General features: G+C 65.0%; 90 protein-coding genes, 3 tRNA genes, 1 pseudogene and 4 riboswitches (1 of these 98 running past the window's edge). Of the genes and pseudogenes, 59 read left to right on the forward strand and 35 right to left on the reverse strand.

What is annotated here, in order from left to right:
• Positions 1 to 155: 155 nt before the first annotated feature.
• From DNX69_RS01105 to dctP, 3 genes are read right to left on the reverse strand one after another with little or no spacing between them, the layout of a single operon-like run.
• On the reverse strand, positions 156 to 1514 hold the full coding sequence (locus tag DNX69_RS01105) for a TRAP transporter large permease (protein WP_110784150.1): 1359 nt from the start codon (positions 1512 to 1514) through the stop codon (positions 156 to 158).
• The gene (locus DNX69_RS01110; RefSeq protein WP_110784152.1) at positions 1511 to 2053 is read right to left on the reverse strand and encodes a TRAP transporter small permease; all 543 of its coding nucleotides are present in this window, start codon (positions 2051 to 2053) and stop codon (positions 1511 to 1513) included. The genes DNX69_RS01105 and DNX69_RS01110 overlap by 4 nt, the downstream gene beginning before the upstream one ends.
• Positions 2050 to 3072, reverse strand: a complete 1023-nt coding sequence (gene dctP / locus DNX69_RS01115; RefSeq protein WP_110784153.1) for a TRAP transporter substrate-binding protein DctP — start codon at positions 3070 to 3072, stop codon at positions 2050 to 2052. Before dctP ends, DNX69_RS01110 begins: the two co-directional genes overlap by 4 nt.
• 271 nt (positions 3073 to 3343) lie before the next feature.
• On the opposite strand from dctP, the gene DNX69_RS01120 reads away from it, so the two are divergent.
• Positions 3344 to 3583, forward strand: a complete 240-nt coding sequence (locus tag DNX69_RS01120; protein ID WP_110784155.1) for a pentapeptide MXKDX repeat protein — start codon at positions 3344 to 3346, stop codon at positions 3581 to 3583.
• A 41-nt stretch (positions 3584 to 3624) separates the two neighbouring features.
• Here DNX69_RS01120 and DNX69_RS01125 read toward each other — a convergent pair whose 3' ends face one another.
• Positions 3625 to 3972, reverse strand: a complete 348-nt coding sequence (locus tag DNX69_RS01125; protein WP_110784156.1) for a GrlR family regulatory protein — start codon at positions 3970 to 3972, stop codon at positions 3625 to 3627.
• A gap of 184 nt (positions 3973 to 4156) precedes the next feature.
• Here DNX69_RS01125 and DNX69_RS01130 point away from each other — a divergent pair, with 184 nt between their 5' ends.
• Together DNX69_RS01130 and DNX69_RS01135 are read left to right on the forward strand one after the other, a co-directional pair.
• Positions 4157 to 7147: an outer membrane protein gene (locus tag DNX69_RS01130; protein ID WP_110784158.1), complete on the forward strand. Its 2991-nt coding sequence runs from the start codon at positions 4157 to 4159 to the stop codon at positions 7145 to 7147.
• A gap of 181 nt (positions 7148 to 7328) precedes the next feature.
• Positions 7329 to 7787: an FKBP-type peptidyl-prolyl cis-trans isomerase gene (locus tag DNX69_RS01135; RefSeq protein ID WP_110784345.1), complete on the forward strand. Its 459-nt coding sequence runs from the start codon at positions 7329 to 7331 to the stop codon at positions 7785 to 7787.
• 48 nt (positions 7788 to 7835) lie between these two features.
• On the opposite strand, the gene DNX69_RS01140 is transcribed toward DNX69_RS01135, so the two are convergent.
• Positions 7836 to 8177, reverse strand: a complete 342-nt coding sequence (locus tag DNX69_RS01140; protein WP_110784346.1) for a hypothetical protein — start codon at positions 8175 to 8177, stop codon at positions 7836 to 7838.
• A gap of 219 nt (positions 8178 to 8396) precedes the next feature.
• Between DNX69_RS01140 and DNX69_RS01145 the strand changes: the two genes are divergently transcribed.
• Together DNX69_RS01145 and DNX69_RS01150 are read left to right on the forward strand one after the other, a co-directional pair.
• On the forward strand, positions 8397 to 9203 hold the full coding sequence (locus DNX69_RS01145; protein WP_110784159.1) for a threonine/serine exporter family protein: 807 nt from the start codon (positions 8397 to 8399) through the stop codon (positions 9201 to 9203).
• Positions 9200 to 9679, forward strand: coding sequence for a threonine/serine exporter family protein (locus tag DNX69_RS01150; RefSeq protein ID WP_110784161.1), 480 nt, complete (start codon positions 9200 to 9202; stop codon positions 9677 to 9679). Before DNX69_RS01145 ends, DNX69_RS01150 begins: the two co-directional genes overlap by 4 nt.
• Here DNX69_RS01150 and DNX69_RS01155 read toward each other — a convergent pair whose 3' ends face one another.
• The gene (locus DNX69_RS01155; RefSeq protein WP_110784162.1) at positions 9680 to 10033 is read right to left on the reverse strand and encodes a hypothetical protein; all 354 of its coding nucleotides are present in this window, start codon (positions 10031 to 10033) and stop codon (positions 9680 to 9682) included.
• Positions 10034 to 10276: 243 nt separating this feature from the next.
• Between DNX69_RS01155 and DNX69_RS01160 the strand changes: the two genes are divergently transcribed.
• Complete coding sequence (locus DNX69_RS01160; protein WP_110784164.1) at positions 10277 to 10717, forward strand: translation initiation factor 2; 441 nt, start codon at positions 10277 to 10279, stop codon at positions 10715 to 10717.
• Positions 10718 to 11613: 896 nt separating this feature from the next.
• Here the strand turns inward: DNX69_RS01160 and DNX69_RS26015 are convergent.
• From DNX69_RS26015 to DNX69_RS01180, 4 genes are all read right to left on the reverse strand, one after another.
• Positions 11614 to 12228, reverse strand: coding sequence for a hypothetical protein (locus tag DNX69_RS26015; RefSeq protein WP_133255957.1), 615 nt, complete (start codon positions 12226 to 12228; stop codon positions 11614 to 11616).
• Complete coding sequence (locus DNX69_RS01170) at positions 12225 to 12566, reverse strand: STAS-like domain-containing protein (RefSeq protein ID WP_110784165.1); 342 nt, start codon at positions 12564 to 12566, stop codon at positions 12225 to 12227. The genes DNX69_RS26015 and DNX69_RS01170 overlap by 4 nt, the downstream gene beginning before the upstream one ends.
• On the reverse strand, positions 12559 to 13695 hold the full coding sequence (locus tag DNX69_RS01175; protein WP_110784167.1) for a sensor histidine kinase: 1137 nt from the start codon (positions 13693 to 13695) through the stop codon (positions 12559 to 12561). The genes DNX69_RS01170 and DNX69_RS01175 overlap by 8 nt, the downstream gene beginning before the upstream one ends.
• Positions 13696 to 14140: 445 nt before the next feature.
• Positions 14141 to 14217, reverse strand: a tRNA-Arg gene (locus tag DNX69_RS01180).
• Positions 14218 to 14510: 293 nt separating this feature from the next.
• On the opposite strand from DNX69_RS01180, the gene DNX69_RS01185 reads away from it, so the two are divergent.
• From DNX69_RS01185 to DNX69_RS01210, 6 genes are all read left to right on the forward strand, one after another.
• Positions 14511 to 19724: an alpha-2-macroglobulin family protein gene (locus tag DNX69_RS01185; protein ID WP_110784169.1), complete on the forward strand. Its 5214-nt coding sequence runs from the start codon at positions 14511 to 14513 to the stop codon at positions 19722 to 19724.
• Positions 19721 to 21943 (forward strand): penicillin-binding protein 1C, encoded by a 2223-nt coding sequence (gene pbpC, locus DNX69_RS01190; protein WP_425327281.1) that lies wholly within the window; start codon positions 19721 to 19723, stop codon positions 21941 to 21943. Before DNX69_RS01185 ends, pbpC begins: the two co-directional genes overlap by 4 nt.
• Positions 21944 to 21993: 50 nt before the next feature.
• Positions 21994 to 23739, forward strand: a complete 1746-nt coding sequence (locus tag DNX69_RS01195; protein ID WP_110784170.1) for an ArnT family glycosyltransferase — start codon at positions 21994 to 21996, stop codon at positions 23737 to 23739.
• 1 nt (position 23740) lies between these two features.
• Entirely contained in the window at positions 23741 to 24589 is an 849-nt protein-coding gene (locus tag DNX69_RS01200) for a phosphatase PAP2 family protein (RefSeq protein ID WP_110784171.1), read from the forward strand.
• A gap of 63 nt (positions 24590 to 24652) precedes the next feature.
• Positions 24653 to 25405, forward strand: coding sequence for a glycosyltransferase family 2 protein (locus DNX69_RS01205; protein ID WP_110784173.1), 753 nt, complete (start codon positions 24653 to 24655; stop codon positions 25403 to 25405).
• Positions 25405 to 25743, forward strand: a complete 339-nt coding sequence (locus tag DNX69_RS01210; RefSeq protein WP_110784175.1) for a lipid-A-disaccharide synthase N-terminal domain-containing protein — start codon at positions 25405 to 25407, stop codon at positions 25741 to 25743. Before DNX69_RS01205 ends, DNX69_RS01210 begins: the two co-directional genes overlap by 1 nt.
• Before the next feature lie 186 nt (positions 25744 to 25929).
• On the opposite strand, the gene metC is transcribed toward DNX69_RS01210, so the two are convergent.
• On the reverse strand, positions 25930 to 27129 hold the full coding sequence (metC, locus tag DNX69_RS01215) for a cystathionine beta-lyase (RefSeq protein WP_110784177.1): 1200 nt from the start codon (positions 27127 to 27129) through the stop codon (positions 25930 to 25932).
• Positions 27130 to 27455: 326 nt separating this feature from the next.
• Between metC and DNX69_RS01220 the strand changes: the two genes are divergently transcribed.
• From DNX69_RS01220 to DNX69_RS01235, 4 genes and pseudogenes are all read left to right on the forward strand, one after another.
• Positions 27456 to 28472: an amino acid ABC transporter substrate-binding protein gene (locus DNX69_RS01220; protein ID WP_110784179.1), complete on the forward strand. Its 1017-nt coding sequence runs from the start codon at positions 27456 to 27458 to the stop codon at positions 28470 to 28472.
• Positions 28473 to 28492: 20 nt separating this feature from the next.
• A complete protein-coding gene (locus DNX69_RS01225) occupies positions 28493 to 29698 on the forward strand; it encodes an amino acid ABC transporter permease (protein WP_110784180.1) in 1206 nt (401 codons plus the stop codon).
• Positions 29695 to 31201, forward strand: a pseudogene (locus DNX69_RS01230) (amino acid ABC transporter permease). Before DNX69_RS01225 ends, DNX69_RS01230 begins: the two are co-directional and overlap by 4 nt.
• Before the next feature lie 15 nt (positions 31202 to 31216).
• On the forward strand, positions 31217 to 31957 hold the full coding sequence (locus DNX69_RS01235; RefSeq protein ID WP_110784182.1) for an amino acid ABC transporter ATP-binding protein: 741 nt from the start codon (positions 31217 to 31219) through the stop codon (positions 31955 to 31957).
• A gap of 27 nt (positions 31958 to 31984) precedes the next feature.
• Here the strand turns inward: DNX69_RS01235 and DNX69_RS01240 are convergent, their stop codons facing one another.
• From DNX69_RS01240 to DNX69_RS01260, 5 genes are all read right to left on the reverse strand, one after another.
• The gene (locus DNX69_RS01240; protein WP_110784183.1) at positions 31985 to 32254 is read right to left on the reverse strand and encodes a hypothetical protein; all 270 of its coding nucleotides are present in this window, start codon (positions 32252 to 32254) and stop codon (positions 31985 to 31987) included.
• Between the two features lie 144 nt (positions 32255 to 32398).
• Positions 32399 to 33436: a cysteine synthase A gene (locus tag DNX69_RS01245; RefSeq protein ID WP_110784185.1), complete on the reverse strand. Its 1038-nt coding sequence runs from the start codon at positions 33434 to 33436 to the stop codon at positions 32399 to 32401.
• A gap of 110 nt (positions 33437 to 33546) precedes the next feature.
• Positions 33547 to 34776, reverse strand: a complete 1230-nt coding sequence (locus DNX69_RS01250; protein WP_110784186.1) for an SAM-dependent methyltransferase — start codon at positions 34774 to 34776, stop codon at positions 33547 to 33549.
• Positions 34777 to 34829: 53 nt separating this feature from the next.
• Positions 34830 to 35675, reverse strand: a complete 846-nt coding sequence (locus DNX69_RS01255; RefSeq protein ID WP_110784188.1) for a DUF1365 domain-containing protein — start codon at positions 35673 to 35675, stop codon at positions 34830 to 34832.
• Between the two features lie 2 nt (positions 35676 to 35677).
• Positions 35678 to 36991, reverse strand: coding sequence for an NAD(P)/FAD-dependent oxidoreductase (locus DNX69_RS01260; protein ID WP_110784189.1), 1314 nt, complete (start codon positions 36989 to 36991; stop codon positions 35678 to 35680).
• A gap of 432 nt (positions 36992 to 37423) precedes the next feature.
• On the opposite strand from DNX69_RS01260, the gene DNX69_RS01265 reads away from it, so the two are divergent.
• From DNX69_RS01265 to DNX69_RS01305, 9 genes are all read left to right on the forward strand, one after another.
• Positions 37424 to 38872: an efflux transporter outer membrane subunit gene (locus DNX69_RS01265; RefSeq protein WP_110784191.1), complete on the forward strand. Its 1449-nt coding sequence runs from the start codon at positions 37424 to 37426 to the stop codon at positions 38870 to 38872.
• A complete protein-coding gene (locus DNX69_RS01270) occupies positions 38862 to 40232 on the forward strand; it encodes an efflux RND transporter periplasmic adaptor subunit (RefSeq protein ID WP_110784193.1) in 1371 nt (456 codons plus the stop codon). The genes DNX69_RS01265 and DNX69_RS01270 overlap by 11 nt, the downstream gene beginning before the upstream one ends.
• Before the next feature lie 75 nt (positions 40233 to 40307).
• On the forward strand, positions 40308 to 43439 hold the full coding sequence (locus tag DNX69_RS01275) for an efflux RND transporter permease subunit (protein ID WP_110784194.1): 3132 nt from the start codon (positions 40308 to 40310) through the stop codon (positions 43437 to 43439).
• A complete protein-coding gene (locus DNX69_RS01280) occupies positions 43439 to 46546 on the forward strand; it encodes an efflux RND transporter permease subunit (protein WP_110784196.1) in 3108 nt (1035 codons plus the stop codon). The genes DNX69_RS01275 and DNX69_RS01280 overlap by 1 nt, the downstream gene beginning before the upstream one ends.
• A gap of 7 nt (positions 46547 to 46553) precedes the next feature.
• Entirely contained in the window at positions 46554 to 47285 is a 732-nt protein-coding gene (locus DNX69_RS01285; protein ID WP_110784198.1) for a tRNA-uridine aminocarboxypropyltransferase, read from the forward strand.
• Between the two features lie 93 nt (positions 47286 to 47378).
• Positions 47379 to 48158: an exodeoxyribonuclease III gene (locus DNX69_RS01290; protein WP_110784200.1), complete on the forward strand. Its 780-nt coding sequence runs from the start codon at positions 47379 to 47381 to the stop codon at positions 48156 to 48158.
• Between the two features lie 86 nt (positions 48159 to 48244).
• A tRNA-Cys gene (locus tag DNX69_RS01295) sits at positions 48245 to 48318 on the forward strand.
• A 382-nt stretch (positions 48319 to 48700) separates the two neighbouring features.
• Positions 48701 to 50170 (forward strand): MBOAT family O-acyltransferase, encoded by a 1470-nt coding sequence (locus DNX69_RS01300; protein WP_110784201.1) that lies wholly within the window; start codon positions 48701 to 48703, stop codon positions 50168 to 50170.
• A 2-nt stretch (positions 50171 to 50172) separates the two neighbouring features.
• Positions 50173 to 51306: an alginate O-acetyltransferase AlgX-related protein gene (locus DNX69_RS01305; RefSeq protein ID WP_110784203.1), complete on the forward strand. Its 1134-nt coding sequence runs from the start codon at positions 50173 to 50175 to the stop codon at positions 51304 to 51306.
• A 19-nt stretch (positions 51307 to 51325) separates the two neighbouring features.
• Here the strand turns inward: DNX69_RS01305 and DNX69_RS26205 are convergent, their stop codons facing one another.
• The 3 genes from DNX69_RS26205 to DNX69_RS01315 form a co-directional block, all read right to left on the reverse strand.
• Positions 51326 to 51502 carry a hypothetical protein gene (locus DNX69_RS26205; RefSeq protein ID WP_165825158.1) on the reverse strand — a complete coding sequence of 59 codons (177 nt, stop codon included), beginning with the start codon at positions 51500 to 51502 and terminating at the stop codon, positions 51326 to 51328.
• A 184-nt stretch (positions 51503 to 51686) separates the two neighbouring features.
• A complete protein-coding gene (locus DNX69_RS01310; RefSeq protein ID WP_110784204.1) occupies positions 51687 to 52076 on the reverse strand; it encodes a hypothetical protein in 390 nt (129 codons plus the stop codon).
• A 174-nt stretch (positions 52077 to 52250) separates the two neighbouring features.
• Positions 52251 to 52325 (reverse strand) — tRNA-Asn (locus tag DNX69_RS01315).
• Between the two features lie 252 nt (positions 52326 to 52577).
• Here DNX69_RS01315 and DNX69_RS01320 point away from each other — a divergent pair.
• The 4 genes from DNX69_RS01320 (at position 52578) to DNX69_RS01335 (ending at position 58919) form a co-directional block, all read left to right on the forward strand.
• A complete protein-coding gene (locus DNX69_RS01320) occupies positions 52578 to 53243 on the forward strand; it encodes a protein-L-isoaspartate O-methyltransferase family protein (RefSeq protein WP_110784206.1) in 666 nt (221 codons plus the stop codon).
• A 208-nt stretch (positions 53244 to 53451) separates the two neighbouring features.
• The gene (locus tag DNX69_RS01325) at positions 53452 to 54843 is read left to right on the forward strand and encodes a TolC family outer membrane protein (protein ID WP_110784208.1); all 1392 of its coding nucleotides are present in this window, start codon (positions 53452 to 53454) and stop codon (positions 54841 to 54843) included.
• A 282-nt stretch (positions 54844 to 55125) separates the two neighbouring features.
• Positions 55126 to 55905 carry a PopZ family protein gene (locus tag DNX69_RS01330; RefSeq protein ID WP_110784348.1) on the forward strand — a complete coding sequence of 260 codons (780 nt, stop codon included), beginning with the start codon at positions 55126 to 55128 and terminating at the stop codon, positions 55903 to 55905.
• Positions 55906 to 56045: 140 nt separating this feature from the next.
• Positions 56046 to 58919 carry a valine--tRNA ligase gene (locus tag DNX69_RS01335; RefSeq protein WP_110784210.1) on the forward strand — a complete coding sequence of 958 codons (2874 nt, stop codon included), beginning with the start codon at positions 56046 to 56048 and terminating at the stop codon, positions 58917 to 58919.
• A gap of 185 nt (positions 58920 to 59104) precedes the next feature.
• On the opposite strand, the gene DNX69_RS01340 is transcribed toward DNX69_RS01335, so the two are convergent.
• Entirely contained in the window at positions 59105 to 59731 is a 627-nt protein-coding gene (locus DNX69_RS01340) for a DNA-3-methyladenine glycosylase (protein WP_110784211.1), read from the reverse strand.
• Between the two features lie 161 nt (positions 59732 to 59892).
• On the opposite strand from DNX69_RS01340, the gene lipA reads away from it, so the two are divergent.
• Positions 59893 to 60852, forward strand: coding sequence for a lipoyl synthase (gene lipA / locus DNX69_RS01345; RefSeq protein WP_110784213.1), 960 nt, complete (start codon positions 59893 to 59895; stop codon positions 60850 to 60852).
• 9 nt (positions 60853 to 60861) lie between these two features.
• Positions 60862 to 61335 carry a type II toxin-antitoxin system RatA family toxin gene (locus tag DNX69_RS01350; protein ID WP_110784215.1) on the forward strand — a complete coding sequence of 158 codons (474 nt, stop codon included), beginning with the start codon at positions 60862 to 60864 and terminating at the stop codon, positions 61333 to 61335.
• Positions 61336 to 61630: 295 nt separating this feature from the next.
• On the opposite strand, the gene DNX69_RS01355 is transcribed toward DNX69_RS01350, so the two are convergent.
• Together DNX69_RS01355 and DNX69_RS01360 are read right to left on the reverse strand one after the other, a co-directional pair.
• Positions 61631 to 62251 carry a CinA family protein gene (locus tag DNX69_RS01355; RefSeq protein WP_110784216.1) on the reverse strand — a complete coding sequence of 207 codons (621 nt, stop codon included), beginning with the start codon at positions 62249 to 62251 and terminating at the stop codon, positions 61631 to 61633.
• A 2-nt stretch (positions 62252 to 62253) separates the two neighbouring features.
• Complete coding sequence (locus tag DNX69_RS01360) at positions 62254 to 63450, reverse strand: bifunctional 2-C-methyl-D-erythritol 4-phosphate cytidylyltransferase/2-C-methyl-D-erythritol 2,4-cyclodiphosphate synthase (RefSeq protein ID WP_110784218.1); 1197 nt, start codon at positions 63448 to 63450, stop codon at positions 62254 to 62256.
• Between the two features lie 273 nt (positions 63451 to 63723).
• Between DNX69_RS01360 and dusB the strand changes: the two genes are divergently transcribed.
• From dusB to gyrA, 9 genes are all read left to right on the forward strand, one after another.
• Positions 63724 to 64725, forward strand: a complete 1002-nt coding sequence (dusB, locus tag DNX69_RS01365) for a tRNA dihydrouridine synthase DusB (RefSeq protein ID WP_110784219.1) — start codon at positions 63724 to 63726, stop codon at positions 64723 to 64725.
• On the forward strand, positions 64722 to 65894 hold the full coding sequence (locus DNX69_RS01370; RefSeq protein WP_110784221.1) for a two-component system sensor histidine kinase NtrB: 1173 nt from the start codon (positions 64722 to 64724) through the stop codon (positions 65892 to 65894). Before dusB ends, DNX69_RS01370 begins: the two co-directional genes overlap by 4 nt.
• A 9-nt stretch (positions 65895 to 65903) precedes the next feature.
• A complete protein-coding gene (gene ntrC / locus DNX69_RS01375) occupies positions 65904 to 67346 on the forward strand; it encodes a nitrogen regulation protein NR(I) (protein ID WP_110784222.1) in 1443 nt (480 codons plus the stop codon).
• Between the two features lie 159 nt (positions 67347 to 67505).
• Positions 67506 to 69797: a sensor histidine kinase NtrY-like gene (locus tag DNX69_RS01380; protein ID WP_110784224.1), complete on the forward strand. Its 2292-nt coding sequence runs from the start codon at positions 67506 to 67508 to the stop codon at positions 69795 to 69797.
• 16 nt (positions 69798 to 69813) lie between these two features.
• The gene (locus DNX69_RS01385; protein WP_110784226.1) at positions 69814 to 71181 is read left to right on the forward strand and encodes a sigma-54-dependent transcriptional regulator; all 1368 of its coding nucleotides are present in this window, start codon (positions 69814 to 69816) and stop codon (positions 71179 to 71181) included.
• Between the two features lie 37 nt (positions 71182 to 71218).
• On the forward strand, positions 71219 to 72076 hold the full coding sequence (locus DNX69_RS01390) for a D-amino-acid transaminase (RefSeq protein WP_110784227.1): 858 nt from the start codon (positions 71219 to 71221) through the stop codon (positions 72074 to 72076).
• A gap of 181 nt (positions 72077 to 72257) precedes the next feature.
• Positions 72258 to 72506 (forward strand): RNA chaperone Hfq, encoded by a 249-nt coding sequence (hfq, locus tag DNX69_RS01395; protein ID WP_011158147.1) that lies wholly within the window; start codon positions 72258 to 72260, stop codon positions 72504 to 72506.
• Positions 72507 to 72517: 11 nt separating this feature from the next.
• Positions 72518 to 73888 (forward strand): GTPase HflX, encoded by a 1371-nt coding sequence (hflX, locus tag DNX69_RS01400; protein ID WP_110784229.1) that lies wholly within the window; start codon positions 72518 to 72520, stop codon positions 73886 to 73888.
• A 202-nt stretch (positions 73889 to 74090) separates the two neighbouring features.
• Positions 74091 to 76832, forward strand: coding sequence for a DNA gyrase subunit A (gene gyrA, locus DNX69_RS01405; protein ID WP_110784230.1), 2742 nt, complete (start codon positions 74091 to 74093; stop codon positions 76830 to 76832).
• Positions 76833 to 76850: 18 nt separating this feature from the next.
• Here the strand turns inward: gyrA and DNX69_RS01410 are convergent, their stop codons facing one another.
• Positions 76851 to 77717 carry an alpha/beta fold hydrolase gene (locus DNX69_RS01410; protein WP_110784232.1) on the reverse strand — a complete coding sequence of 289 codons (867 nt, stop codon included), beginning with the start codon at positions 77715 to 77717 and terminating at the stop codon, positions 76851 to 76853.
• 164 nt (positions 77718 to 77881) lie between these two features.
• Complete coding sequence (locus tag DNX69_RS01415) at positions 77882 to 78139, reverse strand: hypothetical protein (protein WP_110784234.1); 258 nt, start codon at positions 78137 to 78139, stop codon at positions 77882 to 77884.
• A 337-nt stretch (positions 78140 to 78476) separates the two neighbouring features.
• Between DNX69_RS01415 and coaD the strand changes: the two genes are divergently transcribed.
• The 6 genes from coaD to tgt all read left to right on the forward strand — a co-directional run bounded on the left by coaD (position 78477) and on the right by tgt (position 82843).
• Positions 78477 to 78986, forward strand: a complete 510-nt coding sequence (gene coaD / locus DNX69_RS01420; RefSeq protein ID WP_110784236.1) for a pantetheine-phosphate adenylyltransferase — start codon at positions 78477 to 78479, stop codon at positions 78984 to 78986.
• 16 nt (positions 78987 to 79002) lie between these two features.
• Positions 79003 to 79566, forward strand: coding sequence for a peptidylprolyl isomerase (locus tag DNX69_RS01425; protein ID WP_110784237.1), 564 nt, complete (start codon positions 79003 to 79005; stop codon positions 79564 to 79566).
• 9 nt (positions 79567 to 79575) lie between these two features.
• A complete protein-coding gene (locus DNX69_RS26865) occupies positions 79576 to 80019 on the forward strand; it encodes a TonB C-terminal domain-containing protein (RefSeq protein WP_110784239.1) in 444 nt (147 codons plus the stop codon).
• Positions 79995 to 80462, forward strand: a complete 468-nt coding sequence (locus DNX69_RS01435) for a peptidylprolyl isomerase (protein WP_110784241.1) — start codon at positions 79995 to 79997, stop codon at positions 80460 to 80462. Before DNX69_RS26865 ends, DNX69_RS01435 begins: the two co-directional genes overlap by 25 nt.
• A 165-nt stretch (positions 80463 to 80627) precedes the next feature.
• Positions 80628 to 81710 (forward strand): tRNA preQ1(34) S-adenosylmethionine ribosyltransferase-isomerase QueA, encoded by a 1083-nt coding sequence (gene queA / locus DNX69_RS01440; protein WP_110784242.1) that lies wholly within the window; start codon positions 80628 to 80630, stop codon positions 81708 to 81710.
• A complete protein-coding gene (gene tgt / locus DNX69_RS01445; protein WP_110784244.1) occupies positions 81707 to 82843 on the forward strand; it encodes a tRNA guanosine(34) transglycosylase Tgt in 1137 nt (378 codons plus the stop codon). Before queA ends, tgt begins: the two co-directional genes overlap by 4 nt.
• Before the next feature lie 40 nt (positions 82844 to 82883).
• Here the strand turns inward: tgt and DNX69_RS01450 are convergent, their stop codons facing one another.
• From DNX69_RS01450 to DNX69_RS01500, 11 genes are all read right to left on the reverse strand, one after another.
• A complete protein-coding gene (locus DNX69_RS01450) occupies positions 82884 to 84584 on the reverse strand; it encodes an ABC transporter ATP-binding protein/permease (RefSeq protein WP_110784246.1) in 1701 nt (566 codons plus the stop codon).
• On the reverse strand, positions 84581 to 85345 hold the full coding sequence (fhuF, locus tag DNX69_RS01455; RefSeq protein ID WP_110784248.1) for a siderophore-iron reductase FhuF: 765 nt from the start codon (positions 85343 to 85345) through the stop codon (positions 84581 to 84583). Before fhuF ends, DNX69_RS01450 begins: the two co-directional genes overlap by 4 nt.
• Positions 85346 to 85369: 24 nt before the next feature.
• A complete protein-coding gene (locus DNX69_RS01460) occupies positions 85370 to 87400 on the reverse strand; it encodes a TonB-dependent siderophore receptor (protein WP_165825159.1) in 2031 nt (676 codons plus the stop codon).
• Between the two features lie 530 nt (positions 87401 to 87930).
• A riboswitch (cobalamin riboswitch) is annotated at positions 87931 to 88136 on the reverse strand.
• Positions 88137 to 88301: 165 nt separating this feature from the next.
• Positions 88302 to 89138, reverse strand: a complete 837-nt coding sequence (locus tag DNX69_RS01465) for a hypothetical protein (protein ID WP_133255958.1) — start codon at positions 89136 to 89138, stop codon at positions 88302 to 88304.
• A 4-nt stretch (positions 89139 to 89142) separates the two neighbouring features.
• The gene (locus DNX69_RS01470) at positions 89143 to 90261 is read right to left on the reverse strand and encodes a ribonucleotide-diphosphate reductase subunit beta (protein ID WP_110784349.1); all 1119 of its coding nucleotides are present in this window, start codon (positions 90259 to 90261) and stop codon (positions 89143 to 89145) included.
• Positions 90262 to 90281: 20 nt separating this feature from the next.
• Entirely contained in the window at positions 90282 to 93206 is a 2925-nt protein-coding gene (locus tag DNX69_RS01475) for a ribonucleoside-diphosphate reductase subunit alpha (RefSeq protein WP_110784253.1), read from the reverse strand.
• Between the two features lie 114 nt (positions 93207 to 93320).
• Positions 93321 to 93525: riboswitch (cobalamin riboswitch) on the reverse strand.
• Positions 93526 to 93562: 37 nt separating this feature from the next.
• Positions 93563 to 94228: an anaerobic ribonucleoside-triphosphate reductase activating protein gene (locus DNX69_RS01480; RefSeq protein WP_110784254.1), complete on the reverse strand. Its 666-nt coding sequence runs from the start codon at positions 94226 to 94228 to the stop codon at positions 93563 to 93565.
• A complete protein-coding gene (gene nrdD / locus DNX69_RS26755) occupies positions 94185 to 94376 on the reverse strand; it encodes an anaerobic ribonucleoside-triphosphate reductase (RefSeq protein ID WP_110784256.1) in 192 nt (63 codons plus the stop codon). Before nrdD ends, DNX69_RS01480 begins: the two co-directional genes overlap by 44 nt.
• Positions 94377 to 94393: 17 nt before the next feature.
• On the reverse strand, positions 94394 to 96415 hold the full coding sequence (locus DNX69_RS01490) for a ribonucleoside triphosphate reductase (protein ID WP_110784258.1): 2022 nt from the start codon (positions 96413 to 96415) through the stop codon (positions 94394 to 94396).
• 111 nt (positions 96416 to 96526) lie between these two features.
• Positions 96527 to 96730: riboswitch (cobalamin riboswitch) on the reverse strand.
• Between the two features lie 19 nt (positions 96731 to 96749).
• Positions 96750 to 97184, reverse strand: a complete 435-nt coding sequence (locus DNX69_RS01495) for a hypothetical protein (protein ID WP_110784259.1) — start codon at positions 97182 to 97184, stop codon at positions 96750 to 96752.
• A gap of 144 nt (positions 97185 to 97328) precedes the next feature.
• Positions 97329 to 98753, reverse strand: a complete 1425-nt coding sequence (locus DNX69_RS01500) for a short-chain fatty acyl-CoA regulator family protein (RefSeq protein ID WP_110784261.1) — start codon at positions 98751 to 98753, stop codon at positions 97329 to 97331.
• 191 nt (positions 98754 to 98944) lie between these two features.
• Between DNX69_RS01500 and DNX69_RS01505 the strand changes: the two genes are divergently transcribed.
• The 13 genes from DNX69_RS01505 to DNX69_RS01565 form a co-directional block, all read left to right on the forward strand.
• Entirely contained in the window at positions 98945 to 99319 is a 375-nt protein-coding gene (locus tag DNX69_RS01505) for an acyl-CoA thioesterase (RefSeq protein WP_110784350.1), read from the forward strand.
• Positions 99316 to 100848, forward strand: a complete 1533-nt coding sequence (locus tag DNX69_RS01510; RefSeq protein ID WP_110784262.1) for an MmgE/PrpD family protein — start codon at positions 99316 to 99318, stop codon at positions 100846 to 100848. The genes DNX69_RS01505 and DNX69_RS01510 overlap by 4 nt, the downstream gene beginning before the upstream one ends.
• Positions 100849 to 100883: 35 nt before the next feature.
• Positions 100884 to 102068 carry a bifunctional 2-methylcitrate synthase/citrate synthase gene (prpC, locus tag DNX69_RS01515; RefSeq protein ID WP_110784263.1) on the forward strand — a complete coding sequence of 395 codons (1185 nt, stop codon included), beginning with the start codon at positions 100884 to 100886 and terminating at the stop codon, positions 102066 to 102068.
• A gap of 10 nt (positions 102069 to 102078) precedes the next feature.
• Positions 102079 to 102996 carry a methylisocitrate lyase gene (prpB, locus tag DNX69_RS01520; protein WP_110784264.1) on the forward strand — a complete coding sequence of 306 codons (918 nt, stop codon included), beginning with the start codon at positions 102079 to 102081 and terminating at the stop codon, positions 102994 to 102996.
• A 67-nt stretch (positions 102997 to 103063) separates the two neighbouring features.
• The gene (locus tag DNX69_RS01525) at positions 103064 to 103624 is read left to right on the forward strand and encodes an epoxyqueuosine reductase QueH (protein ID WP_283809318.1); all 561 of its coding nucleotides are present in this window, start codon (positions 103064 to 103066) and stop codon (positions 103622 to 103624) included.
• 45 nt (positions 103625 to 103669) lie between these two features.
• Positions 103670 to 103865, forward strand: a riboswitch (cobalamin riboswitch).
• A 107-nt stretch (positions 103866 to 103972) separates the two neighbouring features.
• Positions 103973 to 106339, forward strand: coding sequence for a 5-methyltetrahydropteroyltriglutamate--homocysteine S-methyltransferase (metE, locus tag DNX69_RS01530; protein ID WP_110784266.1), 2367 nt, complete (start codon positions 103973 to 103975; stop codon positions 106337 to 106339).
• A gap of 795 nt (positions 106340 to 107134) precedes the next feature.
• A complete protein-coding gene (locus DNX69_RS01535) occupies positions 107135 to 109165 on the forward strand; it encodes a TonB-dependent siderophore receptor (protein ID WP_165825160.1) in 2031 nt (676 codons plus the stop codon).
• A gap of 50 nt (positions 109166 to 109215) precedes the next feature.
• Positions 109216 to 109995 (forward strand): class I SAM-dependent methyltransferase, encoded by a 780-nt coding sequence (locus DNX69_RS01540; protein ID WP_110784268.1) that lies wholly within the window; start codon positions 109216 to 109218, stop codon positions 109993 to 109995.
• A 76-nt stretch (positions 109996 to 110071) separates the two neighbouring features.
• Positions 110072 to 111595 (forward strand): ABC transporter substrate-binding protein, encoded by a 1524-nt coding sequence (locus DNX69_RS01545; RefSeq protein WP_110784269.1) that lies wholly within the window; start codon positions 110072 to 110074, stop codon positions 111593 to 111595.
• Positions 111592 to 112530, forward strand: coding sequence for an ABC transporter permease (locus DNX69_RS01550; protein WP_165825161.1), 939 nt, complete (start codon positions 111592 to 111594; stop codon positions 112528 to 112530). The genes DNX69_RS01545 and DNX69_RS01550 overlap by 4 nt, the downstream gene beginning before the upstream one ends.
• Positions 112527 to 113300 (forward strand): ABC transporter permease, encoded by a 774-nt coding sequence (locus DNX69_RS01555; protein ID WP_110784271.1) that lies wholly within the window; start codon positions 112527 to 112529, stop codon positions 113298 to 113300. The genes DNX69_RS01550 and DNX69_RS01555 overlap by 4 nt, the downstream gene beginning before the upstream one ends.
• A complete protein-coding gene (locus DNX69_RS01560) occupies positions 113297 to 114757 on the forward strand; it encodes an ABC transporter ATP-binding protein (RefSeq protein WP_110784272.1) in 1461 nt (486 codons plus the stop codon). The genes DNX69_RS01555 and DNX69_RS01560 overlap by 4 nt, the downstream gene beginning before the upstream one ends.
• A gap of 5 nt (positions 114758 to 114762) precedes the next feature.
• On the forward strand, positions 114763 to 115343 hold the 5' portion of the coding sequence (locus tag DNX69_RS01565) for a class I SAM-dependent methyltransferase (protein WP_110784273.1). The gene runs 205 nt beyond the window's last position; the window shows 581 of its 786 coding nt (coding positions 1-581); the start codon lies at positions 114763 to 114765; the stop codon falls past the right edge of the window.

Consider the following 115343-nt stretch of genomic DNA (forward strand, 5'->3'; position numbering starts at 1 on the left):
CCTCCAGCCAGCATGTTGAATCAGAACAATTCCGATTTGGGAATCCAAAATCGATTCAGCCTGAAATCATCCTGCTCTAGCGGCGCTTAGCGAAGAAACCGGGGCCCCGGATCTGCGCAGCGGCCCGGCGCGCCGCGGCGCGTCCGGGGGGCGGGTTAGCGCGCGCTCTCCGGGCCCATCACCAGGTCCGGCAGCCAGGTCGAGATGCCGGGGACGAAGCACAGCAGCAGCACCGCCAGCATCATCAGCAGCACGAACGGCAGCGTGCCCCAGATCACTTCGGACAGCGGGATGTCGGGGGCGACGTTGCGGATGACGAAGATGTTGAGGCCGACCGGCGGGTGGATCAGGCCCATCTCCATCACGATGGTCATCACCACGCCGAACCAGATGATGTCGAAGCCGGCGGCGCGCAGCGGCGGCAGGATGATCGGCGCGGTCATCAGGATGATCGACACCGGCGGCAGAAAGAAGCCGAGCACCACCACCAGCGCCAGGATCGCTACCAGCAATCCCCAGCGTGGCAATTGCATCGCCACGATCGCTTCGGCGGCCGACTGCGAGATGTGCAGGTAGCTCATCACGTAGGAATACAGCAGCGACATGCCGATGATCATCATCAGCATGGTGCTTTCGCGGATCGTCGAGGTCAGGATCGGCGACAGGTCGGACGGTTTCCACACCCCGTAGATCAGCGCGATCAACGCCAGCGCCAACAAGCCCCCGAGACCGGCTGTCTCCGACGGCGTGGCGTAGCCGCCATACAGCGCGATCATCACGCCGGTGAGCAGGATCACGAACGGCAGCACTCGCGGCAACGCACCGAAGCGCTGTGCCATGGTGTAGTGCTCGCGAGTGAGGATCGCCGAGTTCTGACCGGTTTGCTCGTAGGCCGCCTTGGCGGCGGCGTATTCGTTGCGGAAGCGCCATACCGCGTACAGCCCGAACAGCGTCACCAGCAGTAGCCCCGGACCGATCCCGGCGAGGAACAGCCGGCCGAGCGATTTCTCGGCCGCCACCGCGAACAAGATCATCGTCACCGACGGCGGCAGCAGGATGCCCAGCGTACCTCCGGCCGCGATGATGCCGGCGGCGAAACCGCCGGAATAACCGCGCTTGCGCATCTCCGGAATGCCGGCCGAGCCGATCGCCGAGCAGGTCGCGGGCGAGGAGCCGGCCATCGCGGCGAACAGCGCACAGGCGAACACGTTGGCGACGCCGAGCCCGCCGGGGACGCGGTGCAGCCAGGCGTGAAGCGCCGAATACAGATCCTGACCGGCGCGCGACTTGCCGATCGCCGCGCCCTTGAGGATGAACAGCGGGATCGACAGCAGCGTGATCGACGCCATCTCCTCGTAGACGTTCTGCGTCACCGTATCGAGCGAGGCGTGCGGCATATAGATCGCCATGAATGCCAGCGCGACCGCGCCGAGCGCGAACGCGATCGGCATGCCGGAGAACATCGCCGCCAGGGTGGCGAGGCCGTAGCTGATGCCGATGCCGAGCACGGTCACGGGCGGCGCGTCCCGAAGGCCTGAACGATCTGCAGAGCGAGTTGAAGACAGAGCAGGGTCATGCCGGCGGCCATCAGTCCGTAAGGGATCGCGAGCGGCGGCGACCAGATCGAGTCGGTGACCTGGCCGTCGACAAAGGCTTCATGGGTCAGCGTCCACGACTTCCAGGCGAAGAAACCGCAGAAGGCGAGGCTGCCGACATCGACCAGCAGCAGGCGCACCCGGTTGACCGCGGGTGGCAGCAGTCCGGTGAAGGCCTCGATGCCGATATGGCCGCGCTGCCCCTGCACGAACGCGGCGGTGAGGAAGGTGGCCCCGACCAGCAGGAATACCGCGGCCTCGTCCTGCCAATAGGTGGCGGCGTTGAACAGGCCGCGACTGATCACGCTGTAGCTGAGGATACAGCAAGCTGCGACCAGCGCCAGCGCCGCCAGGACAAGGATGATGCCGTTGACGAAAGCCAGCCCCCGCGCCGCCGCACCGATCAATCCGCGGCGGGAGGCGGCGTCTGGGGAAGCCGGCGCGACACCGTGCATCATGCGGCGTTGTCGGTGGCGAGCTTCAGCAGCTTGGCCGAGGTCTCGGTCTTTGCGGCGTAGTCCTTCCACGCGGTGTCGCGGGCGATCGCACGCCACTTCTCGACGGTCGCCTGATCGAGCTTGTCGACCTTTGCGCCGGCCTTCTCGTAGACCTTGGCGACCTCGATATCGTCGTCCTGGGCGCCCTTCTTGCCGAACGCTTCGAGATCGCTGCCGACCGACAGGATGATGTCCTGGTGGTTCTTCGGCAGCTTGTCGAACACCGCCTTCGACATCATCAGCGGTTCGAACATGAACCAGTACGATGCGTCGGCGCCGGAGGTGAGGTGCTTGGCGACTTCCTCGAGCCGGAACGAGATCAGGCTGGTGGAGGAGGTGATCCCGGCGTCGCAGGCGCCGGTCTGCATCGCCGCGTAGATCTCGTTGGACGGCACCGACAGCACCGCGGCGCCGGCCTTCTGCAGCACCATGTCCATCTCCCGCGAGCCGCCGCGCACCTTCAGGCCCTTGGCGTCGTCCGGTTCGACCAGCGGTTCGGAGCGGCTGGCGACGCCGCCGGCCTGCCACACCCAGGTGATCAGCATGATGCCCTTGTCGGCGAGCAGATCGGTCAGCATCTTGCCGACCGGCTTGGTCTTCCACGACAGACCCTGATCGTAGGTGGACACCAGGCCGGGCATTAGTCCGATATTGGTCTCCGGAACTTCGCCGCCCGCATAGGGCATCGGATACAGCGACAGGTCGAGTGCGCCTTTGCGCATCGCCGAGAATTGCGCCTTGGTTTTGATCAGCGACGAGCCCGGATAGACTTCGCCGGCGAGTTCGCCGCCGGAGCGCTTGCCGATCTCCTCGGCGAACTTGCGGCACAGCCGGTCGCGGAAGTCGCCCTTGTCGATGGTGCCGCCAGGAAACTGATGCGAGATCTTCAGCGTGGTGGCCGCCTGCGCAGCGCCGATCCCGTATTTGAGGACGGCAGGCGCGGCCAATGCGGAGACGAGGAGGTGGCGGCGTGACAGCATCGTTTCTCTCCCGATCATTATATGTTGGCCTGAATCGCTAGAGCATCAGTCGCGCAATGGTCAAGGCATGATGCGACAAACTGGCCCAATTGGTACGATGTTTGTTAGTTGCAGTGCGGCAGCGGGCCTGTTGCGATGCACGCGCGTCCGGCTATGCCGTCGAACTGAGAGCAAGAAATATTTCGGTCCGGCGTAACATGCGGGATGATTTCAACGTCGAGACAAAGGGCGGCATTCGCCGCGCCGATGATATCGACAAGGATCACACCACATGACCCGCACCCGTTTTGCCGCCGCCTTCGCTCTCGCCGCGTTCGCCTCCGGCCTCGCCGTGGCTCCTGCCGCCTACGCGATGGACAAGATGGAGAAGAAGGACGGCATGTCCAAAGACTCCATGGCCAAGGACTCGATGTCCAAAGACGGCATGAAGAAAGACACCATGGCGAAGGACGGTATGCACAAGGACGGCATGTCCAAGGATCAGATGTCCAAGGATCACATGAAGAAGTAGTCCGCGCGCCGCTGCATTGGGAGCGGCTTGAAGCTACCCGATTAATCGGCGGTGAGCAGCCGCAGCGTGGCGCGAAAGGCGACGCTGCGGCTGCCGATCAACGACGTCCCGAACACTTCGGAGCGAGCGTCGGCGAAACTGCCGGAGAACCCGGTCGTCACGTCGTGTCCTGTGAACAGCGGGCGTCCTGGCGTCTCGCTGTAGGGCGTGTGCTGCCGAGTCAGCAGCTCGCCTTTCCAGGTTCCATCGCCGAGCATGTAGTCGCCGACAGTCCAGAAGTAAGGATCGCCCCCGAGCAGCCGGCCATTGCGCAGGATGATGATCCCGTTGGCCTTCGCGCGGATGCCGTCGAGCATCCGGATGTGAATTGAGTACAGGCCGTTTTGCATGATCCAGCCTTGGTTGCTGCGATCGACTCTACCCCCGCCGGCAGTTCCTACAACTCGCGGCGTCGCGGGCGCGGAATTTTGCTGTGTTGTGCTCAGGCACCATGCACCCGCGAGAGTAGTGTTCCCTGAGAGAATCAGCTTTCCCCTAAGCTGGGTGGTGCGCTTTTTGGCGGAAGGGGGCGGTATGAAGAATGTCTCAGCGTGGTTGACTGTCTGGTCGGTGGTGGTCGTCGGATGCGGCGGAGCACACGCGGACGATCTGCGGGTCATCAAGGCGCCTGCCTCTGCGCCGGCTGTGACGGATTGGACCGGCTTCTACATCGGCAGTCACGTTGGTGGTGCCGCCTCGGATAATGCGTGGAACAGCATTACGGGCGGCGGCACTGCGGTTGCGCCGCAGGATTTCTACGGCCATGGCGTCAGCGGCAATGCGATGACGGGTATCCAGGCCGGCTATAACGCCCAGGTCGGACACTACGTCGTCGGTCTCGAGGGCGACGCCAGCTTCGGCTCCATCAACGGGCTGGCGCGCTGTCTGGTTGGGACGTTTGCCTGCACCAGCCGGATCGACGAGCTCTGGACGCTGGCCGCGCGCTTCGGCTATGCCGCCGGCGACTTGCTGGTCTATGGCAAAGCCGGCGCTGCCTGGGCCGACATTCATCGCCGCATGGTCAGCGGCAACGTCGTCAACGTGCTCGAAGCGTCCGAGACCCGCGCCGGCTGGCTGGCCGGTGTCGGCATCGAATACGCCTTCCTGCCGGGGCTGTCGGGCAAGATCGAGTACAATTACGCGGATTTCGGCAATCGCTCGCTGACGATGTCCGATCAGTTCGGCAATCTGGCCGACGTGTCGATCGGGCAGACCGCGCATCTGGTCAAGGTCGGCCTCAACTATCGGCTCGGCGCTGCCTCGGTCAGCGTGGCACCGCTCCCCGGCGTGCCGCTGCCGCAGTGGAACTGGACCGGAATCTATGTCGGTGTCCATGCCGGCGGAGGCTTCGGCAGCAACGATTGGGAGTCGGCGACGGGCGCGCTGCTCGCCGCTTCGTCCTCTGGTGGTTTCCCCGGGCGCGGTGATAGCTCCGGGCTGTTCGGCGGCGGTCAGATCGGGGCGAACTATCAGGTCGGCCGCTGGGTCGCCGGCATCGAAGCGTCCGCCGCCGCAGCGGATATCGGCGGCTACGCCAAATGCGCCACCGACATCGGGACACGTAGAAATTTCACCTGCCACAACGAGCTGTCGTCGCTCGGCACGATCACCGGTCGGCTCGGGCAGACCTGGGGCAATCTGTTGATCTACGGCAAGGCCGGCGCGGCGTGGGCAACCGGCAGCAGCGAGGTGCAGCGCGCAGGCAGCGCCAGCCGCTTCACCGAAAGCGGCACTCGGTGGGGCTGGGTCGCCGGCACGGGCTTCGAATATGCGCTCAGTCCGAACCTGTCGGGGTTCGTCGAGTACAACCACGTCGATTTCGGCACCCAGGACACCTCTTACGTCGATCAGTTCGGCAATGCCTCCGAGGTCGGCTTCAAGCAGAAGCTCGATCTGGTCAAGGCGGGCCTCAACTATCGGCTCGGCTCGGGCGCACCGACGCTCGGCGCGGGCGGCGACGTGCCGCTGTTCGTCAAGACCGCCGCGCTGCAGCTCGGCTGGCAGATCGAGGCCGGCACCCGGTATTGGGGCAGCTCGGGGCGGATGCAGAAGGATCTGAACGACAATGTTCAGCCGAGCCGATTGAATTCGCGGCTGATCTACGGCGATCAGACCGGACATTCGCTCGAAGCCTTCGTGCGCGTCGATCACGCTTCAGGTCTGTTCGCCAAGGCCAATCTCGGTCTCGGCCATCTCGTCAGCGGTCAGCTCAACGACGAAGATTTCCCGAGCGAAGTGAATTACTCGAACACGATCTCGGAGATGCGCGACGGCCGCCTGGCCTTCGGCAGTGCCGACATCGGCTACAATTTCATCAACGACGGCGGCCGTAAGCTCGGCGGGTTCGTCGGTTATCGTTCGTTCTACCAGACCGGCAACGGCTTCGGCTGTCGGCAGATCGCGACCGATTTCGACACCTGTGGCGTCCCGTTTCCCACCAACTTTGTCGGTCTCAGCGAGACCGAGTCCTGGCGTGGCGTCGCGCTCGGCCTCAACGTTCGTGCGCCGCTGACCGAGCGGTTGCGGCTAGAGGTGGATGCGGCCTATCTGCCTTACGTCAATCGCGCCGGCTTCGACAATCATTGGTTCCGCGCCGACATCAATCCGCAGTCGGAGGTCGGGCACGGCTGGGGCACGCAATTCGAAGCGATCCTGTCTTACGCCGTCACCGATCGCCTCAGCGTCGGCGTCGGTGGCCGCTATTGGTACTTCGCGACCGACAGCGCCAGCACGATCTTCCCGAGAGAAGTGACGACCTCGCCGATGCAGTTCTATTCCGAGCGCTATGGCGGCTTCTTGCAGACCTCTTACAAGTTCGGCGATGTCGATCCGGGCGAGGCCGCGGCGCGCGGCATCACCAAGGCATCGCCGATCGCAGTGGTGAATTGGACCGGCCTCTACGCCGGCGCCAGCGTCGGCGCGGGATGGGGACGTACCACCTATGCCGATCCGTTCCCCACGCCAGTGACGGGCGACCGCGCCGATCTCGGCGGCGCGCTGCTCGGCGGCCAGATCGGTGCGAACTATCAGGTCGGCCATCTGGTCGCAGGCGTCGAAGCCTCGGCGAACTGGGCCAATATCCGCGGCACCGACACTTGCTTCGGCGCGTATCCCAATCCGGTCGTCGCCGGCTTCAATTGCGGCAGCAAGATCGACGCGATCGGCGCCTTCACGGCGCGCGGCGGCTACGCGGTCGATCGAACGCTGCTGTATGTGAAAGGCGGCGCGGCGTGGAATCGCCAGCAGGATCAGTTCAACGCCGTCGGCGTCGGCGGCACGACGCTTGAGAGCACCAGAACCAATTGGGGCTGGACGATCGGCGGCGGCCTCGAATACGCGATGGCGCCGTCCTGGTCGGTGGCGCTGGAATATAAGTACTTCGATTTCGGCGCGTCGTCGGCCTTCGGCACGTCCGTGACACCTGAACTGGATGGCGTCAATCTGGCGCCGCAGAGCAACAAGCTGCAGACGGTGTCGCTCGGGGTGAACTACAAGTTCGGGCCGTCGGCGTTCGCCAGAGAATGAGTTCGGCGACCGAGGCCCGGTGTGCAGCCGGGCCTCGATCGTTTGGACCACCGGGCAGGCGGCCGCGCGAAGCGAGCGCGTGCGCGGGGTGGTCGCGGCCGCCTCGGTTGTCGGATCGGCGCCGAGCGGCTACAACCGGGCCTCACCGCGACCGACGTCGATCTTCCCGAAGGACAATCCGATGCGTTTCGCTTTTCCCGCCGGCGCTGTGCTGGCTTTGGCCGTTGTTGCGCTGTCGCCCGCTGCGGCCCTGATGTCGAGCACCCCCGCCATGTCCGAATCCGCCAAAACCGTCACCACGCCGTCCGGTCTGCAGATCATCGACACCCAGGTCGGCACCGGCGCGTCGCCGGCGCGCGGCCAGATCTGCGTGATGCACTACACCGGCTGGCTGTACGAGAACGGCGCCAAAACCCGCAAATTCGACTCCTCGGTCGATCGCAACGAGCCGTTCGAATTCCCGATCGGCATGGGCCGAGTGATCAAGGGCTGGGACGAGGGCGTCGCCAGCATGAAGGTCGGCGGCAAGCGCACGCTGATCATTCCGCCGGAGCTCGGCTACGGCGCGCGCGGCGCCGGCGGCGTGATCCCGCCGAATGCGACCCTGATCTTCGACGTGGAATTGCTCGGTCTCAAGTAAGGCCGATGATGCGATGGCCCGGCGTGAGCCGGGCCGTCGTCGCCGCGGTTACGGCCGGCCGCAATAGGCCAGGATGCTGCTGGCGCCCATGCCGCAGGTCGCAGTCAGCTTGCCACCCGCGAGCTTGAGCGTATCGGCGAAGCGAGCCTTGGTGCCGCTGACGCAGAACGCCGACAGCAGCGTGTCGTCCTCGGCGCAGGACACCGGGCAGCCGTCGGACGGGCAGGAGGTCGAGGTCAGCGTCTTGATCGGACTGACAGGAGCCGGCGCAGCGGGAGCGACCGCTTGCTCGGTCGTATCGGTCGGACTGGGCTCTGACTCGAAATTACGGACGCCGAAAACCACCACGGCGGCGGCGATGCAGGCGACGATCAATGTCGATAGCTTCATCTTCAACCCCATTCCTCGAATAATCAGCGGCCGAGGCCGCATTGAGCATAGACCTGCATTGCGGAATTGGAAGCGTTCAACGCCAGTGGCGTTAACCCGTCACTGATCAGGCGCAAATGGTAATATGCGACCGCGATTAGTTGCTGGGTGGTATCCGTCCCGCGCACCTGTCGTACCAATCCTGCTTTCGCCCCACTTCGATCTGTATAGCGATCCGCCATGACGACGATTGAACCCGATCCCGCCGACCTCGAACCGATCCATCCGTATTCGCTGGCGCGGATCTCGCACGTCGCGCTGCAGGCCGGCGCGGTGTTGGCGCAGAGCGGGGCCTCGGTGCGGGTGGTGCATGAAGGCGCGCGGATGGTGGCGGAGGGGCTCGGCGTCGAGGTGCTCGGGATGCGCTCCGGCTACGCCTCGTTCGAGATCACGCTGGCGCGCGGCCATCACAGCATCACCCGCATGATGCAGATCGGCCCGCACGGCGTGAACCACCGGCTCGACTTCGCGGTGCGCGATCTGCTGAAGCGCGCGTCCGAAGGCGACATGACGCCGGACGCGATCGAGGCCGAGCTGAAGCGGCTGCAAAAGGATACGCCGCGGCATCCGCCGTGGCTGGTGGCGATCGCCACTGGCGCCGCTTGCGCCGCGTTCGGCCGGCTGCTCGGCTCGGATTGGCTGTCGTTCGGTCCGGTGCTGGCGGCGGCGACCATCGGGCAGGGCGTCCGTCATCTGCTGCTCGGCCGCCGCGTCAACGTGTTCGTCGTCGCGGCGATCGTCGGCTGCATCTCGGCGGCGCTCGGCGGTCTCGGCGCGCGCCTGCTCGGCAGCTCCACCACCGAGCTGGCCATGATGGCGTCGATCCTGCTGCTGGTGCCGGGCGTGCCGTCGACCAACGCGCAGACCGACGTGATGGACGGCTATCCGACCATGGGCAGCGCCCGCGCCGTCACCGTGATCATGATCATGGTGTTCGCCGTCACCGGGCTGTGGCTGGCCGAATTCGTTCTGAGGATCCACGCATGACCGCGACCTGGATCGCGATGCTGCCGCATCTGGCGCATCAGGCGGCGTTCGGCGCGCTGGCTGCGGCCGGGTTCGGCGTGCTGTTCAATTTCGGCTGGCGCACGCTCGCCTGGTGCGCGGTCGCCGGTGCGCTGGCGCTGGCGGTGCGCACCGTGGTGCAGCAGACCGGCGGCAGCATCGAGGCTGCGACCTTCGCGGCGGCCTTCGTCACCTCATTCACCGCGATCCTGGCGCTGCGCTGGCTCGGCCCGGCCTGTAACGCCGTTGCGCTCGCCGGCTGCATCCCGATGGTGCCGGGGGCGTTCTTCGGCCAGGCGATGCTCGGCTATATGGCGGTCGCCGCCGACACCACCGGCTCCTCGACTGCGCAGATCGTCGCCGCCTCGCAGGCGTTCGTCCGGGTGCTGTCGATCGTCGGCGCGATCGGGGCAGGGCTGGCGATCCCGGCCTATTTGCTCAGGAGCCGGCAGTTCTGATCAGCGCCCGGTCCCGGGCCAAGCCACGGAGCGCGCGACGCCGCTCGCCAGCCGTCCGGCATTGCGGCCCTCGACGATGCTGCCGTCGTGGCTGCTGGCCTGGATCAGCGACACTCGGCCGCCGGGATCGATGCGGAATTTGCGGCGGTCGCGATAGCCGGTGCCGTCGAGCAGTCCGTAATCGGTCGTCAGCCACACCGTCGATGTGGTGGTCGCACCGTCGGTCCATACCGGATCGATGATTTCGTCGACCTTGAAGGCCCAGAACTTGTAGCTGTGCGACTGGCCGAACGAGCGGACGCGGACGATCTCCGCCTTCAGATGCAGAATGGCGCGGGCTTGGGACTGGTCCACGAGATCTCGAATGCTCACCGGTACGGAGATCGGTATCCGATTCTGCCACAGGGCCGCTGCCGCGTCATGCGAGGGGGCCGCTGGTAAAATGGCTGACTGCATCCAGGCGCCGATCCCGCGGTGTGGGGACATCCTGCAGATAGGTTTGTCTCTGCGTCTCAGTTGCGGCTTTGGCGGGCCGCGACGGCTTGAAATCCCGCTCGAACACGGTGCTCTGGGAGCATCGGTATCAGAGGGGTTGCAATGCGGTCATTGGGAGGCGCGGTGCTGGCCGCGTTGCTGCTGTCGGGGTGCGCGTCGGTGACGCGCGGCACCACGGAGAACATTTCGATCGCGAGCACGCCGGCCGGCGCCAAGGCCGATGTGTCCGGCACCAAGGCGCCGTTTTCCTGCGTCACGCCGTGCGTGGTCGAGGTGAACCGCAACGCCGACATCACCGTCAGCCTGAGCAAAGAAGGCTATGAGCCGCAGATCATCCCGCTGACCCGCGAAATCTCCGGCGGCGGCGGCGCCGGCTTTGCCGGCAACCTGCTGCTCGGCGGCGTGGTCGGCATGGGCGTCGACGCCGCCACCGGCGCCGCGATGGATCACAAGCCCAACCCGGTGGTGGTGACGCTGCAGCCGGTGGCACCACCGCCACCGGTCGTCCGGCATCATCGCAAGCCGCGGGTGCCGGTGAGTTGATCATCGGAGAGAGGATATTGTTTCCCTCATAGGTAGAAAATTCCTATGAGTGAAATCTGGCTCCACGCCGGAAAGGCTGAATTATCAGGGTTTGCTGCGTCGAACGACGTGGCCCGAGAATTGCGTAGTTGATTCGTTGTGTCTTGATTGCAGCCTGGGAGACAGCGTTGATTTCAAGTTTGTGCAGTGTTGCATCGAGCTATCCGCAGCCTCGATCACCGTCCGATCCGAATCCACAGCTCGCAGGATTTGGCGTGCAGCTGGAAAAGTCTGGAGCCGATATTGCATCAGGTCGTTCGTGGATCCCGGTAGAGCAGCTCACGCAGATCAAGGATTTAAAGATGATATCTGCAGCGGATGATCCGGTTCTACACGACCTGATGGCGACACGCTGGCTCATGAGCCAAGGTGTGAGTGGTACCCAAATCATTTGTATCGGACGACTCTCTGCGGAACACCGATGCGCAGGTGAAAGTCGACGGTGACCTGGTAACGACGATCTACAATGGCGGATCCGCGACGATGACCATCGAGGCGGCGGCGAGAGTTGGTGGACTGCAGGATCCGGTTGGACTGGATGGTCCCAATTTGGCGAGGTGGCGTGCCGAGAACTACGCCAAGTTACTCGGAGGGACCGTGGAGCTGGCATCGACCGCGATCCCTCAATCACATTGGACGCCGCATGAGAGCATCTCTACGACGTTCAGCAGGGAACAACTCGATGCGGCATTTCAGGAGATGCTAGGCGCGGGAAGGCGGGCTACGGCCCAACACCAGTCGCCTTATCTCGCGTCGCAAGCACAGCCCGGTGTCCGCGCAGATTGGTCGGTCCGACGATCTTCAGGCCAGCGCTGGCGACTCCTGCCCCTCTAGCATTGGCCAGTTCGATATGGATCTTAACTGCCTGAATGAGCGAGAAACTTTTCGTCTGTTTGACTGAGAATGTCCGCGAGCGCCAGCATGATAGCGCCTGTTTGCTCTGAACAAGCATGGCGCTGGGGATCTTCGAACGGATCGTTCGTCGCGGCTTTGCGCAGACGAGCCACTTCGCTATTGAGGTCTATGGATTTGCGGCCAGGGGTTCGTTTACTGAGATGTGTTGCCGCCGTCCCCAAGATCGATAGCTTACGCTTTGTGTCGCGGATAGCCTCAACCCTGTCGTCACCTGGCCCTAACTCCCAGGCCTTCATTGCAAGCGAAGCGGCTTCCTCCGCAACTTTCTTCAAATCAGAACAAAGGTCCGAAAGTTCTTTTCGTCGATCTCTATGGCCAGAGAGCCAATGAGCAACGAGGAGGCCAACCAGTGCGACGAGCACGCCGGGTATCGCGGGCGCATAAACGAGAGGATCAGTCAGTCCTTTTGCCGAAGGCGCAACGTGGATTGTAAGGCTCGAAAGCTCCGTTTTCCCGTTGATTGTTAGATGACCTCCCGGCGACACACAAACAGCCGCCTCGGTGGCCGGCTGTTGCTTGTCCTTTTTGTTGCGGGCAGGCCTAAACTGGATTGTCATCGAGCTTTCTTGCCGATGATGTTCTGCTCTGCCTCCTGCATAGCCTCTTCAGCCTCGATTTTGTAACTCCGATCGAGATCGGATTTAATTCGGATTATATTCCTTAGTTCTGCCAGACGGAAGCCTTCATTCCGTATCAGTCCTCCAAATGCTTCGTCGAGAAACGACGACCCAAAGCCTGTAGTGCCGTCAAGATCAACCAGTACAGTTCCACCCTTGCGAAGTTCCTTCACCAGGACCTTGCGGAATTTCTCTCCGCTAAAGGGCCCTTGATGAATATACCGCGGGCCGGGATATGGGCTGAAATCTCTCGCCACGGAGATCCTCAACTCAGACATCTTCGACCTCTAATAGCTCCGAATGGCGGACGCGCCATTGAATGATTGTGCCTCCAATGGACGACGATCGATCGACGATCTGATCCGTGTTCTTAATGTAGGCATAGGATCCGCGATTGGACAGGACCCATAATTCGCCATCGTGGCATGTGTCGACGAATTTTTTCATGTCGCGGAAGCCCTTGCCCCGCCCACCCAGACCGGTAGAAGTCCTGTGAAGTTCTGTGGCCGCTGCAACGAGATGCCCGTCGCTCGGCTCCCAGGACAGCGACTTCAATGCCTTTACTCTGTCAAACAAGTCTATGGTCAATGTTTTTGGAATGCCAACGCCTTGGTCAAAGAAGACGATCATCATTTCGTGCGAGCCTGGGTCGATGTATCCCGTGACCCACCAGCGTCCCTTCATGGTGGGCAGGCCGGTCTCCCCTCGGTATGCATGCTCTTCCGAGTTTCCCATCGCCTCCTTTAAGGCGCCGACCATTCGGCCCAGCGCGAGCTCTCCTAGGTTGAAGGCGCCGTGTGATACCAGTGTGCAGAAGGTCGCAGCAAACTGCGGATCTACGCCTTTGAATGTCCGGAAAGGCACAAAATACGGCCGGTCCGCTTCGTCATCACGCAACACGTTGTCGAGCTCCGGGACATCGATGAGCCGATAGAACCCCATCTCGGAAAGCTGAAGGATGATGGAGTTATCAGTGGGGTAATTGCCATTTACAAGCAGGCCATTCCTCGCTGGTCGGAGATTTTTGCAGCGGTAGATCTCGGCGGTGAGCAAAAGCGTCGCCGCGGGCTCTAGTGAGGTGAGTCTGTCGAAGTACAACATGATCGATCGGTGCTGGTTGAGCGCAGCGTCCCGGAGTTCTTCGATCGATGCTACCGTCTCCTCGTAATTGTCTCTCAGGGAGAGGACTTCCGGAAGTAGGATCGGATAGCGCATGAGGGTTGCGCGCGACGTCCGTCCGAACTGAGGAAGGCCATGCTCCTTCAAGAAATGCGAGTGGTACGTTATTCGGCCTTCGAGCTCCTCGCTGGCTAATTTTAGGCGAGCAACTAGGCGCTGCGTATTCCTACTGCGCTTTGTAGCTTTCCTCTTGAAGTGCGCGCGCTGGCGCGCGGTCAATTTCTTCATATTGCTTTCCTCAACTCCCAATATACGGATACACGGGCGTTGAGTGCTACGATATGGGCATCATTGCTGACCGGGAGCTGCGACCGGATCGGCTAAGGTGGTCAAGAAGAGCTTAAGACGGCGAAGAACTCGTTGGCATCCGCATAGCCTTATCGATGCGCTGCATATTTCTCGCCTCGACGCTTCGCGAAACTTCTCCGGGACGCGGGTGCGCAATTAGAGTCGGAGAGGGGGCTCGGGCGGTATTGATTTCGTCTAAAGCCGCGCCGAACATCGCAGTGCTCCCTAAAAAAGGGTGGAGCCGGACCAGTTCCGCGGCGGGCAAACAACAAAGCGGTCCGTGTCTCAAGGACGGAGCAGGATCAAACGAGAGGGCCTGAAACACGAGGCCACATTATGAGCCAGGTGAATTAAGTCTCGGAATGCAAGAAAGGCCCGAGGATACTGGCGATCCCAGCAGGATTCGAACCTGCAACCCGCGGAGTAGAAATCCGCTACTCTATCCAGTTGAGCTATGGGACCGTTGGGGGCTTTATAGCACCACCGGATACAAAAAATCCGCCTCCGCCACAACCGCCCCGAACCATTTGCCACCATCCGGCGTCCAACGCATGCGGCGCGTTGTGTTCGGCGCGCGGGCGGGCGAGGATGCGAGTCCTGAAGCGGCGGTGGCCGGGGAGGGGCGGAGGATGGGTGGCGAAAACGGCGGCCTTGCGTTCGCCTCCAGCCATCACGGCGTCATCTTCGTCACGGCATGACGTGGGTCTGACGCGCAAGTCTAACGCGGCAATCGTTCGCGGCAAGGGAGTTCAAGCATGATCGGTCTGGTTCGCGCCCTCACGCTTTGCGCCGGATTGGCGCTCGGGCTCGCGTCGGCACAGGCGGCCGACAAGGCGTTCCAGCGCGACGAGCTGGCGGATGCTGCGATCAAGCTCGAAGCTCAGATCAAGAGCGAGGCGGCGGCCACCAACAAGCCGGCGGCGGCGCTGCGCGGCGAGGCCGACGCCGCGTTCCGGCGCGGCGACTACCGCACCGGCCTGCAATATATGGGGCAGATCGCCTCGATCGACCCGGCCGACAGCGACAACTGGCTGCGGCTGGCCAGGACGGTGCTGCAGATAAAGGGCGCCACCAGTTCCGAACAGACCTTCCTGCGCGAACGCGCCGCGACGGCGGCCTATATCGCCTATCAGCGCGCCAAGACCCCGGGCGAGGAGGCCGACGCCCTGGCGCTGCTCGGCCGCGCGATGGCCGACCGCAGCCTGTGGCGGCCGGCGCTCGATGCCTTGCGGATTTCGCTGGAGCTGCGGGAGGTCGCCGACATTCGCGGCCAATACGAGAAGCTGCGCGCTGATCACGGCTTCCGGCTGCTCGATTACACCGTCGATTCGGATTCGGCCTCGCCGCGGGTGTGCTTCCAATTCTCCGAGGAACTGGCCAAGCGCACCGATTTTGCGCCCTATGTGACGCTGGCCGGCACCGACAAGCCGGCAATCAGCGCCGAGGACCGCCAGCTCTGCGTCGAGGGGCTGAAGCACGGCGAGCGCTACAACATCAATCTGCGCGCCGGCCTGCCGTCGACCGTGAAGGAGGCGCTGGCGAAGTCGGCCGAGTTCAACGTCTATGTCCGCGACCGCAAGCCGCTGGTCCGCTTCACCGGCCGGGCCTATGTGCTGCCGCGCACCGGCCAGCGCGGCATTCCGCTGGTCAGCGTCAACACCCCGACCGTGGCGGTGCAGGTGTTCCGGATCGGCGACCGCAACCTGATCAACACCGTGGTTGACAGCGACTTCCAGCGCACGCTGAACCGCTACCAGCTCAGCGACCTCGGCAACGAGCGCGGCGCCAAGGTGTGGTCGGGCGAGCTCGACACCGCGGCCGCGGCGCTGAATGCCGACGTCACCACCGCGTTCCCAGTCGACCAGGTGCTCGGCGATCTGCAGCCCGGCGTCTATGTGATGACCGCGGCGCCGAAAGGCCCGATCCCCAATTCCGACGATGACGGCCAGATCGCAACCCAGTGGTTCATCGTCTCCGACCTCGGCCTGACCGCGTTCTCCGGCAATGACGGCATCCACGTCTTCGTCAATTCGCTGGCCTCGACCGATCCGCTCGCCAATACCGAGGTGCGGCTGATCGCGCGCAACAACGAGGTGCTGGCGACCCGCAAGACCGACGCCTCGGGCCACATCCTGTTCGAAGCCGGGCTGGCGCGCGGCGAGGGCGGGCTGTCGCCGGCGCTGCTGACGGCAAGCCGCGACAAGGCCGATTACGCCTTCCTCAGCCTCAAGACCAATGCCTTCGACCTGTCCGACCGCGGCGTCGCCGGGCGCGCGGTGCCGGCCGGCGCCGACGCCTTCGTCTATGCCGAGCGCGGCGTCTACCGCTCCGGCGAGACGGTGCATCTCACCGCTCTGCTGCGCGACGGCCAGGGCATGGCGCTGACCGCCAGCCCGATGACGCTGGTGGTGGAGCGGCCGGATGGCGTCGAATACCGCCGCGCCGTGCTGTCCGACCAGGGCGCCGGCGGCCGCAGCCTCGATGTCGCGCTGAATTCGGCGGTGCCGACCGGCACCTGGCGGGTCCGCGCGTTCACCGATCCGAAGGGCGCCAGCGTCGGCGAGACCACCTTCATGGTCGAAGACTATGTTCCCGATCGGATCGAATTCGACATTTCCACCAAGGACAAGGCGATCAAAGCTGATGCTCCTGTGGAACTTAAGGTCGACGGCCGCTTCCTGTACGGCGCGCCGGCCTCGGCGCTGCAGCTCGAAGGCGACCTGCTGGTGGCGCCCGCCGACGCACGGCCGGGCTATGCCGGCTATCAGTTCGGCGTCGCCGACGAAGAGACCACCAGCAACGAGCGCACGCCGCTGGAAAACCTGCCCGAGACCGACGCCGATGGCGCCGCCACCTTCGAGGTGAGCCTGCCGAAGCCGCCGTCGTCGACCCGGCCGCAGGAGGCGCAGATCTTCGTCCGGATGGCGGAGGCCGGCGGCCGCGCCGTCGAGCGCAAGCTGGTGCTGCCGGTCGCGCCCGCGGCGGCGATGATCGGCGTCAAGCCGCTGTTCGCCGACCGCAACGTTCCCGAGGGCGATGTCGCCAAGTTCGACGTCGCGTTCGTCGCGCCGGACGGCACCTCGCTGGCGCGCAGCGGCCTGCGTTACGAGTTGCTCAAGATCGAGTCGCATTATCAGTGGTACCGGCAGAACTCGTCCTGGGATTACGAGCCCGTGAAGTCGACCAAGCGGATCGCCGACGGCGATCTGTCGATCAAGGCCGGCGAGCCGGCGCGGCTGCAGTTCAATCCGGAGCCAGGCCGCTACCGGCTCGACGTCAAGACTGCCGATGTGGCCGGTCCGCTGACCTCTGTGCAGTTCGACGTCGGCTGGTATTCGGATGGTTCGGCCGACACCCCGGATCTGCTGGAGACCTCGATCGACAAGCCGGAATACGCCTCCGGCGACACCATGACGGTGACGGTGAACGCGCGGACCGCGGGTCTGTTGACCGTCAACGTGCTGGGCGACCGGCTGCTGACCACGCAGTCGCTGCAGGTCAAGCCGGGCAGCTCGCAGGTCAAGGTTGCCGTCGGCAAGGATTGGGGCTCGGGTGCCTATGTCGTCACGACGCTGCGGCGGCCGCTCGACACCGCCGCGCAGCGGATGCCGGGCCGCGCGATCGGGCTGAAATGGTTCGGCATCGACAAGGCGGCACGCACGCTGTCGGTCGAGCTGTCGCCGCCGGCCCTGGTGCGGCCGTCGACGACGCTGAAGCTGCCCGTCAAGCTCAGCGGGCTGTCGCCCGGCGAAGACGCCAAGATCGTGGTCGCCGCGGTCGACGTCGGCATCCTCAATCTCACCGGCTACAAGCCGCCGGCACCGGATGTGTATTATCTCGGCCAGCGCCGGCTCAGCGCGGAGATCCGCGACCTCTATGGCCAGCTGATCGACGGCATGCAGGGCGCCCGCGGCCAGATCCGTTCCGGCGGTGACGCCTCGGCGGCCGAGCTGCAGGGCAGCCCGCCAACGCAGAAGCCGCTCGCGCTGTATTCCGGCATCGTCACCGTGGCGGCCGACGGCACCGCGACGATCGACTTCGACATTCCCGAATTCGCCGGCACCGCGCGGGTGATGGCGGTGGCGTGGACCGCCACCAAGGTCGGCCGCGCCAACACCGACGTCACGGTGCGCGATCCGGTGGTGCTGACCACCACGCTGCCGCGCTTCCTGCGCAACGGCGACCGCGGCACCATGGCGTTCGACCTCGACAACGTCGAAGGCGCTGCCGGCGACTACACCATCAAGGTCAGCGCCAGCGGTCCGGTGAAGCTGAGCGGCGAGGCGGCGGCGACGTTGAAGCTCGCCGCCAAGCAGCGCGGCTCGGCCAAGCTGATGCTGGACGCCGGCGGTGCCGGGACTGCGGCGCTCGACGTCGCGATCCAGGGGCCTAACGGGCTGTCGCTGGCGCGTCACTATGCGCTCGACATCCGTCCCGCCAACCAGACCCTGGCGCGGCGCTCGATCCGGACGCTGGCCAAGGGCGACAGCCTGACGCTGACGTCCGACATGTTCTCCGATCTGGTGCCGGGCACCGGCGGGCTGTCGCTGTCGGTCAGTATGTCGACCGCGCTCGACGCCGCCACCATTCTCAAGGCGCTCGACCGCTATCCGTTCGGCTGCTCCGAACAGATCGCCAGCCGGGCGATGCCGCTGCTCTACGTCAACGATCTGGCTGCCGGCGCGCATCTGGCGATGGATGGTGGCGCCGACGAGCGGATCAAAGGCGCGATTGATCGGCTGCTGTCGCGGCAGGGCTCGAACGGCTCGTTCGGGCTGTGGTCGACAGGCGGCGACGATGCCTGGCTCGACGCCTACGTCACCGACTTCCTGACCCGGGCGCGCGAGAAGCGCTTCGTGGTGCCGGACGTCGCGTTCCGCAGCGCGCTCGACCGCATCCGCAACTCGGTGGTCAATGCCGACGAACCGGACAAGGACGGCGGACGCGATCTCGCTTATGGCCTCTATGTGCTCGCCCGCAACGGCGCCGCGCCGATCGGCGACCTACGCTATCTCGCCGATACCAAGCTCGACAAGCTGGCAACCCCGATCGCCAAGGCGCAGCTTGCCGCGGCGCTGGCTCTCGTCGGCGACCGCGCCCGGGCCGAGCGGGTCTATGCGGCGGCGGCCGACAGCCTCAATCCGAAGCCGTCGATCGTGTTCGGCCGGGTCGATTACGGCTCCGAGCTGCGCGACGCCGCGGCGCTGGTGTCGCTCGCCAGCGAAGGCAACGCACCGCGGCCGACGCTCACGACGGCGGTGCAGCGGGTCGAAGCCGCGCGGGGCCTGACGCCGTACACCTCGACCCAGGAAAACGCCTGGCTGGTGCTGGCGGCGCGCGCGCTCGCCAAGGAGACGATGGCGCTCGACCTCAACGGCGATGCGGTGAAGACGGCGCTGTATCGCAGCTACAAGGCAGACGAGGTGAAGGCCCAGCCGCTCAAGATCGCCAATACCGGTGACAATCCGGTGCAGGCGGTGGTGACGGTGAGCGGTTCGCCGATCACGCCCGAGCCTGCGGCGAGCAACAGCTTCAAGATCGAGCGCAATTACTTCACGCTCGGCGGCGAGTCGGCCGACATCACCAAGGCGAAGCAGAACGAGCGTTTCGCGGTGGTGCTGACGATCACCGAACCGAAGCCGGAATACGGTCACGTCATGATCGCCGACTATCTGCCGGCGGGCCTGGAGATCGACAATCCGCATCTGGTGTCGTCGGGCGATTCCGGCACGCTGAGCTGGATCGCCGACGGCGCCGAGCCGGTGAACACCGAGTTCCGCGACGACCGCTTCACCGCGGCGATCGACCGCAAGGCCAATGACAAGGCGGTGTTCACGGTCGCCTATGTGGTGCGCGCGGTGTCGCCGGGCAAATATGTGCTGCCGCAGGCGGTGGTCGAGGACATGTACAACCCCTCGCGCTACGGCCGCACCGGCACCGGCACGATCGAGGTGCGGGCGGCGAAATGAGCGAGCGGCCGACCAACACGCCCGCAGCGTCGCGAGAGGTCGGGACGCCTGCCAAGGTGTCATTGCGAGCGGAGCGAAGCAATCCAGCGCCACGCGCGCGGCGTGGATTGCTTCGTCGCTTCGCTCCTCGCAATGACGGGTGGAGGGGATGGCGGTGGATCAGAACGACCGCGATCGTCTCGGCGGTGCTGGTAGTCGCTGCCCTCGGCAGCCTCGTTGCCTACGCCGTCTCGCTCGGCCCGCTGCCGCTCGACGAGGCGCGGCAGACCTCGGTGACGGTGGTCGATCGCCACGGCAAGCTATTGCGCGCCTATGCGATGGCGGACGGGCGGTGGCGGTTGCCGGTGGACGCCTCGACCGAAGTCGATCCGCGCTACCTCAAGCTGCTGTTCGCCTACGAGGACAAGCGGTTCTGGTCGCATCACGGCGTCGACCCGCTGGCAGTCGGGCGCGCCGCGCTGCAGCTCGTCACCCAGGGCCGGATCGTGTCCGGCGGCTCGACCATCACCATGCAGCTGGCGCGGCTAATGGAGCCGCGGCGGCAGCGATCGCTGAGCGCCAAGCTGCGGCAGATGGTGCGGGCGGTCGAGTTGGAGCATCGGCTGTCGAAGCAGCAGATCCTAGACCTTTATCTGGCGCTGGCGCCGTATGGCGGCAATCTCGAAGGCATTCGCGCCGCCTCGATCGCGTATTTCGGCAAGGAGCCGAAGCGGCTGACGCTGGCGGAATCGGCGCTGCTGGTGGCGCTACCGCAGTCGCCCGAGCACCGCCGGCTCGATCGCCATCCGGACGTCGCCCGCGAGGCGCGCGACCGCGTGCTGGCGCGGATGGTCGAGGATGGCGTCGTCAGCGCCGAGGACGCGGCGCAGGCGAGGGCGGTGCCGGTGCTGCGCCAGCGCAAGCCGATGCCGATCCTGGCGCCGCATTCCGCCGATCAGGCGGTGATCGCCGACAAGGACGCGCCGCTGATCCGGCTCACCCTCGACGCCGGTCTGCAGCGCGCGCTCGAGACGCTGGCGCGCGACCGCGCCGCCGCGCTCGGCCCCGACATCTCGATCGGCATCGTCGCGGTCGACAATGCCAATGGCGACGTGCTCGCCCATGTCGGCTCGGCTGACTATTTCGACGACCGCCGCGCCGGCCAGGTGGACATGGTCCGCGCGGTGCGCTCGCCGGGCTCGACCTTGAAGCCGTTCATCTACGGGCTCGCCTTCGAGGACGGCTTCGTCCACCCGGAAAGCCTGATCGACGACCGCCCGGTGCGGTACGGCGCCTACGCACCCGAGAACTTCGACATGACGTTCCAGGGCACCGTGCCGGTGCGCAAAGCATTGCAACTGTCGCTCAACGTCCCGGCGATCGAACTGCTCGACCGGGTCGGGGCGGCGCGGCTGGCGTCGCGGCTGAAGCAGGCCGGCACCGAGCTGGTGCTGCCCAAGGACGAAGCGCCAGGTCTGGCGATGGGGCTGGGCGGTGTCGGCATCAAGCTGATCGACCTGGTGCAGCTCTACAGCGGGCTGCCGCGCCTTGGTAGCGTGCTCCCGCTGCGTGAAATTGCAAGTTCCGGCAATGACAAGCGCGAGACTCTGCGCCTGATGGATCAAGTCGCGGCTTGGCAGGTCGGCAGCGTTCTGCTCGGCACCCCGCCGCCTGAGAATGCGGTGCGCAACCAGATCGCGTTCAAGACCGGCACCTCCTACGGCTACCGCGACGCCTGGTCGGTCGGGTTCGATGGCCGGATGACAATCGGCGTTTGGGTCGGGCGGCCCGACGGTGCTCCGGTGCCCGGGATGATCGGCCGCGTTGCCGCCGCCCCGGTGCTGTTCGACGCCTTCGCCCGCAGCGGCCACCTCCGCGCACCATTGCCGAAGGCGCCGCGGGGAACGTTGGTCGCCAGCAACGCCAGGCTGCCGCTGCCGCTCCGGCGATTTCGGCCGGCGGGCGATCTGGTACGAACCGGCGACGACAAGGCGCTGCGGATCCAGTTCCCGCTGAACGGATCGCGGATCGATGCGGTCAGTGAAGCGTCGGTCGGCGCGCTGCCCGTCAAGGTCGCCGGCGGGGTGCTGCCGATGACCGTGATGGTCAACGGATTGTCGGTCGGCGAGATCGACGGACGGCGGCAACGGCTGATCGCGCCGCCCGGTCCGGGTTTCGTCCGGCTCACCGTGATGGATGCCGTTGGCGCCGCGGACACAGTTGTCGTCAGAATTCAATAGAGCCGGGCTAAGCAGTTGTCGCTGTATCGGTTTCAGCGTATGCGGAGCCGATGATCGATACCTCTGCCAGACCCCGTTTCGGCGCGCCGCGCGACCCCAAAACCAACGTCGATCCCGGCCGCGGGCTGGTCGCCGTGCTGGATTTCGTGACGGTCAGTCATCTGCGCGCCACCGCATTTCTGGTGCTGGTCGGTCTGCTGTTTTTCCTGCCGGGGTTTTTCAACATCCCGCCGATCGACCGCGACGAAGCGCGGTTCGCGCAGGCGACCAAGCAGATGGTCGAGACTGGCGATTTCATCGACATCCGCTTCCAGGACGAGGTTCGCTACAAGAAGCCGGTCGGCATCTATTGGTTGCAGGCCACCGTGGTCGAGACCGCCGGCAAGCTCGGCATTCCGCGGGCGCAGGTCCGGATCTGGCTGTACCGGGTGCCGTCGCTGGCGGGCGCGATCGGTGCGGTGCTGATGACCTATTGGGCGGCGCTGGCCTTCGTCGGCCGGCGCGGCGCGGTCATCGCCGCCTTGATGCTGTGTAGTTGTATCCTGCTCGGCGTCGAGGCGCGGCTCGCCAAAACCGATGCGTTCCTGCTGTTCACCGTCACCGCCGCGATGGGCGCGATGGCGCGGGCCTATCTCGGCTGGCAGCGCGGCGACATCGAGCCGGAGCGGTCGTGGATCGTGCCGGCGGTATTCTGGACCGCGCTGGCGGCGGGTATCCTGCTGAAGGGGCCGCTGATCCTGATGTTCATCGCGCTGACGGTGATCCCGTTGGCGATCCTCGATCGGTCGGCGGCCTGGCTGTGGCGGTTGCGACCGCTGCTCGGCATTCCCTGGATGCTGCTCTGGGTGCTGCCCTGGTCCATCGCGATCTATCTGCGCGCCGGCGACACCTTCTTTGCCGACTCGGTCGGCGGCGACATGCTGAGCAAGATCGCCAGTCCGCAGGAATCGCACGGCGCGCCTCCCGGCCTCTACTTCTTGCTGTTCTGGGCGACGTTCTGGCCGGGCGCGCCGCTGGCGGCGATGGCCGCCCCGGCGGTGTGGCGGGCGCGGCGGGAGCCGGGCGCGCAATATCTGCTTGCCTGGCTGATCCCGTCCTGGATCGTGTTCGAACTGGTGATCACCAAGCTGCCGCATTACGTGCTGCCGCTGTATCCGGCGATCGCGATCATGACGGCGGGGGCGATCGAGCGCCGGGTGCTGTCGCGCTCCTGGCTGGCGCGCGGCTCGGCGTGGTGGTTCGCGATCCCGGCCATCATCCTGCCGCTGGCGGTGATCGGTTCGGTGTATCTCACCCATCACCCGATGTTCCTGGCATGGCCGTTCGCGGCCGGTTCGCTGATCTTCGGCCTGTTTGCCTGGCGGTTGTTCGATGAGAACCGCGCCGAAGCCTCGCTGCTGAATGGGGCGTTGGCGTCGCTATTTCTTGCCGTGGCGGTATTTGGCGTCGTGGTGCCGCTGCTGCGCCCGGTGTTCCCGAGCGTCGAAATTGCGCGCGAGCTGCGCAAGGTGGTGTGCGTCGGCCCCAAGGCTGCGGCTGCGGGTTATCACGAACCCAGCTTGGTGTTCATGACCGGCACCGATACGCTGCTGACCGACGGCTCCGGGGCTGCGGACTTCCTGCTCGGCGGCACCTGCCGGTTCGCGATTGTCGAGTCGCGCAGCGAGCGCGCGTTCGCCAGCCGGGCCGAGGCTATCGGGCTGCGCTACAACGTGGCGGCGCGGATCGACGGCTATAACTTCTCGCAAGGCAAGCCGGTCTCGATCGCGATCTTCCGCTCCGAGGGCACCCAGTAATATGGCCGTGCCTGACGAGGCCGGTCGGCCGCAACGCATCTACCCGATTGAACTGGTGCTGGTGATCGGCGGGGCGCTGCAGCAATTGGTGCGGGCGCCGTCGCATTCGCGGCGCGCCGAAGCTGCGCGGCGCTGGGCGCGGCATGCGCTGTGGCTGACGGCGGGGCTTTCGCTCGCCATCGTGATATTGATGGTTGGTGTCGACGCCTTCGAGATCGGCCTGATGCCGCCGCGGGGTACGCCGTCGCTGTGGCCGGTGAAGATCGTCACTGATTTCGGCAAGTCCGCCTACGTGTTGTGGACGCTGGCGGGCTTACTGCTCCTGGTCGCGCTTATCGTCCCGCTGCTGCGCGGCGCACCGCGTGCAATCCTGGTCGGGTTCGGCACCCGCGTGCAATTCCTGTTTCTGGCGGTTCTGGTCCCGGTCGCAATCGGGGAAGTGCTGAAAGGTATCATCGGCCGCGGCCGGCCGTTCGTCGGCGGCGCGGCCGATCCTTACAACTTCTCGCCGTTCGCCTGGAACGAGGCTTACGCCAGCTTCCCGTCGGGACATTCGATTACCGCGGCTGCACTTGGATTCGCCGTCTCGGCGCTGTGGCCGCGTCTGACCGCGCTGATGGCCGCTTACGTTGTGGCGATCCTGGTCAGTCGCTTGGTGCTGCTTGCGCACCATCCGAGCGACGTCGTCGCCGGTGCCTTGCTTGGCCTCGTTGGAGCGATGGCGGTACGGTACTGGTTCGCCGCCCGTCGGTTGGCCTTCACCATCCGCCTGGATGGCACCATCGATCCGCTGCCAGGGCTGTCCTGGGATCGCGTCAAAAGGGTTGCCCGCGGCGGCTCCGCCCCATAAGAAGCGGGCGCGCAGATAGCGCCCCGGCCGCGAGTTCCCGTCGGCCCCGGATTGTTCCGAAGCATGCCTGAAACCTTGTCTCAGTCCGGACCGCCGCCTGCGGTGTCCATCGTAGTGCCGGTGCGCAACGAGGCCGACAACGTCGCCCCGCTGATCGCTGAGATCGCTGCCGCGCTGGATGGACGCTGGGTCTACGAGATCGTCTATGTCGACGACGGTTCGACCGATGCAACCCCGCAGCGGCTCGCCGCATTGCGCGCCGAGCGGCCCAACCTGCGCCAGATCCGCCATGCCGCGTCCTGCGGTCAGTCGGCCGCGGTGCGGACCGGCGTCCGCGCGGCCCGCGGCGGGATGGTTGCGACGCTGGACGGCGACGGCCAGAACAACCCGGCCTTCATTCCTGAGTTGATCTTCGCGCTGGAGCAGGGCGGGGCACGGGTCGGTCTTGCCGCCGGTCAACGCGTCGGCCGCAAGGACACCGGGTTCAAGCGGCTGCAATCCCGCGTCGCCAACAAGGTGCGCAACGCCATCCTACGCGACGGCACTCGCGACTCCGGTTGCGGCCTGAAGGCGTTCCGCCGCGACGTGTTCCTGTCGCTGCCGTATTTCGACGGCTTGCATCGGTTCCTGCCGGCGCTGGTGCGCCGCGAGGGCTTCGACATCGTTTATGTCGACGTCGCCGACCGGCCACGATTGTCGGGCAAGTCCAACTACGGATTCTTCGATCGGCTGTGGGTCGGGCTAATGGATCTCGCCGGGGTGTGGTGGCTGATCCGCCGCAAGAAAGCGACCCCGGTCGCGACCGAGGTGAACTGATGCTGATTCAATATGGTCAGGCGCTTGGCGACTACCTTTACGACGTATTCGTCGCCAAGTTCGATTTCTGGCTCGCTTTCGGTCTCGTCGCGCAGCTCCTCTTCACCGCGCGATTTCTGGTGCAGTGGATCTCCAGCGAGCGCGCCGGCAAGAGCGTGGTGCCGATGGCGTTCTGGTTCTTCTCGATGGGCGGTGGCCTGATGACCCTGGTCTACGGCATCGCCAAGCGCGAGCCGGTGATCATCCTCGGTCAGGCGATGGCGACCGTTATCTACGTGCGCAACATCATGCTGATCATCAAGGCGCACGCGCGCGGCTCGGAGACGCTGCCGAACTGAGCGGCGAGGCGTACGCTCGCTCGACGCTGCTCAGCGCGATCAGAACGAAGACCATCCCCGTCATTGCGAGCGAAGCGAAGCAATCCAGCTGCCTTGCGCGCGGCTTTCTGGATTGCTTCGTCGCGGAGCCTGTGCCCGGACGGCGCGAAGCGCCGATCCGGGTGCTCCTCGCAATGACGGAGAAGATTATTTCCGTGCCGCGCTGAATGCCGCGAAGCCGCGTTCCAAATCGGCCTTCAAGTCGTCGGTCGATTCCAGCCCGATATGCAGCCGCAGCGCGGGGCCGCCCGGGTTCCAGGTCGTCGCGGTTCGGTATGACGCGCAGTCGAATGGGATCACCAGGCTTTCGAAGCCGCCCCACGAATAGCCCATCCCGAACAGCTTGACGGTGTCGAGCAGGGCATCGACGGTCGCCTGCGGGGCATCCTGCAGCACGATCGAGAACAGGCCGGAGGCGCCGGTGAAGTCGCGCTTCCAGATGGTATGGCCCGGATCGGTATCGAGACCCGGATGCAGCACGCGCTGCACTTCGGGACGGGCGGCGAGCCAGCGTGCCATCTCCAGGCCGGCCTGATAGTGCCGGGCGAGCCGCACCTCCAGGGTGCGCAGGCCGCGCAGCGCCAGGAACACGTCGTCCGGCCCGGCGCAGACGCCGAGCAGCCGGATCGCTTCCGACACCTTCGGCCAAGCCGCGGCATTGGCCGAGATGGTGCCGAACATGATGTCGGAGTGACCGCCGATATATTTGGTCGCGGCCTGGATCGAAATGTCGACGCCCTGTTCCAGGGAACGATGATACAGCGGGGTCGCCCAGGTGTTGTCGTCGATCACCAGCGCGCCGTGCTGCTTGGCGACCGCGGCGATCGCCGGAATGTCGGGCATTTCGAATGATTGCGAGCCCGGCGCTTCGACCACCACCACTGCCGTGTTCGGGCGGAAATGCTCGGCGATGCCGGCGCCGATCAGCGGATCGAAATAGCTGGTCTCGACGCCGAGCCGCTTCAGCATCTGATCGCAGAACAGCCGGGTCGGGCGGTAAGCGTTGTCACAAACCAGGACATGGTCGCCGGCCTTGACCACGGCGAGCAGGGCGGTCGAGATCGCCGACACGCCGGACGGGGTGATGCCGACGCCCGCGCACTGTTCGCCTTCGAGCGCCATCAGCGCCTGCTGCAGCGCCTTGGTGGTCGGGGTGCCGTGCCGCCCATAGGAGTACTCGCCGCGATGGGCGTGCAGGTCGGCAGCGGTCGGGTACAGCACCGTCGAACCATGCACTACCGGCGGATTGACGAAGCCCTTCTGCGCTGCAGTGTCGCGGCCCGCGGTGACAAGACGGGTCTGCGTGCTGAGCGGCGCGGATGTCCCGTTGGAGTCGGAAGAGTCCATGAGTGCTCGCTGGTGGTTGGGCCGATGATGACAGCGCAGGGGGGCGTGTGCTTCGGCTACTTCGACGAATGGGTGTAATAGCAGCTTCTGGAAGATGGCCGTCAACCCCTTGACCCGGCGCGCAACTCGTTCTGTGATGCATATCGGTCTGTCTGGGAGGCCGTGCTGGTGAGCTCGCGAATTGCCGGGCGAGAGTTCTTGCAGCACGGTGCCGGGCAACGGCTGCCGCGCGCGGGCCTTCGGGCGATCGAACGGCGGATCCAATCGGAACGCATCGCCCACGGAGCCGATTGAAGCGGCCAGGACATCCCTTGAAAGGTCATTCCATGAAACGTGTATCGCTTGTCGCCGCCCTCGCTGCCGCCGCCGTGTTTTCGGTATCTTCGGCGGGTGCGCAGACCCTGAAGACGGTCAAGGATCGCGGCATGTTGTCCTGCGGCGTCAGCCAGGGACTGCCCGGATTTTCGGCACCCGACGACAAAGGCAATTGGACTGGCCTGGATGTCGATGTTTGCCGCGCGATCGCGGCTGCGATCTTCGACGATCCGAGCAAGGTGAAGTTCGTGCCGCTGTCGGCCAAGGATCGCTTCACTGCACTGCAGTCCGGCGAAATCGACGTGCTCTCGCGCAACACCACCTGGACGCTGTCGCGCGATACCTCGCTCGGGGTCAATTTCACCGGCATCAGCTATTATGACGGTCAAGGCTTCATGGCCAAGAAGGCCCTGAAGGTGAACTCCGCGCTGGAACTGAACGGCGCATCGATCTGCGTGCAGACCGGCACCACCAACGAGCAGAATGTTGCCGACTATTTCAAGGGCAACAACATGAAGTACGAGGTGATCGCCTTCGCCAACGCCGACGAAGCGGTGAAAGCCTATGAATCCGGCCGCTGCGACGTGTTCACCTCCGACGTCTCGCAGCTCTATGCCCAGCGCCTGAAGCTCGCGACCCCCGCTGATCACATCGTGCTGCCGGAAGTGATCTCCAAGGAGCCGCTCGGACCGCTGGTTCGCCATGGCGACGACCAATGGTTCGATATCGTCAAGTGGACGCTGTTCGCGATGATCAATGCCGAGGAACTCGGCATCACCCAGAAGAACGTCGATGCGATGGCCAAGTCGGACAAGCCCGAGTTGAAGCGGGTGTTCGGTACCGACGGCAACCTCGGCGAACAGCTCGGCCTGACCAAGGATTGGGTATCCCGGATCATCAAGGCGACCGGCAACTACGGTGAATCGTTCGAGCGCAACGTCGGCGCGGGCTCCAAGCTGGAGATCGCGCGTGGCCTCAACAAGCTATGGAACAAGGGCGGCATCATGTACGCCCCGCCGATCCGCTGATCGCTCCCAGACCCGCGCCGATGACGATCGACGCACGCCCACCACCACCGCAGCTCGCCGCAAAACTGCGGCGGGCGCTGGGCGGCCGCTCTGGCTGGAAAGGGCTGATCGCCCAGGTGCTGTTCGTCGCGGCGCTGGTCTGGATCGGTTACGAGATCTTCGACAACGCCCGAGACAACCTCGCCAATCAGCGGATCGCCTCGGGCTTCGGCTTCATGTCGCAAACGGCGGGATTCGGCGTCAGTCAGACCCTGATCCCGTATCAGGAATCCGATAGCTATACCCGGGTGTTCCTGGTCGGCCTGATTAACACGCTGCTGGTATCCGTCGTCGGCATTTTCTTCGCCACGCTGATCGGATTTGCGGTCGCGCTCGCGCGGCTGTCGCCGAACTGGCTGATCTCCCGGATTGGCGGCGGCTATGTCGAAATCGTCCGCAACCTGCCGCTGCTGTTCCAGATCCTGTTCTGGTATCTCGCCGTGCTCGGCGCGCTGCCGTCGCCGCGCCAGAGTGTGTCGGTGATGGATAGCTTCTTTTTGTCCAACCGGGGCATCGTGGTGCCGCGGCCGGTCGGCGAGGCGGGGCTCGACGGCTTTCTGGTTGCGCTGCTGATCGCTGTGGCCGCAGCGATTGTGCTACCGCTCTATGCGCGCCGACGGCTGTTTGCGACCGGCAAGCCGTTGCGGGTGTGGCCTTGGGTGCTCGGCCTGTTGATCGGATTGCCACTGATCGCCTTCCTGATCTTCGGCAAGCCGTTTTCATTGGAAGTGCCGGTTCTGCGCGGATTCAATTTCGCTGGCGGCGCCCGGCTCGCACCGGAATTCGTGGCGCTGACGCTGGCGCTGTCGACCTACACGGCCGCTTTCATCGCTGAAGTCGTCCGGGCCGGGATTCTGTCGGTGCATAAGGGACAGATGGAGGCCGGCGCCTCGCTCGGCCTGTCGCGCTGGCAGACGCTGCGGCTGATCGTGATCCCGCAGGCGCTGCGGGTGATCCTGCCGCCGCTGACCAACCAGTATCTCAACCTGACCAAGAACTCGTCGCTAGCGGTGGCGATCGGCTATCCCGACCTGTTTTCGGTGTTCGCCGGCACCACGCTGAGCCAGACCGGGCAGGCGATCGAGGTGATCGCGATCACGATGGGCGTGTACCTGCTGATTTCGCTGGTCACCAGCGCGCTGATGAGCCTGTACTCGTGGCGGATCAATCGGAGTATGGGCGCATGAGCGAGCTCGGGTCCGTGACGCCGGTGTTCGTCCGCGGCGAGATGGTGCCGCAGCGGCCGCCGCCGGTCGATCGGCCGGGCGTGCTCGGGCTGATGCGGCAGAGGCTGTTCAACTCGCCGACCAACATCCTGCTGACCATCATCGGAATCCTGCTGCTGTATTTCACCATCGTGCCGACGGTGAAATTTCTGCTGCTCGACGCCGTATGGACCGGCTCGAACCGCACCGACTGCCTCGCCGACAAGGTGGGTCATCCGGTCGGGGCGTGCTGGCCGTTTGTGCAGGCCAAGTTCTCGCAATTCATCTACGGCTTCTATCCGACCCCGGAGCGTTGGCGAGTCGATCTGGTATTCGCGCTCGGCGCGCTGCTGCTGCTGCCGCTCTTGATCCCGCGCGCACCGGCCAAAACGATCAACGCCGGCCTATTCTTCATCGCATTTCCGGTGCTGGCGTTCTTTCTGCTATATGGCGGCGGCCTGCAGGGATTCGGAGTGACCTGGAGCGCCGATTTGGCCAGCGGTCTGGCGGACAACGTCAGCAGTGCCGGACACAAACTCGCCTCCGGCGGAGCGTTCAGCGGCGCGATCGGGCTGGTGCTGCTCGGCCTCGGTACAGCGCTCGCCTGGCTGAGCTGGCCGCTGGTGGTGCTACGCGATTGGATTCAAGCCTCGTCGCAACCGCTGTGGCTCGATCTTCTGTGCTCGGCGATCATTGCCACCGCACTGGTGTTCGTTCTGACCGGCGTGCGCAACGGCTGGCGGGCTCTGGCGACCACGGTCGCGACCTTCGTCGGCATCGCAATCGTGATCGCGGTGCTTCGTCTGGATCGTGGCGGCCTGCCGATCGTCGATACCAGGATGTGGGGGGGGCCTGCTGGTGACGCTGGTGGTGTCGGTCACCGGCATTGTCGCCTCGATGCCGATCGGGATTGCGCTGGCGCTCGGCCGCCGCTCGACGATCCCCTTGATCCGGATCTTCTCGGTCGCCTTCATCGAGTTCTGGCGCGGCGTTCCGCTGATCACGGTGATGTTCTTCGCCACCTACATGCTGCCGTTGTTCCTGCCGGGCAATTTCACCATCGACAATCTGATGCGGGTGCTGATCGGCATCGCGCTGTTCGCCGGCGCCTACAATGCCGAGGTGATCCGCGGCGGCCTCAACGCGATCCCGCGTGGTCAGGCGGAAGCGGCGAGCGCACTCGGGCTGTCGTATTGGAAGACCACAGGACTGATCGTGCTGCCGCAGGCGCTGCGCCACGTCATTCCGGGCCTCGTCAACAGCTTCATCGCGCTGTTCAAGGACACCTCGCTGGTGTCGATCGTCGCGCTGTTCGATCTGCTCGGCCAGCTCCGCGCCGCCTTTGCCGATCCGACCTGGTCGACCCCGACGACGCTGTTCACCGGTTTTGCATTCACCGGTCTCATCTACTTCGTGTTCTGCTTCGGGATGTCGCGCTATTCGCTGTCGGTCGAACACCGGCTCAACGCGCACCGGCGGACCTGACGGAAGGATCGATTGATGGCTGACACTCCGATCGTCAGGGTCGCAGGTCTGAATAAATGGTACGGCGAGTTCCACGTGCTGCGCGACATCAACCTCGAGGTCGCGCGCGGCGAGCGCATCGTGATCTGCGGACCGTCGGGCTCGGGCAAGTCGACGCTGATCCGCTGCATCAATGCGCTGGAGGAGTTTCAGGAAGGCGACATCGTGGTCGACGGCATCGATCTCGGGCCGAGCCTGAAGCACGTCGATGCGATCCGCCGCGAAGTCGGGATGGTGTTCCAGAGCTTCAACCTGTTTCCGCATCTCACCGTGCTGGAGAACTGCACGCTGGCGCCGATCTGGGTCCGCAACGTGCCGAAGAAGGACGCCGAAGCCACCGCGATGAAATATCTCGAGCGGGTGCGGATTCCCGACAAGGCGGACAAATATCCGGGGCAGATTTCCGGTGGCCAGCAGCAGCGCGTGGCGATCGCGCGGGCGCTGTCGATGAACCCGAAGGTGATGCTGTTCGACGAGCCGACTTCGGCGCTCGATCCGGAGATGGTCAAGGAGGTGCTCGACACCATGGTCGACCTCGCCGAGGAGGGCATGACCATGCTGGTGGTGACTCACGAAATGGGCTTTGCCCGCGAGGTCGCCGACCGCGTCGTGTTCATGGATGCCGGTCAGATCATCGAGGCAAACGAACCGGAGCAGTTCTTCGCCAATCCCCAGCACGCGCGGACCAAGCTGTTCCTCAGCCAGATCCTGCGCTGATGTCCGGGTGCCGGATCCGGTCGATGGTTATCTGATGATGGTCGCGCGTGACGAGTAACGCTTGGCGGTGCTGACGGTGAACTGGCCGAACGTCTCCCGAATGCGCTCGGCGGGCGTCATCGCTGCATCGAACCCAAGCGTTGCGGCAGTGCTCGGCGACGGACGCGGCGCATAGAGCGCGCTGCTGTAGAGCGACCGGTCGAAACGGTAGCTGTCGTTGCCGAACAGGGCATCCGACACGAATAGCACAGCAACCGCCGCCACCAGCGTGGTGCCGAAAGACCTGAAATCGGACATGAGCCGACGCGCTCCTTGTTTTGCGCAAGGATCGGCCGGCGCCATGAAATTTCAGTTTAATGCGCCGCGTGCCGTTATGGCAGGGTTGGCGGCGGGTTAACGCGGTCGCTCAGGATGTCGTGGCCGCGGCCGCCATGCTCGCGCTTACGCCTGCTCGAACGGCACCTGGATCGTGCTCTTGGTCTCCATCCAGTCCGGTACCGGCAGGTTCTTGCTGCGCATGAACTCCGGGTTGAACAGCTTGGACTGGTAGCGGCTGCCATAGTCGCACAGGATGGTCACGATGGTGTGGCCAGGACCGAGATCCTTGGCGAGACGGATCGCGCCGGCGACGTTGATGCCGCTCGAGCCGCCGAGGCAAAGGCCTTCATGTTCGAGCAGATCGTAGATCAGCGGCACGGCCTCGCTGTCTTGGATCTGATAGGCGTCGTCGATCTGTGCGCCTTCGAGATTGGCCGTGACGCGGCCCTGGCCGATACCTTCGGTGATCGAGGAGCCTTCCGACTTCAGCGCGCCGTTCTTGTAGTAGTTGTACAGCGCCGAGCCCATCGGGTCGGCGAGCACCGCGCGAACCTTCGGATTGAACTGCTTCAGGCCGATCGAGACGCCGGCCAGCGTGCCGCCGGAGCCGACCGCGGCGACGAAGCCGTCGACCTTGCCATCGGTCTGATTCCAGATCTCCGGCGCGGTGGTCTCGATGTGCGCCTGGCGGTTGGCGACGTTGTCGAACTGATTGGCCCAGATCGCGCCGTTCGGTTCGGTCTCGGCGAGCTGCGCGGCGAGCCGGCCGGACAGCTTCACGTAGTTGTTGGGATTGGCGTAAGGCACGGCCGGGACTTCGATCAGCTCGGCGCCGCACAGCCGCAGCATGTCCTTCTTTTCCTGGCTCTGCGTGTTCGGGATCACGATCACGGTGCGGAAGCCGAGCGCGTTGGCGACGAGAGCCAGCCCGATGCCGGTGTTGCCGGCGGTGCCTTCGACCACGACGCCGCCGGGCCGCAGTGCGCCGCGCTTCACGGCGTCCTGGATGATGAACAGCGCGGCCCGATCCTTCACCGACTGTCCCGGATTCATGAATTCGGCCTTGCCGAGAATAGTGCAGCCGGTCTGTTCCGACGCGCGCTTCAATTTGATCAGGGGCGTGTTGCCGATGGCGTCGACGACGTCGTTCTTGATGCTCATGCTGTCCGGCTGATGACGTTGCGGGCCCTCAAGGTAGGAGACCGCACGACGCGAGACAAGGCATGCATGCCGCAGCATTGAGCAATCGCGGCGGCGATGCAGCCGCGCGATCAGCCGGCCTTGGCGAAAACCACCTGACGGACGTCGATGTTGCCGGACAGGAAACCGGCTTCGCAATAAGACAGGTAGTATTCCCATAGCCGGCGGAAGCGTTCGTCGAAGCCCTGCGAGGTCAGCTTGGGCCATGCTGCGCGGAAATTGTCTCTCCAGGTCGCGAGCGTCTTGGCATAATCTTCTCCAAACACGCGCTCGCGCACCACAGGCACACCGAATGTCTCGCCGAGCGTCTTGAGCACGCCGGGCGAGGGCAGCATCCCGCCCGGAAACACGTAACGCTGGATGAAGTCGACCTCGCGGCGATAGGCCTGGAAGAAGCGGTCCTGGATGGTGATGGCCTGGATTCCGACCAGACCGCCCGGCATCAGCCGATCGCGCAACTGTGAGAAGTATCTCGGCCAGAATTCTTCGCCGACGGCTTCGATCATCTCGATCGAGGCGATCCGATCATAGCGACCGCGTTCGTCGCGGTAATCCTGCAGCTTGATCTCGACCTTGTCTGCGAGCCCGGCCTCGAACATTCGCTTCTGCGCAAAGTCGCGCTGTTCCCGGCTGATGGTCAGGCCGACGAGGCGGACGTCGAAAGTCTTGGCGGCATATTCGGCGAAGCCGCCCCAGCCGCAGCCGATCTCCAGCACCGACTGGCCGGGCTTGAGGTCGATCGCTTCGGCGAGGCGCTGATATTTGTTGATCTGCGCCGCGGTCAGATCGTGGGTGTGATCCTCGAACAGCGCCGATGAATAGGTCATGCTCGGATCGAGCCAGGCGGAGTAGAACTCGTTGCCGATATCGTAGTGGGCGTAGATGTTCTTCTTCGCCTGCCGCTTGGTGTTGCGGTTGAACCAATGCCGCACCATCTGCACGAACCGCATCAACGGATTGTCGCCGAGCATCGCCTGGATGAGCTCGTGATTGACGCAGAACAGATACAGGAATTGGGTGAGATCTGGCGTGTCCCACTCCCTGTTTAGGTAGGCCTCTGCAATGCCGATGTCGCCGCCATTGATCAGCCGTGACGCAAAGCCGTAGCTGTACAGCCGCATCTCGGCGGCGGGGCCGGGCTCGGCGCCGCCGAGGCGAAAGCGGCGGCCATCGGGAAGGGTGACGTCGAGCGTCCCGCGCTGCAGCCGCGCGCCGAACGCCAGCGCCATCCGCACCACGCGCGGCAGATCGGCCACACGGGCTTCGACGTTGTCGGGGGTCAGCGCTACCAACTCGGACATTGTTGTTCCATCGCTCACGCCCAGCGGAACGGAAGCGACGCCGGGCTCACTGTTTATGGATTATAAGCATCGGGCCCGCGGGCTGCAAAGCTGGGCGGTGGCGGTGGTGACGCAGGGCGCGGAACGAGCTTGGCGCCCTTGATCCACAGCCGCAGCGCTTCCCAATGAATCGCGGCGATTACCTTCGCCGTCATCAGCGGCAGCGCGAAGAAAGCCCTTAGCAACGAGGCGCTCGACAGCGCGCGGCGTGTGCCCGCAAAAGTGGCAGCTAGCACCGGGCCGTCGGCATCCGTCTCGAGAATCCGCAGCCGCACGATGTCGCCGGGCGGCATGATACGGAAGTGATAGCGCATCGCCATCTCGATGAACGGCGAGACGTAGAACAGTTTGTCCTGCTCCTGCCGCAGACCGGCGGGGCCGAGCTCGCCGGCGCGGACCGGTAACACGTAAGGATGGATGTCGCCGAAGGTGTTCCGGACTTCGTAGATTACCACCGCCAATGCGCCGGAGGCATCATAGCCGAAATAGACCGACAGCGGATTGAAGGTGTAGCCGAGGACCCGCGGGTAGGTCAGCAGCAACACCCTGCCGCCCCGGAGATCGACGCCTTGTGCAGCAGCGCTGGCCTCGGCGTAGGCGCGCAGCGACGAGCCGTCGCGCGGTCCGTGGTCGGTTTCGTGGAAACTGTACAGCGCGCGCCGGTTGACGCCGAACAGTGGTGAGATCCGGTTGGCCTCATCCAGTCGACCGAGGTCGATCAGCAGCGACATCACCCGATATTGGAAGCGGTGCCCGACCGGCTTCAGCCGCGCATGCATCACATCGCCGACATACAGCGCCGCCGCCGCGGTGGGAGGCGCGCCGATCGCCGAGGAGGTGGAGGCGGTGAGGGGCGCCATGGCTATTCGGCCGCTTCGCAGAATTCCGGCGGCGGCCCGCGCCACGGCACCGGGGCGCCGAGATGTTCGGCGACCGCCAGCCCGGAGCGAAGCCCGTCCTCGTGGAAGCCGTAGCCGGTCCAGGCACCGCAGAACCAGGTGTTGCGATGGCCCTGGATCTCACCGACGCGCCGCTGCGCGGCGAACGCCTTGGCGGTGTATTGCGGATGGTCGCAGGCATAGCGGCCGAAGGTCAGCTCTGGCGCCGGCTCGAACGGCGGGTTGAGGCTGACGAACAATGGTTTGTCGGCGTCGATGCCCTGCAGCCGGTTCATCCAATAGGTGACTGCGACGTCGTTGACCGGCGAGCCCTGGCGCTGCCAGCGTAGAAAATTCCACGACGCCCAGGCGCGCTTGCGCTTCGGCATCAACCGCGGATCGCGGTGCAGGTACACCATGTTCGGTGCGTAGCCGATGCTGCCGAGAACCTCGCGCTCGATGTCGCTGGCGTCCGAGAGCATCGTGAGCGCCTGATCGCTGTGCGCCCCGATCACGACATGATCGAACACACCGAGGCCGCCGAGACTGTCGCGGACGATGACGCCCTTCGGCGAGCGTTCGATCGAGGTGACGGCTGCGCCGAGCCGGATGTCGTCCTTGAAGGCGCTGGTGAGCTTCTCGACATAACGGGCACTGCCGCCCTTCACGGTGCGCCAGATCGGACGCTCGTAGTGCAGCAGTCGATGGTTGTTGAAGAAGGCGACGAAATTCTCGGCCGGAAAGTCGAGGATTTGGGACGCGGGCGCCGACCAGATTGCCGCGCCCATCGGCGCCAGATAGTCGGTCAGCAGCCGCGGCGAGAATTTGCGGCTCTGGAAATAATCGCCCAGCGAAAGGCCGGCGAGGGTGCCTGCCTTGAAATCTTCGACGCTCTGCTCGTTGAAGGTCAGAATGTGCCGCAGCATCTTCAAAAAGGACGGCGACAGCAGATTGCGGCGCTGCGCGAAAAGGCCGTCCGCGGTTTCCAGCCAGTTCGAGCCGCCGCCCTTCCATTCGAAACGGCCGGCGTCGGCGCTGACCGAAAAGCTCATGCAGCTTTCCGCGGTCTCGACGCCGAGATGCGCGAACATCGCGGTGAGATCGGGATAATTCAGCTGGTTGTAGACGATGAAACCGATGTCGACCGGAATTGAAGAGCCGTCATAGTCGACTGTGACGGTGTGGCTGTGCCCCCCGGCGCGCAGTTCGCGCTCGTAGACTGTGACGGGGTAGCGTTGCGACAACGCCCATGCGGCGGCATTCCCCGCGATTCCCGTTCCGACGATAGCGACGCGCATTCCAAGCCCCCTCTAGCCCACCGGCGACCGAGCTACGGCATCGAGGGTCGAGAGTTTCAGCATGTCCGGCAGCGAAAAAAATCGAAGGGCGGGCAGGGAATCTTCCTCGGACGGCCGTATCACCAGATGAAATCTTTGTAAGAGTTGCCACATTCGTCGAGGGCGTCAAGCTCATGGAACACCGATGAAATCAGAAGAATCGCACCGCGGAGGGCGCTTCATCGACGGTGGGCCGGAAACAACTTGTCACCGAGCGCTTGATGACGGCCCTGTGCGGCGGCGTTTCCGCCCATTACAATGGACTCTGGCTTAAAGGCGGCAGTCTTCGGTGGCAGAGTTGCAAGTGATTGGCAGAGAACATCGTGCGCCGACATCCTTCATGGCGCGGCGTGCGCGGCGTTACGCCGCGCCGGGAGATGGATCGCGCCCAGCATGAGCACCACACTTCGCTACCTTGGCCGCGCAGCCCGACTGGTGGTGGCCTCGGCCCTGGTCGCTGCGTCCGGCGGCTGCATCCTCACCCAGGACCTGCCTGATCCGGCACTCGACCTGCCGAATCGCTACAAGGCTGCGTCGCGGACCGCGGTCGAGAAGCCGCCGGCGCTGGATTGGTGGCGTGGCTTCCGGTCGGCTGAGCTGACGCGACTGATGGAAGAGGCACAGACGGTCAATCTCGACGTCGCTGCAGCGGTCGCGCGGATTCGCCAGGCGGATGCGCAGGCGCGGATCACCGGCGCGGCGCTGCTGCCCAGCCTCAGCGGCAGCGGCAACGGCAGCCAGATCAAAACCTCGGGCTCGAACATCTCCAACACGACGATCGCCGGCCGCCGCTACAGCACCTATTCGTCGTCGCTCAGCGCGTCCTACGAGATCGACTTCTGGGGCAAGAACCACGACGCTGCGCTCGCGGCCGAGGAGACCGCCACCGCGAACCGGTTCGACCGCGATACCGTGGTGCTGACGACCATGGCCGCCGTCGCCAATGCCTATTTCCAGGTGCTCGCGGCGCAGGACCGGATACGGACCGCCGAAAGCAACATCAAAAGCGCCAGCCGCATTCTCGACGCGATCAAGCAGCGGCTGAACGCCGGCACCGGGAACGATCTCGATGTGGCGCAGCAGGAGAGTGTGCTGGCCAATCAGCGCGCCGCACTGCCGCCGCTGCGGCTGACGCTGGCGCAGAACGTCAACGCGCTGGCGACGCTGGTGGCGCGTCCGCCGGAGAGCGTGAAGGTCGTGGGCGGATCGTTGGCGAGGCTGTCCTCGCCGCGGGTGACGCCGGGGCTGCCGTCCGATCTGCTGACTCAGCGGCCCGATATTCGTCGCCAGGAGGCGCAACTCGCCTCGGCCACCGCCAACGTCGGCAGCGCGCGGGCGCAGTTCTTCCCGACCATCCAGCTCACCGCCCAGGGCGGCTATCAGAGCGCGGCGCTGGCATCGCTGTTCACGCCGCAGGCGACGTTTTCCAATATCGCTGCGGGCCTCACACAGCCGATCTTCGACGGCGGCAAAATTCAGGGCAATTTCGACCTGACCAGGGCGCAGCAGGAAGAACTGCTGCAGACCTATCGCAAGACGGTGGTGTCGGCGTTCGCCGATGTCGACAACGCCCTCGAATCGATCAAGCAGAACACCGATCGGCTGCGGCTGCAGCGCGTCGTGGTGGCGTCGTCGCGGCGCGCGTTCGATCTCGCCGAGCAGCAGCTCCGCGCCGGCACCAGTGACATCGTCACGGTGCTGAATACGCAGGCCACGCTATTCCAGGCCGAGGACGCGCTGATCCAGACGCAGCTTGCGCGTTTCCAGGCGATCGTCAGCCTGTTTCAGGCACTCGGGGGCGGCTGGGAGCCAAAGATGGAAAGAACGGCCGATGCTCTTTAAGCCGGATGCGAAAGAGACGCCCGGTGCCGGGTCCGGGCGTAAAGGCTGGAGCGCACGGCTGGGACGCCGTGGCGTCTCGCTGCTGCTGGTGACGGTGATCCTCGGTGGGCTCGGTTTCGTCGCCTGGCGCGCGATCCACACCAAGCAGGCCGAGCGGCGGATGCCGCCGGATCTTGCTGTGCCGGTGCTGGCGGCGACGCCGAAGGTCGCCGACGTGCCGGTGTATCTCGACGGCGTCGGCACCGTGAAAGCGCTCGCCACAGTGACGGTACGCGCCCAGGTCGATGGTAAGCTGATCGCCGTGAACTTCGACGAAGGCCAGGACGTCAAGGCGGGCGACGTGGTGGCGGAGATCGATCCGGCGATCTATCAGGCGGCCTACGATCAGGCCGTCGCCAAGAAGGCACAGGACGAAGCGCAGCTCGCCAATGCGAAGATCGATCTGGCGCGCTATCAGCAGCTCGCCGCCTCGAATGCCGGCTCCAAGCAACAGGCCGATACCCAGAAGGCAACCGTGGCGCAGCTCGAGGCGCAGGTGCGCTCCGATCAGGCGGCGATCGACAATGCGGCGGCGACGCTGAGCTACACCAAGGTGGTGGCGCCGATCTCCGGCCGTGCCGGCCTGCGCCAGGTCGACAAGGGCAACATCGTTCACGCCTCGGACACCACCGGCATCGTGGTGCTGACGCAGCTCAAGCCGATCGGCGTGCAGTTCAGCCTGCCGCAGCAGCAGATCGTGCGGGTCAACGCCGCGGCGGCCGAGGCGCCGCTGCCGGTCGACGTGTTCGGCAATGACGGCGTCACCGTGGTCGATACCGGCATGCTGAAGGGCATCGACAATCAGGTTGATCAGACCACCGGCACCGTCAAGCTGAAAGCCGAATTTCCCAACGCCAAGCTGCGGCTCTGGCCTGGCCAGTTCGTCAACGTGCGGCTCAAGGTCGACACGTTGAAGCAGGCGATCGTCGTACCGGTGTCGGCGGTGCAGCGCGGGCCGGCCGGCACGTTCAGTTACGTCATCGATGAGGACAACATCGTTCATGCTCGTTCGGTGAAGGTGACGCAGCAGAACGAAACCGAAGCCGTGGTCGCCGAGGGCCTGGCGCCAGCCGACCGGGTCGTGACGACCGGATTCGCCAACCTGGCCGAAGGCGCCAAGGTGACGATCGGCGATGCCAGCCAGACTCCGGCCGCCGATCTCGCTCCGCAGAAGCGTCGCCGCGGCCCGCCCGGTGCTCAGGGCCAGGGCGGCGGCCACCAGGCCGGCGAGGGGCAGGGCAAAAGTCGTCGCGGTGAAGGCGGCCAGCAGCAAGCGCCGGCCCCCAGCGGATCGCCGGCGGGTGCGTCCAAGGCGCCTTGAGGCCGTTCGCGGTCTGCGCCGAGGCGCCGGACGCCAGAGTACCAGACGTCAGTACGCAACGCTGAGGTGAGTTTTATGGGCGTATCCGAGCCGTTCATCCGACGTCCGATCGCGACCTCGCTGCTCGGCGTCGCGCTGATGATCGGCGGCCTGCTCGGCTATCTGGCGCTGCCGGTGTCGGCGCTGCCGCAGGTCGACTTTCCGACCGTGCAGGTGACGACGCAGCTGCCGGGTGCGAGCCCGGACGTGGTCGCGTCGCTGATCACCGCGCCGCTGGAGCGCCAGCTCGGCCAAATTCCGTCGCTGACCGCGATGACCTCGACCTCGTCGTTTGGCGTCAGCCAAGTGTCGCTGCAGTTCGATCTCAACCGCGACATCGACGGCGCCACCCAGGACGTCCAGGCGGCGATCAACGCTGCCGCCGGGATCCTGCCGAAGAACCTGCCGTATCCGCCGGTCTACGCCAAAGTGAATCCGGCCGATGCGCCGGTGATGACGCTGGCGCTGACCTCGACCACAGTGTCGCTCCGCAATATGAGCGATCTTGCGGACACGCTGATGGCGCAGCGCTTGGCGCAGATCTCCGGCGTCGGCCGGGTCGCGGTGCTCGGCGGTCTGAAGCCGGCGGTGCGGGTGCAGGCCGATCTCGCCCGGCTCGCCGCCTATGGCATCTCGATGGAGGACCTGCGCACAGCGATCGCCAACGCCAATGTGTCCGGTCCCAAAGGCTCGCTCGACGGCGCGCAGCAGGCCTACACCATCGCCGCCAACGATCAGATCGCCGCGGCCGACGCCTACCGCCCGATCATCGTCGCCTACCGCAACGGCTCGCCGGTGACGATCGGCGACGTCGCCCAGATCATCGACGGGCTCGAGAACGAGCGCACCGGCGCCTGGTATCAAGGCGCGCCCGCTGTGATCCTCGATATCCAGCGCCAGCCCGGCGCCAACGTCATCGACGTCGTCAAGGGCATCCGCGCCGAAATCCCGCGGATCCAGCGGATGGTGCCGGCCGGCGTCAAGCTGACGGTGGTCAGCGACCGCACCGAGACGATCCGAGCTTCGGTGCACGATGTGCAGTTCACGCTGCTGCTGAGCGTGGTGCTGGTGACGCTGGTGGTGCTGCTATTCCTGCGCTCGATGCGGGCGACCATCATCGCCGGCGTGGCGTTGCCGCTGTCGCTGATCACCAGCTTCGGCGTGATGTATTTCATGGGGTTCAGCCTCGACAATCTGTCGTTGATGGCGCTGACGATCGGCACCGGCTTCGTTGTCGACGACGCCATCGTGATGATCGAGAACATCGTTCGTCACATGGAGGACGGCGAGAGCCCGATGCAGGCGGCGCTGAAGGGCGCCAGCGAGATCGGCTTCACCGTGATCTCGCTGACGATGTCGCTGATCGCGGTGTTCATCCCGCTGTTGTTCATGTCCGGCCTGGTCGGGCGGATGTTCCGCGAATTCGCCCTGACGCTGACGATCGCGGTCGTCACCTCGGCGATCGTGTCGCTGACTCTGACGCCGATGATGTGCTCGCGGCTGCTCAAGCACGCCCGCGACGAGCGTCAGGTGCCGGGGCTCGCCACGATCACCGGCTGGATCGATCGCGGCGCTGAGGCCTATCATCGCAGCCTATTGTGGGTGCTGAAGCATCAGCGCGCCACGCTGGTGGTGACCTTCCTCACCATCGTTGCAACCCTCGTGCTGTATGTGATCGCGCCGAAGGGCTTCCTGCCGCTGCAGGATACCGCCTCGATCACCGCGGTGACGGAAGCGGGGCCGGCGGTGTCGTTCACCGAGATGAAAGCGCGGCAGACCGAGACCGCCAAGGCGATCGAAGCCGATCCCGACGTCGTCGGCGTGGTGTCGGTGATCGGTGCCGGCTCGGTCAATCCGACGCCGAATGTCGGCCGATTGGTCCTGACGTTGAAGCCGCGCGGCGACCGCAAATCCGATGTGAGCGAGGTGATCGAACGGCTGAAGCAGCGCGTCGCTGGCATCCCAGGCATGACGGTGTACTTCCAAGCCGTGCAGGATGTTCAGATTTCGACCCAGGCCAGCCGCTCGCAATATCAGTACACCCTGACCGCGACCGACGCGGCGCTGCTGTCGCAATGGGCCAATCGGTTGCTCGAAGAGCTGCGCAACGATCCGTTGTTCCGAGACGTCTCGACCGAAGCGCAGGAGGGCGGCTTGCGCGCTGCGCTCGACGTCAACCGCGAGCGCGCCGGCCAGCTCGGCGTCAGCATCCAGGCGGTCAACGACACGCTCAACGACGCGTTCGCGCAGCGGCAGATTTCGACGATCTATGGCCAGGCCAACCAGTATCGCGTGGTGCTGGAGGCGCTCCCGATCTATCAGCAGGACCCGTCGATCCTGTCCAAGCTTTACGTACCGGGTGCCGCGGGCGCGCAGGTGCCGATCTCGGCGGTCGCCGAGTTGAAGCGCACCATCGCGCCACTGGCGATCTCGCATCAGGCGCAATTTCCTTCCGTGGCGATGAGCTTCAACCTTGCGCCCGACGCCTCGCTCGGCGAAGCGCTGAACGAGATCAAGACGATCGAGAAGCGGATCGGGATGCCGGGGAGCATCGTCGGCGTTTTCTACGGCGATGCCGCCGAGTTTTCCAAGGCGCTCGACGGTCAGCCGTGGCTGATCTTGGCCGCGATCGTCGCGATCTACATCGTGCTCGGCGTGCTGTACGAGAGCTACATCCACCCGATCACCATCCTGTCGACGCTGCCGTCGGCCGGCGTCGGCGCCATCCTGGCGTTGATGCTGTTCGGCCAGGATCTGTCGGTCATCGGGCTGATCGGCATCATCCTGTTGATGGGCATCGTCAAGAAGAACGCCATCATGATGATCGACTTCGCGCTTGAAGCCGAGCGCGGGCGTGGAATGTCGTCCTTCGAGGCGATCGTGGAGGCGTGCCGGCTGCGCTTCCGGCCGATCATGATGACGACGCTGGCAGCGTTGTTCGGCGCGCTGCCGCTGGCGGTCGAAAGCGGCACCGGTTCTGAGCTGCGGTTTCCGCTCGGCATCTCGATCATCGGCGGCCTGCTGCTGAGCCAGCTGTTGACGCTCTACACCACGCCGGTGATCTATCTGGCGCTCGACCGGATCAATCGTAAGCTGGAGCGGGCGTTGCCGCCGGTGCCACCGGCGACGCCGTCACCGCCGCTGGCTGGCGCCGGGGAGGGGCTGTAATGGCCTCGATGTCCGCCCCGTTCATCCGTCGGCCGGTCGGCACCACGCTGCTGGCGATCGGATTGTTCCTGGTGGGCTTGGTCGCCTATGCGGTGCTGCCGGTTGCGGCCCTGCCGAACGTCGATTTTCCGATGATCATGGTGTCCGCTTCGCGACCGGGCGCGGCACCATCGGTGATGGCCTCGACCGTCGCGGCGCCACTCGAGCGGCGGCTCGGCGAGATCGCGGGGCTCGATCAGATCACGTCGACCAGTTCGCTCGGGAGCACCCGCATTCAGTTGCAGTTCTCGATCGGCCGCAACGTCGACAGTGCCGCACGCGACGTCCAGGCAGCGATCAACGCTGCCGTCAGCGACCTGCCGACCGATCTGCCGACGTTGCCCAAGTTCCGCAAGTTCAATTCCGCCGCGGCGCCAGTCTACATCCTGGCACTGACCTCGAAGACGATGCCGGCGAGCGCGATCTACGACGTCGCCGACACGGTGCTGGCGCAGCGCATCTCGCAGGTGCCGGGCGTCGGCGACGTCACCGTCTCCGGCGCCGATCAACCGGCGGTGCGGATTGCGCTCAATCCAGTCGCGCTGTCGAGCGCCGGCATCTCCACCGACGACGTGCGCACGGCGATCGTCAACGCCAATCCGGTCGGCCCGGTCGGCGCGTTCGATGGGCCGCAGCTGACCGAGACGCTGTCGACCAATCCGCAGATGCGGACAGCGGAACAGTTTCGCAGCATCGTCATCAAGAGCGACGCCAACGGCACGGTGCGGCTGTCGGATGTCGCCACCGTCAGCGACGCGACACGCAACGCCCGCACCATCGCCTGGTACAACAAGCAGCCGGCGGTGATCATGCAGATCACCAAGCAGGGCGACGCCAACGTCATTGAGACAATCGACCGCGTGAAGGCGCTGCTGCCTGAGCTGAAACGGTGGATTCCGGCCGGCGTCGAGATCTCGGTTCTGGCCGACCGCACCGGAACGATCCGCGCCAGCGTCGACGACATGCAATGGACGCTGCTGGCGACCGCGGTGCTGGTGATGGTGGTGGTGCTGCTGTTCCTGCGCCGGCTGACGCCGACGATCGCCGCCGGCGTGTCGGTGCCGCTGGCGCTGGCCGGCACCTGCGCCGGAATGTGGATCAGCGGGTTCTCGATCAACAATCTGTCGCTGATGGCGCTGGCGATCGCGGTCGGCTTCGTCGTCGACGACGCGATCGTGATGATCGAGAACATGTACCGCAACTTGGAGCGCGGCATGGCGCCGTTGCCGGCGGCGCTGGAAGGCGCCCGGCAGATCGGCTTCACGGTGCTGTCGATCAGCCTGTCGCTCGTCGCCGCGTTCGCGCCGCTGATCTTCATGGACGGGTTGATCGGCCGGCTGCTGCGCGAATTCTCCCTGACGCTGACCTTCGCCATCGTGGTGTCGACCGTGGTGTCGCTGACGGTGACGCCGATGATCTGCGCCCATTACATTCGCGCCGAAGCGGCGCCGAAACAGACCTGGTTCGATCGCTTGGTGGAGGGAGCACTGAGCCGGATGGTCGGGTTCTACGCCTGGTCTCTCCGCGCCGTGCTCGGCGTGCCGTGGCTGACCGTCGTGGTTTTCATTGCCACCATCGCGCTCACGGTCACGCTCTATATCAAAGTGCCGAAGGGCTACTTTCCGATCGATGATTCCGGCTTCGTGATTGGTTCCACCCGCGCCTCCGCCGATATTTCGTTTCAGTCGATGCGGAAACTGCAGTCGGAGCTCGCCGACATCGTGATGGCTGATCCGGCGGTCGCCGGCGTTGGCTCCGTGCTCGGAGGCGGCGGACCGGGCGGCGGTGGTGCCAATCGCGGCACGATGTTCATCAACCTCAAGCCAAATGCAGAACGCGAGGGCATCACCACTCAGATGGTGATCGATCGGCTGCGACGGCAGCTCAGCCGGGTCGCGGGCATCCGGCTGTTCATGTTCGCAGCCCAGGATCTGCGCGGGGGAGGCCGCTCCAGCGAATCCAACTACCAGTACACGCTGAGAAGTCCCGATCTGGACTTGTTGCAGAGATGGGCGCCGATCGTCGCCAAGCGGATGCAGACGGTCGACGGCATCACCGACGTCACCAGCGACCGCGATGACGGTGGCCTGCAACTGACGCTGTCGATCGACCGCACCATGGCGGCGCGGCTCGGCGTCAAGATTCAGGACATCGACAACGCGCTCAACAACGCCTTCTCGCAGCGGCAGATCGCGACGATCTATACCCAGCGCAACCAATACCAGGTGGTGCTCGAAATCGATCCGGCGTTCCAGACCGACCCGACCGATCTCAAGCGGATCTATGTCGACAGCTCCAGCGGCGAGCAGGTGCCGCTGTCCGCCGTGGTCCGGGCCGAGCGCGGGCTGGCGGCGCTGGCAGTCGCTCACACCCAGGGCGTGCCGTCGACGACGGTGTCGTTCAACACGCTGCCCGACGTGCCATTGCAGGAGGCGACCGCAAACATCCAGCGCGCGGTCGACGAACTCCACATGCCGGAGGGCATTCGGGGCTCGTTCGACGGCAATGCGGGGGATTTCCGCGCCACCTCCAGCAAGCAGCCGCTGTTGATCCTGGCGGCGTTCATCGCGATGTACATCGTGCTCGGCGTGCTCTACGAGAGCCTTGCGCACCCGCTGACGATCATCTCGACGCTGCCGTCGGCTGGACTTGGCGCGCTGTTGGCGCTGCTGGTCACCGGGACCGAACTGACGGTGATCGCCTTCGTCGGCATCATCATGCTGATCGGCATCGTCAAGAAGAACGGGATCATGATGGTGGACTTCGCGCTCGAGGCAGAACGTGATCGCGGGCTGTCTTCCGCGGATGCCATCTTCGAGGCCTGTGTCGTGCGGTTTCGCCCGATCCTGATGACCACGCTGGCGGCGCTATTCGCGGCGATTCCACTGGTGGTCGCGGTCGGGCCCGGCACTGAATTGCGACGGCCGCTCGGCATCACCATCATCGGCGGGCTGTTCGTGTCGCAGGTGCTGACGCTGTACACCACGCCGGTGATTTATCTGTTGATCGACCGGGTGCGGCAGCGGCGCTGGCGCCGCGGCGCACCCGCCGCCGTGCCGGCGGAGTAGGAACCAAATGACGACTGAACAAGAGACACATGCCGCAGAGCTCGGCGCGCCGGAGCCGGAATGCGCCCGCTGTGGCAAGGTGCTGCCGCTGTGCATCTGCGACACCGTCGAGCCGATCCCGAGCAAGATTCAGCTTCTCATTCTGCAGCATCCGCAGGAGCAGGACCGTGCGCTCGGCACCGCACGGCTGACCGCGCAGCATTTCAACAACGCCGTGGTGCGGATCGGTCTGTCGTGGCCGAGCCTGTCCAAGGCGCTCGGCCGGCCCGTGCATGATCCGTCACGCTGGGCGGTGCTGTATCTCGGTTCGGCCCGCGCTGCCGAATTGGCGGAGGGGCGCGACATTCTGGCGGTCGACGCCAAGGGGCAGCCCGAGCCTTATCAGGACATGATCCTCGACGAGATCGAGGGCGTGGTGCTGCTCGACGGCACCTGGAGTCAGGCCAAGGCGCTGTGGTGGCGCAACGCCTGGATGCTGAAGTGTCAGCGGGTGATTCTCGACCCCGCGGCGCCGTCGCGCTACGGCCGCCTCCGCAAGGAGCCGCGCCGCGACGGGCTGTCGACGCTGGAAGCCGCCGCCATGCTGCTGTCGCGGCTGGAGCACCGCCGCGAGATCGAGACCGTGCTGCTGTCCGCGTTCGACCGGATGCTGGCGCGGTTCAAGCAGGTGCAGGCCGAGCGGCCCGATCTCGCCCCGAAGCCGAAGAAGCGCGACTGGCGGCGCAAGAAGCGCGGGTGAGGGCGACTCTCGCGGCGGGGGGAGGAGGATCTTCTCAGGTCTCGATCGGTTGTCCGATGCGTCGCCGACCTTAGCCGGCGCGGGGGCCCCGCGGTGAAGATCGCCACCTTCAACATCAACGACGTCAATAAGCGGCTGCCGGTCCTGCTCGGCTGGCTGCGGGCGGCGAAGCCGGACGTGGTCTGCCTGCAGGAGTTGAAGGCGACTCAGACCGAGTTTCCCGAGGTGGCGCTCCGCAAGGCCGGATATTCGGCGGCCTGGGTCGGGCAGAAGAGTTGGAACGGCGTGGCGATCCTGGCGCGGGGCAAGGCCCGGATCGTGGTCACCCGGACCAGGCTGCCCGGCGATCCGAAGGACAGTCAGAGCCGCTATATCGAGGCCGCCGTCGCCGGGATGATCGTCGGCAGTCTGTATGCACCGAACGGCAACCCGCAGCCGGGTCCGAAATTCGACTACAAGCTGGCTTGGTTGAAGCGACTCAACCGCCACGCCGCTACGTTGCTCAAGAGCGGCGCGCCGGTGGTGCTGGCCGGCGACTTCAACGTGGCGCCGACTCCGGACGACATCTATCCGACGCGGTCCTGGGACAAGGACGCGCTGGTGCAGCCGGCGCCCCGTGCGCTCTACGCCAAGCTGCTGAAGCAGGGGTGGAGCGACGCGCTGCGCGCGCTGCATCCCACTGGCGCGCCCTATACGTTCTGGTCGTATTGGCGAAACCGGTTCGAGCGCGACGCCGGGCTGCGGATCGATCATCTGCTGCTCGCCCCCACGCTGGCAAACCACCTCATCCGGGGCGGTGTCGACCGCGACGTTCGGGGCGGGCCGGGCGCGAGCGATCATGCTCCGGCCTGGATCGTGCTGCGCAAGCCTTGACCCGACCCGGGCCGATCCGCGCTCGAGCGAGCGGTGTCTCGGTTGTTGCCTCGCCGACGGATCGCCTATAGAAGGTCGCCGTGTGGGGCCACGTGGCGGAGTGGTTACGCAACGGTCTGCAAAACCGTGTACACCAGTTCAATTCTGGTCGTGGCCTCCACTTTCAATTCCAACGTGTTACTGCATTTCCTTGGCTCGCTGCGCGAGCCTGCTGCCGCGCGCCGCTGGCCTGCCTTCGGCTTGGCGATGCAGCCTTCGCCCGCGGGCAGCGAGCCCCGCAGCCGAGTGGTCGTGACGCGCCGCTTCTCTGCAAGCTCTTCGCAACCTCGAATCGGTGCGGCTACGTCGACGGCAGTCTGATCCGCCGCGGTCGGCGCAGATCGACGTCGTGGCGCCGTCGGACGGGAATAGCGGCACCGCATCTCAGATTTGGCGGTCTTGAACATTCAGAAGCAGTCGCGCAAGGAGGGGAAACACCAGGGGACGATGGCGATGCCGGATCGCGACTGCAGGGGCCGGAACGGCACGAGGACGACGGCCTGATGCTGTTCAGTTCGCCGGTCTTCCTGTTCCTGTTCATGCCGCTGCTGCTCCTGGTCTACTGGAGCGTACCGCGGCCATTTCGCAACAGCGTGCTGCTGGTCGCCAGCCTGGTGTTCTACGCTTGGGGCGAGCGGTTCTTCGCCCTGGTGATGCTCGGGTCGATTTTCGGCAACTGGCTGCTTGGGCTGGCGCTCGATGCCATATCGGATCCATGGCGGCGCAAGCTCGTGGTGGCTGCCGCGGTGGTGCTGAACATCGGTCTGCTCGCGGTATTCAAGTACTCAGAATTCCTGATCGCCAACCTCAACGCGCTGCTGGAGACGGTGGGAATCGCTCCCGTCACCGTGGTGGCGCCGCATCTGCCGCTCGGGATTTCGTTCTTCACCTTCCACGCGCTGTCTTACGTGATCGACGTCTATCGCGGCGCCGCCCGGGCGCAGCGCCGGCCGGTCGACTTTGCCCTCTACATTGCATTCTTTCCGCAACTGATCGCCGGCCCGATCATCCGCTACCACGACATCTCCGATCAGCTCCGGCGCCGGCCGGTGACGCTCGAACTGGCGGCGTCCGGGATCGAGCGGTTCCTCGCCGGTTTCGGCAAGAAGATGCTGCTGGCCAATCCGCTTGGAGAAGTCGCCGATCGGATCTTCGCGCTGCCGGCCGCCGAGCTCAGCCCGGGCGCGGCCTGGCTCGGACTGGTCTGCTACACTTTGCAGATCTATCTCGACTTCTCGGCCTATTCGGATATGGCGATCGGGCTGGCGCGGCTGTTCGGGTTCACCTTCCTGGAGAACTTCAACTATCCGTATCTGTCGCAGTCGCTGCAGGAGTTCTGGCGACGCTGGCACATCTCACTGTCGAACTGGCTGCGCGACTATCTGTACATCCCGCTCGGCGGCAATCGCGTCCCGCCGTGGCGGGTGTATTTCAATTTGGCCACGGTGTTCCTGCTGTGTGGTCTCTGGCACGGCGCCAACTGGACGTTCGTAGTGTGGGGCTTGATCCACGGCCTGTTCCTGATCTTCGAACGGCTCGGATTGGCATCAATGCTGGCGCGCATGCCGCGGCCGGTGCGGCATCTCTACACGCTGGCGGTAGTGTCGTTGGCGTGGGTGTTCTTCCGCGCCGCGGACCTATCGCACGCGATCATCTATTTGAAGGCAATGGTCGGCTTCGGCGCCGGATGGTCGCTGGATTTCCTCGGCAACCTCGATCCGCTGGTCGTCATCTGCCTGGTGATGGGAAGCCTCGCGAGCGCTGCGGCGTTCAGCCCGCTGACGGCAGATTGGCGATTGCGCCGCGACCAGAGCCAGGGACGGGTGCATTCCGACGTTCGCACCTTGCAGATCGGCCAGGATGGCACTGTGATGATGGCCGGCAGGCTGATTGTGCTGCTGACGATCGGTCTGCTCGCCGCCAGTCAGGTCGCGGCCGGGACCTACAATCCCTTCATCTATTTCCGGTTCTAGCTATGCAGCGACCTCCATTCAGCGCACGCCTCTACAGTGGTGCCCTGGTCGGGCTGGTGATGGCGTTTTCGTTCGCGTCGCTGATCGCGATGGTGTTCAAGCACGCCGAGATCTCTATCGGCGAGAACCGCGCCCTGACGCAGCTTCCGGGATGGCCGCGCACGGCTGCGGAATGGGACAGCTTTCCGGAGCGGTTCGACGCTTATTTCAACGACAATTTTGGACTTCGGAAGCTGCTGCTGCGGCTGAATTCGAACTTCACCACGGTGATGCTGGGGCGCTCGCCGTCGGACAAGGTGGTGTTTGGCAAGGACGACTGGCTGTTCTATGCCGGGGACAATTCGATCGAGCTGTACCGCAATCAGCGGCCGCTCAGTTCGCTGCAGCTCGACAATACGCGAAAGGCGCTGCAGCGCCGAATGCAGCCGCTTGCCGCGGCGGGCCGGCCTTATCTGTTCGTGGTGGTGCCGGACAAGCACACGATCTACCCCGAAGAGATGCCGACCTATATGTCGCGGCGCGATCCGCCGTCGCAACTCGATCAGGTGGTGGCGATGGCCGGAAAGGAGCATCTGCCTGTGCTCGATCTGCGCGCGACGCTGCGGCAGGGCAAGGCGGACGGGCAGGTCTACTTCAAGGACGACTCGCACTGGACCGATTGGGGCGCGTATCTCGGCTATCGCAGCATCATGGCAGCGCTGTCGCTGCCCAATCTGCCGGTGATCGATCTCGATGCTACGCGGTTTTCTGTCGCCTCAGAGCATGCGGGCGATCTCGCCGGCATGGCGGGACTGACGCGGCGGGAGGTGACACGGACGTCGGCGCCGGTGCCCGATCGCTGCGCCTTTACGGCTACGACGTATCAGCCAGCCGGCGACGACATCTCGGTCGGACGGACGTTCTGTCCGCAGGCCAGATACAAGATCATGTTCATCGGCGACTCTTTCACCGAAGGATTGGTCAAATACCTGTCGCGCAGTTTTGGTGAGGTGGTCTATGTCGCCCGGTCCGGCTTCAAGCCGTCACGCGAAATCGCACCGCTGATCGAACGTGAGAGGCCGGATCTGGCGATCGAAGAGCTGGCGGAACGGCACCTGGATTCGCTGGCCGACACGGTCGCGCAGGACGATCGCTAGGCTGGCAGAAGAGCCGTGATCAGCAGGAGGCGTACCAATCGGTCGGGAACGGCAGTAGCGGCCATTCGACCGAATTGTCATTCGCGGCGCGGCGCATCGTCGCCACCATGTTGGGGCGCACGACGTTGTCCTGCGTGGTTTCCGCCACGGCGTCGCTGATCGACTCCAGCAGCAGATTGTATTCGGCTTCGCTCATGGTTCGGCTCCCCTGTCCGAACCGGAGTGTGGCAAAAACTGTTGTGAGGCCTGTTGCGAGGATCGTTCGAATTTTATCGATCGGCTGTTTCTTGCGTGGCGTTCCAAATCCAAGCGGCGGTTTCTCACGAAAAAAGCCGCCCCCGGGCAGGAGGCGGCTTTGCTCGTAGCTTCAGTTCAGCGGCTTATTGGCAAAGATGCATGCGGCCGTCTTCACCGCGGAACGTCGTGCCGGGAAGGCAGACGAAGCCGTTGCGCGCGGCATAGCTGCGCATGTCATAGTCGCCCTGATAGCCGGCCTGGAACGGAGCGGTGGCGATCGCACCGGCCGCTCCAATCGCGCCGCCGACCACACCTGCGGCGACCTGACCCGGCCAGAACGCGTTGCTGTCACGCCAATTGCGGTTCTGCGACCACCGGTCATGATAGCCGCGGTTCTGATAGGCTTGGTGGCGCTGCATTTCCGTACCGTAGCTCTGGCCGCGGTGCTGCATCGGCTGCTGCGCCGATGCGGCGGTCGTCAGGGCCACAGCGCCCGCGAACACAGCGGCTGCAAACGTTGTCGATTTGAACATCTTGGGCTCCTTCGTTGGATCGCGTGGGCGCAACGTGCACCAGCGCGAGAACGTTCCAGGGAAGGGGCCGAGGCGGGTCACACCGGCGTGAGAGCCGGCTCGCAAACGAACGAGGCGCTGCGACCAAGTATCGGTCGAGCGCAGCGAATCTTGCAACGATGGTGGTAAATAAAATGGCTCCCCGGGCCGGATTCGAACCAGCGACCAACCGGTTAACAGCCGGTTGCTCTACCACTGAGCTACCAGGGAACAGCGAAGCAATGCTTCGCGGGCAGCGTATAACAAAGCCGTTCAGCGTTGGAAAGCAGAAATCGGTCGATCGACACCGGCCGTTTCCGCCGCAACGCTTGCGGCGAGCCGTCGTCACGGCGACCGCTATGTAGGGGATGATTTGCGCCGCGTGAAGCCCCCTTCGTACCAAATCTGTTGAGTGCGGCGACATGTTGCGTTTTCATTGGCGTTGCAGCATGGATGGCGCGGGTTTCATCGCAGGGGATCGGGATGTTGGAATTCGAGCGCGCGCGGCAGAACATGGTCGATTGCCAAATCCGGCCCTCTAGCGTGACGGATTGGCGAATCATCGATGCGATGCGGATGTTGCCGCGTGAGGCATTCCTGCCCGAATCGAAACGGGAGCTGGCGTATCTCGATCTCGATCTGGAGATCGACGGCGGCGACGGGCGCAAGCACTTCCTGCTGAACCCGATCATGACCGCGCGGATGATTCAGGCTGCCGAGCTCGCGCGGGAAGATCGCGTTCTCGTGGTCGGCTGCCCGACCGGTTACGTCGCGGCGATCGTGTCCAAGCTCACGGACCGGGTCGCAACCACTATCGACGACAAGGGATTGGCGCAGAGCATGCAGTCGACCCTGGCTGCGCTCGGCCTCACCAACGTCAATGTCCGCGTTGCCGAAGCGTCCAGAGGTGATGCCAACGACGCGCCTTTCGACGCCATCCTGCTGTGCGGTGGAACCGAGATCGAGCCGAGTGCGCTGTACGATCAGCTCAAGCTCGGCGGCAGGCTCGTCGGCGCTTTTGCGGACGGAAAACCTCAGCGGGTTACCGTTGTGACAAGGTCAGAAGGGGACTTCGGCGCCCGTGTTCTGTTCGATGCATCGGTGCCAATCCTGCCCGGCATGGAGCGGCCCGCGGCCTTCGTGTTCTGACCGGAACTGATCAAATTCTACTGAAGAATCATACCTGTGGCGCGAATGCCCCAGCTCGGAAGTTTTGCTTCGCTGGTGTTCCGAGGGGTTTCTTATGTCGCTGCCGTGGCTTATGGTGAGGATAGACTTACCGGTTTTCGGCGCTGGCCTGGGTGCGAGGCGGCTTCGGTCCCGGTGTGGGGAAAAGTGTAGGATTGGATTGCCAGGCATGGATGGGTTCAAGCGAGTCTCCGGCTTTGTCGTTGCCGGCGTCCTTTTGGTGTGCGCACCTCACACGTCGGCGAGCGCCGAGACCATCGAGGCTGCTCTGATCCGCGCCTATCAGAACAATCCCCAGCTCAACGCGCAACGCGCTTCGGTCCGCGCTACCGACGAATCAGTGCCGCAGGCGCTGTCCGGCTATCGCCCGAAGGTCGCCGTCACGGCGTCGGGCGGCTATCAATACACCGATGCGATTTCGAGCATCGCTGGCAACCAATTCCATCTGGCCGGCACGCAGATCCCGCGATCGGTGGGCGTGACCGCTTCACAGACGCTGTTCAATGGCAATCAGACGGCGAACCGCACGCGTGCCGCCGAGAGTCAGGTGTCTGCTGCGCGCGAAGGGCTGCGGGTGCTGGAGCAGTCGGTGATGCTGTCTGCTGCCACCATTTACATGGACTATCTGCGGGATTCGGCGACCCTCGAGGTTCAGCGAACCAACGTGCGGGTTCTCGAGCAGACGCTGCGGCAGACCAACGATCGTTTCAATGTCGGCGAGGTGACCCGCACCGACGTGGCGCAGTCGCAAGCACAGCTCGCCGCCGGCAATACCCAGCAGCTCGCCGCCGAATCGACGCTCACCACCACACGGTCGAATTATCGACGCATCATCGGCAACGAACCCGGCAATCTCGCGCCCGGCTCGCCGGTCGATCGCTATCTGCCGAACAGCTTGGCGCAGGCGATCAATCTGGCGTTGGTCGAGAACCCGAACGTCACGGCGGCGATGTACGGCATCGACGTCAGCCATCTCAACGTGAAGATCAACGAGGGGGCGCTGTTCCCGACGCTGACGCTGCAGGCCAGCGCGCAGCAGTCCTGGGAGCCGTCGATCTCCTCGCCGCGGCAGTTCATCGCCTCCGGCGTGGCCCAGCTGTCGATTCCGATCTACCAGGGTGGCGGCGAATACGCGCTGATCCGGCAGTCGAAGGAAACTCTGGCGCAGCAGCGCCTCAACCTCGAACAGGTGCGCGACCAAACCCGCGCCAGCGTCGTGCAGGCCTGGGGCCAGTTGCAGGCTGCGAAGTCGCAGGTCTCCTCTGCACAATCGCAGGTGAAGGCCTCGGAGATCGCGCTCAACGGCGTCCGTGAAGAAGCCCGCGCCGGCCAGCGCACCACGCTCGACGTGTTGAACGCGCAGCAGGCCTTGGTGAATGCCCGCGTTGCGCTGGTGACGGCGCAGCACGACCGCGTGGTCGCGTCCTACGCAGTACTCAATGCGATCGGCCGGCTGTCGCCGCAGGTACTCGGTCTGAAGACCAACGTCTATGATCCCAGCGTTCACTATCATCAGGTGCGCGACAGCTGGGGTGGTGTGCGGACTCCGGACGGCCGTTGACGGTCGGCTGAGGTGCGCCGAGGCGATCGCCTCGGCGCGTTCACTTGCAAACAACTAATCAGCTGCCTACCGTTGCTCGGGTCGTGGTGACGATTCGAGTCGGCTATGTGCCCGATGCTCACGTCGTTGTGCGTGGAGCAGACCTCGGGGCGTACCGTAGTTGAAGCTGGGGAAAAGTCCTGCTTCCAAAGTGAAACCTGGCGCTGCCGATCCGGAACCGGTCTCTCCCGTAGAGCTTTGATGTTACAACGCCGGGAAGGGCGTGATGATGTGGAGTCGGAGATGACGCAGCCTGCAAGGGCGCAAGAGCCTTCCATGGAGGAGATTCTGGCGTCGATCCGTCGCATCATCGCCGATGACGAAGCCAAGCCCGCGACCCCGGCTCCTGCGCCGGCGGCCGTTGCCCCGAAGCCGGAGCCGCCCAAGTCGGCTCCCCCGCCGAGCAAGCCCGCGGCCATGACCCCACCTCCGTCTGCACCGAGTCCGGTGGCGCAAGCCGCGCCGCCCAAGCCTGCCGCTGCGCCAAAGCCGGCACCTCCGCCGGCCCCGGCCCCGGCCGAGAGCAACAGCCAGGACGACATCGACGCGCTGCTGGCTGGCCTTGATGCCGGCACCACCGAGGAAGAGGTCCGTCCGCCGCAGCCCGACGGCGACGTCCTTGAGCTGACTGACGAGATGGCGCTGCCGGAGCCGGAACCCGAGCCCACGCCGCCGCCGCCACCGCCGTCGCCGGTTCAGAAGGCGTCGATCGAAGACGATATCGAGTTCGCCGAAGCCGCGCCGAAGCCACGCGCGCCGGAGCCGTCCTACGAGCCGCCGCCTGCGTCGTCTTGGAGCGAGGAGCCGCAGCAGCCGATTATGTCGCGGACCACGTCTGCTGCGGTGGAATCGGCATTCAATTCGCTCGCCACTACCGTGCTCAGCAACAATGCCCGGACCCTCGAGGATCTGGTCAAGGAGATGCTGCGCCCGATGCTAAAGGCTTGGCTCGACGACAATCTGCCGACCCTGGTCGAGCGGATCGTCCGCCAGGAAATCGAGCGGGTCTCGCGCGGGCGCTGAGCCCCTCGGCGGAGGCAATGTCTCCGTCTGATCGAATGGACCGGCCTCCATTGTTGACTTGCGGCGCGCCGGAAGGTTTCTAGCGACGTCCAACGAGCGCGTCCGCGGCCCGGCGACGCGCCTTTTTTGATTGCAGCGCCATGATCGAGAAAACCTACCAGCCAGCCGACATCGAGGCCCGCATCTCGCGCGCCTGGGAAGACGCGGAGGCCTTCAAGGCCGGCCGTCCGGATCGCCGCGACGCCGTCCCGTACTCGATCGTGATTCCGCCACCGAACGTCACCGGCTCGCTGCACATGGGCCACGCGCTCAACAATACGCTGCAGGATATCCTGTGCCGGTTCGAGCGGATGCGCGGTCGCGACGTGCTGTGGCAGCCAGGCACCGACCACGCCGGCATCGCCACCCAGATGGTGGTCGAGCGCCAGCTGATGGAGCGGCAGGAGCCGAGCCGGCGCGACATGGGCCGCGCCAAGTTCCTCGAGCGGGTGTGGCAGTGGAAGGCCGAGAGCGGCGGCGTCATCGTCAACCAGCTCAAGCGGCTCGGCGCGTCGTGCGACTGGTCGCGTGAACGCTTCACGATGGACGAGGGGCTGTCCCGCGCCGTCGCCAAGGTGTTCGTCGAGCTGCACCGCCAGGGCCTGATCTACAAGGACAAGCGGCTGGTCAACTGGGACCCGAAGCTGCTGACCGCGATCTCGGATCTGGAAGTTCAGCAGGTCGAGGTGAAGGGCAACCTCTGGCATCTGCGCTATCCGATCGAGGGCAAGACCTTCGATCCGGTCGATCCGTCGAGCTTCATCGTCGTCGCCACCACGCGTCCCGAAACCATGCTGGGCGACAGCGCGGTCGCGGTGAATCCGGAGGACGAGCGCTATACGCATCTGGTCGGCAAGCACGTCATCCTGCCGCTGGTCGGCCGGCGGATTCCGATCGTCGCCGACGAGTACTCCGATCCCGAGAAGGGCTCGGGCGCGGTGAAGATCACGCCTGCCCACGACTTCAACGACTTCGAGGTCGGCAAGCGGCACCATCTGCCGCAGATCAACGTGCTCGACATCGAAGGCAAGATCTCGGTCGCCGACAACAGTGCCTATCTCGAGGGGCTGCCGGAAGGCGCGCGCGAATTCGCCGAGGAGATCGAGGGCACCGACCGTTTCGCCGCGCGCAAGATGATCGTGGCGCGGCTCGACGATTTCGGCTTCCTGGAGAAGATCGAGCCCAACGTCCACATGGTGCCGCACGGCGACCGCTCCGGCGTGGTGATCGAACCGTTCCTCACCGACCAGTGGTACGTCGACGCCAAGACGCTGGCGCAGCCGGCGATTGCCGCGGTGCGCTCGGGCGAGACCACCTTCGTGCCGAAGAATTGGGAGAAGACCTACTTCGAGTGGATGGAGAACATCCAGCCGTGGTGCATCTCTCGCCAGCTGTGGTGGGGCCACCAGATCCCGGCCTGGTACGGCCCGGACGGCAAGGTGTTCGTCGCCGAGACCGAGGAAGAGGCGGTCGGCAACGCGCTCGGCTACTACGTCGAGCAGGAAGTGATCACGCCGGCGCAAGCGCACGAGATGACGCAGGACGCGGCCAAGCGCGAGGGCTTCATCACCCGCGATGAGGACGTGCTCGACACCTGGTTCTCGTCGGCGCTATGGCCGTTTTCGACCCTCGGCTGGCCGGACGACACGCCCGAACTTGATCGCTACTACCCAACCGACGTGCTGGTCACCGGCTTCGACATCATCTTCTTCTGGGTCGCCCGGATGATGATGATGGGCCTGCACTTCATGGACGACGTGCCGTTCCCGACCGTCTACATCCACGCCCTCGTCCGCGACGAGAAGGGCGCCAAGATGTCGAAGTCGAAGGGCAACGTCATCGACCCGCTCAACCTGATCGACCAATACGGCGCTGACGCGCTGCGTTTCACGCTGGCCGCGATGGCGGCGCAGGGCCGCGACATCAAGCTCGCGACCTCCCGCGTCGAAGGCTATCGCAACTTCGCCACCAAGCTCTGGAACGCCTGCCGCTTCGCCGAGATGAACGGCTGCGCGGCGCCGAAGGATTTCGATTTCACCGCGGCCAAGGACACGCTCAACCGCTGGATCGCGCACGAGACCGTGCGGGCGGTGCGCGAAGTCACCGAGGCGATCGAATCCTATCGCTTCAACGACGCCGCCGAAGCCGCGTATCGCTTCGTCTGGAACGTGTATTGCGACTGGTATCTCGAACTCGCCAAGCCGGTGCTGATGGGCGAGGACGGTGCCGCCAAGACCGAGACCCGCGCGATGGTGGCGTGGGCGCGCGACGAAATCCTGAAGATCCTGCATCCGTTCATGCCGTTCATCACCGAAGAGCTGTGGGCGGTGACGGCATCGCGCGACGGCTTGCTGGCGCTGGCGCCGTGGTCGCGCAAGACGGGGATGTCTGACGAAGAGATGTCGATGCTGGTCGCCTCGGCCGCGACCGACCCGATGGCCGGGCCGGCGATGCTGTCGATTCCCGAGCCGGAGACACCGGATTTCACCGACGATGCGGCCGAAGCCGAAATCGGCTGGGTGGTCGATCTCGTCACCGCGATCCGTTCGGTGCGCGCCGAGATGAACATCGTGCCGTCGACCCTGACGCCGCTGGTGCTGGCCGGCGCCTCTGCCGACACCAATGCGCGGGCGAGCCGCTGGAGCGACGTGATCAAGCGGCTGGCGCGGGTCGGCGAGATCTCGTTTGCGGACGCCGCCCCGCAAGGCGCCGTGCAGCTCCTGGTGCGCGGCGAGGTCGCGGCGCTGCCCTTGAAGGGGGTGGTGGATTTCGCCGCCGAGCAGGTGCGGCTCGAGAAGGAGCTCGGCAAGGCCGAAGCCGACATCAAGCGCGCCGAGGCCAAGCTGGCGAACGAAAAGTTTGTCGCCAACGCGGCTGAGGAAGTCGTCGAGGAGGAACGCGAGAAGCGCGAGGCCGCGCTCGCCCGCAAGGTCAAGATCCTCGAAGCGCTGCTGCGGCTGAAGAACGCGAGCTGAACGCATCGAAACGACCGATATGGAGCCGATAGGATCGGCGCCACATCCCCTCACACAGCGTCACCCTCCGCGAAAGCGGAGGGCCCAGTATTCCAGAGCGCCCGTTACTTAGCCGCAGCGCTCTGCAATACTGGGTCGCCCGGACAAGCCGGGCGATGACCGGTTTTGTTGAGGGCCAGCTTCGATCAAATTGATCGCGGAAACGCCTTGCTGAGAAACCGCGAGCCCTTCAGCCCGAACCGCCACGGATAGTCGGCCGCCTTGGTGATGCCGATGCGCGGCCCGGTGACGATGTCGGGCTTCGTCATCCGGCGGTGAATCGCGAACGGCGCTTCGTCGAGCGGCAGGCCGTTGTGGTCGATGCTGATGCCGAGCGCCTGGGTCAGCTTGCCGGGGCCGGAACACAGCGCGCGGGCGTCGTCGAGGCAGCGTCGCTGGCGCATCGCGGCGAGGCCCTGCGTCGGCTCGAGCGCGCGGATCAGCACCGCGCTGGCCGAGCCAGCCGCCTCGCAGACGAAGTTCACGCACCAGTGGATGCCATAGGACCGGTACACATAGGCAAAGCCCGCGGGGCCGAACATCACTGCGTTGCGCGCGGTCTGGCCGCCGTAGGAATGCGCCGCCGGATCGGTGTGGTGATAGGCTTCGACCTCGACGATGATGCCGCCGGCACCGCCGAACAGCAGCGTTGCGCCGATCAGTTCGGGCGCCACCTCGTGGACGCTGCGGGCGAAGAACCGCCGCGTCAGCAGCGGGCCGAGAGCTGGAGGTGTTCCGTCCGGCGAGGGCTTCGGAACGCGGGGTTTGGTCATCTGTGGGGCAAGGATCGAGGCGCCGTCAGGGGCGGCCGGCGCTGCGCGTTATGCTTACAATTCGAGCATTATTCCAAGGGATAACGGCCTGCAAGCCGCCCGGGTTGCGGGACGGGGACGGCCGGATTAGGTAGGGTTCTCGCGCAAACCCCAGGCAGCTCATGGTCGTTCTCGTCGATACGGTGTCCGCCAATCCCGTCCGCCCCCGGCATCCGGAGAAGGCGGCGCGGCCCGATGCGCTGTCGCCGAGGAAACCGGACTGGATCCGGGTGCGCGCGCCGACCACGCGCGGTTACGGCGAGACCCGCGGCATCGTCAAGGAGCACGGCCTGCACACCGTGTGCGAGGAGGCCGGCTGCCCGAATATCGGCGAGTGCTGGGACAAGAAGCACGCCACCTTCATGATCATGGGGGACACCTGCACCCGGGCCTGCGCGTTCTGCAACGTCAAGACCGGGATGCCCGGTGCGCTCGATCCGAACGAGCCGGCCTACGTCGCCGAGGCGACCCGCAAGCTCGGGCTGCAGCACCTGGTGATCACCTCGGTCGACCGCGACGATCTGGCCGATGGCGGCGCCGCGCACTTTGCCGCGACCATCCGGGCTGTGCGCGAGGCGTGTCCCACCACCACGATCGAAATCCTGACGCCGGACTTCCTGCGCAAGGACGGCGCGCTCGAAGTGGTGGTCGCCGCCAAGCCGGACGTGTTCAACCACAATCTCGAGACGGTGCCGTCGCGTTATCTGTCGGTGCGGCCGGGCGCGCGCTACTTCCATTCGATCCGGCTGCTGCAGCGGGTCAAGGAACTCGATCCGACCATCTTCACCAAGTCCGGCATCATGGTCGGGCTCGGCGAGGAACGCCACGAGGTGCTGCAGGTGATGGACGATCTGCGCTCGGCAGAGGTCGATTTCCTCACCATCGGCCAGTATCTGCAGCCGACCCGCAAGCACCACGCGGTGATGCGCTACGTCACGCCGGACGAGTTTGCCGGCTATCAGACCACGGCCTACGCCAAGGGCTTCCTGATGGTGTCGGCGAGCCCGATGACGCGCTCGTCGCATCACGCCGGCGACGACTTCGCCAAGCTCAAGGCCGCGCGCGCCGCGCTGGCGCGCTGAGACGCTTCGATGCCGCAATTTTCCAGCAGGCGCCGGGTGCCGCACAGTGCCGAGCAGATGTTCGACCTCGTTGCCGACGTCGAGCGCTATCCGCAGTTCGTGCCGCTGTGCAAGGCGCTGAAGATCCGCGAGCGCAATCCGCAGGCCGACGGCACCGAGGTGGTGATCGCCGACATGACGGTGTCGTTCAAGCTGGTGCAGGAGACATTCACCAGCCGTGTCACGCTCGATCGTGCCAATCTGAAGATCCTGGTCGAGTACCTGAAGGGTCCGTTCTCCAATCTGGAGAACCGCTGGACCTTCGTCGCCAAGACCGAGCGCGCCTGCGAGGTCGGCTTCTTCCTCGCCTACGAATTCAAGAGCCGGATGCTGGCGACGCTGATGGGCGCGATGTTCGACACCGCCTTCCACCGCTTCGCCGAAGCCTTCGAAACTCGCGCCGACCAGATCTACGGCACCGGCCCGAAGCTGTCGCGGGTGTAGTTACTTCGCTATCGTGAGCCGACTGGAGTTCTGCCGTCATTGCGAGGAGCGATGACGAAGCAATCAGTGCGTGCCGGGGGATTACTTCGCTACGCTCGCAATGACGAAGAGGAATACTTAGATATCCACACACTCCGCCGTCATCGCCCGGCTTGTCCGGGCGACCCAGTATCCCAGAGCGCTTCTGAAGATCACGAGCGCTCTGGGATGCTGGGCCCTCCGCTTTCGCGGAGGGTGACGGCAATGATCGGGCCGCGCCGTACACTTCGTGCCGGCCTGACGAGTTGAATCGCCGCTAAGTCTTTTTCGGCTTCACCGGCCGCTTCGGCTGCGGGCGTTTGGCGGCGGCACGGCGGGGGGAGCGGGCGACGCGCTTGTGGACGCCGGCGGCCACTTCGCGTTTGGCCTTGGTCGGCGGCTTCGGGCCGCGGGCGAGTTCCAGCAGCATGCGCAGCGCTTCCACCACCGAACGCTGGCGGACGTTGCTGCGGCCGATCGCGCCGAAACGCTGCTCGCGATGCGAGATCCGGCCGTCGCGCGCCGCGACGGCGAAATGCACCAAGCCGACCGGTTTGCCCGGCGTCGCGCCGCCAGGGCCTGCGATCCCGGTGATCGACACCGCCAGATCGACGTCGGCATTCTCCAGCGCGCCGACCGCCATCGCGATCGCGGTTTCCTTGCTGACGGCGCCGAAGGTGTTGAGCGTGGCGTTTTCGACGCCAAGCAGATCGTGCTTGGCGGCGTTGGAATAGGTGACGAACCCGCGGTCGATGACGTCGGACGAGCCGGGGATGTCGGTCAGCGCACCGGCGACCAGACCGCCGGTACAGGACTCGGCGGTCGCGATCATCAGCTTGCGCGAGCGGCAGAGGTCGAGCAACGAGCGGGCGAGGGCGCGGGCGTCGTTGCTGCTCATCGTCAGCCGGCCAGTCCGTCGGCGCCCCAGGGCAGCCGGATCGTGGCGGATGCGGTCGCCGCGATGCCTTCTTCGCGGCCGGTGAAGCCGAGCTTCTCGCTGGTGGTGGCCTTCACCGCGACCCGCGACACTGGCACGCCGGTGATCTCGGCAATCCGCTGACGCATCGCATCGCGCAGCGGCCCGATCTTCGGCCGCTCGCAGATCATCGTCACTTCGAGATTGGCAATCCGGCCGCCACGCGCGGTGACGCGGTCGATCGCGTATTTCAGGAACTTGTCGGAGGCCGCGCCCTTCCACTGCGGATCGGTCGGCGGGAAGTGCGAGCCGATGTCGCCGTCCGCCAGCGCACCGAGAATCGCGTCGACCAGCGCGTGCAGGCCGACGTCGCCGTCCGAATGCGCCAGAAAGCCGCGGCTGTGCGGTACTTTCAGGCCACACAGCCAGACGTGGTCGCCTTCGCCGAACGCGTGGACGTCGTAGCCGGTGCCGGTGCGGATGTCGCCGAGCGCGGCCATCAGCCGGCTTTCCTCGCGCGCGAAATCTTCCGGGGTGGTCATCTTCATGTTGTTAGCATCGCCCTCGAAGGTCGACACCGTCAATCCTGCCCATTCGGCGATGGCGGCGTCGTCGGTGAATTCGTCGCGGCCGTCCTGGGCAGCGCGGCGGTGGGCATCGAGGATCACGTCGAAGCGGAACGCCTGCGGCGTCTGGGCGATCCGCAAGGTCGCGCGGTCCGGCGTCGCATCGACCGCGCCATGGGCGTCGACCTGCTTGATGGTGTCGGTCACCGCAACCACCGGCAGCGCCGCGCCGGTGGCACCGGCAGCGGTAATCGCGCGCGAGATCAGCTCCGGGGTGACGAAGCAGCGCGCCGCGTCGTGAATCAGCACGATGTCCGGCTTCAGTTCGGCGAGCGCCTCGAGGCCTGCGCGCACTGACGCCTGCCTGGTCGCGCCGCCGCCGACCGCTGGGCGCAAGTTCAGGCCGGCGACCGCCGCGTCGAACATCTCGGTGTCGTCCGGATTGGTCACCGGCTGCACCGCCATGACACCCGGATGGGTGCAGAACGGTTCCATCGCCCGGGCGATCACCGGCCTGCCGGCGAGGGTGCGGTATTGCTTGGGGCCGCCCGCTCCGGCGCGCAGGCCGCGACCGGCGGCGACGATAATGGCAGCAGTACGGGGTGAGTTCGGCATGGGATCAATTGATACGGAATGAGAGTAGCCTGCGCTGGTTGCGCCGAAGCACAGCCCTTACCATGCCGGGCCAATAAAGCAGCATGATTCAATCGACGCAGCTACAAGCGTTCGGGGGACAATGCTGCAACGCACTTGCATGTCAGATATGATTGGCTAAACTGTAGGCAATCGTCTACAATGCTCAAACATTGAGCGAGACTGAACCTGCAACCGTGCTGGCTACAGAATGAGCAACGAGTGACGCGCCCGACTGTAACAGGTTCGCCGCCTTTGAGGATTGGCAATATTGCGGTGCCTGATCCGGTGTTTCTGGCGCCGATGACAGGCATTACCGATGCGCCGTTCCGCCGGCAAGTCGCGGAGCTCGGTGCCGGTCTGGTGGTGTCTGAGATGACCGCCAGCGAAGATCTGGTGGCTGGTCGCCGGATGTCGGTGCGTCGCTGCGACAAGGTGGGGCAGGGGCCGCATGTCGTGCAGCTTGCCGGCTGCGAGGCGCGCTGGATGGCGGAGGGCGCCCGGATTGCGGAAGCCGGCGGCGCCGACATCATCGACATCAACATGGGCTGCCCGGCGCGGCACGTTACCGGTGGGTTGTCAGGCTCGGCCTTGATGCGCGATCTCGACCACGCGCTGACGCTGATCGAGGCGACCATCGGTGCCGTGCGGGTGCCGGTGACGCTGAAGATGCGGCTCGGCTGGGACGATCGCTCGCGCAACGCGCCGGAACTGGCACGGCGCGCGCAGGACGCCGGGGTGCGGCTCGTCACGGTTCACGGCCGAACCCGGCAGCAGTTCTACAAGGGCGAAGCCGATTGGGACGCGGTGCGCACCGTCAGGGATGCGATCTCGATTCCGCTGGTGGTGAACGGCGATATCACCCGCCACGCCACCGCGGTTGAAGCGCTGACGCGCTCCGGCGCCGACGCGGTGATGATCGGGCGCGGGGCGCAAGGGCGCCCATGGCTGCCGGGGCAGGTCGGCCGCCAGCTCAGCTCGGGAAAGGCCGAGGCCGAGCCGCCGCTCGCCGTACAGCGCGATTACTTGCGCACGCTCTACGACGACATCCTGACGCTGTACGGTGTCAGGATCGGGCTGCGTCACGCCCGCAAGCATCTCGGCTGGTCGCTCGAGGTGGCCGCCGCCAGTGCCGACGCTCCGCCGGCGGTCCTCAAGAGCTGGCGCACCGCGATCCTGACCGAAGAGAATCCGGCCCGCGTCCACCGCGCGCTCGCCGATGCCTACGATGATTTCGCCTGGAGGGCCGCCGCATGAACGCCATCGTCGAACCGCGCCGGGCGCAGCCGACCGACAGCGATGCGATCCTCAATGCGCTGCCCAATCCTGTGCTGCTGGTCGGCCCCGACGGCAAGATCGTCGACGCCAATATGGCGGCGGAATCGTTCTTTGAGATTTCGACGCAATTGCTGCGGCGGCAGTCGCTGACCGATTTGGTGCCGTTCGGCAGTCCGCTCTTGGCGCTGATCGAACAGGTGCGGGTCGGGAATTCGCCGGTCAACGAATACAAGGTCGACCTCGGCACGCCGCGGATCGGTGCCGACCGTCAGGTCGATCTGCACGTCGCACCGCTCAACGAGCGGCCCGGCCACATCGTGGTGATGCTGCAGGAGCGCACCATTGCCGACAAGATGGACCGCCAGCTTACCCATCGCAGCGCCGCGCGCTCGGTGATCGCGCTGGCGGCGATGCTGGCGCACGAAATCAAGAACCCGCTGTCCGGCATCCGTGGCGCCGCGCAACTGCTTGAACAGCAGGCGTCGGCCGAAGATCGGATGCTGACCCGGCTGATCTGTGACGAAGCCGACCGCATCGTCACGCTGGTCGACCGCATGGAAGTGTTCGGCGACGATCGTCCGGTCGCGCGTGGGCCGGTCAATATCCATTCGGTGCTCGATCATGTGAAGCGGCTGGCGCAGTCCGGCTTTGCCCGCAACATCAGGTTCATCGAGGACTACGACCCGTCGCTGCCGCCGGTGCTCGCCAATCAGGATCAACTGATCCAGGTGTTCCTCAATCTGGTGAAGAACGCCGCCGAGGCTGTGGTCGATCTCGGCTCCGATGCCGAAATCCAACTCACCACCGCGTTCCGCCCCGGTGTTCGGCTGTCGGTGCCGGGCAAGAAGACGCGGGTGTCGCTGCCGCTCGAATTCTGCGTCCGGGACAACGGCCCGGGCGTGCCCGAAGATCTGCTGCCGAACCTGTTCGATCCGTTCGTCACCACCAAGCCGTCTGGCTCCGGCCTCGGTCTTGCATTGGTGGCGAAGATTGTCGGCGATCACGGCGGAATCATCGAGTGCGAGTCCCAACCGCGCAAAACCACCTTCAGGGTGTTGATGCCGATGTTCAACACCGCCAAAGCCCTTCAATCCCCGAACGGCGAGGACGCGCCGGCGTCGTCCGATGCCTCACAGACTGCAAGATGAGGACTCCCAATGCCCGCAGGTAGTATTCTCGTTGCGGACGACGATACCGCGATCCGCACGGTGCTCAATCAAGCGCTGTCGCGCGCCGGCTACGAAGTGCGGTTGACCGGCAACGCAGCGACGCTGTGGCGCTGGGTCAGTCAAGGCGAGGGCGATCTGGTGATCACCGACGTGGTGATGCCGGACGAGAACGCGTTCGATCTGCTGCCGCGGATCAAGAAGCTGCGCCCGAACCTGCCGGTCATCGTGATGAGCGCGCAGAACACCTTCATGACCGCGATCCGCGCGTCCGAGAAGGGTGCCTACGAATATCTGCCGAAGCCGTTCGATCTGAAGGAACTGATCGCGATCGTCGGCCGTGCGTTGGCCGAGCCGAAGGAGCGGATCGCCAACGCCAACGACGACGGTGAATTCGATTCGATCCCGCTGGTCGGCCGCTCGCCGGCGATGCAGGAAATCTACCGGGTGCTGGCCCGGCTGATGCAGACCGATCTGACGGTGATGATCACTGGCGAGTCCGGCACCGGCAAGGAACTGGTGTCGCGGGCGCTGCACGACTACGGCAAGCGCCGCAACGGCCCGTTCGTGGCCGTCAACATGGCGGCGATCCCGCGCGACCTGATCGAATCGGAATTGTTCGGCCATGAACGCGGCGCCTTCACCGGCGCCAACACGCGGGCCTCGGGCCGTTTCGAACAGGCCGAGGGTGGTACGCTGTTTCTGGACGAAATCGGCGACATGCCGATGGAAGCCCAGACCCGGCTGCTGCGGGTGCTGCAGCAGGGCGAATACACCACGGTCGGCGGTCGCACGCCGATCAAGACAGACGTCCGAATCGTCGCGGCCTCGAACAAGGATCTGCGCGTGCTGATCCAGCAGGGCCTGTTCCGCGAGGATCTGTTCTTCCGACTCAACGTCGTGCCGTTGCGGCTGCCGCCGCTGCGCGAGCACATCGAGGACTTGCCGGATCTGGTCCGGCACTTCTTCGCCCTCGCCGAGAAGGACGGTTTGCCGGCCAAGAAGCTCGACGCCGCAGCGCTGGAGCGGCTGAAACAGCACCGCTGGCCGGGCAATGTCCGCGAACTGGAGAATTTGGCTCGGAGGCTGGCCGCGCTGTACCCGCAGGAGGTGATTACCTCCTCGGTGATCGACGGCGAATTGGCGCCGCCGCCGGTGGTTTCGGGCGGGAGCGCGCCGCAGACCGTCGACAATCTCGGCGGCGCGGTCGAAATGTATCTATCTTCGCATTTCTCGGGCTTCCCGAACGGTGTGCCGCCGCCGGGGCTCTATCACCGGGTGCTGCGCGAGATCGAGGTGCCGCTGCTCACGGCGGCGCTGGCGGCGACCCGTGGCAACCAGATCCGGGCCGCCGATCTGCTCGGTCTCAACCGCAACACATTGCGGAAGAAGATCCGCGACCTCGACATTCAGGTCTATCGCACCGGCGGTTGAGACGCCGGGGCAAGGTTTTCAACTGTGGAACGCGTGTTCGCCCGAGGTGGCTCGGGCGATGCGCCGCGATATTGTCGCAATTGAGCAACATTGTTGTAGGAATGCATCACACGGTCCGCCGGCGGCGCGGGCTGAACGCATTCATTGATTATTGCCGGAATGACCAGCGCAGAGACGTCGGCCCAACCCGTTGACGACCCCTCGATCGCAGAGCCGCGGATGCGCACTTGGCGCAAACTGCTCGCGCCGATCGCCGTGGGCGTTGCGCTGCTGTCGGCCTTCCTGACCTTCATCGTGCTGACCGGCCTGACCCCGATCTCGCCCAGCCGCGAGGTCGTCGTCACGTTCCTGCTGATCAACGGCGCGACCATTCTGCTGCTGGTCGCGATCATTGCGCGCGAGGTCTGGAAGGTCGTCCAGGCCCGCCGGCGTGGCCGGGCGGCGTCGCGGCTGCATATCCAGATCGTCAGCCTGTTCTCGGTGATCGCGGTGCTGCCTGCGGTGCTGGTGTCGATCGTCGCCAATGTCACACTCGATCGCGGCCTCGACCGGCTGTTCTCCGGTCCGACCCGGGCGGTGATCCAGAATTCGCTGATCGTCGCCAACGCCTACCTGCACGAGCATGGCCAGCTGATCCGCGGTGACATTCTCGGGATGGCCAACGACATCTCGCATGCCCGCGCGCTGTTCGACCTCGACCGCAAGTCGTTCCGCGAGTTTCTCACCAACGACGCCGCGACCCGCAATCTGCCGGGCGCGATGCTGATCGACAAAGACCGTCATATTCTCGAGGCGGCCCAGAACGGCATCCGCCGCGACTTCGACGTGCCGGCGCCGGAATTTCTGAAGAACGTCGACGACACCGAACCGCAGATTGCGGTGTTCATCGAGGCCAATTACGTCGCCGCCGTGATCCGGCTGAAGGGCTTCGAGGACACTTTCCTGTACGTCGCGCGTTTCCTCGACCCGCATGTGGTCGCGCAGTTGCGCCAGACCCAGGCCAGTGTGGCGGAATATTCCGAACTGGAGGCGCGGCGGCTCGGCGTCCAGGTCGCGTTTGCGCTGATGTTCACGGTGATCGCGCTCACCGTGTTGATGTCGGCGGTGCTGATCGGGTTGAACTTCGCCAACTGGCTGGTGGCGCCGATCCGCCGGCTGATGGGCGCGGCGCAACTGGTCTCGACCGGTGACCTCCACGTCAAGGTGCCGGTGTCGAAATCCGAGGGCGACCTGTCGCAGCTCGGCATGACCTTCAACAAGATGACCCAGGAGCTGCGCACCCAGCGCGACGAACTGGTCAGCGCCAGCGAATTGATCGACAGCCGCCGCCGCTTCATCGAGGCGGTGTTGTCCTCCGCCAGCGCCGGCATCATCGGCGTCGACGGCTCGCTCAGCATCGGCATCCTGAACCGCTCCGCCGAGAAGCTGATCGGGCATGCCGAGGCCGAGGCGCTCGGCCATCCGCTGTCCGAGGTCATTCCCGAGCTCGACGAGATGATGGCGAGCGCGCGCGAGGGAGCGCAACGGCTGGTGCAAGGCCAGATCACCATCACCCGCGACGGCCGCGAACGCATCCTCAACGTGCGTGTCACCGCCGAACAGACCGGCCATACCAGCGACAGCTATATCATCACCCTCGACGACATCACCGAACTGGTGTCGGCGCAGCGCACCTCGGCCTGGGGCGACGTCGCCCGCCGGATCGCCCACGAGATCAAGAACCCGCTGACGCCGATTCAGCTTTCCGCGGAGCGGATCAAGCGCAAGTTCGGCAAGGTCATCGTCGACGACAAGAGCATCTTCGAGCAGTGCACCGATACGATCGTTCGCCAGGTCGACGACATCCGGCGTATGGTCGACGAGTTCTCCCGTTTCGCCCGGATGCCGAAGCCGGTGATCGAAGGCGAGGATGTCGGCGACACCGTGCGGCAGGTGGTGTTCCTGATGCGCGTCGGTCATCCCGATGTCGACATTGCCGCCGAGATCAAGGACGAGCCGCTGCATGCGCGGTTCGACCGCCGCCTGATCTCGCAGGCGCTCACCAACATCATCAAGAACGCCACCGAGGCGATCGAGGCGGTGCCCGAGGAGGAGCTCGGCAAGGGCAAGATCGAAGTGGTGGCGGCGCGCGACGGCGACGACGTCGTGATCGACGTGATCGACAACGGCGTCGGGCTGCCCAAAGAAAGCCGCTCGCGGCTGCTCGAGCCCTACGTCACCACCCGTGAGAAAGGCACCGGCCTCGGTCTTGCGATCGTCGGACGCGTGCTGGTCGATCACGGCGGCGGCATTGAACTCAACGACGCATCCCACGTTCGTCCTGGCCAGCGCGGTGCATGGATGCGCCTCCGATTCGCGATGTCCGGTCAGCCGGCGTCACCTCCCGGATCGGGTGAACCAAAACAGCAGGCCGAGAACGAACCAAGGATAGCGGCTGCCAGCGGCAGCTAAAGCGACAGGCGCGACCATGGCTAATGACATTCTGATCGTCGACGATGAAGCGGACATCCGCGATCTCGTTGCCGGTATTCTCGAGGACGAAGGGTTTTCGACCCGCACCGCGCGCGACAGCGACTCGGCGCTGGCGGAGATCGCAAACCGGCGGCCCAATCTGATCTTCCTCGATATCTGGCTGCAGGGCAGCAAGCTCGACGGCTTGCAGTTGCTGGAGCAGATCAAGAAGGACCACACCGACGTGCCGGTGGTGATGATCTCCGGCCACGGCAACATCGAAACCGCGGTCGCAGCGATCAAGCGCGGCGCCTACGACTTCATCGAGAAGCCGTTCAAATCCGACCGGTTGATTCTGGTGGCGACGCGCGCGCTCGAGACCTCGCGGTTGAAGCGCGAGGTGCGCGAGCTGAAGCAGCTCGCGCCGTCGGCCTCGTCGCTGGTCGGCCGCTCCGCCTGCATCAATCAGTTGCGCCAGACCATCGAACGCGCCGCCAAGGCCAACAGCCGCATCCTGATCGTCGGCCCGTCGGGGGCCGGCAAGGAGCTGGCAGCTCGAACGCTGCACAATTCGTCCTCGCGCGCCGATGGGCCGTTCGTGGTGATCAACGCCGCGGCGATCACCCCGGAGAAGATGGAAATCGAACTGTTCGGCGTCGAAGCCAATGGTGAGCATTCACGCAAGGCCGGCGCGCTGGAAGAAGCGCATGGCGGCACGCTGTTCATCGACGAAATCGCCGACATGCCGCGCGAGACCCAGAACAAGATTCTGCGCGTCCTGGTCGAGCAGACCTTCCAGCGCTGCGGCGGCACCACCAGGGTCAATGTCGACGTCCGCATCATCTCGTCGACCGCGCGCAATCTCGAAGACGAGATCGCCGCGGGGCGATTCCGGGAGGACCTTTATCACCGGTTGTCGGTGGTCCCGATCCGCGTGCCGCCGCTGTCGGAACGTCGCGACGACATTCCGGAATTGATCGAATACTTCATGGAGCAGATCTCGGCGGCGACCGGTCTGCCGCGTCGGCAGATCGGTCAGGACGCGATGGCGGTGCTGCAATCGCATGTCTGGCCCGGCAATGTCCGTCAGCTCCGCAACAACGTCGAGCGGCTGATGATCCTCGCCGGCGGCGGGCCGGATGCGGTGATCACCGCCGATATGCTGCCGCAGGACGTCGGCTCGATGGTGCCGACAATGCCGACCGGCAACAACGGCGAGCACATCATGGGCCTGCCGCTGCGCGAGGCCCGCGAAGCGTTCGAGCGCGACTATCTGATCGCGCAGATCAGCCGGTTCTCCGGCAACATCTCGCGCACCGCCGAGTTCGTCGGCATGGAGCGCTCGGCGCTGCATCGCAAGCTCAAGGCGCTCGGCGTCGGCTAATCACTTTCTTTCACATTCGTCAGTTTGGACCGGATCGATGTCCCGCATCGCCTATGTCAACGGCCGTTATCTCGATATGCGCGATGCGAGCGTGAACATCGAGGACCGTGGCTATCAGTTCGCCGACGGGGTGTACGAGGTCTGCGAAGTGCGCGGCGGCAAGCTGGTCGACATGCCGCGGCATCTGGCGCGGCTGCAGCGTTCGCTCGGCGAATTGCGCATCACCGAGCCGATGCCGCTGGCGGCGCTGTCGGTGGTGATGCATGAAGTGGTACGTCGCAATCGGGTGCATGACGGCATCGTCTATCTGCAGGTCACGCGCGGCGTGGCGCGGCGCGATCACGGCTTTCCGGCCAAGCTGGTGAAGCCGGCCGTGGTGGTGACGGCGCGCAGCCTCGATCCGGCCAAAGGGCAGGCCAACGCCGCCCGCGGCATCAAGGTGATCACGCTGCCGGAGAATCGCTGGCCCCGGGTCGATATCAAGTCGACGGCGCTGCTTCCGAACGTGCTCGCCAAGCAGGCGGCGCGCGACGCCGGCGCCTATGAAGCGTGGTACGTCGACCGCGACGGCTATGTCACAGAAGGCGCGTCGAGCAACGCCTGGATCGTCACCAAAGAGGGGCGGGTGGTGACCCGCTCGGCCGATGTCGGCATCCTCGCCGGCGTCACCCGCGCCGTGCTGATCGATGCGTTCGAAGCACTGCAGGTTCGGTTCGAGGAGCGGCCGTTCACGCCGGCCGAGGCGGCCGGCGCCGCCGAGGCATTCGTGACCGCGTCGAGCCAGATCGTGATGCCGGTTGTGGCAATCGACGGCCAGCCGATCGGCGACGGCAAGCCGGGCGCATTGGTCAAACGTCTAAGAGAGCAGTTTCACCAATTTGCGGTGTTTTCCTGAGTTTTGCAGCGCGGGGGACACTCAGTCGGGGTTTTAGTTGCTTGCTTAAAAGCCATGCCTACCCTCTAATCGGATCGTCGGCTTCCGGAGGGGGATCTCGGAGGAGTCGGCAACCGGGGTGAAGCTCCTCCAGAGAGACGCGCACCGGCAAGAAAAGATAAAACCAATTGCGGGATAAAAAATGGCGGCAGACCGCGCACAGAACCTTCAAGACACTTTCCTCAACCACGTACGCAAGACGAAGACTCCCCTGACGATCTTCTTGGTCAACGGGGTGAAGTTGCAGGGTATTGTCACCTGGTTCGATAATTTTTGCCTTTTGTTGCGGCGCGACGGTCATTCGCAGCTCGTCTACAAGCATGCGATCTCGACGATCATGCCGGGTGCGCCGATCCAGCTGTTCGAAAGCGGCGAGGACTCGCCAGCTTGAGGCGGGCCTGATTGGAACCGCGCAGCATTGATGGGAGCGTCGATCGTCCGCGATCGGCGCAGGGTGGTGAGACCGGGCGAGTCATCGTCGTCGGTCCGTATCTGCGCGCGCGTCGGGGCGATCCGGACGCGGCCGATACGGCCGTTCGCGACAACGATGCGCGGCTCGACGAAGCCGCGGGTCTCGCCCGCGCGATCGATCTCGACGTTGTCGAGGCGGTGCTCACGCCGATCAGCCAGATCCGTCCGGCGACCTATCTCGGCAAGGGCAAGGTCGAGGAGATCGTCGGTCTGATCGCGGCGCACGGTGCCGACCTCGTGGTGATGGATTGTGCGCTGTCGCCGATCCAGCAGCGCAACCTGGAGAAGGCCTGGAACGCCAAGGTGCTCGATCGCACCGGGCTGATCCTGGAAATCTTCGGCCGCCGCGCCAAGACGCGTGAAGGTACGCTGCAGGTCGAGCTGGCGCATCTCAACTATCAGCGGTCGCGTCTGGTGCGGTCCTGGACCCACCTCGAGCGTCAGCGCGGCGGCTTTGGCTTCATGGGCGGTCCGGGCGAAACCCAGATCGAGGCCGACCGCCGACTGATCGGCGACCGCATCACCAAGCTCGAAGCCGAGCTGAAGAAAGTTCAGGCGACGCGCCGGCTGCATCGCGCCGGTCGCCAGCGCGTGCCGTATCGCGTGGCCGCATTGGTCGGTTACACCAATGCCGGCAAGTCGACGCTGTTCAACCGGCTGACACGTGCCGACGTTCAGGCCGCCGATATGCTGTTCGCGACGCTCGACCCGACCCTGCGGGCGATCCAGCTGCCGCACGGCGGCAAGGCGATGCTGTCGGACACCGTCGGCTTCATTTCCAATCTGCCGACTCAGCTCGTCGCGGCGTTTCGCGCCACCTTGGAAGAGGTGCTGGAAGCCGATTTGATCCTTCACGTCCGCGACATCAGCCACGAGGATGCCGAGGCCCAGCAGAGCGACGTCGACAACGTGCTGCGCCAGCTCGGCGTCGATGCCGCGAGCGGGCGGATTGTCGAGGTCTGGAACAAGATCGACCGCTTCGAACCGGAACAGCGCGAAGAGCTGAAGAACATCGCTGCGCGCCGGCCCGACGATCATCCGTGCCTGCTGGTGTCGGCGGTGAGCGGCGAGGGCGTCGACGAGCTTCTGCTCGCCATCGAGCAGCGTCTGGCGGCGACCCGCACCGTGCTCGATCTGTCGATCGATGCGGCGGACGGCGCCGGCGTCAGCTGGCTCCATCGCAACACCGAGGTGCTGGCGAAGGATCTGGACGACGGCCGCTACGCCATGACGGTGCGGGTCGAGGACAACAAGCGCGACGTCGTGATCGAGCGTTTCGGTGCGGTGCCGAGGCCGGATTGAGAGGGCGAATCGGCGCCTTTAAGGAGCGCTGGCGCCGCCGATCTCAGCGCCCTGCCGAAAGGCTTTTCGGGCGCTTCGGGAACCGCCCGTAAGTTATTGGAAAAACGGGCGGAAAAACCTTCGAAAACAGCCCCCGAAAGGGTGGTTTGCAGCACCCCGATACGCTATACGAATCCGATCAGATTCTGACCGGAATTCACCCTTGTCCGACAAAGACGACGAGAAGCCCGGGGAGCCGCTGGCGCCCTCGGATATTCGCCCCGTATCCATTCTCGACGAGATGAAGCGCAGCTATCTCGATTACGCGATGAGCGTGATCGTGGCGCGAGCGCTGCCGGATGCGCGCGACGGGTTGAAGCCGGTGCATCGCCGCATCCTCTACGGCATGTACGAGAACGGCTTCGAGTGGAACAAGCCGTATCGCAAGTCGGCGCGCACCGTCGGCGACGTCATCGGTAAGTATCACCCGCACGGCGACCAGTCGGTGTACGACGCGCTGGTCCGCATGGCGCAAGACTTCTCGATGCGCGTGCCGCTGATCGACGGTCAGGGCAATTTCGGTTCGGTCGACGGCGATATGCCGGCGGCGATGCGATATACCGAATCCCGTCTGACCAAGATCGCGCAGACGCTGCTCGACGATATCGACAAGGACACCGTCGACTTCCAGCCGAACTACGACAACTCGGAGCGAGAGCCGCAGGTTCTTCCTGCCAAGTTCCCGAACCTGTTGGTGAACGGCGCCGGCGGCATCGCGGTCGGCATGGCGACCAATATCCCGCCGCACAATCTCGGCGAGGTGATCGATGCCTGTATCGCGCTGATCGACGATCCGGCGCTGACGATCGACGATCTCAACAAGATCGTACCTGGCCCGGACTTCCCGACCGGGGGGATCATTCTCGGACGCTCGGGCATTCGCTCCGCTTATCAGACCGGCCGCGGCTCGATCGTGATGCGCGGCAAGGTCGAGATCGAAACCGTCCGCAAGGACCGCGAAGCGATCATCGTCAGCGAAATCCCGTATCAGGTGAACAAGGCGACGATGGTCGAGCGCATCGCCGACCTGGTGCGAGAGAAGAAGATCGAAGGTATCGGCGATCTGCGCGACGAGAGCGATCGCGACGGTTTCCGCGTGGTGATCGAGCTGCGCCGCGATGCGGTGCCGGAAGTGGTGCTCAATCAGCTCTACAAGTTCACGCCGCTGCAGACCAATTTCGGCGCCAACATGGTGGCGCTCGACGGCGGTCGGCCGCAATTGATGAACCTGAAGGACCTGCTGCAGGTCTTCGTCGCGTTCCGCGAACAGGTCGTCACCAGGCGCACCAAATTTCTGCTCAACAAGGCGCGCGACCGCGCCCACATCCTGGTCGGCCTCGCGATCGCGGTGGCGAATATCGACGAGATCATTCGCGTCATCCGCAATTCGCCCGATCCGAACACGGCGCGCGAAACCCTGATGTCGCGCGACTGGCCGGCGGCCGATGTCGCCGCGATGATCACGCTGATCGACGATCCGCGCCACAAGCTCAATCCCGACGGCACCGCTCGGCTGTCGTTCGAGCAGGCCAAAGCGATCCTCGATCTGCGGCTGCAGCGCCTGACCGCTCTGGGCCGTGAGGAAATTTCCGAAGAGCTCGACAAGCTCGCGCTCGAGATCGCCGACTATCTCGAGATCCTGCGGTCGCGCGCCCGGGTGCAGACGATCGTCAAGGACGAGCTCGGCGCCGTGAAAACCGAGTTCGCGACGCCGCGCAAGACCGTGATCGTCGAGCAGGAAGGCGAGGTCGAAGACGAAGACCTGATCCAGCGCGAGGACATGGTGGTGACAGTGTCGCACGCCGGCTACATCAAGCGGGTGCCGCTGTCGACCTACCGGGCGCAGCGCCGCGGCGGCAAGGGGCGCTCCGGCATGGCGACCCGCGACGAGGATTTCGTCAGCCGGCTGTTCGTCGCTTCGACGCATACGCCGGTGCTGTTCTTCTCGTCGCGCGGCCAGGTCTACAAGGAGAAGGTGTGGCGGCTGCCGCTGGCGCCGCCGAACGGCCGCGGCAAGGCGCTGATCAACATCCTGCCGCTGGAGCAGGGCGAGCGCATCACCACGATCATGCCGCTTCCGGAGGACGAAGCTTCCTGGAGCGAGCTCGACGTGATGTTCGCCACCACCGGCGGCAACGTCCGCCGCAACAAGCTTTCGGACTTCGTCGACGTCCGCCGCTCCGGCATCATCGCGATGAAGCTCGACGAGGGCGAGGCGATCGTCGACGTCCAGATCTGCACCGAGCGCGACGACGTGCTGCTGACCGCCGCGGGCGGCCAGTGCATTCGCTTCCCGGTGCCGGACGTGCGCGTGTTCAGCGGCCGCACCTCGATGGGCGTGCGCGGCATCGCGCTGTCGTCCGGCGACAAGCTGATCTCGCTCTGCATTTTGCGCCATTTCGAGGCTACGCCGGCCGAACGCTCGACCTATCTGAAGCAGTCCGGCGCGATCCGCCGGGCCGCCACCGGCGAGGACAACGAGCCGATCGAGGCGCCGGAGATCGAGGCGGAGGAGGGTGATATCTCCGCGGCGCTGTCGCCGGAACGCTACGCCGAGATGTCGGCGTCGGAGCAGTTCGTGCTGACCATCTCGGAGAACGGCTACGGCAAGCGGACGTCGTCGTTCGAGTACCGCACCACCGGACGCGGCGGCAAAGGCATCGTCGCGATGTCGGTGAACGGCCGCAACGGCAAGCTGGTGGCGTCGTTCCCTGTCGAGGACTCCGACCAGATCATGCTGGTGACCGACAATGGTCAGCTGATCCGCTGCCCGGTCGAAGGCATCCGCGTCGCCGGCCGCTCGACCCAGGGCGTGATCGTGTTCGACACCGCGGACGACGAGAAGGTCGTCTCGGTCGAGCGCATTCCGGAGACCGACGACGCCGACAACGGCAACGGCGGCTGAGCCGCCGCGCCGCCGAGGCTAGGCGAGGGCGCTCAGCAGCGCGGTCGCGGTGTCGTCGGGAAATTCCTCGTAGAACGACAGCTTGCCTCGCGGCAGCACCGTGGTGCGGACATTGTCCAGCGCCTCGAGGGCGGCCATCTCCGCCTTGGATTTGCGCGGGGTGGCGTCGCCGTACAGCAGCACGATCTTTCCCGGCACGCGACGTGCGGCGGCGAGATACTCGTCGCGCGTCGTGAACAGGTCCAGCTCGCCGGTGACGAAGCGGAACGACGCGTAGCGCGCGCCGCGTGCCTCGGTGACGTGGCGCTTGTCCGCCAACCGGACTTGATCGAGCCACGCCGGATCGGCGTAGACATGCCCGCGTGCCATCATGCCGATGACCGGCCGGTTGACGTTGAGCCGATAGAACGCGGCGCCCGCGACCGGCAGATCCACGGCCTTGGCCAGCGTGCCGAACAGCGGCAGACGTTTGCCGGCCATGGTCGGCAGCGGCCCGCGCCAAGTCGGCGCCAGCAGGCAGAGCCGGCCGAGCGAGCCGGGATGATCGGCGGCTTGGGCCAGGGCGTAGCCGGCGGCGTGTCCCGCCGCCACGGTGATGTCCGGACGCGTCACCGAGTTCAGGATGGACTCGAGGAAATCTCCGTACAGCTCTGGGCGCCAGTCGATTTTCGGGCGCGGCAGGTCGCCGAAGCCGGGCCAGTCGATTGCGGTTGTTGAGAACTGTGCGCCCAGCCGTTGCTGCAGGCCCCGCATTTCGTTGCGGGTGGAGATCGAACTGAGAGCCGGCAACAGCAACAGCTGAGGCCCGGAGCCGAACCGGGTCACGCCGAGCTGCAGCGGCCGGCCGTCAGCGCGCCATTCCAGAAGATGTTCTGACCATTGCATCGCGCCACCATGCTACCGGTTCCCGGCGCGTGCTCCAACGGCTGTCGCGGTGGCAGCTGCCAGAATCGAAAGACCCCCGAGGGGGCAACTCGGGGGTCTTCGGTACAGAGCGCCCTTGGAGGGAAGCGCTTTGCTGAAACTAGCGTCTGGATAACGCCAAAACCTTAATTGCGTTCCGCGGTCACCAAACGAGCCTGACCAATCGGCGCATGGCTGGAATGGGCGTTGCGCAAGCAGGACGGTTCGAAGTTCGGCCAAGCCTGCTCGGAGCAGGCGGTTCCGAGGGGACGAATGTCGAGCCGGTCACCCTTGGCCAGGGCCTGAGGGACGCTGGCCTCCACTTGCGGAGCAAAACCCGGAAGAATTGTGACGGCCGCGGCAGCAAAGGCGGCAATTGCGATCACGGAAAGAGTCTTGATCATGGCGGGGTCCCCTGTCGTCTCGATATTCCGGCCGTTTCGGCCTGGAGTGCTTTGTCGCTTCCCGATGCGGCTGGTTTACCCAGCGCTGGTTTCAAAACGTCTTCGTCGCCGCCGCATTCAGGTTTCATCGGCTGGCGATTTGTTTCTTGGCTTGCGGGCGCGTGAAACAAACCAGTAAAAACGTGAGCGTTTTCAGTCGCCTCGCGTTACCATTCAGAAGACGCGCGAACCCGCTTCCCGGTTCGATCCGCAATGCGAAATAAATCCGGCGGCCGGCGCGGTTTTGAAGGAACCGCCGCCGCTTGCTCGATCCGGCGCGCCGCGCTAGACGGGCCGGATGTCACGCATCGCGCTTTATCCGGGCTCTTTCGATCCCGTCACCAATGGCCATCTCGATGTCGTCCGCCACGCCGTGGCGCTGTGCGACAAGCTCGTGGTGGCGATCGGGATCCACCCCGGCAAAACGCCGCTGTTCACCACCGAGGAGCGCCTCGCGATGGTCGAACGGGTGTTCGGGCCAATCGCCAAGGCAGCCGGCTGCGAGTTCGGCTGCACCACCTATGACAATCTCACCGTGACCGCGGCCGAGAAGGTGGGGGCGACCATCATGATCCGCGGCCTGCGCGACGGCACCGATCTCGACTACGAGATGCAGATCGCCGGGATGAACGAGACCATGGCGCCGGCAATCCATACCGTGTTCCTGCCGGCTTCGGTGGGCGTGCGCCCGATCACCGCCACACTAGTGCGGCAGATCGCCAAGATGGGCGGCGACGTCTCGGCCTTCGTTCCGGCCGAAGTGGCGTCCGCTCTGAGTTCCAAGTTCGCTGCCGGCTCGCCGGCATAACCGACCCGGAGTTTTCATGATCCGTCTGATCGGCATCTTCGCCGCGCTGCTGTTCGCGCTGCCGGCGCTGGCGCAGCCGCTTCCCGCCAATCTCGACAAGCAGAACGCGCTCGTTATCGACACCACCAAGGGCCGCATTGTCATCGCGCTGCGCGCCGACATCGCGCCCAAGCACGCCGAGCGGCTGAAGCAGCTCGCCCGCGAAGGGTTCTACAACAACGTGCCGTTCCACCGCGTGATCGGTGGCTTCATGGCGCAGACCGGCGACGGCCAGAACTTCAACGGCACCGGCGGGTCGAAATATCCGAACCTGAAGCAGGAATTCTCCAACGTGCCGTTCACCCGCGGGGTGGTCGGCATGGCGCGGCGCGGCGACAGCGTCGACAGCGCCAATTCGCAGTTCTTCATCATGTTCGCCGACGGCCCGAGCCTGAACGGCCAGTACACTGTGGTCGGCAATGTGGTGTCCGGCATGGATGTGGTGGACAAGCTGAAGAAGGCCTCTCCGGCTTCGCCCGGCGGTGCCGTGACCGACCCGGACAAGATGGTGAAGGTCCAGGTCGCTGCCGACGTGAAATAGGCGATCCCAATGCTGCCGCGCCGACTGATTGCAGTCGCGGTAGCCTTGATCGCCGGGGCGATCGGTCTCACCGTTCGCCCCGCATCTGCGCAGAACGCGCCGATCGACAATCTCAACGGATTGTTTTCGGCGCTGAAGCAATGCTGGCGTCCGCCGCGTCTGCCGGCCGGTGATCCGGGCATGCAGATCACGGTGCGGGTCAGCTTCACGCGGAGCGGCGAGATCCTCGGCAAGCCGCGGATCACCTTTGAAAGCCCGGAGGCCGGCCGGGACGACAGCCTGGCCTATCGCGTCGCGGTGATGGAGGCGTTGCAGCGGTGCACGCCGTTGCCGTTCACGCCCTCGATGGGGGGCGCCGTCGCCGGACGTCCGTTCACGCTGCGGTTCGACGATCGCAGACAGATTCCCAAACCAACAGAGAAGAGAGCATGGCTGATAACGACAACATCCTGATCCTCGAAACCACCCAGGGCACCGTGAAGATCGAAATGCGCCCGGATCTGGCGCCGAACCACGTCGCCCGCATCAAGGAGCTGGTGCGCGAAGGCTTCTACGACGGCATCGTGTTCCACCGCGTGATCGAGGGCTTCATGGCGCAGACCGGCTGCCCGCAGGGCACCGGCATGGGCGGCTCCGGCACCAAGCTGAAGGCCGAGTTCAACGCCGAGCCGCACGTCCGCGGCACTGCGTCGATGGCCCGCGCCGCGAACCCAGATTCCGGCGACAGCCAGTTCTTCATCTGCTTCGACGACGCCCGCTTCCTCGACAAGCAGTACACCGTCTGGGGCAAGGTGACCGAAGGCATGGAGAACGTCGACAAGATCAAGCGCGGCGAGCCGGTGAAGGATCCGGACAAGATCGTCAAGGCGAGCATCGCGGCCGACGCGGCGGCTTGATCAGTTCGCCTCTTCACCTCTCCCCGCGCGCGGGGAGAGGCTGGCGTCGCGTAGCGAGGCCGGCCGGGTGAGGGGGCGTCTCACCGAGTCTCGACCTCGCGGCTGCCCTCACCCCAGCCCTCTCCCCGCAGGCGGGGGAGAGGGAGCGCTCCGTGCAGAAACCTGATGCGCACCGATCTGTTCGACTTCGATCTGCCTGCCGAGAACATCGCGCTGCGGCCGGTGAGTCCGCGCGATGCCGCGCGGATGCTGGTGGTGCGTCCGGGGGCGCCGCTCGCGGATCGGATCGTGCGCGATCTGCCGGCGCTGCTGGCGCCGGGCGATCAGCTGGTGGTCAACGATACACGGGTGATCGCCGCGCAGCTCTCCGGCCGCCGCATCGGCCGCGACACCGAACCGAAAATCGAAGCAACGCTGATCAAGCGGCTCGACGGCGCGCGCTGGCAGGCGCTGGTCAAGCCGGCGAAGAAGCTGGTGCCGGGCGATGTGGTTCGCTTCGGCCACGACGGCCGGGTCTGCCTGCTCGGCCATCTCGACGCCACTGTGGAGGCCAAGGGCGAGGCCGGCGAGATCACGCTGGCGTTCTCGTTCCACGGGCCGGTGCTCGACCAGGCGATCGCGGAGATCGGCGCGACGCCGCTGCCGCCCTACATCGCGTCCAAGCGAGCGCCTGACGCCCAGGACGCCACCGATTATCAGACCATGTTCGCCGCCAATGAGGGCGCGGTCGCGGCGCCGACCGCGGGGCTGCATTTCACCGCCGAACTCGAAGCCGCGCTGGCCGCGCGCGGCGTCGGGCTGCACCGGATCACGCTGCATGTCGGGGCAGGGACGTTCCTGCCGGTGAAAGCCGAAGACACCAGCGAGCACCGCATGCACGCCGAATGGGGCATGATCAGCCGCGCGACCGCGGACGCGCTGAACGCGGCGCGGGCGGCGGGCGGCCGCATCCTCGCAGTCGGCACCACCTCGCTGCGCCTGCTGGAGAGCGCGGCGCAGGGCGACGGCCGCATCGCGCCGTTCGCGGATGAGACCTCGATCTTCATCACGCCGGGCTATCGCTTCCGCGCGGTCGACGTGCTGATGACCAATTTCCACCTGCCGCGGTCGACGCTGTTCATGCTGGTGTCGGCGTTCTGCGGTCTCGACACCATGCAGGCGGCCTACGCCCACGCCATTCGAACCGGCTATCGGTTCTACTCGTACGGCGACGCCAGCCTGCTGTTCCGGAACGACATCACCCCATGACCGTGCCCAATCATTTCGAACTGCTCGGGACCGACGGCGCCGCACGCACCGGACGGCTCACCACACCGCACGGCGTGGTGCGCACGCCGGCCTTCATGCCGGTCGGCACCGCGGGTGCGATGAAGGGGCTGCATTGGCGCGAGGTGCGCGACGCCGGCGCCGACATCGTGCTCGGCAACACCTATCACCTGATGCTGCGGCCCGGCGCCGAGCGGATCGCCGCGCTCGGCGGGCTGCAGCGCTTCACCACCTGGAACGGGCCGATGCTGACCGATTCCGGGGGCTTCCAGGTGATGTCGCTGGCCCAGCTGCGCAAGGTCAACGAGCAGGCGGTGACGTTCCGCTCGCACATCGACGGCGCCGCGCTCGAATTGTCGCCGGAGCGCGCGATCGAGGTGCAGCGTCTGCTCGGCTCGGACATCGCGATGCAGCTCGACGAATGCGTGCGGCTGCCGGCCGATCGCGCCGATATCGAACGGGCGATGCAATTGTCGCTGCGCTGGGCGGAGCGCTGCAAGCGCGCGTTCGAAACCGCGCCGGCCGGCTACATGCTGTTCGGCATCGTTCAGGGCGGCGACGTGCCGGAGCTGCGCCACGCCTCGGCGCAGGGGCTGATCGACATCGGCTTCCACGGCTATGCGATCGGCGGCCTCGCGGTCGGCGAACCGCAGGAGGTGATGATGGCGATGATCGAGGAGGTCGCGCCGATCCTGCCCGCGGACCGGCCGCGCTATCTGATGGGCGTCGGCACGCCCGAGGACATATTGGAAGCGGTGGCGCGCGGCATCGACATGTTCGACTGCGTGATGCCGACCCGCAACGGCCGCCACGGCCTGGCGTTCACGCAATACGGCCCGATCAACCTGCGCAACGCCAAGCATGCCGACGACCCGCGACCGCTCGACGAAGAGAGCGACTGGCCGTCGACGCGCAACTACTCGCGGGCCTATCTGCACCATCTGGTGAAGTCGAGCGAGACGCTCGGCGCCATGCTGCTGTCGGAGATCAACACCGCTTATTATCAACGGTTGATGCGCGACATCCGCGCCGCGATCGCCGCGGGGCAGTTCGAAGAGTTCAGGCTCCGCACCCGCGCCGGGTGGGAACGGGGCGACGTCGCGGCGCGGGCGTAACGGATAGGTGGCAGCAGCGTTTAAGCTGCGGCCTTTGCCCTCAGATCAGCGATGGTCTGCTGGATCGTTCGAGAACGGTGACGCGGTCATAAACCGGGTGGAGTGCATCCTGGTGACTCACGGCGACGATGGTCGCCGCTGAGAGGCGCGTTCTCAGAAGTCGGTGCAGGGAGATCTCCGACGCTTTGTCCAGAGACGAAGTCGCTTCGTCGAGGACCAAGAGATCCGGCCGATAGAGCAGGGCTCGCGCGATCGACAGCCGCTGCTTTTCGCCCTCCGAAAGCCGGACGTCCCAGCGATCCGACTGGTCGAGCTGCGAGACGAAATCATCGAGACCGACGTCCTTCAACGCCGCGACCATCCGAGCGGCGTTCGAACCATCAGGGGCTTCCGGATAGGACAGGGCGGCGCGCAGGGTGCCGAGTGGGAGATAGGGGCGCTGAGGCAGCACGAGCGGTCGGCGCGTAGCAGTCGAGACCTTTCCATCGACGAATGGCCAAATGCCGGCGAGCGCTCGAATAAAGCTGGTTTTTCCGGTGCCGGACGGACCGGTGATCAGCAGCGAGGTGCCGGATTCGATCCGAACGCCGTCGACCGCGATGATGGGAGCCCCGGCTGCCGTCTTCACGACGATTTCTGAAGCATCCAGCGCGGCGCCGTCAGGAGAGCACACTTCTGCATCTGCGGCCTTGGACCGTTCCATGACCTCGGCGAATTGCGATAGCCGGTGTGTCACGGCGGCAAGCTCGGCGAGCTTCAGATAGGCGTTGATGAAGTAAGAGAACGAATTTCGAACCTCATTGAACGCAGATCCGGATTGCATGAACGATCCGAGCTGCATCGTTCCGCCGAAGAACAGCGGCGCCATGACGAAGTAAGGAAAATACAGCGAGTAGCGCTTGTAGGATTCGGAGAACAATCCGATCAACTGCTGGAGCTTCATCAGCCGAAACCAGTTGTCGACGATGGCTTGAAATCGCTGGGCGAGGCCGCGCTTCTCGAAATCTTCGCCGTGCAGCAGCGCGACTGCCTCGCTGTTCTCGCGAAGGCGCACGAGCGCGAAGCGGAAATCGGCCTCGCGCCGCTCCTGCTCGAAATCGATTCCGATCAAGCGGCGGCCGATCCAATGGGTGACGGCGCTGCCAGCCACCGCATAGATCAACGCCGCCCAGACCAGATAGCCGGGAATGGTCACGCCGAAAATGGAGAAGGGAATGCTGCTGGACAGCGCCCACAAGATTGCGACGAACGAGGTCAGACGCGCGATGGCGCCGATCAGCCCCACCAGGAGTTCCAGGGTCAGGCTGATATAGGAGCGGACGTCTTCGGCGATCCGCTGATCCGGATTATCGACGGCGCCGGCCGCCATCGTCGCGCGGTAGTGGGTTGATCCATGCAGCCATCTGTCGAGATAATGCGCGGTCATCCAGCTGCGCCAGCGAATGGTGAGCCATTGGCCGAGATAGCGCTGATACACCGCCCCGCAGATGTGGAACACGGCGATCAGCGCGTACACCCAGAACTGTTCGATGAAGCCGGGCCAGTTCTTGTCCTGGAGCGTCTGGAAGAACGCGTTGCGCCAGTAGTTCTCGGCGACGGCGGCACCGACGGCGACGAGTTGCGCACCGATCAGGCTCGCAAGGAGACCCAAACCAATCCAACGCTGATCCGAGCGGAAATACGGCACCGCAAGACGCAAGGCGCTGCGCAGGCCTGCGCGGAGGGAAAGCGGGGAGGTCAATCGGAGCGCCCTATCAGATCGGAAAGTTGTGGCCGTGCTTCAGGAACGGGGCAGGCGCTACAGAACCGGCGGTCGGGAAGCCGATATTGTAAGCAGCAGACTCGGCGGGTCCGGACGCCGTCTCGGTCATGGACGGCGCCGGCGAGTGGATTCGGGAGCCCCCCGGCCCAACGAGCACTTGCCAGGATCTCCTGCGCCTCCGCGAGCCGCCGTGACGGGCCGGCAACCTGTTCGATCCGACGAAGCATAGCCTCAAAGGTGTTGCCGGCGTTGCTCCAACAGACGCGGCGCGTGAGTTTTGTGCGAGCTGTCAGCAGATCGATCAAAGGCGCTAAATGATCGAAGACAAGCGACCGAAGCCGTCCGAACGGATCCTGCTCGCCGGTCTGGAAGCTCTCCTGTCCGATCTGAACTGCGGCAACTCGTCCGTCCTCGGCCATGACGAAATGGACTTGGTCCAGGCCGATCGCCACTGAACGACCGAGGCAGACGTCGGCCAGAAGAACCGGTGGCAGGACGACGTTGAGATACCACTTCATCCAGATCGAATGCGTGGCGCGTTCGTCGAACTGGTCGAACCGCTTCGCAAAGCGGTTGTGAATGAGGGATCGGTGGGGGCTGACGAGCAAAGCGTCAGCCGGCAAGGTCGGGCGGGGATCCTCCGGACCGACCAGGCTGCCTGCGAACGACGCGGTGCCTTCATGGCTGGCCGCGAGATCGTCGATCTCGCGGCAGAGGGCGGCGGGAGGGATCGCGATCACGGGGGGATGCCCTCCCGCGCCGGCTCAGAACCGGACCCGGATCGTACCGTCGACAGTGCGGCCAAGCCCATAATAGCATTGGCTCAGCGCATCGCAGGATCCGACGTAGCGCTTGTCGGTCAGGTTCTTGACGTTGAGCGCGACGTCCCAGTTCTGCAGGCTGGCGGAGATCGCCCCCAGCCGATAGCGCAGCGACAGGTCGACCAGCGTAAACGACGGGATCTCCGTGGTGTTGAGCGTATCGGCGAACGACGATCCGACGTAGCGCACCCCGCCGCCCAGCGTCAGGCCGGCGAGGACGCTGGTGTCTTCGAAGCTGTAGGTGGTCCACAGCGACGCGGCATGGCGGGGCATGCTGACCGGATCCTTGCCGATGCCGCCGGCTGTGTTGGTGGCCGTCACCTTGGGGGACAGATAGGTGTAGGCAGCGGACGAATTGAAACCGTAGAGACGGGTGGTCTTCACCTCGATCTCGGCGCCGCTGGCTTCGACCGAACTGGTCTGGACGGCGTAGCCGGGATTGACGAGATCAGCCGTCAGCACGTTGTTCTGGGTGATGTTGAAGCCCGCCGTTGAGATCGCCAGGTTCATGCCGGGCGGCAGATATTTGACGCCACCCTCGATCTGGTCGCCCGTGACCGGAATGAACGGGCGTCCGGAGAAGTCGGTGCCGATCGTCGGCGCAAACGACTGAGAATAGTTGACGTACGGCGCAACGCCACTGTCGAATGCGTAGATGGCTCCAGCCTGATAGGTGGTGGCGTTGTCGTTCTGACGCGTCCACGGCGGCTGCGTGAAATTGCCGGTCGCCGGCACCAAGGCTTGGCTCTGCTGAGCGAAATGCGCGGTGTCGTTGCGAGCGCCGAACAGGACGGAGAGCCGTCCGAGCTCGATTCGGTCCTGCAGATAGACACCGATCTGATCGACGTTCTGATAGCGTTTGGTCGTCAGTGGATTGTTCGGGAGCGCTGCGCCGTAAAGCGGCATGTAATAATTGAGCAGGAAGTTTCCGGTGCCGCGATTGGTTCCCGTGCCCTGATAATTCGGGATCGACGCATAGTCGACGCCGAACATCACGTGATGACGCAACGGACCGGTCTCGAAGTCGGCCTTCAGGCGATTGTCGATCTGGAAGATGTCGATATTGTATTGCTGATAGGCCATCTGCCGCTGCGTCGTCACGTTGCCGGTCGAGCGGCTCTGGACTTCGCGAAGCGAAATGTCGATGTTCTGGTAGGCGAAATTCTGCTGGATCGAGAAGACGTCGTTGAACTGATGCTTGAACTCGTAGCCGATCCGGTAGCTTTCCTTCGAAGTGTCGTGATAGTTCGGTTCGCCCAGAAACGTCTTGCGCGAAATGAACTGGCCATTGGTGCCGGGTACAACTGTGCCGACATAGGGCAGAGGCTGCAGCACCGTGAGGTGCGGGTCGTATTGGTAGCTGGCGAGCAGGGTCAGGCTGGTATCTTCGTTCGGCCGGATCGTCACCGAAGGCGCGAAGAAGATCCGCTCGTTCTTGGTGAAATCGATCTCGCCGTCGCCCATCTTGCCGACGCCGACGAAGCGATACAACACGCTCTTGTTTTCGTTGGCCGGACCGCTGACGTCGAACGCGCCCTCGAGATAACCCCGCAGGCCCATGCGCAGCAGTGCTTCGCCGAACGGGGTTTCGGTCGGACGCTTGCTGGTGAGATCTATGATGCCGCCGGGGCTGCCCTGACCGTAGAGGGTGGATGCGGGACCTTTGAGGACGTCGACTCGTTCGAGGCCGTTGCGTTCGAATCCCCAGTTGCTGTCGTGCAGTTTGAGGCCGTCAAGGTACTGAAACGCTTCGAAGCCGCGCACGCGATTGTATTCGCGCGTCAGGTTGCCCTGTCGGAAGAAGCCGCCGACGCCGGCGGTGTACTGGAGAGCTTCCTGCACGGACGCGGCGTCGCGGTCGAAGATTTCCTGAGCGGTGACGGTCGATGTGCTTCGCGGCAGGGCCAGGATCGGCGTGTTCGTCTTCGAGCCGACGCTGGTCGCGGTCGCGATGTAGCCGTTCAGGCCGGGCACGCTGATGCCAGGATCGGTCTGCCGAGCTGGAACGGGGGGAGGCGATGCAGCAGTCGTGCGTGCCACCCTTGGGCTGCGGCGCGACGCAGCAGAGCGCGCCTCGCGCGCGGGCGGACTGCGTCGGACGTTGCCGTCTTGCTGCACTACGACCGGCGGCAGATCGGGATTGCTCGATCGAGATTGTTGGGCATGCGAGGCGTCCAGCCCGGCGCCGCTGATGAGCAGTGCGCCGGTTGCGCACGCGGCGAGATAGTTGCGCCGCGCAGTGCGCGTGCCCGAACGATCCGAACCGACAGACATACTTCCCCCAAATTCCAAGCATCTGTCTGCTACGACGTTCGCGGGTGGATCGCCGACGCAAATCGGCTTTCGGCTGTCGCGGGTCGAGAACGCGTCGTTTTGATTGAGACAGATGAACTGACGACGAGGCTTGGCCTCGCGGCAAGGTGACACGTCACCGCGACAAGCTCGTCCCTCGCGAGTGATGCTCGGGGAGCTTCGCTCCGGTTCACCCCGACCGGCGCGTTCGCACATGACCACTGCTGACGGCAGGTCTCCTGGCTCGCGGGTCGTCGTCTCCAGTCGCCTTCCCGGATCGAGGACAAAGATCCAGTGGCCGTCTGACCGAGACTCGTCGCTTACAGTTGCGGGGGCAGCCGCGGCATTGGAGAAAAATCTCCGCACCGCATTCCCTTTTGATCCTCCCGAAGGAAGAACCGTCAAGCGATCGTTAAGATCGCAGTTCGGCCAAGTCAATCGAACAATGGCGAAATCAAGATCATCGCCGTGAGGCTTTCACGTCTATTTGGGAGAGTAGTGTCGGACAGGTTGTATGACCGCCTACGTTGCATGTGAAAGTCGTATTTCCTATTCCGGCGGACGGCATCTGCGTCTTGCCCAATCAGTGCCTTCCGCGATCCCTGATGATCTCGATCTCGGCTGCGACACGCCGCCAACTCGTCTCGATAGTTTCGCCGGTGGCCGCCGCCCAGATCACGCGTCGGCCGAGCCGGCGCGCGATCTCGAAATCGACGCTGCCTGGTAAGCCTGCGAGATCGAGGATGGATGCGGATTCGGGAAGCCGTGCCACGATGGTGGCGCCGACCTGATGAGCGAAGCTGGTCGAAATCAGCAGGTCAATTCCGGCCGCGACGGCCGGCATGTCTTCGAAGCGATGCGGCACAGCGCCAGCGCTTCTGAGGGCAACATAGTCATCGATGGTGGCGGCGGTGGCGTGGATCCTGACATCGAGAGCTGCGAGACGGTCGACCAGAGCGGCAACGAGGTCGCGGTCGCCGACCACACCCACGGCAATCTGTTCGCGCGATTGCGGCTGGTCCGGTCCCAGATCGAGGGCGTTGATCGAGGGAGTTGCGAGATCCGGGCCGGAACAGCCGTGGCCGATGCTGAGCTGCCGCCGCCACGGATCGTCATGATCCTCGGTGGCTGGCGGAAGACAGTCAGCAGATGGGGCGCCGGACCGGGGAGGGCGTTCGCGGAGCACGGCGATCCTGACCACCGCCTCCAATCCCCGCCAGAATTCGAATTGCAGGCGCCACATGACGTGACGCCAACTCCACCGCCTTTCGGGCGGCGACGGTGTCCGAGATGATTGGGTCGCGATCTGCTCGGCCGTCTCGGCGGCCGAAGCGTCGCCTTGCGCGTTTCGCCTGGTCGTTGAAACGACCGCCGCAATCCGGCGTGGCTCTTGGGCTGGCTTGGGATGGTTCGGCGGCACGTCGCTAGTCCCAGTCCAGTGCGCCGCCGTTCTGGTACTCGATCACACGAGTCTCGAAGAAGTTCTTCTCTTTCTTCAGGTCCATCGTCTCGGACATCCACGGGAACGGATTTTCCGCGTCAGCGAACACCGGACGAAGCCCGAGCTGCACGCAGCGCCGGTTTGCAATGAAATGCATGTAGGTTTCGCACAAGGTGGCGTTCAGTCCGAGCAGGCCCTGGGGCATGGTGTCCCGGCCGTAGGCCGCCTCCAACCGGGCGGCGTCGTGAATCATGGCGCGAATTTCGTCCTGAAACGATGCGGTCCACACCTGCGGATTTTCCATCTTGATCTGGTTGATGACGTCGATGCCGAAGTTCAGGTGGATCGACTCGTCCCGCAGAATGTACTGATACTGCTCGGCGATCCCGGTCATCTTCTGCCGCCGGCCGAGCGACAGGATCTGCACGAAGCCGGTGTAGAACCACATCCCCTCGAACACGACGTAGAAGGCGACGAGATCGCGCAGAAACGCTTGGTCGGTCGCCGGCGTTCCGGTGTTGAAATGCGGGTCGTCGAGATGCCGAGTGTACTCGAGCGCCCACGCCGCTTTGTCGGTGATCGACGGCACCTCCCGATACATGTTGAACAGCTCGCCCTCGTCGAGGCCGAGACTTTCGACGATGTACTGGAAGGTGTGGGTGTGCACCGCCTCTTCGAATGCCTGGCGCAGCAGATATTGCCGGCATTCAGGATTGGTCAGGTGGCGATAGATCGCCAGCACGATGTTGTTGGCGACCAGCGACTCCGAGGCGGCGAAGAAGCCGAGATTGCGCTTCACCATCCGGCGCTCGTCCTCGGTCAGGCCGTCGCGCGACTTCCACAGCGCGATGTCGGCCTGCATCGAGACTTCGGTCGGCATCCAATGGTTGTTGCAGGCGGCGAGATATTTCTCCCACGCCCAGCGATACTTCAGCGGAAGAAGCTGATTGACGTCGGCGCGCGCGTTGATCATCCGCTTGTCGTCGACCCGCACCCGGGCGGCACCGCGATCGATCGTGCCGAGTCCGGTGGCATCGGCCTGAAGCACGGCGTCTGAATCTGCGAACAGGGAAGCGTTCTGAGCTTTGACAGCTTGCAGCATGTTGGACATCTCCGGTTCGCTCACTGGCAGGCTTCGCAGGTCGGATCGTCGATGGCGCACGCCTTGCCCCAGCCTTCGCCGACGTCATGGCCGTTGGCCGCGCCGTTGCGTTGCGACGGTTCAGCGGAGGCGGTCGGCAGCATGATCGCGGAGACCGCGTTGAGCTTGCCGTCGGTGCCGCGCAGAGTCGACTTTTCGACATGGGTGGCCGAGCGGGACCGCAGGTAGTAAGTCGTCTTCAATCCCCGGCGCCATGCCAGCCGGTACAGCGCGTCGAGCTTCTTGCCGCTCGGATTGGCGAGGTAGAGATTGAGTGATTGCGCCTGGTCGATCCATTTCTGCCGCCGGGCGGCGGCCTCGATCAGCCATGTCGCGTCGATCTCGAAAGCGGTCGCGTACAGCGCCTTGAGGTCGGCGGGCACGCGGTCGATCTGGCCAAGACTCCCGTCGAAATACTTCAAGTCCGAGATCATCACCTCGTCCCACAATCCGCGGCTTTTCAGGTCGCGGACCAGGTGGGTGTTCACGACGGTGAAGTCGCCCGACATGTTGGATTTGACGTAGAGGTTCTGATAGGCGGGCTCGATCGACTGCGACACCCCGCAGATGTTGGAGATGGTCGCGGTCGGGGCGATCGCCATGACGTTGGAGTTGCGCATGCCGGTCGTCGTGACGCGCTGGCGCAATGCCTCCCAGTCCAGTCGATGGCTCCGATCGACATCGACGTCGATGCCGCGCGCGTCGTCGAGCAGACGGATCGAGTCGAGCGGCAGTATGCCCCGCGACCACAGCGAGCCGTCGTAGGACGCGTAGCGGCCGCGTTCGGCGGCAAGGTCGGTCGAGGCCGAGATCGCCCAATAGGCGATCGCTTCCATGCTCTCGTCGGCGAAGGCGACCGCTTCGTCGGAGGCGTAGGGCAGTCGCAGGATGTTGAGCGCGTCCTGAAAGCCCATCAGGCCGAGACCGACCGGGCGATGCCGGAGGTTCGACGCCCGCGCCTCGGGGATGGTGTAGAAATTGACGTCGATGACGTTGTCGAGCATCCGCATCGCGGTCGTCACCGTGCGGGCCAGCCGATCGTGATCGAGCCGGCCTTGCGCCACATGATTGACGAGGTTGATCGAGCCGAGGTTGCACACTGCAACCTCGCGCTCGGAGGTGTTGAGCGTGATCTCGGTGCAGAGATTCGACGAATGCACCACGCCGCAATGCTGCTGCGGCGAGCGCAGGTTGCAGGGATCCTTGAAGGTGATCCACGGATGCCCGGTCTCGAACAGCATCGTCAGCATCCGCCGCCACAGATCGACCGCGCGTACCTGCTTGGTGACGCGCAGTTCTCCGCGTGCGGCCTTGGCCTCGTAGAAGGCGTAGCGCTCGGCGAAGGCGCGGCCGGTCAGATCGTGCAGATCCGGCGTCTCATCCGGCGAGAACAGCGTCCACTGTCCGTCCTGCTCGATGCGCTGCATGAACAGGTCGGGTACCCAGTTGGCGGTGTTCATGTCGTGGGTGCGGCGACGATCGTCGCCGGTGTTTTTGCGCAGGTCGAGGAATTCCTCGATGTCGATGTGCCAGGTCTCGAGATAGGCGCAGACCGCGCCCTTGCGCTTGCCGCCCTGATTGACCGCGATCGCGGTGTCGTTGGCGACCTTCAGGAACGGCACCACGCCCTGGCTCTCGCCGTTGGTGCCTTTGATGTGGGCGCCGAGGCCGCGGACCCGCGTCCAGTCGTTGCCGAGGCCGCCGGCGTATTTCGACAGCAGCGCGTTGTCCTTGATCGACTTGAAGATGCCGTCGAGATCGTCCGGCACCGTGGTGAGGAAGCAGGACGACAATTGCGGCCGCAGCGTGCCGGCATTGAACAGGGTCGGGGTCGACGCCATGAAGTCGAACGACGACAGCAGGTCGTAGAATTCGATCGCCTTGGCCTCGCGATCGACCTCGCGCAGCGCGATGCCGCAGGCCACCCGCATGAAGAACGCCTGGGGCAGCTCGAACCGCGTGCCGTGGGCATGAAGGAAGTAGCGGTCGTACAGGGTCTGCAGGCCGAGATAGTCGAATTGCAGGTCGCGCTCGGGTTTGATCGCGGCGGCGAGCTTGGCAAGATCGAAACGTCCGATCTCTGGATCGATCAGGTCGTGGGCGATGCCGGCTTTGAGATAGGCGCTGAAGTAATCGCCATAGCGTTCCGCCATCTGCGCCTGTGTCGCCTGATGCGGCCGGCCGTCGACGAAGCTGAGGGCTTCACGGCGGAGCTTGTCGAGCAGCAGCCGGGCGCTGACCTTGGTGTAATCCGGTTCGGTCTCGACGAAGGTCCGGGCGGCGAGAATCGGCGCCAGCGCCAGCTCGTCGTCACCGATGCCGTCGTAGAGATTGCGCTGCGTCTCGGCGAGAACGGCGTCGACCGATACGCCGTCGAGGCCTGCGCAGGCTTCGGTGATGACGGCGATGAGCCGCGGCAAATCGATCGGATGCAAGGTGCCGTCGCCGGCCTTGGTTCGCAACGCGGGTTCGGCCGGCTTGGCTTGCGCCGTCGCCGCCTTGGCGCGCTCGCGGGCGCGCTCCTCGCGATAGATCACATAGGCGCGCGCGACCTTGTGGTGCTCGCTGCGCATCAGGGCGAGTTCGGCCTGATCCTGGATGTCCTCGATGTGGAAGGTCCGGCCCGGTCCGATCCGGCGGGTGAGATTGGCGACGATCTGGTCGGTCAGCTCGGCGACGGTGTCGTGCACGCGCCGGGACGCGGCGGCGTTGCTGCCCTCGACGGCGAGGAACGCTTTGGTCAGCGCGACAGCGATTTTCGAGGCATCGAACGGCGACACCTCGCCGCTCCGCCGGATCACCTGATAGCCCGTGTCGCGCGCGGCGCTCGCTGTAAACTCGCCGGAGGTGAGTGGTGACAATGGCGCGCGGCGCGCGGCGTGAGCAACTTCGGTTCCGACAGACATTCCCAAGACCCCGTGAATGTTGGGGGCAGGGAGCTGGCGGAGACGCGAGCAGAGGTTGGTCCTGAAGGGACTGCGACAACTGCCATGCGACCCACCGGGACACCCCGCCCAGGGACGATTGCGATTGTCGCGGCAGGTCTCCTGGCTCGCGGGTCGTCGCGTCGGTCCAGTCTTCCCGGGCCTGGTGGGGCCCAGTGACGAATATCGGACTTCGGCTCGCCGCTTACAGTTGCGGGGGCAGCGCCGGTGTTGCACCGGCTTCCCTCTTAGCTCTCGGGTCGCTCACGCGACTCGAAAGACCGTGACATCTAGATATTGTATACGTGCCGTTCCGTGGTCAACAGGTTGTGCCGACTTTAGGCGGCATTCGTTGTGGGCGGTATTGAAATCTTGGCGCCGGTGTCACGAAACGATTGGATTCGCGTGCGCCCGGCGCCGAGCGCAAAGAGGTCCGCAGACAGCCGGTCCAGGGCAGGCTGGTCGAGAAGATCCGGATGAACCGTTGTCCGCAGGTCGCACTCCACGCCATGAGCGAGAACCAGTTCCAGGCTGGCGCGGGCGCTGTCGCCACTGCCGGCGACGCCGGTGATCCGGTCGTACTCGGCGAACGGCGCTTTGACGTCGAAGCCGATCCAATCGAGCAGCGGCAGCACACGGGCGAGCCGTTCGGGATATGGACCCGCGGTGTGCAGGCCGACGCGAAAGCCCAGCGCGCGCACGGCTGCGATCGCGGACGGCAAGCCCGCCTGCAACGTCGGCTCGCCGCCGGAGAACACCACGCCGTCGAGCAGACCGCGCCGAGTTTCCAGGAACGCGACCACGTCCTGCCATGCCAGTTGATCTTGCCCGCGAGCCGGCAGCAGATGCGGGTTGTGGCAGTAGCCGCATGTCCAGGGACAGCCCTGGCAGAACACGGTCGCGACCAGTTCGCCCGGCCAGTCGCAGGTCGACAGCCGGGCGAGACCGCCGATCCGCAGCTCAGCCGAGCTTGGCGCGGGCTTCGGTGAAGTACTTGCGGTCATTGAATTCGCCGATCTTGCCACGGTTGAACGACGCGACGGGACGGTGATAGCCCATCACCCGGGTCCAGATCTCGCAGGGTTGGCGCTCGGCATCGGTCAGCTCGATGGCTTCGGTGGCAGTGGCGGGGATGGTGACGTGTGCGTTCATCTCTCTATTCCTTCTGGTCAGTGACTAGCGGCGAGCCGCTTGGCGGCGAGGCGTTCGGCGTCGCATTTCGGGCAGAAGGCGTGCTCGCCTTCGATGTAGCCGTGGACGGGACAGATCGAGAAGGTCGGGGTCACCGTGACGTAAGGCAGCCGGAAGTTCTCTAGCGCGCGTCGCACCAGCTTCTTGCAAGCCTCCCCGGACGACAGCTTGGATCCCATGTAGAGATGCAGCACCGTCCCACCGGTATATTTGCGCTGCAGATCGTCCTGGCGTTCCAGCGCCTCGAACGGATCGTCGGTGAAGCCGACCGGAAGCTGGCTTGAGTTGGTGTAGTACGGATTGTCCTCGGTGCCGGCCTGCAGGATTCCGGGATAGCGCTTGCGGTCTTCCTTGGCGAACCGATAGGTCGTGCCTTCGGCCGGCGTCGCCTCGAGATTGTACAGATTGCCGGTCTGCTCCTGGAACGCGACGATCCTGGCACGCACGTGATCGAGGAATCGGGTGGCGAAGCCGTGGCCCCATGGCGTCGCGATGGTCTCGCAGTCCGCGGTGAAGTTGCGGATCATTTCGTTGACGCCGTTGATGCCGACGGTGGAGAAATGATTGCGCAGCGTGCCGAGATAGCGCTTCGAATACGGAAACAGCCCGTCGTCCATGTAGCGTTGCACCACCTTGCGCTTGATCTCGAGGCTGGTGCGGGCGATGTCGAGCAGGGTATCGAGCGCACGCAGCAGGCTTGGCTCGTCGCCGCGGTGCAGATGGCCGAGCCGCGCGCAATTGATCGTCACCACGCCGATCGAGCCGGTCTGCTCGGCGCTTCCGAACAGACCGTTGCCGCGCTTCAACAGCTCGGTGAGATCGAGCTGCAGCCGGCAGCACATCGACCGGATCATGTGCGGCTTCAGTTCCGAGTTGAGGAAGTTCTGGAAGTAGGGCAGGCCGTATTTCGCGGTCATCTCGAACAACCGCGCGGCGTTCTCGCTCTCCCAGGGAAAATCCGGCGTGATGTTGTAGGTCGGGATCGGGAAGGTGAAGACGCGCCCTTTGGCGTCGCCCTTGGTCATGATCTCCATGTAGGCGCGATTGATCATGTCCATCTCGGTCTGGAGATCACCATAGGTGAAGTCCATGTCCACGCCGCCGATCACCGGCACCTCGTCGCGCAGATCTTCCGGACAGGTCCAGTCGAAGGTGAGGTTGGTGAACGGCGTCTGCGTGCCCCAGCGCGACGGAACGTTGAGATTGTAGACCAGCTCCTGGATCGCCTGCAGAACGTCGGCGTAGCTGAGATTGTCCTTGCGCAGGAACGGAGCGAGATAGGTATCGAACGAGCTGAACGCCTGGGCGCCGGCCCATTCATTCTGCAACGTGCCGAGGAAGTTGACGATCTGGCCGATCGCGCTCGACAGATGCTTTGGCGGGCTGGCCTCGACCTTGCCGGGCACACCGTTCAACCCTTCCGTCAGCAAGGTCCGCAGCGACCAGCCGGCGCAGTAGCCGGACAGCATGTCGAGGTCGTGGATGTGCAGATCGCCATCGCGGTGGGCGCGGCCGACTTCCGGCGGGTAGACGTGCGACAGCCAATAGTTCGCGACCACCTTGCCGGACAGGTTCAGGATCAGGCCGCCGAGCGAATAGCCCTGGTTGGCGTTGGCATTGACGCGCCAGTCGGTGCGGTCGAGGTATTCGTTGATCGACGCGATCGCGTCGACGGCGACCTTGCGGTCGTTGCGCGCCTGACTGCGCTTTTCGCGATAGACGATGTAGGCCCGCGCGGTGGTGAGATGGTTGGCTGAAATCAGCACCTGCTCGACGATATCCTGCACCTGCTCGATCTGCGGCACGGTGCCGGCAAAGCGATGCGCGATCACCTTGATCGATTGACTGGTGAGCAGCGCTGCTTCGAGTTCGCCGAATTCGCCTGTCGCCTGTCCGGCACGGGCGATCGCGGACCTGATCTTGGCGCTGTCGAACGGGGCTTGCGAGCCGCTCCTCTTGATGATCGCTCGAGGAAGGTCGGTCGGGTTGGTAACAGGCATCGGCACACCGCAGTTCAAATTGCGGGCAGGAGCCGAGCAGGCGCGTGCAGAAGTCGTACGGAGACACCGTACGCATCGAAGCAAGCGACCCACCGGGACACCCCGCCCAGGGACGTTTGGTTGTTCGCGGCAGGTCTCCTGGCTTGCGGGTCATTGCCTTCGTCTGCCTTCCCGGGATTGCTCCCAGTGGCCTGATGACGTCGGCTCGCCGCTGACAGTTGCGGGGGCAGCTCCGGCTTAGGCGGTAACGCCGCACCGGATTCCCTCTTAGCCCTCGATCAAACGATTCGAGAGACCGCGAATACAATATGTAGTGCCCCGGCTGCCGTTCTTGTCAAGCAGTCGATATGTTATTGCTGCCGGGCGCGGATGCGGCATCGGCGCGGCGCCAGGCTTCGATCTGCTCCGGACGATGCGCGAGCGCCGTGATCCGGGCGGGCGGATACAGCACCAGAAACACCGAGTTCTTGCCGCTGCGGAACGAGGTGTGGCCGGACGTCGGCAGCCGGCCGTCCTTGGTCCAGCGACGGCGCTCGCGCGAGCTGATCGCCAGGATCTCGTCGACCTCCTTCGGGTGAATCCGTTCGGCCTGGAAAGCTGCGATTTCCTCATCGATGGCCGCCAGCATGCCTCCCATATCGAACGCTGCTTGCCGAATCGTCGCGTGGACGCCGTTGCCGTCCAGAGTCGCTTCGAGTTTCAGCCGGCGCAGCAGTCTCAACACCCTGCGGGCGACCGCCTTGGCGCGCCGTTCCGATCCGAGCGTCATCTCGTGCGTCGGCTCGAACCAAAAGGAGGTACCATCGTCACACGGACAGAACCGTACGTAGCGTCGGCAATTGTCGGGCGCGTTCGCTGTCATTCGTCACCACGGCGTTTCCGATGCCCACTGTTTCGTCTCGCCTGGTTCAGGTCAATTCGTCGAATAGGGTGAGAACGAGTTGCGATTTTCGTCGACCTGGAGCGTGCGGCCGACCGGCGGGAAGGCGCGTTGCGGGCAGGCCTGCCGTTCGCAGATCCGACAACCCGCCCCGATGGGCGTCGCCGCTGCCGGATTGGTGAGGTCGAGTCCGTCGGAATAAACCAGCCGCCCGGCGTGCTGCAGATCGCATCCGAGCGCGATCGCAAAGGTCTTGCGCGGTGCGTGGTAACCTGCCTGATCGTGCGAGACCGTGCGCGCGACCCAGAGATACGTCCGGTCGTCGGGCATGCGAGCGAGCTGCGTGAGAATCCGCTCCGGTTGCGAGAATGCCTCGTAGACGTTCCACAGCGGACACGTTCCGCCGCCGCGCGAGAAATGGAAATCCGTCGCCGACTGTCGCTTCGAAATGTTGCCCGCGCGATCGACGCGGATGAAGAAGAACGGCACGCCGCGCGCGCCGGGGCGCTGCAACGTGCTGAGACGGTGGCAGATGGTCTCGTAGCCGACGCCGAAATGCTGACCTATCAAGGTGATGTCGTAACGTACCGACTCGGCTTTGTCCCGGAAGGCCGCGTAGGGCAGTAGCAGCGCCCCGGCGAAGTAATTGGCAAGACCAATCCGTGCCAGCCTGCGCGAGGCCTCGTCGCCGAACGGATTCTCGCCGACCAGCGCATCGATCGTGTCGCGATGCTCGAGGAAGGCGAGCTGCGTGCCGATCTGAAACGCCTGCTGGCCCGGCTGCAGGCGGGCCGAAAGCCGAAGCGTCTTGTTGCCGGCGTCGAAGCTGCGCTGAACATCCGCCGATGCGTCGCCGGCTTCGCCGACGCGGATGTCGATGCCGTGGCGCGATTTCAGCCGCTCGGCCAGCGCCGCCGCGACCTGCTGGATCGTTCGTCCGGTGTCCGCAGCGGTTCGTTCCGCCGCTTCGTCGAGCTCGGCGATGTAGTTGTGCCTTGCATAAAAGAAATCGCGAACCTCTTCGAACGGCGTGGACATTGCGGACGTCGGTCGATCTTGCCGATCGTCCCCGAGACGGGCGGCGAGGGCTGCCGATTGCTCCAGCGCGAGGTGATAGCGCCGATAGATCGCCACCAAGGCGCGGCCGGCGGCGGGCATGCTGGTGGCGAGCTCACGCACGTCGCTGGCTGTCATGCTTTCGCCAATCATCGGGTCGGACAGCGCTTCCTTGAGGTCGGCGATCAGTCGCGCCTCGTCGTCCTCCGAGAACAATTGCACGTCGATGCCGAGCGTCGCATTGAGTTTCAGCAACACCGGGACCGTCAGCGGACGTTGGTTGTTTTCGATCTGATTGAGGTAGCTCGGCGAAACGCCGACGGCGGTGGCGAGCGCCTGCTGTGTCATGCCACGCTGCTCGCGCAGCCGTCGCAGCCGGGCACCTACATACGCTTTCTTCATCGCACCTCCGCAGATCGCCTTCGCAATCTTTGCAAATCGCCGCGCCGCGCTTCGCAATTCTTCGCAGGTTTAGTGCTTTACGGCGGCCCGCGTTCGCCAATATGCCGAACCATCCGCCAAGACAAGCCGAAGGAGGTGGCGCCGTGAGTGCGACAAGTTTCGATGCGCCGCCGGAGACGCGCTTCGTCGAGATGATCTTCCCGGAGCAAGCTAATCACTACGGGACGCTGTTCGGCGGCAACGCGCTCAACCTGATGGGCAAAGCCGCGTTCGTCGCGGCGACCCGGCGAGCGCGCCAGCCGATCGTGATGGCGACATCCGACAAGATTGAATTTCACGTTCCGGTCAAGGTCGGCGATCTGGTCGAACTGACAGCGCGCGTGGTGCGGGTGGGACGCTCGTCGATGACCGTGGTGGTCGATGTCGTCAGCGAGGCGCTGATTTCCGGCGCCCGGCAACTGGCCGTGCGCGGCTCGTTTGAAATGGTCGCTGTCGACAAAGCCGGCAGGCCGACACCCATCCAAGTTTCTTCACCGACGACGATCACCCAGGAGACGATTTCGTGAAGCTGCATACCGTCCGAACCGCCCGTTCTGCCGACCGCTTGCCCCGCACCGAGCAGCTTGCCTGGAAGATTGCGGAGGTCGCTGCCGATCCGGTGGCGGTCGAGCCAGCGGTGGTGGAGATGATCGGCAACCGGATCATCGACAATGCCGCGGTCGCGGCTGCGTCGATCGCGCGCCGCCCGGTCGCCAGTGCCCGTGCGCAAGCGATGGCGCATCCGTTTCGCGCCGGCGCGACGGTGTTCGGGCTGGCGCTGGACCGGCGCGTTTCGCCCGAATGGGCGGCGTGGGCCAACGGCGTGGCGGTGCGCGAACTCGACTTCCACGACACCTATCTGGCGGCGGACTACTCGCATCCCGGCGACAACATTCCGCCGATTCTGGCGGTGGCGCAGCATTGCGGTCTCGATGGCGCTGCGCTGGTTCGCGGTCTCGCCACCGGCTACGAGATTCAGGTCGATCTCGTCACCGGCATCTGCCTGCACGAGCACAAGATCGATCACATCGCGCATCTCGGCCCATCGGCGGCGGCCGGCATCGGAACGGCGCTGCGGCTGCCGGCCGAGGTGATCTATCAGGCCGTCCAGCAGGCCTTGCACGTGACCACCACGACGCGGCAATCGCGCAAGGGCGAGATTTCGAGCTGGAAGGCTTACGCGCCTGCGTTCGCCGGCAAGATGGCGGTGGAAGCGGTGGATCGGGTGATGCGCGGCGAGGGCGCGCCGTCGCCGGCCTGGGAGGGCGAGGACGGCTTCATCGCCTGGCTGCTCGGCGGCCCCAAGGCGGAATATCAGGTGCCGCTGCCGGAGCGCGGCGAGGCCAAGCGGGCGATCCTGCAAACCTACACCAAGGAGCACTCGGCCGAGTATCAGAGCCAGGCGCTGATCGATCTGGCACGCCGAATGGGACCGCTGCTGCGGGAACGCACGCCGGACCTGTCGAAGATCAGCAGCATCGTGCTGCATACCAGTCATCACACCCATTATGTGATCGGCACCGGGGCCAACGATCCGCAGAAGATGGACCCGAGCGCGAGCCGCGAAACGCTCGATCACTCGATCATGTACATCTTCGCCGTCGCGCTCGAAGACGGCGGGTGGCATCACGAGCAATCCTATGCGCCGGAGCGAGCGGCGCGGCCCGCCACGGTGGCGCTGTGGCACAAGGTGTCGACGGTCGAGGATCCGGAATGGACCCGGCGCTATCACAGCCGCGATCCCAAGGAGAAAGCGTTCGGCGCACGCGTCGTCGTCACCCTCGACGACGGCTCTGTGGTCGAAGACCAGATCGCCGTGGCCGACGCCCATCCGCTCGGCCGTCGCCCGTTCGGACGCGAGCAATATGTCGGCAAGTTCCGCACCCTGGCGGACGGCATCGTCGAGACATCGGAGCAGGACCGCTTCCTCGATCTGGTCGAGCGGCTGCCGTCGCTGACCTCGGCCGAATTGAGCGGTCTGAGTTTTGCGGTCGCGCCGTTCCGGCTCGGAGCCGCGCCGGCCACCGGCATCTTCGACTGGAAGCCCGCGTCGTAGCGGGGCGACCAATTCAGCAGACAAGGGAGGCAACAATGACAGAACATGCCAATGCGCGTCACAGTGCTCCGCCGAAGAAGTCCGTAGCACTATCGGGCGTTGTCGCAGGCAACACCGCGCTGTGCACGGTCGGCCGGACCGGAAACGATCTGCACTATCGCGGCTACGACATTCTCGACATGGCGGAAACCTGCGAGTTCGAAGAGATCGCGCATCTTCTGGTGCACGGCGCGCTGCCGACGGCGGCGGAACTGGCCGCCTACAAGGCCAGACTGCGAAGCCTGCGCGGGCTGCCGGCGGCGGTGCGAAGTGCGCTCGAAGCTCTCCCGGCGGCGGCGCATCCGATGGATGTGATGCGCTCGGGGGTATCTTCGCTCGGCTGCGTGCTGCCGGAAGCGGGCGATCTCAATCACCCCGGCGCCCGCGACATCGCCGACCGGTTGCTGGCCTCGTTCGGTTCGATGCTGCTGTACTGGTATCACTTCGCCCACACCGGCCGCCGCATCGAGGTCGAGACCGACGACGACAGCATCGGCGGGCATTTTCTGCACCTTCTGCACCGGACCAAGCCGTCGCAATCCCACGTCCGTGCGATGCATACCTCGTTGAACCTGTATGCCGAGCACGAGTTCAACGCCTCGACCTTCACGGCACGCTGCATTGCCGGCACCGGCGCTGATTTCTACTCGGCGATCGCCGGCGCGATCGGCGCGCTGCGCGGCCCCAAGCATGGCGGCGCCAACGAGGCGGCGTTCGAAATCCAGAAGCGATACGCGACACCGGACGAGGCGGAGACCGACATCCGGCGCCGCGTCGCTGCGAAAGAGGTGGTGATCGGGTTCGGACACCCGGTCTACACCATCGCCGATCCGCGCAACCGCGTCATCAAGGAGGTCGCGCGCCGGCTTTCGGTCGAGGCCGGGTCGGTGAAGATGTTCGAGATCGCCGATCGGATCGAAGCGGTGATGCACGAATCCAAGAAGATGTTCGCCAATCTCGACTGGTTCAGCGCTGTCTCCTATCACGTGATGGGGGTGCCGACTTCGCTGTTCACACCGCTGTTCGTGATCTCGCGCACCGCAGGATGGAGTGCGCATATCATCGAGCAGCGGCAGGACAACAAGATCATCCGGCCGACCGCGAATTATATCGGACCGGAAAATCGCCTGTTCGTGCCGATCGAACAACGCGGTCCCGCGCCGTCATCCCGTCACGCCTGAAAGTGAAACCATGCCGTATCTCGTTGCTGCTGATCTCCCCTCCGACCCCGCAGGCGTCCGGTTTCGCGCGCTAATCGAGCGCGGCGGCATCGTCCGGATGCCGGGCGCGCACAACGGCATGGCCGCGCTGCAGGCGCGGGCGGCCGGCTTTGAAGCACTGTATTTGTCGGGTGCGGCCATGACCGCATCGATGGGGCTGCCGGATCTCGGCATGATCACGGTCGACGAGGTGGCGTTCTTCATCCGGCAGATCGCGCGGGCAGGCGGCCTGCCCACTTTGGTCGATGGCGACACCGGCTATGGCGAGGCGCTCAACGTCATGCACATGGTCCGCACTTTCGAGGATGCCGGGGCGGGGGCGGTTCATATCGAAGACCAGCTGTTGCCGAAGAAGTGCGGTCATCTCAACGACAAGAAGCTCGCCGACGCCCGCGACATGGCCGCCAAGGTCGCCGCCGCGGCCAAGGCGCGGCGGCATCTCTATCTGATCGCACGGACCGATGCGGCGGCGAGCGAAGGCATCGACGGCGCCGTGGCGCGCGCCAAGCTCTATATCGAGGCGGGCGCCGATGCGATATTCCCGGAGGCGCTGACGACGGCGGAGATGTTCCGCGCGTTCGCCGCGCGGATGCCGGGCGTGCCGCTGCTCGCCAACATGACCGAGTTCGGCCGGACACCGTTCTTCACCGCCGATGAGTTTCAGCAGATGGGCTACCGGATGGTGATCTGGCCGGTGTCGTCGCTGCGCGTCGCCAACAAGGCGCAGCAGAAGCTTTATGCGATGTTGCAGCGCGACGGCTCGACACAGGCCATGCTCGGCGAGATGCAGACCCGCGCCGAACTGTACGACACCCTCGGCCTCGACCGGTTCGAGGCGCTGGATGCCTCGATCGTCCGATCGATCGCACCGGACACGGTGGGGTCATAAGCTACGGACGGCTCCGGGTGAGGAAGCGGCGCTGTCGAGCCGCGAACGACACAAGCTGGTTGCGCCGGTGCCGCAGGGCCGAGTCCTGCTGCACTGCTGCTGCGCGCCCTGCGCGGGCGAGGTGATTGAAACGCTACTGTGGTCGGAGATCGACCACGCGGTGATGTTCTACAATCCCAATATTCATCCGCACGACGAGTATCTGCGGCGCAAGGACGAGCTGCAGCGCTTCGCCGCGCGGCACGGCATCGGCGTCGTCGATGCCGACTACGACTCGGCTGCGTGGTTTCGCGCCGTGGAGGGATTGGAAGCCGAGCCGGAGCGCGGCGCGCGCTGTACCGTGTGTTTCGATGTCCGGCTCGAACGGACCGCCGCTCACGCCGAGCAGCATGGCTTCGCCATGATCGCGACTTCGCTCGGGATCTCGCGCTTGAAGAATATCGGGCAGGTCGATGCATGCGGTCGCCGCGCCGCCGCGCGCTATGCCGGCGTGATCCACTGGGATCACGATTGGCGCAAGTCCGGCGGCGCCGACCGCGCAGCCGAACTGGCCAAGCAAGAGCAGTTCTATCGGCAGGACTATTGCGGCTGTGTGTACTCGCGATCGAAGTTGAAACTAATAAGTTGAGATGATCGACGCGTGGATCGCTTGACAGCGTCCGATCACTCTCGCCATAGTGATCGCCGTCGAGGTTCTTCGGGCACGATCGTCCCGAAGCTAAGAGGGAAGCCGGTGCAAGGCCGGCGCTGCCCCCGCAACTGTCAGCGGTGAGCCGACGTTCAGCAAAGCCACTGGGAGCGATCCCGGGAAGGTCGAACGAAGGTGATGACCCGCGAGCCAGGAGACCTGCCTCGTCGAACGATAGTCCTCGGGCGGGGTGTCCCGGTGGTGCGCTTGTGGCCCCGGCGCGCTCGCGGTGATCGGGGAATCATGCCGCGTCGCTAGGCCTTGCCCCCAACAGTTTGGGGTTGAGCCATGTCTTCTCTCACAACTACTACGTCTCTTGCCGTCGCCACACTCGGCACACCGCGGATCGGGCCGCGGCGCGAGCTGAAATCCGCACTCGAAAGCTACTGGGCCGGCAAGTCGACGGAAGCCGACCTGCTGCGAGTCGCGGCCGCGTTGCGCGCGGCGAACTGGGCGCGGCAGCAAGCGCGCGGCGTCAGCGTGATTCCGTCGAACGATTTCTCGCTCTATGATCAGGTCCTCGACACCAGCGTGATGGTCGGCGCGATTCCCGAGATCTATGGGTGGAAAGGGGGCCCGGTTTCGCTCGCTACCTATTTCGCCATGGCCCGCGGCACGCAGGCCGACACCGTGGGGCACGGCTGTGCCAACGGTCATTACCACGACGAGTCGACACCGCATGGCGTTCCGGCTCAGGAGATGACCAAGTGGTTCGATACCAACTACCACTATATGGTTCCTGAGTTTTCCGCCGGGCAGCGCTTCCAGCTCGCCTCGCTCAAGCCGCTCGACGAATATCGCGAGGCGAGGGCGCTGGGCTACGACACCCGTCCGGTGCTGCTCGGGCCGGTCACCTATCTGAAGCTCGGAAAGAGCGCAGATACGGGGCTCGACGTGCTGTCGCTGCTGCCGCAGCTGGTGCCGGTCTATATCGAGATCCTCGGCCGGCTCGCGGCCGAGGGGGCGAAGTGGGTCCAACTCGACGAACCGGCGCTGGTGCTCGATCTCGACGACCGCGAGCGCCAGGCGTTTCGCGACGTCTACGGCCAGATTGCGCGGGAGCTGCCGCATCTCGATATCATGCTGGCGACCTATTTCGGCGGGCTCGGCGACAATCTCGACACAGCGCTAGGGCTGCCGATCGCGGGTCTGCATCTCGACCTGGTCCGGGCGCCGAAGCAGATCAACGCCGTGATCGCGAAGGGACCGAAGGATCTGGTGTTGTCGCTCGGCGTAGTCGACGGCCGCAATATCTGGCGCGCCGACCTGCCGGACTTGCTCGACCGCCTGGAGCCGATCGTGCAGCAGCGTGGCGCCGGACGCGTGCAATTGGCCCCGTCCTGTTCGCTGCTGCATGTGCCGGTCGATCTCGAACTCGAAACCGGCCTCGATCCGGACCTGAAGAGCTGGCTGTCGTTCTCGCTGCAGAAGATGGGCGAGCTGTCGACGCTGGGCAGGGCCTTGAGCGGCGACCGGGCCGCGGTGCACGACCAGTTGTCCGCCTCGGCCAAGGCGGCCGCGACGCGGCGCAAGTCGCCCAAGGTGCACGACATGGCGGTGATCGGCCGCGCCGCGGCGGTCACCTCGGCGATGACCCAGCGCGACAGTGGATTTGCGGCGCGCGCAGCGCTGCAGCATCAGCGGCTGCAGCTGCCGGCGTTTCCGACCACCACGATCGGGTCGTTTCCGCAGACCGCTCAGATCCGCCAGGTCCGCGCCGCTCATGCCAAGGGCGCGATCTCGGATGCGGACTACAACACGTTCCTGCGCGGCGAGACCGCCCGGGCGATTCAGTGGCAGGAGAAGGTCGGCCTCGACGTCCTGGTCCACGGCGAGTTCGAACGCAACGACATGGTGCAGTATTTCGGCGAGCAGCTCGCCGGCTTCGCCTTTACCAAGGAGGGGTGGGTGCAGAGCTACGGCTCGCGCTGCGTGCGGCCGCCGATCCTGTTCGGTGACGTGTCGCGGCCGAAGCCGATGACGATCGGCTGGTGGAAGTACGCGCAGTCGCTCACGGCCAAGCCGATGAAGGGCATGCTCACCGGACCGGTGACGATCCTGAACTGGTCGTTCGTCCGCGACGACGTTCCGCGCAGCACGGCGTGCCGCCAGATCGCGCTCGCCATCCGCGACGAAGTCGGCGATCTCGAACAGGCCGGCGCCACGATGATCCAGATCGACGAGGCGGCGCTGCGCGAAGGCCTGCCGCTGCGCCGCTCGGAATGGAAGGGCTATCTCGATTGGGCGGTCGAGTGCTTCCGGCTGTGTTCGTCCGGCGTCAAGGACGAGACCCAGATCCATACGCACATGTGCTACTCGGAGTTCAACGACATTATCGATGCGATCGCCGCGATGGATGCCGACGTGATCTCGATCGAGACGTCGCGCTCGAAGATGGAGCTTCTCGACGCCTTCAAGACCTACAAATACCCGAACGAGATCGGCCCCGGCGTCTACGACATTCATTCGCCCCGGGTGCCGTCGGTCGAGGAGATGACGACGCTGCTCCAGCTCGCGCGGCAGCGGCTGTCCGACGGGCAATTGTGGGTCAATCCGGACTGCGGATTGAAGACGCGTGGTTGGGACGAGGTCCAGGGGGCGCTCATCAACATGGTCGAGGCAGCGCGGCACATTCGCCGGCTCAGTGCGGGATGAAGTGGCGCCGCTCTGAACGGCGCTTGTGACGCGCTGCCATCGGGGAGGCCTCCGGCTGGGTGCCGGGGGCCTCCAAACTTGTCGGTCCGACGAATGATTGCGTTGGCCACGTTTCGGTCGCGGGGGACGAGGATCGGCCAACGGCCGGCCCGGTGTGTCTAATTGGCGAGATTGCAGAGGCCGGGGTCCCTGCGAAGGCGACCGCGGCCTGGACGCACTCCTTGCTTCGGGTTCTCGCGGAGGGCGGACGGCCCAACTGCGGCTCGCCGCCTCCTGCCGTGCTGAACCGACCAGTGGTGATAGTCGGCTGTGCACCTCCTCCGACCTCGAATTGCTCATCCAGCTTCTGGAGGGATCAAAAATAGAGCACCCGCTGGAACCAACTCGCCTTGCCAGGCTGTATGATCTTTTGTTAGGTAGTTCATACACGAGTGGGAGAGTGCGTTGAGCGAAGCCGGGGGGCGTATCGTAGGGCGTGGTACATCGCATGGTTGCGGGGCTTCGCATTCGACTATTATTCGGTGGGGTCGGGGCGAGCTCCTGCCGTCGTTTCAGTCTGGAGTCGGACGACCGCTGCGCTCGGCCGCAATGGTCTCGGTTTGTCTCGCCGCTCTGTGCGTCTGTTACGCGGACGGTGCGTCAGCGCAGACGGGTCTGCCGGCGGTGACCGTCGATGCGCCCGTGGCGCGTCAGAAGCCGCAATCGCAGCGCTCTGCCCAGTCGACACGGGCAACGCAGCGTCGCGCTGCGCGGGCGCAAAGGCCGAACGCGCCGCCCGCTGCGCCCAATCCGGCTGTGGCAGATGTGCGCCCTGCGACGGTTGAACGTGGCAATGGCCCGGTCGACGGCTACCGCGCCACCCGCACCACCAGCGGCACCAAGACCGATACGCTGCTCAAGGATATCCCGCAGGAAATCGTGGTCGTGCCCCGGCAGGTGCTCGACGATCGGAATGCGACGACGGTGGCCGGCGCGCTCGACGTCGTCGGCGGCGTGACCCGCGGCAATAATTTCGGCGGCCTCAACAACTACGAGTTCAACATCCGCGGCTTCCCGACCCGCAATGCCGCCAAGAACGGCATCTCCGCGGTTCGCCGCTACGAGCCGGACGACGCCGCCAATGTCGAGCGCGTCGAAGTGATGATGGGCCCGTCCGGCGCGCTGTACGGACGCAGTGATCCGAGCGGCTTCTACAATGTCATCACCAAGCAGCCGCTCGACCGCAACTTCGTGACCTTGATGGGGACGGTCGGCTCCTACGGCATGCGCCGCACCACGATCGATGCCAACCAGGTGTTGTCGGACGACAAGACGTGGCTCGGCCGCATCAACGCAGCGTTCGACCAGCGCGACAGCTTCCGCGATTTCATCGACAGCAAGCGTGTTTTCGTCGCTCCGGTCGTGTCCTATTCGCCGTCCGCCGATTGGCGGGTGACGTTCGAGGGTGAATACCTGAAGGACGATCGACCGTTCGACCGCGGTCTGGTCGCGGTCAACAAGAATGTCGGTTCGCTGCCGATCTCCCGTTTCCTCGGCGAGCCCAACGACGGCCCGATCCGCAATCAGTATGTCCTTGGGAGCTTTCGGGTCGAGCACGATATCAACAAGGATTGGCTCGTCAGATTCGCCACTCAGTACAAAGAAGGGAGTCTGTACGGCTGGACGGCCGAGCCCGTCTCGGTCAATGCCGCCGGCATCCTGATGCGACGCAACACGTTTCGGGATTACAATTGGGCGTCATCGAACTCTCAACTGGAAACCGTCGGCCATTTCGGCATCGGCGGCATCAAGAACACGCTGCTGGCCGGAATCGAATACGAGCACTACACCGATCTCGAAGACTTTCGGCGGTCTAACAACACGACCAATCCCTACAGCATCAACGTGTACAATCCGGTCTATGGTCAGGCCAAGCCGCCTGCCACGGTCCTGTCGCTGTTCAAGGATCGCGTCGATACTTTAGGGCTGTACGGATCGCTGCAGACCGAATGGACCTCGCAGCTCAAGACGCTGGTCGGCGTTCGCTACGACAATTACGATCAGGATGCGCGGCAGTTGATCACCGGTCAGCGTATCACCCAGAACCCGGATCCAGTGATTCCGAAAGCCGGTGTGACGTACGAGATCGTGCCGAACTTCACGCTGTTCGCCGATGTCGCCAAATCCTTCAGGCCCAATCTCGATTCCGACACCGGCTTTGCCGGGACGGCGACCGGGCAGGCATTCGCGCCCGAAACCGGCATCGGCTACGAAGCCGGCGCCAAGTGGGATCTGCTCGGCAACAAGCTGAGCGTGACGGCTGCCGCGTTCAAGATCGTCAAGGACAACGTGCTGACTGCGGACCCGGCCAATCCGGGTTTCAGCACCACCGCCGGGCAGGTCACCAGCACGGGCTTCGACATCAACGTCGTCGGCAACGTCACGCGCGAACTGCGCCTGATCGGTGGTTACGCCTATACGGACGCCAGGATCACCCAGGACGTGACGCTGCCCATCGGCGCGCGTTTCCCGAACGTGCCGCTGAACAGCGGCTCGATGATGGCGGTGTACGAATGGCAGTCGGGAATGCTTGCAGGGCTCGGACTGGGCGGCGGCGTCTCGGCCGCGGATTCGCGGGCGGGCGATGCCACCGGCGGCAGCTTCACCGTGCCGGGCTACGTCAAGTTCGACGCGCTGGCCTACTACACCCTCAACAAGACGACCAAGATCTCGTTGAACGTCTACAACATCGCCAACACGGTCTACTACGATCAGGTCCGCTCCACGACCAATGTCTATCCCGGCCAGCCGCGCACGGTGTGGCTCACCATGAAGAGCACGTTCTGAGGGCGGCGCCAGCGGCACGGTGTCTCGATCGTCTCCGGGGAGGAAACCGCATGTCTCAGCATCTGGCCAACTTCGCGTTGAAGGAGGAGATCCGCGAGTATTGGAGCCGCAGGGCCGAGACGTTCGATCAGTCCCCGCTACACGGCATGCAGGCTCCGGGCGAGAAGGCCGCATGGCTGGATCTGATCGGAAGCCATGTGGCGGCGCCGGCCGGCGCCGACGTACTTGAGCTCGCCTTCGGCACCGGCGAGATCACGTCGGTGTTGCTGGCGCTCGGCTTCCGCGTCACGGGGTTGGATCTGACCGAAGCGATGCTTCGAAAGGCGAAGGCGAAACACGCCGGAGCCTCCGATCTGTCGTTGTTTTTGGGCGACGCGGAGGACACCCGCGAAGACGACGAAAGCCATGATGCCATCGTGATGCGGCATCTGGTGTGGACGTTGGTCGACCCGATGGCGGCTTTTCGCGATTGGTACCGGGTCGTCCGCCCCGGCGGGCGGATCGTGATCATCGACGGCGACTTCGCGGAGACCTCGCTGCTGAAGCGGTGGCGCCGCAAGCTCGCGCAATGGATGGAGAGACGAGAGGGAACGCAGGCCCCGGTGATCGATTGGGCGGCGCATGAAGCCATCATGCGACAGATCTATTTCAGCCGCGGCTTGAGGCCGAACGCGCTCCGGCAGATGCTGACTGAGGCCGGTTTCGGCGATTTCCGCATCGAAGGTCTCGAACCGGTTCGAAAGGCGCAGCGCCGCGGAGCCAGTCTTGCGACGCGTCTGAAGGTCGGTCTGTCGGACAGCTTCATCCTGTCCTGCGCCAAGCCGCGATGATACGCGCTCTGTTCGCGTCTTCGGCGATGCGGCGGCGGGGCGAGCACGCTGCGCGCATGGTCGGACGACCGCGCAGATGCTGACCCGCCGACATTTGCTCGCTGCGGCTCTTGCATCTGCGGTGATCCCGGCTGCTCGTGCGAGTGACCGCACTCTTCGCGTCGTCGGAGCCACCGGTCTGGCCGGTGAGGACGCAACCGTCTCTCCTTATCTGGTGCAGAATCTCGAGGTCGGTGAGGGGCTGTTCAGGGTCGGGCCTCTCGGTAGGATCGAGCCCTGCCTGGCGATCGCGAGCGAGACGTCGGCCGACGGATTGACGTGGCGGTTTTCGCTCGATCCGTCCGCACCGTTTCACGACGGAACGAAGGTGTCGTCCGAGATCGTGGCGTCCAGCATCGGTCGCGCGCGGCAGATCCCGGCATCGGCCTTGTATCGCGCGCCGATCGGTTCGATCGCCGCAGAGGACGACAGCGTCGTCGTCCGTCTCGACAGGCCCTTCGCGATTCTGCCGGCGATCCTGGCCGCGGCCTCTTCGATCATCCTGGCTCCGTCATCCTACGCGGCGGCGGGGCAGGTAGGGATTCCGGTCGGCACGGGGCCGTTCAAGATCGACTCATTGGTCGACAACAACATCCTCGAATTGTCCTCCGCGAGGCGCCAAGCCTCTCCCGCTGCGATCGCGCGCGTGCGTTACTTGGCGGTGACGGACGCGGACACGCGCGCCCGCATGGTGGAATCCAGGGACGCGGAGATCGCCTATGTGGTTTCGCCGATCGCTGCCGAGCGGCTGGCGCGCAATTCCAGCCTGTGCGTCGTCCGAACTCCGGCCCCGCGTCTGCGCTACGTGATGGTCAATGCCGCAGACGCGCGGTTGTCCGACATCCGGGTGCGCCGGGCGTTGTCGCTGGCGCTCGACCGCGCGGCCGCCGCACGGGCGGTGCTGCGCAATCCCGGCGCTGCAGCGACGGGGCTGATGCCGCCGATCCTGCCCGAATGGAGTTCGCCGGGCGCCGCAACGCTGGACTACAATCTTGCCGAGGCCGAAGCGTTGCTTCAGGCCGCCGGATGGGAGCGTCAGGCCGAAGGCCCGCGCCGGCGCGGCGAGCAGCGCCTGGCGTTCACGCTCAGCACTTATGCGATGCGGCCGGAATTGCTGCCTCTGGCGACAGTCATGCAGGCGCAATGGCGCAAGATCGGCGTCGATGTGGCGATCGAGACGGTGATGCCGGAGCGGATTCTGCAGAAGTCGCGGCATGGCAGTCTCGAACTCGGACTGATGACGCGATCGTATTTTGCCGTGCCGGACCCGGTCGCGACGCTGGCGGACGATTTCCTCTCAACATCGTCCGCCCGCGGCTGGGGCGCGGTGGGATGGAGCTCGCACGAGCTCGACGATGCGCTGCTCGGCTACGAGTCCACATCCTCCGAGCCGGTTCGCACGGCGGCGCGACAGACCATCACGCGCATCCTGCTCGACGAGCTGCCGATCATTCCCCACTCCTGGTACGAACATGTGCTCGCCCACACCAGGCAGGTGACAGGCGTGATCAGCGATCCGTTCGAAGCCAGTTTTCGGATCAGCCGGATGCAATGGGCATGATCGAGCTCGCGGCACGGATGCTCGCTCGGTTGCTGCTCCGAATGGTCGGGGTGACGCTGGTTCTGGTGTCGCTCAGTTTCATGATGGTCGAATATCTTCCGGGCGACGTCGCCTTTCAGGTGGCCGCCGCGCGGTACGACGTGGAAAACGTCACGCCGGATGTCGAGGCGGCGGTTCGGCGCGAGCTGGGTCTCGATCAGCCGGCCGCCGTGCGCTTCGGCAAGTGGCTCGGAGCGCTCGCGCGCGGCGATCTCGGCCGGTCCGTGGTCACCCATCAGCCGGTCGCCGCGATGCTGGACGCCCCGCTGCGACGCACGCTGCTGCTGGTGGCGCTGTCGATCCCCATCTCGGTGGCATTCGGCATCCCCCTCGGCCTCTGGCTCGGCCGAACGCCTTCCGGCCTGACGGTCGCCAAGCTGTCGGGGGCGTTGGCGTCCGGAACGCCGACCTACGTGATCGGTCTGCTTCTCGTCCTGATCGTCTCCATCAAATGGAACATGCTGCCATCCGCCGGTTACGGCGGCGCTGCGTTTCTGGTTCTGCCGGCGGCCACGCTCGCTTTGCGCGGGATGGTCCGCATCGCGCTGTTCACCGCGGTCTGTATCGCTGAGGCGTTGGAGCATCCCAGCATCGGCTTCGCCCGCATGAAAGGGCTCGGTGAAACGGCCGTATTGGTTGGGCACGCCCTGCCGATGTCGTCGACACCGATCATCGCTTTCGTCTTTGCGACACTCGCGGCTCACCTCGAGGGTACGGCCGTCGTCGAGCAGTTGTTCGCCTATCCCGGACTGGGGAAGTTGCTGGTGGATTCGGTGCTGGCGCGGGACGTGCCGATGATGCAGGCCTGCGCCCTCGTGGTGGGCATGCTGATCGTCGTCTGCAACACGCTCGCCGAGTTCAGTGTTCGGCTGTTCGACCGCCGGACGAGAACATGACGCGACTACAGGTAGTCGGGCTCGTGCTGATCCTGGCGATGCTGACGCTGGCCGCCATCGGACCGGCGATCGCGCCGTCGCCGAACGAACAGGATCTGGCCAGCGCCTTGCAGCCACCGTCTTGGGACTATCTGCTCGGCACGGACGGCCTCGGCCGCAGCGTCGCCGCGCGGCTCGCGACCGGATCGCGGACGTCGCTTTTGATCGCCGTCACGGCGATGACGATCGCTCTCGTCTTGGGCACCGGCCTGGCGCTCGCCGCGGCTCTCGTGCCTCGCCTTCGCGGTCCGATCCGCTGGCTGCTCGACATCTTCCAGGCCTTTCCATCGTTCGTCGGCATTCTGCTTCTGTCCGGCATCTTCCCGCCGACACCGCTCACGATCGCCGTCAATGTCGCGCTGATGTCGTGGCCGGAGCCGTGCCGGGTCGCGCTCCTCGCCGCGGAGTCCGCGATGCGGAGCACAGCGGTCGAAGCCGCCGCTCTGGTGAAGCTGCCGCGTCGGTCGATTGCGCTGAAGCTGGTGCTGCCGCGTCTTGCCGATCCGCTGGCCGCGCTCGGCGCGATGCTGTTCGGCCAGGCCATCCTTCAGGTCGCGGCGCTCGGCTTTCTCGGACTCGGACTGAATCCGCCGGCGCCGGAGTGGGGCACCATGATCGCGGAGGCGCTGCCTTACATCGCGGATGCGCCGCATCTGTTGATCGCGCCATCGGCCGCCATCGTGGCCAGCGTCGGCGGCATGTTGCTGCTAGCCGATCGGGCCAAAGCATGACTGCGGGCACAGAGCTGCTGATCGTCGAGCGGTTGAGCGTGACCGATCGGAGCGGCAGGACGTTGATCTCGAATGTCGACCTGCATCTGGGCAAAGGAGCGGTTCACGTCATCCTGGGTGAGACCGGCGCGGGCAAGAGTATCGTTTGCGCGGCGATTGCCGGCACGCTTCCGGCCGAACTCGACATCTCCGGCTCGGTGGTTCTTGGCGGACGGGAACTGGCCCGCCTGACCGGGAGCGAGCGCCGCGCGCTGTGGTCGCGCGATCTGTTTCTGCTGCCGCAGGAGCCGTGGAACGCGCTGGCCCAGACTCGGACTCTGCAGCGGCAATTAGCCGACATGCCTCGTTTGTTCGACGGAGCGGGTCGCGGGCGTGCAAGCCGTGTGGCACGAGGACTTCTGCAGCGCTTCGGCCTGTCGCCCGTCACCGATGGATCGAAGCTGCCCTGTGAAATTTCCGGAGGAATGGCACAGCGCGCCAGCATCGCCACCGCGTTGGCGTCACCGGCGCGCCTGATCCTGGTCGACGAACCGACCAAAGGGCTCGACGCGGCGTGCCGAGAGGAGATCGCCGAAGCGCTGCGCGTGCTGGCTTCGGAGGGCCGCTCGATTGTCGCCGTGACCCATGATCTGTCGTTCGCCCGCATGCTCGGCGGCACGCTTTCGGTGCTGCGGGACGGCGGCGTGGTCGAAACGGGCCCGACGGCGGATGTGTTGCAGGCGCCGCGAACTGACTATGTGCGCGATCTGGTCGATGCGGAGCCGTCGCGCTGGCCGCGCCGCCGCTATGCGCCCTCTGACACGATCTTGGAGCTGGATCGCGCCACGATCAGCGTCGGCGAGGATCGTCGTCCACTGATCACCGAGCTGTCGCTATCTGCCCGTGCCGGGGAGATCGTCGGTCTCTGCGGACCATCCGGTTGTGGCAAGACGACATTGGGGAACGTGCTGCTGAAGCTCGCCGCCCCGGCCGCGGGACGCGTGACATGGTCGCTGTCGGACAAGCGGCGATATCAGAAGATCTATCAGAACCCGGGAGCGGCCTTCGCGCCATGGCGAACCATCGGGGCGACCGTTCGCGATGCTCTCGATCATGCGAACGACCGTGGGCGTTCGCTTCCCCGATTGCTGCACAGCGTCGGTGTCGCGGAAAGCATTCTGGAGCGGCGGCCGCATCAGGTGTCGGGGGGCGAATTGCAGCGGATCTCGCTCGTCAGGGCGCTGCTGTGCGCTCCCGCCTTCATCTTCGCGGACGAACCCACGTCTCGGCTCGATGTCGTGACGCAACGGAAGATCATGGATCTGCTCGCCGATATCGCGATCGCGCAGAAGATCGCGGTCGTGCTCGTCAGTCACGACGCCGATCTGATCGACCGCATGACCGAGCGCTCGATCACGATTCATCCTCTCGATCATTCGGCGCCGCTCGGCGTCCCGGCTTTTCGATCCCTGCGGTGAGCACCATGGCCCTGAACAACTACACGCTGAAAGACGAAATCAGATCCTATTGGTCGGCGCGCGCGGAGACCTTCGACAATTCGCCGGGCCACGGCATTCGTTCGATCGGCGAGCGGGACGCCTGGGCGAGGCTGCTTGGCGAACACTTCGAAGGCTCCGAGGTGTCCGAGGTTCTGGAACTCGCATCGGGGACCGGCGAGATCACGGCCGTTCTGCTGTCGATGGGTCTTGCCGTGACGGCGATCGATCTGTGCGAGCCGATGATCGCCCAAGCCGCGGCCAAACACGTCAACGCGCAGAAGCGGGTGAAATTTCATCTCGGCGATGCGGAAAACACGATGATGCCGGATCAGCGCTTCGACGCCGTGGTGTCACGCCATCTCGTCTGGACGCTGCCCGACCCCGAAGCCGCCTTCGCCGACTGGCTGCGCGTCCTCCGGCCGGGTGGCCGGGTGGTGATCATCGATGGCGACTGGGTGACGGCGCCGAAGCGCACCTCCGCTCTGATCGCACGCCGAATCGTGGGATGGCTCGACAGATGGGGCGGAACGAAGTCCCATTCGGACGAGGACACTCATCAGCGAAT

It is taken from the genome of Rhodopseudomonas palustris, from assembly GCF_003226555.1.
Lineage (GTDB): Bacteria > Pseudomonadota > Alphaproteobacteria > Rhizobiales > Xanthobacteraceae > Rhodopseudomonas > Rhodopseudomonas palustris_I.

Coding starts and splice junctions, on each gene's coding strand:
- lipA (WP_110784213.1), top strand. CDS start 59,893: ATGGTCGTTCTCGTCGATACGGTGTCCGCCAATCCCGTCCGCCCCCGG.
- DNX69_RS26015 (WP_133255957.1), bottom strand. CDS start 12,228: ATGACAATCCAGTTTAGGCCTGCCCGCAACAAAAAGGACAAGCAACAG.
- DNX69_RS01265 (WP_110784191.1), top strand. CDS start 37,424: ATGAGCACCACACTTCGCTACCTTGGCCGCGCAGCCCGACTGGTGGTG.
- DNX69_RS01260 (WP_110784189.1), bottom strand. CDS start 36,991: ATGCGCGTCGCTATCGTCGGAACGGGAATCGCGGGGAATGCCGCCGCA.
- DNX69_RS01210 (WP_110784175.1), top strand. CDS start 25,405: ATGCTGATTCAATATGGTCAGGCGCTTGGCGACTACCTTTACGACGTA.
- DNX69_RS01560 (WP_110784272.1), top strand. CDS start 113,297: ATGACTGCGGGCACAGAGCTGCTGATCGTCGAGCGGTTGAGCGTGACC.
- DNX69_RS01540 (WP_110784268.1), top strand. CDS start 109,216: ATGTCTCAGCATCTGGCCAACTTCGCGTTGAAGGAGGAGATCCGCGAG.
- metE (WP_110784266.1), top strand. CDS start 103,973: ATGTCTTCTCTCACAACTACTACGTCTCTTGCCGTCGCCACACTCGGC.
- DNX69_RS01270 (WP_110784193.1), top strand. CDS start 38,862: ATGCTCTTTAAGCCGGATGCGAAAGAGACGCCCGGTGCCGGGTCCGGG.
- DNX69_RS01135 (WP_110784345.1), top strand. CDS start 7,329: ATGCGTTTCGCTTTTCCCGCCGGCGCTGTGCTGGCTTTGGCCGTTGTT.
- DNX69_RS01110 (WP_110784152.1), bottom strand. CDS start 2,053: ATGATGCACGGTGTCGCGCCGGCTTCCCCAGACGCCGCCTCCCGCCGC.
- DNX69_RS01425 (WP_110784237.1), top strand. CDS start 79,003: ATGATCCGTCTGATCGGCATCTTCGCCGCGCTGCTGTTCGCGCTGCCG.
- DNX69_RS01435 (WP_110784241.1), top strand. CDS start 79,995: ATGGCTGATAACGACAACATCCTGATCCTCGAAACCACCCAGGGCACC.
- DNX69_RS01200 (WP_110784171.1), top strand. CDS start 23,741: ATGGCCGTGCCTGACGAGGCCGGTCGGCCGCAACGCATCTACCCGATT.
- DNX69_RS01125 (WP_110784156.1), bottom strand. CDS start 3,972: ATGCAAAACGGCCTGTACTCAATTCACATCCGGATGCTCGACGGCATC.
- DNX69_RS01220 (WP_110784179.1), top strand. CDS start 27,456: ATGAAACGTGTATCGCTTGTCGCCGCCCTCGCTGCCGCCGCCGTGTTT.
- DNX69_RS01370 (WP_110784221.1), top strand. CDS start 64,722: ATGAACGCCATCGTCGAACCGCGCCGGGCGCAGCCGACCGACAGCGAT.
- DNX69_RS01185 (WP_110784169.1), top strand. CDS start 14,511: ATGATCGGTCTGGTTCGCGCCCTCACGCTTTGCGCCGGATTGGCGCTC.
- DNX69_RS01170 (WP_110784165.1), bottom strand. CDS start 12,566: ATGTCTGAGTTGAGGATCTCCGTGGCGAGAGATTTCAGCCCATATCCC.
- DNX69_RS01175 (WP_110784167.1), bottom strand. CDS start 13,695: ATGAAGAAATTGACCGCGCGCCAGCGCGCGCACTTCAAGAGGAAAGCT.
- DNX69_RS01330 (WP_110784348.1), top strand. CDS start 55,126: ATGACGCAGCCTGCAAGGGCGCAAGAGCCTTCCATGGAGGAGATTCTG.
- nrdD (WP_110784256.1), bottom strand. CDS start 94,376: ATGAACGCACACGTCACCATCCCCGCCACTGCCACCGAAGCCATCGAG.
- DNX69_RS01195 (WP_110784170.1), top strand. CDS start 21,994: ATGATCGATACCTCTGCCAGACCCCGTTTCGGCGCGCCGCGCGACCCC.
- DNX69_RS01495 (WP_110784259.1), bottom strand. CDS start 97,184: ATGACGCTCGGATCGGAACGGCGCGCCAAGGCGGTCGCCCGCAGGGTG.
- DNX69_RS01490 (WP_110784258.1), bottom strand. CDS start 96,415: ATGCCTGTTACCAACCCGACCGACCTTCCTCGAGCGATCATCAAGAGG.
- DNX69_RS01335 (WP_110784210.1), top strand. CDS start 56,046: ATGATCGAGAAAACCTACCAGCCAGCCGACATCGAGGCCCGCATCTCG.
- DNX69_RS01505 (WP_110784350.1), top strand. CDS start 98,945: ATGATCTTCCCGGAGCAAGCTAATCACTACGGGACGCTGTTCGGCGGC.
- DNX69_RS01355 (WP_110784216.1), bottom strand. CDS start 62,251: ATGAGCAGCAACGACGCCCGCGCCCTCGCCCGCTCGTTGCTCGACCTC.
- prpC (WP_110784263.1), top strand. CDS start 100,884: ATGACAGAACATGCCAATGCGCGTCACAGTGCTCCGCCGAAGAAGTCC.
- DNX69_RS26205 (WP_165825158.1), bottom strand. CDS start 51,502: ATGAGCGAAGCCGAATACAATCTGCTGCTGGAGTCGATCAGCGACGCC.
- DNX69_RS01340 (WP_110784211.1), bottom strand. CDS start 59,731: ATGACCAAACCCCGCGTTCCGAAGCCCTCGCCGGACGGAACACCTCCA.
- DNX69_RS01150 (WP_110784161.1), top strand. CDS start 9,200: ATGACCGCGACCTGGATCGCGATGCTGCCGCATCTGGCGCATCAGGCG.
- DNX69_RS01470 (WP_110784349.1), bottom strand. CDS start 90,261: ATGCTGCAAGCTGTCAAAGCTCAGAACGCTTCCCTGTTCGCAGATTCA.
- DNX69_RS01275 (WP_110784194.1), top strand. CDS start 40,308: ATGGGCGTATCCGAGCCGTTCATCCGACGTCCGATCGCGACCTCGCTG.
- DNX69_RS01245 (WP_110784185.1), bottom strand. CDS start 33,436: ATGAGCATCAAGAACGACGTCGTCGACGCCATCGGCAACACGCCCCTG.
- DNX69_RS01225 (WP_110784180.1), top strand. CDS start 28,493: ATGACGATCGACGCACGCCCACCACCACCGCAGCTCGCCGCAAAACTG.
- DNX69_RS01205 (WP_110784173.1), top strand. CDS start 24,653: ATGCCTGAAACCTTGTCTCAGTCCGGACCGCCGCCTGCGGTGTCCATC.
- prpB (WP_110784264.1), top strand. CDS start 102,079: ATGCCGTATCTCGTTGCTGCTGATCTCCCCTCCGACCCCGCAGGCGTC.
- DNX69_RS01310 (WP_110784204.1), bottom strand. CDS start 52,076: ATGTTCAAATCGACAACGTTTGCAGCCGCTGTGTTCGCGGGCGCTGTG.
- DNX69_RS01360 (WP_110784218.1), bottom strand. CDS start 63,450: ATGCCGAACTCACCCCGTACTGCTGCCATTATCGTCGCCGCCGGTCGC.
- coaD (WP_110784236.1), top strand. CDS start 78,477: ATGTCACGCATCGCGCTTTATCCGGGCTCTTTCGATCCCGTCACCAAT.
- DNX69_RS01160 (WP_110784164.1), top strand. CDS start 10,277: ATGCGGTCATTGGGAGGCGCGGTGCTGGCCGCGTTGCTGCTGTCGGGG.
- DNX69_RS01555 (WP_110784271.1), top strand. CDS start 112,527: ATGACGCGACTACAGGTAGTCGGGCTCGTGCTGATCCTGGCGATGCTG.
- pbpC (WP_425327281.1), top strand. CDS start 19,721: ATGAGCGAGCGGCCGACCAACACGCCCGCAGCGTCGCGAGAGGTCGGG.
- DNX69_RS01390 (WP_110784227.1), top strand. CDS start 71,219: ATGTCCCGCATCGCCTATGTCAACGGCCGTTATCTCGATATGCGCGAT.
- DNX69_RS01415 (WP_110784234.1), bottom strand. CDS start 78,139: ATGATCAAGACTCTTTCCGTGATCGCAATTGCCGCCTTTGCTGCCGCG.
- dctP (WP_110784153.1), bottom strand. CDS start 3,072: ATGCTGTCACGCCGCCACCTCCTCGTCTCCGCATTGGCCGCGCCTGCC.
- DNX69_RS01480 (WP_110784254.1), bottom strand. CDS start 94,228: ATGACCGCAAGTACTTCACCGAAGCCCGCGCCAAGCTCGGCTGAGCTG.
- ntrC (WP_110784222.1), top strand. CDS start 65,904: ATGCCCGCAGGTAGTATTCTCGTTGCGGACGACGATACCGCGATCCGC.
- DNX69_RS01350 (WP_110784215.1), top strand. CDS start 60,862: ATGCCGCAATTTTCCAGCAGGCGCCGGGTGCCGCACAGTGCCGAGCAG.
- DNX69_RS01280 (WP_110784196.1), top strand. CDS start 43,439: ATGGCCTCGATGTCCGCCCCGTTCATCCGTCGGCCGGTCGGCACCACG.
- DNX69_RS01320 (WP_110784206.1), top strand. CDS start 52,578: ATGTTGGAATTCGAGCGCGCGCGGCAGAACATGGTCGATTGCCAAATC.
- DNX69_RS01475 (WP_110784253.1), bottom strand. CDS start 93,206: ATGTCTGTCGGAACCGAAGTTGCTCACGCCGCGCGCCGCGCGCCATTG.
- DNX69_RS01285 (WP_110784198.1), top strand. CDS start 46,554: ATGACGACTGAACAAGAGACACATGCCGCAGAGCTCGGCGCGCCGGAG.
- DNX69_RS26865 (WP_110784239.1), top strand. CDS start 79,576: ATGCTGCCGCGCCGACTGATTGCAGTCGCGGTAGCCTTGATCGCCGGG.
- DNX69_RS01300 (WP_110784201.1), top strand. CDS start 48,701: ATGCTGTTCAGTTCGCCGGTCTTCCTGTTCCTGTTCATGCCGCTGCTG.
- DNX69_RS01250 (WP_110784186.1), bottom strand. CDS start 34,776: ATGTCCGAGTTGGTAGCGCTGACCCCCGACAACGTCGAAGCCCGTGTG.
- DNX69_RS01550 (WP_165825161.1), top strand. CDS start 111,592: ATGATCGAGCTCGCGGCACGGATGCTCGCTCGGTTGCTGCTCCGAATG.
- DNX69_RS01240 (WP_110784183.1), bottom strand. CDS start 32,254: ATGTCCGATTTCAGGTCTTTCGGCACCACGCTGGTGGCGGCGGTTGCT.
- DNX69_RS01130 (WP_110784158.1), top strand. CDS start 4,157: ATGAAGAATGTCTCAGCGTGGTTGACTGTCTGGTCGGTGGTGGTCGTC.
- DNX69_RS01255 (WP_110784188.1), bottom strand. CDS start 35,675: ATGGCGCCCCTCACCGCCTCCACCTCCTCGGCGATCGGCGCGCCTCCC.
- metC (WP_110784177.1), bottom strand. CDS start 27,129: ATGGACTCTTCCGACTCCAACGGGACATCCGCGCCGCTCAGCACGCAG.
- DNX69_RS01235 (WP_110784182.1), top strand. CDS start 31,217: ATGGCTGACACTCCGATCGTCAGGGTCGCAGGTCTGAATAAATGGTAC.
- DNX69_RS01380 (WP_110784224.1), top strand. CDS start 67,506: ATGACCAGCGCAGAGACGTCGGCCCAACCCGTTGACGACCCCTCGATC.
- DNX69_RS01325 (WP_110784208.1), top strand. CDS start 53,452: ATGGATGGGTTCAAGCGAGTCTCCGGCTTTGTCGTTGCCGGCGTCCTT.
- DNX69_RS01385 (WP_110784226.1), top strand. CDS start 69,814: ATGGCTAATGACATTCTGATCGTCGACGATGAAGCGGACATCCGCGAT.
- queA (WP_110784242.1), top strand. CDS start 80,628: ATGCGCACCGATCTGTTCGACTTCGATCTGCCTGCCGAGAACATCGCG.
- DNX69_RS01410 (WP_110784232.1), bottom strand. CDS start 77,717: ATGCAATGGTCAGAACATCTTCTGGAATGGCGCGCTGACGGCCGGCCG.
- DNX69_RS01140 (WP_110784346.1), bottom strand. CDS start 8,177: ATGAAGCTATCGACATTGATCGTCGCCTGCATCGCCGCCGCCGTGGTG.
- hfq (WP_011158147.1), top strand. CDS start 72,258: ATGGCGGCAGACCGCGCACAGAACCTTCAAGACACTTTCCTCAACCAC.
- DNX69_RS01305 (WP_110784203.1), top strand. CDS start 50,173: ATGCAGCGACCTCCATTCAGCGCACGCCTCTACAGTGGTGCCCTGGTC.
- DNX69_RS01120 (WP_110784155.1), top strand. CDS start 3,344: ATGACCCGCACCCGTTTTGCCGCCGCCTTCGCTCTCGCCGCGTTCGCC.
- DNX69_RS01145 (WP_110784159.1), top strand. CDS start 8,397: ATGACGACGATTGAACCCGATCCCGCCGACCTCGAACCGATCCATCCG.
- DNX69_RS01500 (WP_110784261.1), bottom strand. CDS start 98,753: ATGAAGAAAGCGTATGTAGGTGCCCGGCTGCGACGGCTGCGCGAGCAG.
- tgt (WP_110784244.1), top strand. CDS start 81,707: ATGACCGTGCCCAATCATTTCGAACTGCTCGGGACCGACGGCGCCGCA.
- DNX69_RS01545 (WP_110784269.1), top strand. CDS start 110,072: ATGCTGACCCGCCGACATTTGCTCGCTGCGGCTCTTGCATCTGCGGTG.